The organism is Daejeonella sp. JGW-45 (genome assembly GCF_029360805.1).
Lineage (GTDB): Bacteria > Bacteroidota > Bacteroidia > Sphingobacteriales > Sphingobacteriaceae > Daejeonella.
The window spans coordinates 472,300-587,642 of sequence record NZ_JARKNC010000010.1; the positions used below are offsets into that span (position 1 = coordinate 472,300).

114 protein-coding genes and 4 pseudogenes (2 of these 118 only partly in view) are annotated in these 115,343 nt (G+C 40.6%); 38 read left to right on the forward strand and 80 right to left on the reverse strand.

All coding sequences use genetic code 11. The annotated features are described in order from the left end of the window. The 4 genes from P2W76_RS15645 to P2W76_RS15660 all read left to right on the forward strand — a co-directional run. Positions 1 to 1,042, forward strand: the 3' portion of a protein-coding gene (locus tag P2W76_RS15645; RefSeq protein WP_276348836.1) for an ATP-binding protein. It extends 803 nt beyond the left edge of the window; only the last 1,042 of its 1,845 coding nucleotides appear in the window; the start codon falls outside the window, past its left edge; its stop codon occupies positions 1,040 to 1,042. Between the two features lie 187 nt (positions 1,043 to 1,229). Next, positions 1,230 to 1,766 (forward strand): multiubiquitin domain-containing protein, encoded by a 537-nt coding sequence (locus P2W76_RS15650; protein WP_276348837.1) that lies wholly within the window; start codon positions 1,230 to 1,232, stop codon positions 1,764 to 1,766. Then, a complete protein-coding gene (locus P2W76_RS15655) occupies positions 1,763 to 2,134 on the forward strand; it encodes a hypothetical protein (protein WP_276348838.1) in 372 nt (123 codons plus the stop codon). Before P2W76_RS15650 ends, P2W76_RS15655 begins: the two co-directional genes overlap by 4 nt. Next, positions 2,131 to 3,642, forward strand: a complete 1,512-nt coding sequence (locus tag P2W76_RS15660; protein ID WP_276348839.1) for a ThiF family adenylyltransferase — start codon at positions 2,131 to 2,133, stop codon at positions 3,640 to 3,642. Before P2W76_RS15655 ends, P2W76_RS15660 begins: the two co-directional genes overlap by 4 nt. Positions 3,643 to 3,645: 3 nt before the next feature. On the opposite strand, the gene P2W76_RS15665 is transcribed toward P2W76_RS15660, so the two are convergent. The 7 genes from P2W76_RS15665 to P2W76_RS15695 all read right to left on the reverse strand — a co-directional run bounded on the left by P2W76_RS15665 (position 3,646) and on the right by P2W76_RS15695 (position 7,654). After that, positions 3,646 to 4,146, reverse strand: a complete 501-nt coding sequence (locus P2W76_RS15665) for a hypothetical protein (RefSeq protein ID WP_276348840.1) — start codon at positions 4,144 to 4,146, stop codon at positions 3,646 to 3,648. Next, positions 4,143 to 5,048, reverse strand: a complete 906-nt coding sequence (locus P2W76_RS15670) for a relaxase/mobilization nuclease domain-containing protein (protein ID WP_276348841.1) — start codon at positions 5,046 to 5,048, stop codon at positions 4,143 to 4,145. Before P2W76_RS15670 ends, P2W76_RS15665 begins: the two co-directional genes overlap by 4 nt. Then, complete coding sequence (gene mobC, locus P2W76_RS15675) at positions 5,032 to 5,400, reverse strand: plasmid mobilization relaxosome protein MobC (RefSeq protein WP_276348842.1); 369 nt, start codon at positions 5,398 to 5,400, stop codon at positions 5,032 to 5,034. The genes P2W76_RS15670 and mobC overlap by 17 nt, the downstream gene beginning before the upstream one ends. Positions 5,401 to 5,547: 147 nt before the next feature. Further along, positions 5,548 to 5,835: a hypothetical protein gene (locus tag P2W76_RS15680; RefSeq protein ID WP_276348843.1), complete on the reverse strand. Its 288-nt coding sequence runs from the start codon at positions 5,833 to 5,835 to the stop codon at positions 5,548 to 5,550. Next, positions 5,822 to 6,088 carry a helix-turn-helix domain-containing protein gene (locus P2W76_RS15685; protein WP_276348844.1) on the reverse strand — a complete coding sequence of 89 codons (267 nt, stop codon included), beginning with the start codon at positions 6,086 to 6,088 and terminating at the stop codon, positions 5,822 to 5,824. Before P2W76_RS15685 ends, P2W76_RS15680 begins: the two co-directional genes overlap by 14 nt. A 105-nt stretch (positions 6,089 to 6,193) precedes the next feature. Then, positions 6,194 to 6,664 (reverse strand): JAB domain-containing protein, encoded by a 471-nt coding sequence (locus tag P2W76_RS15690; protein ID WP_276348845.1) that lies wholly within the window; start codon positions 6,662 to 6,664, stop codon positions 6,194 to 6,196. A gap of 222 nt (positions 6,665 to 6,886) precedes the next feature. Continuing rightward, on the reverse strand, positions 6,887 to 7,654 hold the full coding sequence (locus P2W76_RS15695; RefSeq protein ID WP_276348846.1) for a hypothetical protein: 768 nt from the start codon (positions 7,652 to 7,654) through the stop codon (positions 6,887 to 6,889). Positions 7,655 to 7,984: 330 nt separating this feature from the next. On the opposite strand from P2W76_RS15695, the gene P2W76_RS15700 reads away from it, so the two are divergent. Further along, positions 7,985 to 8,230 (forward strand): helix-turn-helix transcriptional regulator, encoded by a 246-nt coding sequence (locus tag P2W76_RS15700; protein ID WP_346429842.1) that lies wholly within the window; start codon positions 7,985 to 7,987, stop codon positions 8,228 to 8,230. Positions 8,231 to 8,243: 13 nt separating this feature from the next. Here the strand turns inward: P2W76_RS15700 and P2W76_RS15705 are convergent, their stop codons facing one another. From P2W76_RS15705 to P2W76_RS15725, 5 genes are all read right to left on the reverse strand, one after another. Further along, positions 8,244 to 9,071, reverse strand: a complete 828-nt coding sequence (locus P2W76_RS15705) for a HipA domain-containing protein (protein ID WP_276348847.1) — start codon at positions 9,069 to 9,071, stop codon at positions 8,244 to 8,246. Positions 9,072 to 9,170: 99 nt separating this feature from the next. Beyond that, a complete protein-coding gene (locus tag P2W76_RS15710) occupies positions 9,171 to 9,494 on the reverse strand; it encodes a HipA N-terminal domain-containing protein (RefSeq protein ID WP_276348848.1) in 324 nt (107 codons plus the stop codon). Further along, positions 9,487 to 9,690 carry a helix-turn-helix transcriptional regulator gene (locus P2W76_RS15715; protein ID WP_276348849.1) on the reverse strand — a complete coding sequence of 68 codons (204 nt, stop codon included), beginning with the start codon at positions 9,688 to 9,690 and terminating at the stop codon, positions 9,487 to 9,489. Before P2W76_RS15715 ends, P2W76_RS15710 begins: the two co-directional genes overlap by 8 nt. A 134-nt stretch (positions 9,691 to 9,824) precedes the next feature. Then, positions 9,825 to 10,760 (reverse strand): toll/interleukin-1 receptor domain-containing protein, encoded by a 936-nt coding sequence (locus P2W76_RS15720; RefSeq protein WP_276348850.1) that lies wholly within the window; start codon positions 10,758 to 10,760, stop codon positions 9,825 to 9,827. Further along, complete coding sequence (locus P2W76_RS15725) at positions 10,760 to 10,951, reverse strand: hypothetical protein (RefSeq protein WP_276348851.1); 192 nt, start codon at positions 10,949 to 10,951, stop codon at positions 10,760 to 10,762. Before P2W76_RS15725 ends, P2W76_RS15720 begins: the two co-directional genes overlap by 1 nt. A gap of 465 nt (positions 10,952 to 11,416) precedes the next feature. Between P2W76_RS15725 and P2W76_RS15730 the strand changes: the two genes are divergently transcribed. After that, positions 11,417 to 12,631: a site-specific integrase gene (locus P2W76_RS15730; RefSeq protein ID WP_276348852.1), complete on the forward strand. Its 1,215-nt coding sequence runs from the start codon at positions 11,417 to 11,419 to the stop codon at positions 12,629 to 12,631. Positions 12,632 to 12,952: 321 nt separating this feature from the next. Here P2W76_RS15730 and P2W76_RS15735 read toward each other — a convergent pair whose 3' ends face one another. Next, positions 12,953 to 13,828, reverse strand: a complete 876-nt coding sequence (locus P2W76_RS15735) for an AraC family transcriptional regulator (protein ID WP_276348853.1) — start codon at positions 13,826 to 13,828, stop codon at positions 12,953 to 12,955. 90 nt (positions 13,829 to 13,918) lie between these two features. Here P2W76_RS15735 and P2W76_RS15740 point away from each other — a divergent pair, with 90 nt between their 5' ends. The 12 genes and pseudogenes from P2W76_RS15740 (at position 13,919) to P2W76_RS15795 (ending at position 22,976) form a co-directional block, all read left to right on the forward strand. Next, a complete protein-coding gene (locus tag P2W76_RS15740) occupies positions 13,919 to 14,182 on the forward strand; it encodes a (2Fe-2S) ferredoxin domain-containing protein (RefSeq protein WP_276348854.1) in 264 nt (87 codons plus the stop codon). Beyond that, positions 14,179 to 15,948, forward strand: coding sequence for a heavy metal translocating P-type ATPase (locus tag P2W76_RS15745; RefSeq protein ID WP_276348855.1), 1,770 nt, complete (start codon positions 14,179 to 14,181; stop codon positions 15,946 to 15,948). Before P2W76_RS15740 ends, P2W76_RS15745 begins: the two co-directional genes overlap by 4 nt. 216 nt (positions 15,949 to 16,164) lie before the next feature. Then, on the forward strand, positions 16,165 to 17,448 hold the full coding sequence (hisD, locus tag P2W76_RS15750) for a histidinol dehydrogenase (RefSeq protein WP_276348856.1): 1,284 nt from the start codon (positions 16,165 to 16,167) through the stop codon (positions 17,446 to 17,448). 47 nt (positions 17,449 to 17,495) lie between these two features. After that, positions 17,496 to 18,104 carry a nitroreductase gene (locus tag P2W76_RS15755; protein ID WP_276348857.1) on the forward strand — a complete coding sequence of 203 codons (609 nt, stop codon included), beginning with the start codon at positions 17,496 to 17,498 and terminating at the stop codon, positions 18,102 to 18,104. A 507-nt stretch (positions 18,105 to 18,611) separates the two neighbouring features. Further along, positions 18,612 to 18,800, forward strand: a pseudogene (locus P2W76_RS15760) (tyrosine-type recombinase/integrase); the annotation flags it as partial. A gap of 147 nt (positions 18,801 to 18,947) precedes the next feature. Further along, complete coding sequence (locus P2W76_RS15765; RefSeq protein WP_346429839.1) at positions 18,948 to 19,208, forward strand: helix-turn-helix domain-containing protein; 261 nt, start codon at positions 18,948 to 18,950, stop codon at positions 19,206 to 19,208. Between the two features lie 507 nt (positions 19,209 to 19,715). Further along, the gene (locus P2W76_RS15770; RefSeq protein WP_276348858.1) at positions 19,716 to 20,045 is read left to right on the forward strand and encodes a metalloregulator ArsR/SmtB family transcription factor; all 330 of its coding nucleotides are present in this window, start codon (positions 19,716 to 19,718) and stop codon (positions 20,043 to 20,045) included. Between the two features lie 41 nt (positions 20,046 to 20,086). Further along, positions 20,087 to 20,647 (forward strand): DUF6428 family protein, encoded by a 561-nt coding sequence (locus P2W76_RS15775; RefSeq protein WP_276348859.1) that lies wholly within the window; start codon positions 20,087 to 20,089, stop codon positions 20,645 to 20,647. 9 nt (positions 20,648 to 20,656) lie between these two features. Continuing rightward, positions 20,657 to 21,148, forward strand: coding sequence for a GNAT family N-acetyltransferase (locus tag P2W76_RS15780; RefSeq protein ID WP_276348860.1), 492 nt, complete (start codon positions 20,657 to 20,659; stop codon positions 21,146 to 21,148). Positions 21,149 to 21,156: 8 nt separating this feature from the next. Further along, positions 21,157 to 21,573 carry an arsenate reductase ArsC gene (locus tag P2W76_RS15785; RefSeq protein ID WP_276348861.1) on the forward strand — a complete coding sequence of 139 codons (417 nt, stop codon included), beginning with the start codon at positions 21,157 to 21,159 and terminating at the stop codon, positions 21,571 to 21,573. Between the two features lie 12 nt (positions 21,574 to 21,585). Beyond that, the gene (locus P2W76_RS15790; RefSeq protein ID WP_276348862.1) at positions 21,586 to 22,242 is read left to right on the forward strand and encodes an aquaporin; all 657 of its coding nucleotides are present in this window, start codon (positions 21,586 to 21,588) and stop codon (positions 22,240 to 22,242) included. Next, positions 22,239 to 22,976: a metallophosphoesterase family protein gene (locus P2W76_RS15795; protein ID WP_276348863.1), complete on the forward strand. Its 738-nt coding sequence runs from the start codon at positions 22,239 to 22,241 to the stop codon at positions 22,974 to 22,976. The genes P2W76_RS15790 and P2W76_RS15795 overlap by 4 nt, the downstream gene beginning before the upstream one ends. Positions 22,977 to 23,133: 157 nt before the next feature. Here P2W76_RS15795 and P2W76_RS15800 read toward each other — a convergent pair whose 3' ends face one another. The 6 genes and pseudogenes from P2W76_RS15800 to P2W76_RS15825 all read right to left on the reverse strand — a co-directional run bounded on the left by P2W76_RS15800 (position 23,134) and on the right by P2W76_RS15825 (position 29,639). After that, positions 23,134 to 23,727 carry an HD domain-containing protein gene (locus P2W76_RS15800; RefSeq protein WP_276348864.1) on the reverse strand — a complete coding sequence of 198 codons (594 nt, stop codon included), beginning with the start codon at positions 23,725 to 23,727 and terminating at the stop codon, positions 23,134 to 23,136. Positions 23,728 to 23,774: 47 nt separating this feature from the next. Next, a complete protein-coding gene (locus P2W76_RS15805) occupies positions 23,775 to 24,554 on the reverse strand; it encodes a phosphatase PAP2 family protein (protein ID WP_276348865.1) in 780 nt (259 codons plus the stop codon). A gap of 36 nt (positions 24,555 to 24,590) precedes the next feature. Beyond that, complete coding sequence (locus tag P2W76_RS15810; protein ID WP_276348866.1) at positions 24,591 to 25,253, reverse strand: phosphatase PAP2 family protein; 663 nt, start codon at positions 25,251 to 25,253, stop codon at positions 24,591 to 24,593. 264 nt (positions 25,254 to 25,517) lie between these two features. Further along, positions 25,518 to 25,724, reverse strand: a pseudogene (locus P2W76_RS15815) (YkvA family protein); the annotation flags it as partial. Positions 25,725 to 25,810: 86 nt separating this feature from the next. Continuing rightward, positions 25,811 to 26,581: an efflux RND transporter periplasmic adaptor subunit gene (locus P2W76_RS15820; protein WP_276348867.1), complete on the reverse strand. Its 771-nt coding sequence runs from the start codon at positions 26,579 to 26,581 to the stop codon at positions 25,811 to 25,813. Positions 26,582 to 26,594: 13 nt separating this feature from the next. Further along, on the reverse strand, positions 26,595 to 29,639 hold the full coding sequence (locus tag P2W76_RS15825) for a CusA/CzcA family heavy metal efflux RND transporter (protein WP_276348868.1): 3,045 nt from the start codon (positions 29,637 to 29,639) through the stop codon (positions 26,595 to 26,597). A gap of 789 nt (positions 29,640 to 30,428) precedes the next feature. On the opposite strand from P2W76_RS15825, the gene P2W76_RS15830 reads away from it, so the two are divergent. From P2W76_RS15830 to P2W76_RS15840, 3 genes are all read left to right on the forward strand, one after another. Continuing rightward, positions 30,429 to 32,783: a TonB-dependent receptor gene (locus P2W76_RS15830; RefSeq protein WP_276348869.1), complete on the forward strand. Its 2,355-nt coding sequence runs from the start codon at positions 30,429 to 30,431 to the stop codon at positions 32,781 to 32,783. A gap of 44 nt (positions 32,784 to 32,827) precedes the next feature. Continuing rightward, positions 32,828 to 33,853 carry a PepSY-associated TM helix domain-containing protein gene (locus tag P2W76_RS15835; RefSeq protein WP_276348870.1) on the forward strand — a complete coding sequence of 342 codons (1,026 nt, stop codon included), beginning with the start codon at positions 32,828 to 32,830 and terminating at the stop codon, positions 33,851 to 33,853. A gap of 365 nt (positions 33,854 to 34,218) precedes the next feature. Beyond that, the gene (locus P2W76_RS15840) at positions 34,219 to 34,593 is read left to right on the forward strand and encodes a hypothetical protein (protein WP_276348871.1); all 375 of its coding nucleotides are present in this window, start codon (positions 34,219 to 34,221) and stop codon (positions 34,591 to 34,593) included. A gap of 139 nt (positions 34,594 to 34,732) precedes the next feature. Here the strand turns inward: P2W76_RS15840 and P2W76_RS15845 are convergent, their stop codons facing one another. Both P2W76_RS15845 and P2W76_RS15850 read right to left on the reverse strand, forming a co-directional pair. Next, entirely contained in the window at positions 34,733 to 35,290 is a 558-nt protein-coding gene (locus P2W76_RS15845; protein WP_276348872.1) for a hypothetical protein, read from the reverse strand. 513 nt (positions 35,291 to 35,803) lie between these two features. Then, positions 35,804 to 36,457 (reverse strand): DUF305 domain-containing protein, encoded by a 654-nt coding sequence (locus P2W76_RS15850; RefSeq protein ID WP_276348873.1) that lies wholly within the window; start codon positions 36,455 to 36,457, stop codon positions 35,804 to 35,806. Between the two features lie 702 nt (positions 36,458 to 37,159). Between P2W76_RS15850 and P2W76_RS15855 the strand changes: the two genes are divergently transcribed. The 4 genes from P2W76_RS15855 to P2W76_RS15870 all read left to right on the forward strand — a co-directional run bounded on the left by P2W76_RS15855 (position 37,160) and on the right by P2W76_RS15870 (position 38,961). After that, a complete protein-coding gene (locus P2W76_RS15855) occupies positions 37,160 to 37,531 on the forward strand; it encodes a metal-sensitive transcriptional regulator (RefSeq protein WP_276348874.1) in 372 nt (123 codons plus the stop codon). Between the two features lie 57 nt (positions 37,532 to 37,588). Further along, positions 37,589 to 37,864 (forward strand): thioredoxin family protein, encoded by a 276-nt coding sequence (locus tag P2W76_RS15860; RefSeq protein ID WP_276348875.1) that lies wholly within the window; start codon positions 37,589 to 37,591, stop codon positions 37,862 to 37,864. A gap of 579 nt (positions 37,865 to 38,443) precedes the next feature. After that, positions 38,444 to 38,593, forward strand: a complete 150-nt coding sequence (locus tag P2W76_RS15865; protein ID WP_276348876.1) for a hypothetical protein — start codon at positions 38,444 to 38,446, stop codon at positions 38,591 to 38,593. A 104-nt stretch (positions 38,594 to 38,697) separates the two neighbouring features. Beyond that, positions 38,698 to 38,961, forward strand: coding sequence for an aquaporin (locus tag P2W76_RS15870; RefSeq protein WP_276348877.1), 264 nt, complete (start codon positions 38,698 to 38,700; stop codon positions 38,959 to 38,961). A gap of 97 nt (positions 38,962 to 39,058) precedes the next feature. Here the strand turns inward: P2W76_RS15870 and P2W76_RS15875 are convergent, their stop codons facing one another. The 46 genes and pseudogenes from P2W76_RS15875 to P2W76_RS16100 all read right to left on the reverse strand — a co-directional run bounded on the left by P2W76_RS15875 (position 39,059) and on the right by P2W76_RS16100 (position 88,210). Beyond that, entirely contained in the window at positions 39,059 to 39,718 is a 660-nt protein-coding gene (locus tag P2W76_RS15875) for a TlpA disulfide reductase family protein (RefSeq protein ID WP_276348878.1), read from the reverse strand. Between the two features lie 3 nt (positions 39,719 to 39,721). Further along, positions 39,722 to 40,825, reverse strand: a complete 1,104-nt coding sequence (locus P2W76_RS15880; protein ID WP_276348879.1) for an efflux RND transporter periplasmic adaptor subunit — start codon at positions 40,823 to 40,825, stop codon at positions 39,722 to 39,724. An 8-nt stretch (positions 40,826 to 40,833) separates the two neighbouring features. Further along, positions 40,834 to 44,019, reverse strand: a complete 3,186-nt coding sequence (locus P2W76_RS15885; RefSeq protein ID WP_276348880.1) for an efflux RND transporter permease subunit — start codon at positions 44,017 to 44,019, stop codon at positions 40,834 to 40,836. 10 nt (positions 44,020 to 44,029) lie between these two features. After that, positions 44,030 to 45,370: a TolC family protein gene (locus tag P2W76_RS15890; protein ID WP_276348881.1), complete on the reverse strand. Its 1,341-nt coding sequence runs from the start codon at positions 45,368 to 45,370 to the stop codon at positions 44,030 to 44,032. 116 nt (positions 45,371 to 45,486) lie between these two features. Beyond that, on the reverse strand, positions 45,487 to 45,933 hold the full coding sequence (locus tag P2W76_RS15895; RefSeq protein ID WP_276348882.1) for a hypothetical protein: 447 nt from the start codon (positions 45,931 to 45,933) through the stop codon (positions 45,487 to 45,489). A gap of 77 nt (positions 45,934 to 46,010) precedes the next feature. Beyond that, the gene (locus P2W76_RS15900; RefSeq protein WP_276348883.1) at positions 46,011 to 47,360 is read right to left on the reverse strand and encodes an MBL fold metallo-hydrolase; all 1,350 of its coding nucleotides are present in this window, start codon (positions 47,358 to 47,360) and stop codon (positions 46,011 to 46,013) included. A 128-nt stretch (positions 47,361 to 47,488) separates the two neighbouring features. Next, entirely contained in the window at positions 47,489 to 48,916 is a 1,428-nt protein-coding gene (locus P2W76_RS15905; protein WP_276348884.1) for a 5'-nucleotidase C-terminal domain-containing protein, read from the reverse strand. Between the two features lie 145 nt (positions 48,917 to 49,061). Beyond that, entirely contained in the window at positions 49,062 to 49,448 is a 387-nt protein-coding gene (locus tag P2W76_RS15910; protein WP_276348885.1) for a DUF302 domain-containing protein, read from the reverse strand. A 49-nt stretch (positions 49,449 to 49,497) separates the two neighbouring features. Continuing rightward, positions 49,498 to 50,241 (reverse strand): substrate-binding domain-containing protein, encoded by a 744-nt coding sequence (locus P2W76_RS15915; RefSeq protein WP_276348886.1) that lies wholly within the window; start codon positions 50,239 to 50,241, stop codon positions 49,498 to 49,500. A gap of 33 nt (positions 50,242 to 50,274) precedes the next feature. Then, on the reverse strand, positions 50,275 to 50,799 hold the full coding sequence (locus P2W76_RS15920; RefSeq protein ID WP_276348887.1) for a DsrE family protein: 525 nt from the start codon (positions 50,797 to 50,799) through the stop codon (positions 50,275 to 50,277). Next, positions 50,792 to 52,543, reverse strand: coding sequence for a bifunctional metallophosphatase/5'-nucleotidase (locus P2W76_RS15925; protein WP_276348888.1), 1,752 nt, complete (start codon positions 52,541 to 52,543; stop codon positions 50,792 to 50,794). Before P2W76_RS15925 ends, P2W76_RS15920 begins: the two co-directional genes overlap by 8 nt. Positions 52,544 to 52,556: 13 nt before the next feature. Beyond that, positions 52,557 to 53,615, reverse strand: a complete 1,059-nt coding sequence (locus tag P2W76_RS15930; RefSeq protein WP_276348889.1) for a c-type cytochrome — start codon at positions 53,613 to 53,615, stop codon at positions 52,557 to 52,559. A gap of 56 nt (positions 53,616 to 53,671) precedes the next feature. Then, a complete protein-coding gene (locus P2W76_RS15935) occupies positions 53,672 to 53,878 on the reverse strand; it encodes a DUF2892 domain-containing protein (protein WP_276348890.1) in 207 nt (68 codons plus the stop codon). A 140-nt stretch (positions 53,879 to 54,018) separates the two neighbouring features. Beyond that, complete coding sequence (locus P2W76_RS15940; RefSeq protein ID WP_276348891.1) at positions 54,019 to 55,218, reverse strand: MFS transporter; 1,200 nt, start codon at positions 55,216 to 55,218, stop codon at positions 54,019 to 54,021. After that, positions 55,218 to 55,670: a rhodanese-like domain-containing protein gene (locus P2W76_RS15945; RefSeq protein WP_276348892.1), complete on the reverse strand. Its 453-nt coding sequence runs from the start codon at positions 55,668 to 55,670 to the stop codon at positions 55,218 to 55,220. The genes P2W76_RS15940 and P2W76_RS15945 overlap by 1 nt, the downstream gene beginning before the upstream one ends. Before the next feature lie 36 nt (positions 55,671 to 55,706). Beyond that, positions 55,707 to 56,120 (reverse strand): DUF6691 family protein, encoded by a 414-nt coding sequence (locus tag P2W76_RS15950; RefSeq protein ID WP_276348893.1) that lies wholly within the window; start codon positions 56,118 to 56,120, stop codon positions 55,707 to 55,709. After that, positions 56,117 to 56,680: a YeeE/YedE thiosulfate transporter family protein gene (locus tag P2W76_RS15955; RefSeq protein ID WP_276348894.1), complete on the reverse strand. Its 564-nt coding sequence runs from the start codon at positions 56,678 to 56,680 to the stop codon at positions 56,117 to 56,119. Before P2W76_RS15955 ends, P2W76_RS15950 begins: the two co-directional genes overlap by 4 nt. Beyond that, positions 56,673 to 57,515, reverse strand: coding sequence for a universal stress protein (locus tag P2W76_RS15960; protein ID WP_276348895.1), 843 nt, complete (start codon positions 57,513 to 57,515; stop codon positions 56,673 to 56,675). Before P2W76_RS15960 ends, P2W76_RS15955 begins: the two co-directional genes overlap by 8 nt. A gap of 29 nt (positions 57,516 to 57,544) precedes the next feature. After that, positions 57,545 to 57,868, reverse strand: a complete 324-nt coding sequence (locus P2W76_RS15965; protein ID WP_276348896.1) for a rhodanese-like domain-containing protein — start codon at positions 57,866 to 57,868, stop codon at positions 57,545 to 57,547. A 114-nt stretch (positions 57,869 to 57,982) separates the two neighbouring features. Beyond that, positions 57,983 to 58,777, reverse strand: a complete 795-nt coding sequence (locus tag P2W76_RS15970; protein WP_276348897.1) for a sulfite exporter TauE/SafE family protein — start codon at positions 58,775 to 58,777, stop codon at positions 57,983 to 57,985. Positions 58,778 to 59,000: 223 nt separating this feature from the next. Then, positions 59,001 to 59,213, reverse strand: a complete 213-nt coding sequence (locus P2W76_RS15975) for a hypothetical protein (RefSeq protein ID WP_276348898.1) — start codon at positions 59,211 to 59,213, stop codon at positions 59,001 to 59,003. 97 nt (positions 59,214 to 59,310) lie between these two features. Beyond that, positions 59,311 to 59,940 carry a Crp/Fnr family transcriptional regulator gene (locus P2W76_RS15980; protein ID WP_276348899.1) on the reverse strand — a complete coding sequence of 210 codons (630 nt, stop codon included), beginning with the start codon at positions 59,938 to 59,940 and terminating at the stop codon, positions 59,311 to 59,313. A gap of 340 nt (positions 59,941 to 60,280) precedes the next feature. After that, the gene (locus P2W76_RS15985) at positions 60,281 to 60,799 is read right to left on the reverse strand and encodes a GAF domain-containing protein (RefSeq protein ID WP_276348900.1); all 519 of its coding nucleotides are present in this window, start codon (positions 60,797 to 60,799) and stop codon (positions 60,281 to 60,283) included. Positions 60,800 to 60,933: 134 nt separating this feature from the next. Then, positions 60,934 to 61,038: an AraC family transcriptional regulator gene (locus tag P2W76_RS15990; protein WP_276348901.1), complete on the reverse strand. Its 105-nt coding sequence runs from the start codon at positions 61,036 to 61,038 to the stop codon at positions 60,934 to 60,936. Between the two features lie 222 nt (positions 61,039 to 61,260). Continuing rightward, positions 61,261 to 61,665: pseudogene (locus P2W76_RS15995) on the reverse strand (chromate resistance protein ChrB domain-containing protein). Positions 61,666 to 61,822: 157 nt separating this feature from the next. Then, positions 61,823 to 62,455, reverse strand: coding sequence for a hypothetical protein (locus P2W76_RS16000; protein ID WP_276348902.1), 633 nt, complete (start codon positions 62,453 to 62,455; stop codon positions 61,823 to 61,825). Positions 62,456 to 62,465: 10 nt separating this feature from the next. Further along, a complete protein-coding gene (locus tag P2W76_RS16005) occupies positions 62,466 to 63,155 on the reverse strand; it encodes a HupE/UreJ family protein (protein ID WP_276348903.1) in 690 nt (229 codons plus the stop codon). Between the two features lie 69 nt (positions 63,156 to 63,224). Continuing rightward, positions 63,225 to 63,434 carry a hypothetical protein gene (locus P2W76_RS16010; protein WP_276348904.1) on the reverse strand — a complete coding sequence of 70 codons (210 nt, stop codon included), beginning with the start codon at positions 63,432 to 63,434 and terminating at the stop codon, positions 63,225 to 63,227. 48 nt (positions 63,435 to 63,482) lie between these two features. Continuing rightward, positions 63,483 to 63,923, reverse strand: coding sequence for a hypothetical protein (locus P2W76_RS16015; protein ID WP_276348905.1), 441 nt, complete (start codon positions 63,921 to 63,923; stop codon positions 63,483 to 63,485). Positions 63,924 to 63,974: 51 nt separating this feature from the next. Continuing rightward, positions 63,975 to 65,819 carry a cation-translocating P-type ATPase gene (locus P2W76_RS16020; protein WP_276348906.1) on the reverse strand — a complete coding sequence of 615 codons (1,845 nt, stop codon included), beginning with the start codon at positions 65,817 to 65,819 and terminating at the stop codon, positions 63,975 to 63,977. Between the two features lie 11 nt (positions 65,820 to 65,830). Next, complete coding sequence (locus tag P2W76_RS16025; protein ID WP_276348907.1) at positions 65,831 to 67,087, reverse strand: MFS transporter; 1,257 nt, start codon at positions 67,085 to 67,087, stop codon at positions 65,831 to 65,833. A 9-nt stretch (positions 67,088 to 67,096) separates the two neighbouring features. Further along, on the reverse strand, positions 67,097 to 68,254 hold the full coding sequence (locus P2W76_RS16030; RefSeq protein WP_276348908.1) for an efflux RND transporter periplasmic adaptor subunit: 1,158 nt from the start codon (positions 68,252 to 68,254) through the stop codon (positions 67,097 to 67,099). 23 nt (positions 68,255 to 68,277) lie between these two features. Beyond that, the gene (locus tag P2W76_RS16035; RefSeq protein ID WP_276348909.1) at positions 68,278 to 72,669 is read right to left on the reverse strand and encodes a CusA/CzcA family heavy metal efflux RND transporter; all 4,392 of its coding nucleotides are present in this window, start codon (positions 72,667 to 72,669) and stop codon (positions 68,278 to 68,280) included. A 1,576-nt stretch (positions 72,670 to 74,245) separates the two neighbouring features. After that, complete coding sequence (locus P2W76_RS16040; protein ID WP_276348910.1) at positions 74,246 to 75,304, reverse strand: class I fructose-bisphosphate aldolase; 1,059 nt, start codon at positions 75,302 to 75,304, stop codon at positions 74,246 to 74,248. Between the two features lie 100 nt (positions 75,305 to 75,404). After that, positions 75,405 to 75,698, reverse strand: a complete 294-nt coding sequence (locus P2W76_RS16045; RefSeq protein WP_276348911.1) for a DUF6122 family protein — start codon at positions 75,696 to 75,698, stop codon at positions 75,405 to 75,407. A 21-nt stretch (positions 75,699 to 75,719) separates the two neighbouring features. After that, positions 75,720 to 77,774: a copper-translocating P-type ATPase gene (locus tag P2W76_RS16050; protein WP_276348912.1), complete on the reverse strand. Its 2,055-nt coding sequence runs from the start codon at positions 77,772 to 77,774 to the stop codon at positions 75,720 to 75,722. 54 nt (positions 77,775 to 77,828) lie between these two features. Further along, positions 77,829 to 79,319, reverse strand: a complete 1,491-nt coding sequence (locus P2W76_RS16055; protein WP_276348913.1) for a multicopper oxidase domain-containing protein — start codon at positions 79,317 to 79,319, stop codon at positions 77,829 to 77,831. Between the two features lie 189 nt (positions 79,320 to 79,508). Continuing rightward, positions 79,509 to 80,024: a nuclear transport factor 2 family protein gene (locus tag P2W76_RS16060; protein WP_276348914.1), complete on the reverse strand. Its 516-nt coding sequence runs from the start codon at positions 80,022 to 80,024 to the stop codon at positions 79,509 to 79,511. Between the two features lie 39 nt (positions 80,025 to 80,063). Continuing rightward, entirely contained in the window at positions 80,064 to 82,955 is a 2,892-nt protein-coding gene (locus P2W76_RS16065; protein ID WP_276348915.1) for a multicopper oxidase domain-containing protein, read from the reverse strand. A gap of 7 nt (positions 82,956 to 82,962) precedes the next feature. Beyond that, entirely contained in the window at positions 82,963 to 83,421 is a 459-nt protein-coding gene (locus tag P2W76_RS16070) for a heme-binding domain-containing protein (RefSeq protein WP_276348916.1), read from the reverse strand. 5 nt (positions 83,422 to 83,426) lie between these two features. Continuing rightward, positions 83,427 to 83,993 carry a DUF3347 domain-containing protein gene (locus P2W76_RS16075; protein ID WP_276348917.1) on the reverse strand — a complete coding sequence of 189 codons (567 nt, stop codon included), beginning with the start codon at positions 83,991 to 83,993 and terminating at the stop codon, positions 83,427 to 83,429. Positions 83,994 to 84,139: 146 nt separating this feature from the next. After that, positions 84,140 to 84,610, reverse strand: coding sequence for a DUF3347 domain-containing protein (locus P2W76_RS16080; RefSeq protein ID WP_276348918.1), 471 nt, complete (start codon positions 84,608 to 84,610; stop codon positions 84,140 to 84,142). 83 nt (positions 84,611 to 84,693) lie between these two features. After that, entirely contained in the window at positions 84,694 to 85,218 is a 525-nt protein-coding gene (locus P2W76_RS16085; protein WP_276348919.1) for a hypothetical protein, read from the reverse strand. 118 nt (positions 85,219 to 85,336) lie between these two features. Further along, on the reverse strand, positions 85,337 to 86,563 hold the full coding sequence (locus P2W76_RS16090) for a hypothetical protein (RefSeq protein WP_276348920.1): 1,227 nt from the start codon (positions 86,561 to 86,563) through the stop codon (positions 85,337 to 85,339). Continuing rightward, entirely contained in the window at positions 86,560 to 87,009 is a 450-nt protein-coding gene (locus P2W76_RS16095; RefSeq protein ID WP_276348921.1) for a Rieske (2Fe-2S) protein, read from the reverse strand. Before P2W76_RS16095 ends, P2W76_RS16090 begins: the two co-directional genes overlap by 4 nt. 1 nt (position 87,010) lies before the next feature. Then, positions 87,011 to 88,210: a di-heme oxidoredictase family protein gene (locus P2W76_RS16100; protein ID WP_276348922.1), complete on the reverse strand. Its 1,200-nt coding sequence runs from the start codon at positions 88,208 to 88,210 to the stop codon at positions 87,011 to 87,013. A 119-nt stretch (positions 88,211 to 88,329) separates the two neighbouring features. Between P2W76_RS16100 and P2W76_RS16105 the strand changes: the two genes are divergently transcribed. Continuing rightward, positions 88,330 to 88,998, forward strand: a complete 669-nt coding sequence (locus P2W76_RS16105) for a metal-dependent transcriptional regulator (protein ID WP_276348923.1) — start codon at positions 88,330 to 88,332, stop codon at positions 88,996 to 88,998. A gap of 68 nt (positions 88,999 to 89,066) precedes the next feature. Here the strand turns inward: P2W76_RS16105 and P2W76_RS16110 are convergent, their stop codons facing one another. Further along, the gene (locus P2W76_RS16110; RefSeq protein ID WP_276348924.1) at positions 89,067 to 90,338 is read right to left on the reverse strand and encodes an amino acid permease; all 1,272 of its coding nucleotides are present in this window, start codon (positions 90,336 to 90,338) and stop codon (positions 89,067 to 89,069) included. A 475-nt stretch (positions 90,339 to 90,813) separates the two neighbouring features. On the opposite strand from P2W76_RS16110, the gene P2W76_RS16115 reads away from it, so the two are divergent. Then, positions 90,814 to 91,128, forward strand: a complete 315-nt coding sequence (locus tag P2W76_RS16115; RefSeq protein ID WP_276348925.1) for a hypothetical protein — start codon at positions 90,814 to 90,816, stop codon at positions 91,126 to 91,128. Between the two features lie 11 nt (positions 91,129 to 91,139). On the opposite strand, the gene P2W76_RS16120 is transcribed toward P2W76_RS16115, so the two are convergent. From P2W76_RS16120 to P2W76_RS16130, 3 genes are all read right to left on the reverse strand, one after another. Further along, a complete protein-coding gene (locus P2W76_RS16120) occupies positions 91,140 to 91,928 on the reverse strand; it encodes a murein L,D-transpeptidase catalytic domain family protein (RefSeq protein WP_276348926.1) in 789 nt (262 codons plus the stop codon). A 156-nt stretch (positions 91,929 to 92,084) separates the two neighbouring features. Then, positions 92,085 to 92,507, reverse strand: coding sequence for a transcriptional repressor (locus P2W76_RS16125; protein ID WP_276348927.1), 423 nt, complete (start codon positions 92,505 to 92,507; stop codon positions 92,085 to 92,087). 6 nt (positions 92,508 to 92,513) lie between these two features. Then, positions 92,514 to 93,464 (reverse strand): 1-phosphofructokinase family hexose kinase, encoded by a 951-nt coding sequence (locus tag P2W76_RS16130; RefSeq protein WP_276348928.1) that lies wholly within the window; start codon positions 93,462 to 93,464, stop codon positions 92,514 to 92,516. 577 nt (positions 93,465 to 94,041) lie between these two features. On the opposite strand from P2W76_RS16130, the gene P2W76_RS16135 reads away from it, so the two are divergent. The 6 genes from P2W76_RS16135 to P2W76_RS16160 all read left to right on the forward strand — a co-directional run bounded on the left by P2W76_RS16135 (position 94,042) and on the right by P2W76_RS16160 (position 103,090). Then, a complete protein-coding gene (locus P2W76_RS16135) occupies positions 94,042 to 98,427 on the forward strand; it encodes a CusA/CzcA family heavy metal efflux RND transporter (RefSeq protein WP_276348929.1) in 4,386 nt (1,461 codons plus the stop codon). Between the two features lie 11 nt (positions 98,428 to 98,438). Next, complete coding sequence (locus tag P2W76_RS16140) at positions 98,439 to 99,674, forward strand: efflux RND transporter periplasmic adaptor subunit (protein WP_276348930.1); 1,236 nt, start codon at positions 98,439 to 98,441, stop codon at positions 99,672 to 99,674. 173 nt (positions 99,675 to 99,847) lie between these two features. Further along, complete coding sequence (locus P2W76_RS16145) at positions 99,848 to 101,824, forward strand: heavy metal translocating P-type ATPase (RefSeq protein ID WP_276349283.1); 1,977 nt, start codon at positions 99,848 to 99,850, stop codon at positions 101,822 to 101,824. 20 nt (positions 101,825 to 101,844) lie between these two features. Continuing rightward, positions 101,845 to 102,192 carry an STAS/SEC14 domain-containing protein gene (locus P2W76_RS16150; protein WP_276348931.1) on the forward strand — a complete coding sequence of 116 codons (348 nt, stop codon included), beginning with the start codon at positions 101,845 to 101,847 and terminating at the stop codon, positions 102,190 to 102,192. Further along, a complete protein-coding gene (locus P2W76_RS16155) occupies positions 102,174 to 102,863 on the forward strand; it encodes a DUF1345 domain-containing protein (RefSeq protein WP_276348932.1) in 690 nt (229 codons plus the stop codon). The genes P2W76_RS16150 and P2W76_RS16155 overlap by 19 nt, the downstream gene beginning before the upstream one ends. A gap of 50 nt (positions 102,864 to 102,913) precedes the next feature. Further along, complete coding sequence (locus P2W76_RS16160) at positions 102,914 to 103,090, forward strand: hypothetical protein (protein ID WP_276348933.1); 177 nt, start codon at positions 102,914 to 102,916, stop codon at positions 103,088 to 103,090. 329 nt (positions 103,091 to 103,419) lie between these two features. On the opposite strand, the gene P2W76_RS17920 is transcribed toward P2W76_RS16160, so the two are convergent. After that, complete coding sequence (locus P2W76_RS17920) at positions 103,420 to 103,626, reverse strand: GDCCVxC domain-containing (seleno)protein (RefSeq protein WP_346429843.1); 207 nt, start codon at positions 103,624 to 103,626, stop codon at positions 103,420 to 103,422. A 66-nt stretch (positions 103,627 to 103,692) separates the two neighbouring features. Beyond that, positions 103,693 to 104,049: pseudogene (locus P2W76_RS17925) on the reverse strand (MerC domain-containing protein); the annotation flags it as partial. 445 nt (positions 104,050 to 104,494) lie between these two features. Between P2W76_RS17925 and P2W76_RS16170 the strand changes: the two are divergent. Further along, on the forward strand, positions 104,495 to 104,977 hold the full coding sequence (locus tag P2W76_RS16170; protein ID WP_276348935.1) for a JAB domain-containing protein: 483 nt from the start codon (positions 104,495 to 104,497) through the stop codon (positions 104,975 to 104,977). A 116-nt stretch (positions 104,978 to 105,093) separates the two neighbouring features. Here P2W76_RS16170 and P2W76_RS16175 read toward each other — a convergent pair whose 3' ends face one another. The 5 genes from P2W76_RS16175 to P2W76_RS16195 all read right to left on the reverse strand — a co-directional run bounded on the left by P2W76_RS16175 (position 105,094) and on the right by P2W76_RS16195 (position 106,975). After that, positions 105,094 to 105,486, reverse strand: a complete 393-nt coding sequence (locus tag P2W76_RS16175) for a type II toxin-antitoxin system VapC family toxin (RefSeq protein ID WP_276348936.1) — start codon at positions 105,484 to 105,486, stop codon at positions 105,094 to 105,096. After that, the gene (locus P2W76_RS16180) at positions 105,473 to 105,706 is read right to left on the reverse strand and encodes a hypothetical protein (protein WP_276348937.1); all 234 of its coding nucleotides are present in this window, start codon (positions 105,704 to 105,706) and stop codon (positions 105,473 to 105,475) included. The genes P2W76_RS16175 and P2W76_RS16180 overlap by 14 nt, the downstream gene beginning before the upstream one ends. A gap of 268 nt (positions 105,707 to 105,974) precedes the next feature. Continuing rightward, complete coding sequence (locus P2W76_RS16185; protein WP_276348938.1) at positions 105,975 to 106,241, reverse strand: Txe/YoeB family addiction module toxin; 267 nt, start codon at positions 106,239 to 106,241, stop codon at positions 105,975 to 105,977. Then, complete coding sequence (locus P2W76_RS16190) at positions 106,241 to 106,453, reverse strand: DUF2683 family protein (protein WP_276348939.1); 213 nt, start codon at positions 106,451 to 106,453, stop codon at positions 106,241 to 106,243. Before P2W76_RS16190 ends, P2W76_RS16185 begins: the two co-directional genes overlap by 1 nt. Positions 106,454 to 106,663: 210 nt before the next feature. Then, positions 106,664 to 106,975: a hypothetical protein gene (locus tag P2W76_RS16195; RefSeq protein WP_276348940.1), complete on the reverse strand. Its 312-nt coding sequence runs from the start codon at positions 106,973 to 106,975 to the stop codon at positions 106,664 to 106,666. 631 nt (positions 106,976 to 107,606) lie between these two features. Here P2W76_RS16195 and P2W76_RS16200 point away from each other — a divergent pair. The 3 genes from P2W76_RS16200 to P2W76_RS16210 all read left to right on the forward strand — a co-directional run bounded on the left by P2W76_RS16200 (position 107,607) and on the right by P2W76_RS16210 (position 113,670). Further along, positions 107,607 to 108,986 (forward strand): TlpA family protein disulfide reductase, encoded by a 1,380-nt coding sequence (locus tag P2W76_RS16200; protein ID WP_276348941.1) that lies wholly within the window; start codon positions 107,607 to 107,609, stop codon positions 108,984 to 108,986. 1 nt (position 108,987) lies between these two features. Next, on the forward strand, positions 108,988 to 112,197 hold the full coding sequence (locus P2W76_RS16205; protein WP_276348942.1) for a SusC/RagA family TonB-linked outer membrane protein: 3,210 nt from the start codon (positions 108,988 to 108,990) through the stop codon (positions 112,195 to 112,197). Between the two features lie 96 nt (positions 112,198 to 112,293). Next, positions 112,294 to 113,670 (forward strand): RagB/SusD family nutrient uptake outer membrane protein, encoded by a 1,377-nt coding sequence (locus P2W76_RS16210; RefSeq protein ID WP_276348943.1) that lies wholly within the window; start codon positions 112,294 to 112,296, stop codon positions 113,668 to 113,670. A gap of 45 nt (positions 113,671 to 113,715) precedes the next feature. Here P2W76_RS16210 and P2W76_RS16215 read toward each other — a convergent pair whose 3' ends face one another. After that, positions 113,716 to 113,988 (reverse strand): hypothetical protein, encoded by a 273-nt coding sequence (locus P2W76_RS16215; protein WP_276348944.1) that lies wholly within the window; start codon positions 113,986 to 113,988, stop codon positions 113,716 to 113,718. 85 nt (positions 113,989 to 114,073) lie between these two features. Continuing rightward, positions 114,074 to 114,538 (reverse strand): MauE/DoxX family redox-associated membrane protein, encoded by a 465-nt coding sequence (locus tag P2W76_RS16220; RefSeq protein ID WP_276348945.1) that lies wholly within the window; start codon positions 114,536 to 114,538, stop codon positions 114,074 to 114,076. A 500-nt stretch (positions 114,539 to 115,038) separates the two neighbouring features. Here P2W76_RS16220 and P2W76_RS16225 point away from each other — a divergent pair, with 500 nt between their 5' ends. Beyond that, positions 115,039 to 115,343, forward strand: partial view of a lantibiotic dehydratase gene (locus P2W76_RS16225; RefSeq protein ID WP_276348946.1) — the 5' end (the start) only. The gene runs 2,548 nt beyond the window's last position; only the first 305 of its 2,853 coding nucleotides appear in the window; the start codon lies at positions 115,039 to 115,041; its stop codon lies beyond the right edge, outside the window.

Here is a 115,343-nt window from a genome sequence, read left to right on the forward strand (position 1 = left end):
TAAAGTATTTAGCCTCATAGGTAGAGACACACGGGCAGAAAAACCCACTGCAATTGCATCGTTCACAATTAAATTTTCGCGACTTTCACCATACGCAGCAGTGGATATAATGGGACTTACAGAGGCACAGTTTGGGAGGTTTTTCAAAGCATATGATGCTGCAAAAAAAATCCTGAAAGAATTGCAGATATATCCAAAGAAGGGACAGGAAAGAGAGTCCTTGGAAATTGACGAGCTAGAAACTGGATATCCGGAACTCACTCTCACACTGCTCATAGATGTAGCAGGCCTGATATTAAATCAGGTTGCTAAAGACACCTCGTCTATTATCAGAACGTCCTTCATGAAGGAAGACGGGAGAAACCCTAAGATTGATGTTATAATCGAAACAGTGGCTAAGAGTACCGACAATGATAGCAGTTGGAAAGCCTTACTAGGTAAATTGTGGCAGCTGGATAGAACAAAAGTTTTTGATCAGAATGGGGCGTATGAAATCCCATTTGAGGAATTAATAAAACCTGGTGTTGTATCTATAATAGACTTGCATGATTCGGACTCCAGTATTGTCAACAATATTGTGATCGCAACACTATTGCGAGGAGTACAACGGGCACAAGAGGAAGCATACGAAAAAGCAATTGAAGAAAAGAGAAATCCAACCCCCGTCTCGATCATAATAGAAGAAGCGCATGAATTCCTCTCACGTGAGCGAATTGCAAAAATGTCAAATCTGTTTGAGCAGGTAGCACGAATAGCCCGCAGAGGAAGGAAAAGATGGTTAGGGTTGGTTTTCGTGACACAACTGCCACAACATCTACCGGATGAAGTGTTGGGATTGATTAATAGCTTTATTTTGCATAAAATAAACGATGCAGCAGTAATCAGCCGGCTGAAAAGATCTATAGGAGGTGTGGATGACAACCTTTGGAATCGTTTGCCAAGTCTGGCACCGGGTCAGGCTGTTGTTTCCACACCAAGTTTAACACGTCCGCTATTGGTTGCCATGGATCCCTCCCCTTGCAAGCTTCTTTTAGTTGAATAAATAAATTTCTTCTTTCCTCTGTCGAACTTTCGGCAGATGCTCGGAATAGGTCACTAGAAAGCAATTCTATGTGGCCTTTTTCTTTTATACCATTTTCTCCACTGGCTAACCCGAAGACCGGGTTTGCCGAAAAGCCACAGCGGATTGCAATCAGCCCATTTCGAACACATTTTAAATTTATATAACAATGACAGACAAGAACAATCCGGCCAATGAAGCCGAGATCATTGATCTGGAAGCCTACACCAGGTCAGACAAACAAGTCCCTGTAGGTAAAAGGTACAAAGTAAGGATTGACGGAGAAGATTACGTGTTCGACCACGCGATCGTTACTCGGGAAGAAGTATTGCAGAAAGCGCAAAAGAGTCCTGTAGAATGCTTCAGCTTGTACCTGAAGCTCAAAGGCTGCGATTTTGAGTTGATTCGTCCGCACCAGGAAGAGAATCTCGCAGAAGGCGGGGTTGAACACTTCATTACCAAGCCACCGATGGTGTATCACTATTTAGTGGATTCCGACCCCGAGACGACTGAGGCTCAGGAAATGACTCCAAACCAGATCCTGGCCGACTCAGGGCATACCCCGTTAGCGGAGTATTACCTTGTGCAGATCAACCCCGATGGCAGCCAGACATCTTATGAGCAGACCCCGGAAAAGCCGATCCGGATGAAATGTCCGGCCATGAAGTTTTCAGCCATTTTCAAAGGTGAAACTCCTGTATCATGAGCAACGCAAAAACAGAGTTCATTAGTCAGCTGCAGGCTCTCGGATATACTGCCCGGGAGCTTGCGCATGATTTCGTAGCATTCGACTACGAGATCACAGTCGGAAGATTCATCGGGCAGAAGGTGGAGCTGGCTTTCCAGCTGAATGTTCCATTTCCGATGAATGCTCCCGGAGGTCCGCACTTTAAGCCGCTGCTTCTGCCAAAAACAGGTGGTGGAGGGCAACATCCCTTTGGTGCCATTCACGACAGTGCAATAGGACCCGAATGGGAATACTGGAGCCGTCCGTTCGCTCGATGGAACGAGACCGATAAGACCGTCAAAACCTACATGTCTCACATTCGCCACCTTTTACACACTATTCCATGAAACAATTTACAGTAACTATCACAGACAACGTTAACCAGCAGCTCCTGGATCACCTTCTGCGGGAGGATGGACAGGAAGACCTGTGTTTCGCCATCTATGCGCCAAGCAACGGCAATATCCGCAGCGGGGCAATCGTAGCCGAGCTGATCCTGCCATTGGAAGGTGACCGGGTTGTACATGGCAATGTGGGGTTCATGCCGGCATACTTTGAAAGAGCCTTGCAGGTCGCCCGGAAGAAAAAAGCAGGCCTGGCGTTTCTGCATTCACACCCTGTACCGGGATGGCAGGGAATGAGCCAGGATGATATAGTAGCCGAAACCAGGATGGCTCCTACCGTAATGGGAGCGACCGATCTGCCTCTTCTGGGATTAACTGCTGGGACTGACGGAGCCTGGAGTGCCCGTTTTTGGTTAAAAGATCAGGCACAAAAACGGAAATTTGAGCGATACTGGTGTCAGAGCGTGAAAGTGCTGGGTAAAGGGCTGAGCATTACCTTCAATGATGCCCTGCTAAAGCCCACCTTCGATAAAGAGAAGCAGCTGCGCACGATCTCTGCCTGGGGCTCAGCAACTCAGGAAGACCTGTCCCGGCTAAAGATCGGCATTGTCGGTCTTGGAAGTGTCGGCAGCATCGTGGCCGAAATTCTGGCCCGTACAGGTATTTCGAACTTCGTACTGATCGACTTCGACCTCGTGGAAGAAAAGAACCTTGACCGGCTGACCAATGTGTTTAAAGACCACATCGGCCGGCAAAAAGTGGAAGTGATTAGAGAAGCCATTCTACGAAGCGCCACAGCTCCCCGGGTCACCGTAGAGGCATGTCCCTACAGCATTTGTGAGAAAGAGGGCTACTACGCCGCACTTGATTGTGATATCCTGTTCAGCTGTGTAGACCGTCCGTGGCCAAGGCAGGTGATCAACTTCATTGCCTATGCGCACTTGGTACCGGTGATTGATGGCGGTATCCTAGTTCGTACAAACAGGAACAATACGGCTTTAGCCGGAGCTGACTGGAAAGTGCAGACCGTGGGATATAAACGTCCCTGCTTGGAATGCCTTGGTCAATACAAAGCGGAAAACGCTACCTTAGAACAATCTGGTATGTTAGATGACCCTTCCTATTTAAAAGGACTGGATAAAGCATCTTTTATCAATGCACATGAGAACGTATTTGCCTTCAGTTCTAATCTTGCCTCCCTCGAAGTTTTGCAGATGTTGAGTCTCTTCACCCAGCCATCAGGCATTGCAGACGTTGGTCAGCAAATGCATCATTTTGTAATTGGGAGAATGAATGTTATTACGAATAATTGTCATGAGAATTGTTTCTTTCTCAGTATTGTAGGAAAAGGAGATTCTACTGGGATAGAAGTATATGGAGAACATAAAGTGGCAGAAGAAACCAGGAAGAGATTTATAAATTCTATAGCTTCGCCTAAGGAATCGGTCGGCTTTATCAATAAAATAAAGGAGAGCCTCCGTCGGTTTTTCCGTAATGTTGAATTGTATTGATAATTAGTACCCATCCTCTAACCTCTTTGTTAACCGTTCCATTGCTTTAGGATCGTGATTATATATGGTATCCGCCCAGTGCGAAATATTTGGGTAGCTTTGTCTTATCATCCTGAATTTAACCGAGTTATCATTCAGTTTCCTATTTTCCTTCCAAAGGCTTATAGCAATCCCAACCGAAAGTGCACAGCTTATCAAAAGGATTATTCCGGCAATAATCGATCCTTTCGACCTGTCCGTAAAATGATAATAATGCTGTATGGGTATTCTTTTAGGTATAGCGTCAATATTCTTTTGCAGCTCAAGAATCTGCGTCTGGATCTTTACAGCAGGGTAGGCCAGGTTATGCCGGGCAATACCTTCTTTCAACTCGCTGAACTGTAAGGTATAATCCGGAATTGTCGGTAGCTCAATTTTCCGGTTTTCCAGTTCCTTCACCTTGTTTAAAGTCCGCTGGAGAACTTCCTCCAATTCTTCCAGGCGTTGTTCATGTTTGTTGTTCATAAAGATCTCCCTTGTGAAATATCGTGTTCTGGTTTCTTTCGCTTACGTAAATGGCGGTCTACAGGCTCCTCGTATTCTGAAGGCTTAAGCAGCGCGGATAATAAACCAGCTCTTGCTTCTGTACCTGATATGTGAGTCTCATGCCTTTTCTGATCAGGAATCTGCTGACCCTTTAACTGGTTTAGCTGTAGCTGCCGGTTCAGGTTGCTGTAGCTTAAGCTGCGGTCAATGGCTGAACCCTTAAATTTTGCCTCTCCTTTAATAAAGGATACTCCCTGGACTTCGGTACTCCCGCTTTTAAACTTGTATTCCAGGCCTATATCCTGTTTCTTCAGTGCGCTTTCCAGTTCTCGCCAACTCTTTGATTGTGGTATGGCTTTGCTGATCATATCATACAACTCATAGCGGATCTTGTCAGCGCCGGTGAGCCGTGGGCGGTTCACTCGTTCTTTGCCTTTAGCGATATGATAGCTGTGCTTTAAAGTAAGCTGTTTGCATACTTCTGCATTTCGTTTCCATTGAAACTGATCGGATATAGTTTTTGCCTGGTTATCTACCCGGTTATAGATGATATGGATATGCGGATGCTCCCGGTCGGTATGCTGTACGACTAAACATTGGGTGTTGGCAATCTTCATTTTCTCAAGGTATTCCTTCGCCCGATCTGCCATCAGGCCCGGATTCAACTTACCCTTGTCTTCCGCGCTCCAGCTTAATACAATATGTCCGACAGCCTGACCAAGCTCCAGGTTTATCTTGCGCTGCATGTTAAAATCCTGTATGATATGTGGTACGCTATCTGTTCTGATTCCATCGGCATACAGGATCGTTGCCTGATCTCTTTCCAGGTTGTAACGGACGCATCCGCCGAAGCTTTTTCCGGTTTTAACTTTTCCGATCATCGCTGTTTAGGTATTTAAGGGTTTCGTCAATTTCGGACAGGATCTCCCTGCATCGCTTCTGTACAGCCAGTAAACCTTCCCTATGAGCCATATGTGTGATCTGGTTCAGGTTATTTGCCGCCCCAGCCAGCATCCGCAGGATGCGCAGGTCATCGGGTGTCAACCTGGAAACGATCTTTGCGCGCTTGGCTGCCTGCCGGAACCAAGCGCTGGGACGCATACCCGCTTCTTTGGCTTTCTCCTCGATTAGGAAACGCTCCATATCCGTTAGCCTCACCCGGATGTCGTTGGACCGCCTGACCTTTTTACGAGGTCTGCCGCCTTTACGCTTATCTTCTGTAGTCTCTTCCATCGCCACTTTTTAAGTGTCCCCTTTTGCGACCATCGGGAGCAAAAGGCAAGTTGGTTCCGGCTACCGCCGGAAGGGTTTTTGTGGAACAAAAACACAAACTTGCTCCCTGCACAAAACCAAAGACAGTGCTCTTCATGATTGGATAATTTAAAAGCCTTTTAAAAAGACCTGGCTTCCCTTGTAATGATTATAGGATGGCTCATAAGTGACATAGCCGTAACTAACCAGATCCTTTAAACATTTGTGATAAGTGGCTGTCGAAGCAAGCTTGCTTAAACGCATTAATTCTTTTCTGGTGATCCGGAAAGGGATACTGAACCTGCTTCGTTCCCATGTAGACAGCATAGCCATATAAAGGCTAATGTGTGTAGGCAGCAACCGGCTGTCGTGAGCAGCTTTGCCCAGGCAGCCGGATAAGAGATTAAACTGTTCCATTGCCTTCCAGAATTTTAGTGATGTCCTGAGCCTTGTAATAGAAAATGCCCCCGATCTTGGTAAACCGAAGTGTGCCGTTAATCCGAAGATTCTGTAAGGTGCCGGGCGAGATATTTAAGAGCTTTCGCACATCTGCGCTCTTCATCCATTGTTTGGCTTGTTGTGTAGGCTGGTGTAATACCTGTTTTAATTCCTGCATTAGTTCAGCTTTGAATTGAAGCAGGTCTTCCCTGGTGATTAATTCTACATTCATAATTCCTCCTGTGTTAGATGACAGGACAAAGGTGTGGCAGGAAGGGAACAGATGAATGACCAACGGGGGTGTTTGGTCATGCGTAATAATCAAACAGGAGGAGGATTACATTAAACCCTCATCTGCAAAAGAGAAATATTCTTCTGACGTTAATATAAGATGATCCAGAACAGCTATATCTAAATAAGTAGCCGCCTGCGCTATCTTAGCTGTTAACTGCCTGTCAGCTACACTTGGCTTCAAATTTCCTGAAGGATGATTGTGAGCCAGGATAATACTGCTTGCATTACCTTTAAGAGCCGTACCAAATATGATCTTGGGATCAGCTACGGTACCTGAAACGCCTCCGGTAGAAACTTCAAAGATTCCAAGTAGTTTATTTGCCCTGTTTAACAGCATAATCTTGAACTGCTCTACCATTTCAATACGATTTCTATCCCAGCTGGATGAAAAACAGGCATATACGTCTTTTGAGCTGGATATTTGTGGCCTTTCACTTGCCTTAAATTTAGGATGATAGCTTACTGTAATTTCAGTAACCTGGAAAAGTCTGATTTGATCCTTTAGCGTACCCATAATCTTAGATTTTAAGTTAAAAATTAATTATGGCGCTCTGAATGGCTGGATGACGGACTTATGGCAAAGTGGAGATAAAAAAAATGCGGAGGCTCCGCCTGAGCGGATACCCATTTTTTTTATACTACTTTGGCGAAGCGAACCAGTGTCCGGCAGATCAGCCGACCTTGGTGCAAATGATTAATGTTAACCGATAGGAAATGACCTGATTGATAAGTGTGGTTATTTCTTGCTGTTTTTGTTTTCTACGATCTTAAAAAGCTTGTCCTCTTGCTGTACTTCCGACCCTTTAATAAGCTTAACATCCTTTTGAGCGGGGAAATAGTTTCTTGCCGTGTTGATTGGAATTTCGCTTTCCCCGTGATTGAAATACTTTGCCAGCATCTTATACCAGGGACTTTGTGTCTGTGAGCGTACCAGCTTTCTATCATCAGGCAGTGTTAGTTCCTGCAGCTGCCGGAACAAGTCAATAATCGTAGGCAGCTTGCCTTCCACAATGCGTACCTTCTCTGATGTTTCGTACTGCTGTAAGTCCTTTAATTTAGCTTCAAGAGCATCGATCTGGGCTTTCAACTCTAGAATTTGCTCATCTTTTTCCGAGATAACGGATTCCAGAGGTTTGTGCTGATGCCACTGATCGATAGTGGCAAGGAACTGCTGAAAGGCCTGAAGCTTTCGTGAGCACTCCATATTAAAAGCGTAGTTCGAGGAAAAGGGATCTTGCCGCTTAAAATGCCTGATCCTGTTAATGACAATATCTTCCACATGGTTGAAAAACGCTTTTTCCTGACCTGGATTTCTTTTTAAGAAATGTTCAAGCTGAAACTGATAAAAAGCGGAATATTTTGATTCATTAAGCTCATAGATCTTTAATAAAAAGAAATTATCCTCCAGTGCTACATTACGGAATACAGGTCTTCCTATCTCATAAGGGTGAGGAGAGAAGTCAAAGCGGCCTCTAAGCTTGAAATAGATAGGTTTCAATGGCATAATCGTTAAACGAATTGGAAGGCGTTTCTGTTTAAATAGATAGTGTTGCTTCGCTATTAAACGAATTAGAATTTCATGGAATTTTTTCTTTTATTGAGGTAAGCTAAGAGCTAATCTTAGAATTTTTTCTATTATAACCACAAAAACAAGGAATTTTTTCGATTAAGGTTTCGAAGCAAAGTTAAGCCTAAAGTATCTCAAGTACATCTACTTAATGTTTTATATATCAAACATTTTATATTAATTTGTTTTTTATATTAAACATTAGTAAAGCAAACGATCATTCTTCTGCCGAAAGGTCAAAGAATCCTAAATGGCCTGGGCGAAAATATTAAGCTGGCAAGGCTAAGAAGGAAATTTAGTGCCAGCCAGATAGCAGAGCGGGCTGGCATCAGCAGAGCAACCCTCTGGCAAATTGAAAAAGGAGTGCCTTCAGTGGCGATGGGTGCTTATTTCCAGGTGCTATTTGTATTGGGACTGGAAAAGGATTTTTTAAAGCTCGGAGCAGATGATGAACTGGGACGTAAGATACAGGACGCCGGGTTGAAAGTTAGGCAACGGGCTCCCAAAAAGTGATTAGAATCCTTGATCATGAAAATATGGCCTGTTTTTCCAACCATATTTTCTGATACAGTTCTTTTTGCTCCTGAGATAAAAATGAAGAATTAATAAATAAATCCACTTCCTTATTTCCTGATGTAAACTTTTTAAAGCTATTTTCGATAGCTCTTTCTGGAATTTGAAGGCTGGTTCCCAGAATTATAAAATCCTTAAGCCTCAATTTTTTCTTTTTCCCGTTTAATGTCAACGCTAATTCCTCATCATCGGCGGGGTTCACCAGGTTCACATTCAGCAGATCAAAAGCAGGGCTTAAATAGATGCCGCTGTCCTGATGCAGCACTGCAAAATTTTTAAGATGCATATCGTTGTTGCCAGTGAGATATGAAAACAAAACAAGTTCGAAATAATTTAATGCATCCAGTCCTGTATTCGTACAATATTTCAAGATAAGCTTTCCTATTTTTTCATATGAACCCTTGTATTTGCTTTCCGTTAAAAATTCTGAAAGTTGGCAGAAATCTTCCATGTGAATCTTTTTTCCCTTAATCCGGTCAAAACGCTTTGCCAGATAAGTCAGGCTGCCGTCTGAAGCCCTGAGTAGCGTGTGCTCACAAACCTGTATTCTGAATAAGGAAGCCAGATGCATTGTGAGATCTTCAGTTTCCGGCATCATTGGAAAACGTTCGTGTTGCGGTTTTAAAATATATTCCCCCCACAAACCTACAATCGTCAGACGGTTGTTTTCCTTGCTTTTTTCTAAGGTTACCGAAAGCTTTGGCTGTACGCCTGTAATAGCAATCCTTTCATTTATTGTTTGATCAGCTAGATCTCGTAATAGCTGATTATCTAATTCCAATTTAGGAGGGATGGCTGTTCCGAAGAATCTTTTGGAACATCTTTCATGATATTCCTTATCTCCCGAATCCTGATAACAAAACCAACAATTTGCCATAATCTAATCTTTTTCAGGAATAATAGTTACTGCCCCGATCGTATCTCTACAGGCGAGTAGCAGCAATTCAAACCGGTCATTATGCTTAACCTTCCAATGCTCAGTAGCCAGGTCGAGCAACCAGCCTTCCGGGATCAGACCATCAAAAAAAGCAAATAAAACTTTACTGGTATACTTTTCGGAAGTAAGCGGCAGGGTTAGGCTAACTGGCTTAGCGCTTTTAGTTTGCAGGTACTCTGTAGCATATGTGAATTCGTACCCTTCGTCTGTTTCTTCTATAACGCCAGCAAGATGCTCCTGGTAGAAAACTGATCCTTTTTTACTCACGATCTTTTGATTTTTGCACAACGCCTAATTCGGCGCCGAATAAAGCTAATACCTGGTTAACCTTATCCATGCGGAGTGTAGTTTTTCCTTGCTCCAGTTCTCTGACAAAGCGAAGACCCACACCGGCCTTTACTGCCAGATCTTCCTGTGTAAAATTGAAAACTTTTCGCTTTTTCTTTAAGTAATCGGAAAGCATAATTTATACCCTTTAGGGTACAAAATTAATAAAATATATTTAATTATACCCTATCGGGGTTAATTATTAAAATAATATAAGTTTTATACCCGATCGGTATTCTATTTACTGGAATTTATAAAAATATTTAGCCTTTAATAAGTTATTCCTACTTGTTCAATAAACTCTTCCCACAGTAATTTTGCTATTGCAGTAGCGTCGAGTTGCTTCTTATTTCGATCATAAGACATCATATCCTGTTTGGTCCAAAAAAGTTCATAGTCATTATGGTCAATGACGAAATTATTGCCGTAGATATTTTGGTTAAGTTGGTCTGCAAGCGCATATGTAATGCCATCTCTTCCGAAATGGTTATTACCCTGGATGCCGATACTAATATAACCGGTAGTACCAATCTTCGCTCGGTTAGTAATCACACAAGTGAAATATTGTTTCGGCATATCATGGGCAAAACGCGCTTTGATTTCATTTACCCCGTTTATTTCTTCTATGGAATCTAAAAAGTAATTATGTATAGTCTCAAACGAATCATCACGGAAATTCAGAAGATCCACAGGATCAAAATCCCGTTTTACCTTATAAACAGCTTGAGATTTCCCTGTTGCTACATTGGATGATTTAATTCGGACCTCACGTTGTGGAGAAACCAACTTTCTTAATTCATCAATAATATTTAAAAATGCATTATTTTCATTAGTCCATTCGCTAATTGGCTTACCATCCTTAGGGATCGCTTTAAATTTTCCAAAGGGAGATGGCTTCCAATCGCAAGGCTGTGCAATAATTGGTACTATTTTGACTTGACCAGCAGCAAAACGACTCAAAGCTTCTTGAAACTCAATATCATAACAATAAGGAGAGCTAAGATAGTCCGGACTAATAATAGCAAGGAAAATATCTGCTTTATTTAATTCATTAGCAACATTTTCATCTAACGGGTCACCTGCTCTTATCTCACCGTCAAACCACGACGTAAGTAAACCTTCCCGTTTTAACTGGCTCATGTGAGTATGAAGACGACTGATAATATATTCGTCAGAGTGACTATAAGATATAAATGCATGTGCCATTATTGAAAGCTGTAAATGGGAATTAAAATATACTTCTTATCAGTTTCTGCATTATCTTCTAACCATTTCTCGGCAGCAGATTCGTTCGGATGTTCAGGGCCATATGGGACTAGATATTGAATTGGATAATTGCCTTGTTCCTTGTCAATCTCTGAGAGAAGTACAGAAATAAATTTATAGGTTTTTGCCATGTTTTGTCTTAAATAAAGATAGGGAATATCGACATAACACCCATCTAATTTGCTCAAAAAATTAGCTATTTTGATAAGCTTTAGTTATCTTTATTCTACCATTTGCAGCCCTGAAACTGCTTTTTGGTGAACATTTGGTGAGCAGGCCAAAAATTCGTTTTACAACTTATTGACTTTCAGAATAGTAGGAGACGGTTCGATTCCCCTACGGGCTACAGACATTAATGTCAAAACGTATCAAAAGGCTGTAAATCAATGATTTGCAGCCTTTTTTGTTGCCTCCAAATCACCATTTTATGCACTAAATCGCATTAAAGCAGTGAGTAATTCAGTGAGTCAACAAAACGGAAAACTTTACTCACTGGAAAACTCATAACTAACTGTATAATAGGATGTTTCATAATAAAACATCTTGACAGGCCGGTAGCTGCAAGCTTAATTTTGTTCACAATTTAAGCTTGTTTTATGGAAACAAATTACAGTCTGCTCTTCTACCTGAAGAAGCCGAAAAATTACACAACTGGTCCGATCCCGATCTATATGAGGATAACTGTTAATGCCCCAGGCAAAGAAATATCAACCGGTCGCGAATGTGAGCCTCACCGCTGGTGCAGCAAATCTAATCGAGAGAGCGGAAACAAAGAGAGCACCAAATTATTAAACAGCTATCTGGACGAACTGGATAAGAAAGTCGAAGAAGCGCACACCTTGCTCACTAAGGACCGTAAGGAGATCACCTCCACAAGCCTTAAAAACAAATTTTTGGGAAAGGAAGAAAAAAAGCCGATGCTGATGGAACTGTTCACCCTTCACAATAAACAAATGGAAGAGCTGATCGGAAATGAGTACGAGGATAACACGCTAAAGGGCTACAAAACCACATTCGGGCATCTGACTTCCTATCTGATTGCGAAATACAAAGTGAGTGATATTTGCATTGATGCACTGGACTATAATTTTATTAAAGGCTTCGAGCATCATCTGAAAACATTCTTTAGCCTTGCGCCGGTTTCTGCAAAAAAGTATATCAAAAACTTTAAAAAGGTTGTCAATAACTATTGCATTAAGCCTAAGCTCCTTAAGGAAAATCCTTTCTCTCAATACACCAATAATGCGAAAGCAAAAGAGAGGGAATTCCTGCACCAGGTACAATTGGATCGGATCGTCAATAAAGAGATCAGGGTGGAACGCATAGATCGCGTGAGAGATATTTTTGTCTTCTGTTGCTATACAGGTCTCTCGTATGCCGATGTAAAAAAGCTAAAAAGGAGCGAAATCATGATGGGTGTAGATGGCGGTAATTGGGTATTCACCAGCAGAAAAAAAACAGAGACCAATTCCAGTATACCACTATTAAAGCCAGCCATCAATATTATCAATAAGTATAAAAAACATCCTTTGTGTTCTGAACATGTACTTCCGGTTTTAAGCAACCAGAAAATGAACAGCTACCTCAAAGAAATTGCGGATATGTGTGACATAACTCAGAATCTTACTTTTCACCTTTCCAGACATACTTTTGCAACAACGGTAACCTTGAGCAACGGGGTTCCTATTGAAAGTGTGAGCAAAATGCTTGGGCATTTAGACCTGAAAACCACACAGCATTATGCGAAGGTGGTTAATACTAAGGTCAGCAACGATATGGAAGCTCTGAAGAAGAAGCTTGCAGTTGCCTGATCGTTAAATTACCCTGATTTGTAGAGCTTATTGCCTCCCGGCAATAAGCTCATTTTGCTTAAAATTAGCCTTGATTTGGAAAAGTAGGTCAGAGCAAAGCAAAAGCAAGGTAAAACAGTCTCTTATTTAGCTATAGGAAAATCTGCCGTTGGCTTTGTGGTAACCTCGGATAGAATCGAGGAATCCAGCAAAGATGGAAATTCCGATGAAGTTGGCAATTCGTAAGCTACCAGATGCTGTCGGAAGATAAATTGAACGAGATAAAACATTTGCAGGTTGGTGGAGGATAATCTCGACCACCCCGTGCCGACAGGAGAGGGGTTATATGTGCTTAGCATCGCTATTTTGTTCTTTTTTAAATTGTTTAGCAGTTTGGCCGAATATCCCTTTAAACATTTTGTTTAAATGGCTTTCATCAGTAAAATTCATCTCATCAGCTATTTGGGATATAGTTAGATCACTGAACTTCAGACGGGTTTTTATTAAGTCCAGCTTATACTGTGTAATAAAATCTTTAATTGTACTGCCTGTTTGAAGCTTAAAGTAGCGGCTCAAATGATCTGCTGATTTGTTAAAGTGCGTTGCAATGTTTTCAAGCTTAATTAATTCCTTATCATAAATATTTTGCTGAATGTAAGCGGTAATATCATGAACTTTATTCTTTGGATTTTCTTCTTTGGAGTAAATGATAATATTCCTTTGGATGTTCCTTGCAATAAGGTGAAGGAGTAAAAAAACGATATTTTGTGTAATGATATTTCCAAATGACTGTTCATGCTCTTTCTCCGTCATTAACTGATCTATAAGAACTTCAAATATATTTCTATCCTCGATTGCAATCAGGTTGCCTTTAACATTATGATGATTGTGAAATATGTATTCTAATCTTTTAAAGAACTCACTTACGTCCATTTTTTCCTCCAGCCTATTCGCACTTTTAGAGAAAAAGCTTTCCGTAAAATCAATAATACAAAACTTCGTAGGAGTAGAAATTTCAAAGGTATGTGCATCTTCAGGCGTCAACAGAAATACATCCCCAGTAGAAAATTCGTAGTGATTATCATTTATATTATGAACACCAGATCCGTGAAGTACATATATCAATTCAAAGAAATGGTGCTTGTGTAGCCCGGAAGTATTTGAATTAATTTCCTTAACAGTTACTTCCACATCCTTATAAAGCTGTATTGATTTCATCCAATAAACTTACCGAAAAATGCCGAGTTTTTACCTGTAAGATTTGCTTATATAACTTGATCTTTGAAATTCAATTGATTGTGAAGAAGCATGGGCAGTATCGAAAACAACAAACATATTTTTTATCAGTGTGACGGGGCTAATTGTAAGAAGAAGAAAGGTAAAATTTTACAGAATTACTTAAAAAAATATAGGCTTATAGACCGTGTTGATATTGAAAAAATGGATTGTAGTGATAGGTGTAAAAATGCGCCTGTTTTACACCTGCATCCCGATGACCTGTGGTTTTCGGAAAAGGATTTAGGAAATGTTATTAAAAAATATATTCTATCAAATAATAATAAGGAGTTATGAATACTGTGATTTTATCAAAGCCTGACAACGGATTGTCTTTCGGAGCATGGGAAAGACATGGAGCGGCTATCGTTACCGGCTTATGCCTTTTGTTTATTGGCCTTGCCTGGTGGGCGGGAAAAAATGAAATGAGAGTGTTAGAAATTACACTATATATTTTCGCCTACCTTGTTGGGGGATATCAAAAAGCCAGGGAAGGATTGGAAACCCTCTTTAAAGAAAAAGATCTAGATGTGGATTTATTAATGGTCGTAGCTGCAATAGGTGCCGCTTCTATTGGCTATTGGATGGATGGCGCTATTCTAATTTTCATATTCTCATTAAGTGGGGCTTTGGAAGGATACACAATGGAGAGGACAAATAAAGCTATTCAATCTATTATGAAACTGCTCCCTGAAGAAGCCGTATTGCTGTTGGGTGGCACAGAGAAAAAGGTAAAAGTAGAAGATCTAAAAAAGGGAGATATTATTGTAGTTCGACCTGGTGATAGGATTGCCGCCGATGGCGTTATTGTGGATGGCTACTCTGCTATCAATCAGGCTTCCATCACGGGCGAAGCCATACCAGTGGACAAAAAAAAAGATGATGAAGTTTTTTCGGGAACTATTAATGGGCAGGGAGCTTTACAAATCGAAGTATCCAAACCAGCTGAAGAGACCATGTTGGCAAAGATTATTCACCTTGTTCAAGAGGCACAGAATGAAAAACCACCCACACAGCTTTTTGTAGAACGGTTTGAGGGTGTTTATGCCAAAATCGTAGTGGCGGTTGCAATATTACTAATGGTCTTGCCTCCATTCTTAATAAACTGGACTTGGAGCGAAACGATTTACAGGGCCATGATTTTTCTGGTAGTTGCTTCCCCATGTGCACTGGTATCTTCAATTATGCCTGCTTTTTTATCAGCCATATCCAATGCAGCAAGAAAAGGAGTTTTATTCAAAGGAGGTGTTCATCTTGAAAATGTGAGCGGTGTGAAAGTGGTCGCCTTTGATAAAACCGGAACACTTACCAGTGGTAAACCGAAGGTAGTGGACATTATTGCCTTAAAAAATCTTACGGAAATGGAACTGCTGCGTGTGGCAGCATCCATTGAAACGCTTTCCCAACATCCCATTGCAAAAGCAATTGTACAGGCTGCTAATGAAAAAGGTGTTTTATTAGAAAGGCCAAAGGAATTACAGGCCATACATGGTTTGGGAGTTCATGGGTCTTTAAATGGTGTAGCGTATAAAATAGGCAAGCTTGAGATGCTGAAAGATGTAACAATTGGAAAAGAGCATTTACAAAAGATTGAAGAGCTGGAAAAGCAAGGAAAGACTGTGATTTTCGTTGCAGCAGACGAACAACTAATCGGCTTACTTTCTATTCAGGATACCATTCGTCCACAGGCAAAAAAAGTGGTGGATGAATTAAAAGCGATGGGTATAAAAGTAGCTTTATTAACGGGAGACAGCGAAATCACAGGCAAGGCAGTAGGTAAACAAGCCGGAATTGACGAAGTATATGCCGAGCTTTTACCCGAACAAAAAGTAGAAGCCGTTAAGAAGTTAGAAAGTAAATATGGCAAGGTAGCAATGGTGGGTGATGGTGTTAATGATGCACCAGCTTTAGCAACCGCTTCGGTTGGCATAGCAATGGGTAGCGGGGGAACGGATGTGGCAATGGAAACCGCAGATATAATTTTGATGGCAGACAATATAGAAAATATCCCATTTGCAATTTCATTAGGAAAGCGTACCAACAAGGTTGTAAAACAAATATAGTTTTTGCAATCGCTGTGGTGCTTACGCTGGTGACCTTGAATTTTATTGGAGGAGTGGTTAATTTACCAGAAGGAGTAGTTGGGCATGAAGGAAGTACGGTATTAGTAATACTAAGCGGATTGAGATTATTGAGGTAATTCTAATGCTACTAAACTGCATAATGGTAAACACATAATAAGTTTTTCTTTGAAATATTCTGATTAATTTAACAGGCTCATGCAAGTATATCGTAATATAACACCTGATGAAATAAAGCGGCTCATATTAAGGCCAGGGAAAAACACTATTGAAGTGGAGCAGATAGTTCAGCCTATATTAAATGCAGTAAAACACGAAAAGGATTCAGCTATTCACAATTATACTCATGAGCATGACGGTGTATTGCTCAATACGCTGGAAGTAACACCAGACGAAAAACTTCAGTGCTCGCAACTGTTAAGTGATGATTTAAAAGCAGCTATAAAGCAAGCGAAAGAAAACATTCAAAAATTCCATGAAGCACAACGCAATCCAACGCTGGAGATGGAAACGATGCCCGGAGTTTATTGCTGGAGAAAATCGTTACCTATTCAAAAAGTAGGACTTTATGTTCCAGGTGGCACGGCTCCCCTGTTTTCAACAGTTTTAATGTTGGCTGTTCCAGCAAAGGTTGCGGGGTGTTCTGAAATAGTAATATGCACACCGCCGCAAAAAGACCAAACCATACATCCTGCCATAATTTACGCAGCAGAACTTTCAGGTGTTCATCGAATTTTTAAAATAGGCGGAGCCCAGGCGATTGCAGCAATGACATACGGTACTGAGACAGTCCCACAGGTTTTTAAAATTTTTGGGCCAGGTAATCAATATGTAGCAGTTGCAAAACAATTAGTGAATAAGGATGGGGTAGCCATTGATTTGTTTGCAGGCCCTTCCGAGGTTTTAATACTTGCAGACCATACCGCCAACCCTGTATATGTTGCAAGTGATCTGCTCGCCCAGGCAGAACATGGTAAGGATAGCCATTGTCTGTTAGTAACCACATCGAAAGATTTACTTGATAAAGTCCAAATTCACTTAAAAAAGCAAATTGAGACTAATTCAAGATCTGAAATAGTTCAAGCTTCAATTAAGAATTTTAGATTGATCTTGGTTAAAGACATGAATAAAGGAATTGCTTTCAGTAATCTATATGCACCTGAACATTTGATCATCGCTACCCAAAACGCAAGAGATATTTCAGAAAAGATTGAAAACGCTGGCTCAGTATTTATAGGACATCATACTCCGGTTTCCGTGGGCGATTATGCCTCTGGCACAAACCATACACTGCCAACAAATGGATCAGCGATTGCATATAGCGGAGTATCATTAGATAGTTTTATCAAGAAAGTAACCTTTCAGGAATTAACTATTGAAGGCTTAAAAAATATAGGCCCAATTGTAAAAGAAATGGCAAAGGCCGAAGAATTACCTGCACATAGTAATGCAATATCTGTAAGGCTTAATGATAATGGCTGATATTTCTTCTCTATGATTAAGTTGAAAAAAAAAATACGGAATACATAATGAAAGAAAAATATAATGTTGAAGAATTAAATAAAATCATGCTGCACAGGCGTAGTATTTATCCTTATCAATATGAAAAAGGAAAACAGATACCTGATGAGGTCATCTGGCAAATTCTGGAGAATGCTAATCGTGCCCCAAATCATAAACAGACCGAACCCTGGAGATTTACTGTATTTACAGGTGAGGGATTACTGTACTTTGGAGAACTGCAAGCTGCAATTTATAAGCAATATTCGGGAGATCTTTTCAATGAAGATAGGCATAAAAAACTAATTGATTATCCACTAATGTCGTCTCATATTATAGCTATTGGTATGAAAAGGAATGAGACGAATAAACTTCCTGAAATAGAGGAAATAGAAGCCGTGGCTTGTGCTGTCCAGAATATGTTCTTAACGGTTACGGCTTACGGGCTAGGCTCTTACTGGACTACCGCAGGCATTACTTATTTCAAAGAGGCTAAACCACATTTTCATCTGGACGAAAAAGATAAGCTATTAGGGTTCTTTTATATTGGTTATGTAGCTAAACCATTGATTTCACCCTCCAAAAGAAAACCTGTTCAGGAAAAGGTTAATTGGGTTAATAGACACAATACCTTTTAAGGGATGTATTAACTTGGTTTAAACAAAAAATAAATTTAAGATTTAATAACTATTAGCAATTTTAAATGGCATGCTATCCTGTCTGCATTAAAAAAACTCGGAAGAAACAGAATAAAGTTAATGGTTACTACGAAATGAAGATAAGGAAAATTATAGATGAATTGACAGTACCGTTTAAGGCACTGAATAATCGAGTGTTTTCAAAATTATGTTTTGCACAAGCGGTCAGTCTTTTAGGGATGCCCTTACCTGGGTTGGCTCTAATTTCCTACCAGGTTTGGTAAAGATTGTTCTTTGCGCTAATTATTATATCTTCTGCACTATCACTTTGGGTAATCGATTATTATTTTTTCTCCTTTTGCAGGTGTTCTTGCTGACCGTATAGACCGAAAGAAGATACTTTATATTACTCACTTCATACGAACGGGCATTGTGGCGTGTATGCCTTTCATTCATCACTACCGAGTGGCAGATTTATATTCCTGTATACAAACAGGTTTGTTGAATCTTACTTTTCACCTTTCCAGACATACTTTTGCAACAACGGTAACCTTGAGCAACCGAGTTCCTATTGAAAGTGTAAGCAAAATGCTTGGGCATTTAGATCTACAAACAACGCAGCATTATGCAAAGGTTGTTAATACTAAGGTCAGCAACGATATGAAAGCCTTGAAGAAGAAGCTTGCAGTCGCTTGATCGTTAATTGTTATAATTTAAAAGCTTATTGCCGGTTTGGCGATAAGCTTTTTTGTTTCACAGGCTGAAAAAAACATTACCAACTTTTCCAGATTGGGAATGCCTTATACAACAGACCAGGAATTTTGAGTCATAAAACATGCACCCATGATTCAAATAGAAATTATATCTAAGGAAGATCTGCAACAGTTCAAAAATGAATTGATAGAGGAAATCAGATCAATTATAAAAACCGAACAGTCTGAAACTAAACAGTGGCTGAGAAGTAAGGATGTAAGAAAAATGCTCAAAATTTCTCCCGGCACTTTGCAAACTCTTAGGATTAACGGAACGCTCCCCTTTACCAAAGTGGGAAGCATTATGTTTTATAAACACGAGGATATCGTTCGACTCCTTGATAATAAATAGCCTGTAATGAACAACGTTCATTTATTCCAATTGACAGGGTACATACAGAGAATTACCTCAGATAACAGGGTAAATACATCGCACCTTAGTATTTATATGGCATTGCTTACCTGTTGGCAAAATCAAAAATATCCTGGCCGATTTAAAATATCGAGGAAGGAAGTAATGAGATTGAGTAAGATCGCAGCAATCAGTACCTACCATAGATGTATGAAGGAAATGATTCAATTTGGTTATTTTGTGTATGAGCCGGAATATGATAGTTACAAGGGCAGTAAGGTCTGCTTTACTTAAAAAGCAAAATTTAGAGGACATATAAAGAGAATTAATCTTAAGACCAATCTAAAATTTGTCCTTTAACCCTAAGGTAACTACCTGAGTTTCGTAATAATTATCTGATTGCAGCGAAATTCCATCTCCGTTAAAACATCTTTTGATCGCAGAAGAGTTTAAAGATAATAAATAAAAATTTGCACTATTAATTATTCATCGTAATATTGCAATGAAATGGGACTAACGAAGACTGAAATATTTACAGAAGAGCAAAATAAGCTCGCTCTGCTTTTTAAAGCTCTGGGACATCCCGCCAGGGTTGCCATACTTCAGCGCATCATTCTTGCTAATACCTGTATATGCGGCGACCTAGTCGGCGAACTTGGATTAGCCCAGGCGACAATATCTCAGCACCTTAAGGAATTAAAAAGTGTTGGATTGATCCAGGGTAAAATTGAAGGTGTAAGCGTGTGCTATTGCATTAATCCTGACACATGGAAATTACTGGAGAACAACTTCGGGGATTTTATAAACTCGTATAAAGCAATTCCTGACTGCTGCTAAAAAAAAATTTAATCAAATTAAACGTAATATTGCGATAAACTATGGATACTACACAAACATTAAACTGGCAACATTTCAAGGATGCGTTGCTTCAAAATCCAAGCCTGGATTTACAGTTTCAATATGCAGAGAATAAATGGGTAGATGCCTCCTATCACATTACGGAGATAAAACAAGCGCCCATCGTTTCAGTTGACTGCGGTGGTGTAATGAATAACTGGACTGAGATTATCGTGCAGCTATGGGAGCCTTCTGAGAAACAGCAGGAACGTGCTATGAAGGTTAGAAAAGCTCTATCCATCATTGAGATAGTAGAAAAGAAGCTGCCACTTGATGGCTCAGGTATTGTAAAGATCGAGTTTGGAAACTCCCAGTTTGATACTCGGCAAATGTATCCGGGTAACATACAGGTTGTTGGCGAAAATCTTATCGTCGACCTACAACCTGACTTTACACAGTGTAAGGCTATTGAGCGTGGCGGAAGTTGCGGGACAGATGAAAAAGGTGACGAATGTTGCTCCACCACAGAAAAACCTAAAGTTGAATTGAAGACTCTGGCTGTGGTGGCCGATTGTTGTACACCGGGTTCAGGATGTTGCTAACTAGTCATTATGGAAATTGCTGAGCTGTTACACACACACTGGGAAGGAGTAAAAGATATCTATCTCCAGGGAATTGCCACAAAGCAAGCTACGTTCCAAACGGAAGCATCTACCTGGGAGGAGTGGGATAAGAGCCATCTAGCGAAGCTTCGATATGTAACCTTGATTGAAGGAGTAATTGCCGGATGGGCTGCATTAACTCCTGTTTCAGGACGATGTGTATATGCGGGAGTGAGCGAAGTGAGTGTGTATATCCATGAAGATTTTCGGGGCAAAGGTATTGGTGCGGCTTTATTGCAAAAACTAATAATTGAAAGTGAGGAGCAAAACATCTGGACGCTTCAATCAGGTATATTTCCAGAGAACTTAGCCAGCATCGCACTTCATGAAAAGCATGGATTCAGAAAAATAGGTTATCGGGAAAAGATCGGAAAGATGGATGGGGTTTGGAGAGATACAGTTCTAATGGAACGCAGAAGCAAAATTGTTGGACAATATTGAATATAAAAATGAAAAAAGTATTAGTGCTCTGCACAGGAAACAGTTGCAGAAGTCAGATGGCCGAAGGATACCTAAGATATTTTGCGGAAAATACCGCTGAAATTTATAGTGCCGGAATTGAAACTCATGGCGTAAACCCGAGAGCTATCCAGATCATGGCTGAAGATCACATTGATATCTCTCACCATACCTCAAATAATGTTGACGAATATGTCAGCATTGCTTTCGATTACGTAATCACGGTGTGTGATAATGCTAATGAAGCATGCCCATACTTTCCGGGAAAAGTGGAACGGTTTCATCAGAATTTTCCTGATCCGGCAAAAGCCAAAGGCTCTGAGGATGAGATTATGGATGAATTCAGGAGGGTTAGGGATCTGATTAAGACCTATTCACATGACTTTGTAAGAACTCATTTATCCTAAATGAACCTGGGAATGAAAAAATACGTGGCAGAACTAATAGGCACATTTGCTATAGTTTTCTGTGGCACAGGTGCCATCATTATTAACCAGGAAATGAATGGCTCGGTTAGTCATGTTGGAATATCCATTACTTTTGGTTTGATCGTAATGGCCATGATTTATACGCTAGGAAATATTTCCGGTGCACATCTTAATCCGGCAGTCAGTATAGCGTTCAGCATTGCAAGACGTTTTCCTGTTAAGCAATTACTACCTTACCTTATTAGTCAATTTATAGGCGGCCTTCTTGCAAGCCTTGTATTAAGGTTCCTATTTCCTGCGAATGAGTTGTTAGGCGCCACCCTGCCTCAAGGATCTGCCATGCAGTCATTTGTGCTTGAATTCATATTAACATTCTTTTTAATGCTAGTAATAATTAATGTTGCCACTGGAAGTAAGGAGCAGGGAATGTTTGCGGGACTCGCTATAGGTTCAACAGTACTGCTTGAAGCAATGTTTGCGGGTCCTGTCTCCGGCGCCTCGATGAATCCTGCCCGTTCCTTTGCCCCGGCAATCGTGTCAGGTCATATGGAGTATTTATGGGTGTATTTCGCCGCTACCACTCTGGGTGCTGCTACAGCTATACCTTTATGGAAATATTTAACAAGCGACTCAATTAGTATTAAATGAGAATAGCACTCTTTTCAGATATTCATGCTAATTTGCCTGCTTTTGAAGCTTTTTTGGCTGATCTTGATAGGCGTAAACCCGACGTAGTTTATTGCTTAGGAGATTTGGTTGGATATAACGTTTGGCCTAATGAAGTAATTGCCGAAGTACAAAGAAGAGGAATCGCAACCCTTGCCGGAAATCATGATTTAAAGGTTAAAAATCTGGCACCCATAGATATTGATCAACTAAATTTATCCGGAAAAAATTACGCTTATCATCTCATTACCGAGAAAAACAGGGAATACCTAACTGCTCTTCCAACTCACATAAAACTGGAATATCAGTTGGGTGATGAAAAGCTTGGAATCCTTTTTACTCACGGCAGTCCTCGAAGTGTTGACGAATATGTGTTGGAAGATACTAATGAAGATTATGTATTGGAACTAATGGCGGAAGCTGGTGCGGATATATTATGTGTTGGCCATTCTCATAAGCCTTATCACAGAATCATAGAAAGGCAAGGGGCCATTAAACAGGTTGTTAATATTGGTTCTGTCGGCAAACCCAAAGATGGAAATCCTTTGGGATGCTATGTGTTAATTACCATTAACAAAAATAGTTTTACTAAAATCACGTCGGGTATCCAAGTCGCGTTTATACGTTTTGAATATGATATAGAGAAGGCGGCAAATGCAATAGAAAATAGCCCTTTACCTGTGGAATTGGCGGACAGGTTAAGAAAGGCCTATTAAGCAAGATCATGAATTTATTAGTAGTTACCCTTTATGCAAAAGTTTCGGGTTCCATAGTGTTGTCATATTACTTCAGCGAGATCGTGTCGCTTTTCTCCTTTCTATAATTTAGTCCTAAGTTGCAGAACACAAGAAACTATGGGTACTTTATTAGCAGCTACCCATTGCATTTTAAATCCTGTATATTCCGATCTTTATTTGGCTGTAAAACCATTTGACCATAATTTGTAAAATATTGATGTTCTGTCATTAATTTACAGTTTGCATCAAGCCATTCATTATCGGTAAATGTCTTGCCCAAAACGTATTGAAACTCCAGTCTCAGTCGCTGTTCGTACAATCGGTAGTCTCGCACTGAAAAGTGATAAAAATCGGCATCGAATATTACCTGATCGATCAAATTGAGTGGAACTTGTATCCTCTTTGTTGATGCAATACAAGAGAGTATCTTCTGTAATTTACCTTCGGGATAATTAAATTGCCTAAGTGATCTCTCAGCAATTTCAATACTTAGGTCTTCGTGCCCATAATATTTGTAGCAATAGCCCACATCGTGGAACCACGAAGCGATCTGAGCCATTTCTGACTCTTCTTCCGATAGATTAATTGCGCTTCCAATTTCAATTGCGGCGTTAACAACATCTTCAGTGTGATTAATATTGTGGAAGAAGAGATTGTCAGGCAATTCGGATTGAAAAATCCTTCGAACGGTCCCGCTTACCTTCGTTACTATAGATCCCAGTACAGTCATTGTTGTAAAAATTAATAGTTAATCTGATGGCTCTACTTTAGTGGTTTTTATAGGGGAAGTACAGCGTATATTCCGGGCTTACCTTGATACATCGTTGGCGTAATCATTAAATTTAGATTTGTATTTTTTTGAATGCCTTTTTTTAACAAGGGGTATGCGAGATAGGTTAATCTGGTTGTTAGTATACCAATTCCAGCTCCTGTTACAACATCACTGAACCAATGAGCATTTTTTAACATTCTCAAAGTACCTGTTGCAGAAGCAACGGTATAGCCCGCAAAGCCATACCAGGGCGAAACATCTTTAAACTCTTGCCGAATAAATTCTGCAGCTACAAATGCCGTAGCGGTATGCCCTGAAGGAAATGCACGGCCCGACCCATTCGGTCTTATCTTATGCGTTTTTGTTTTAAGAAAATCTACTGACATACCCATAAGGGTATTAGAAATAAGGTAGATGGCTGTTTTGTCTATAAAATTATTTTTGCTTTTTACTCCTAATAAGTTTAATCCATATACCGCTAACATTGGAGCATATTGAAGTTTATCGTCAATATTAGTTTTAAAATTAGGATGATCTTCTCTCATATCCGTATTAATTGCTCGGTCTGTTATTTCAAGAAAGTCATTATCAAGTGAGAAAAAACCATACCCTATACAGACCGCCGGTATTGCATAATTAAGCAGCTTGCTATTTGTAAAATTAGTGGGTGCGGTTTTTACTATTTTTACCAGGGTGGTATCTGGGTTTATAAATAGAGAATCCTTATCAGCTGAATAACACTGTAGAGAAGTTCCTATTAATACGGATATTAAAATGATTTTCATGTTTAAAAGTTTTAATCAATTAGTATTTGTAATCATTCACCTATTTTGTTTTTGGATCTTTCTATCCGATTGAATTTTACCTAAATATGAAGCAACTAAAATGCTTAGATAGATAGAGCCAGTCATAAACCCTCCTAAAACATCAGTGAACCAATGTGCTCCTAAGTAGATTCTAGAAAAAGGTATTGAAAATATTAAGCTCAAGCATATGCCAATAGCCATTATCCGAAAGGTTCTTGTAAACCATTTTCCATAGTAAACAAAGAAGGCCATTAATCCAAAGAAAGCGATGTAAAAACCGACATGCCCACTTGGAAAGCTCTGGTATTTGGCTTTTTCAATCACCCTGACAAGATTTTCTGTTGGCCGAATTCTGTTGACAGAAATTTTAATACCATAAGTAATAAGTCCCATTAAAAGAGTTAATAAACAGTAAAACGCTTCTCGCTTGAATCTCAGCAGGAGAAGTGTTGCGGATGTAGAAACGACCATAGCTATCGATATCCATGTTTGGCCGAACCAGCTAATGGCTTTCATAATAATATCAAGTATGGGATTGTGTTCCTCCTGTACTTCCTCAGAAAGTTCGAGGTCAATCCATGAGGATGGGAAAAAGGTAATAAACGCTGTTAATAACAAGAAGCCTGCAACAATCAGAATAATGATATGAAGGGCGCGTTTTTTTCCAATAGTTATCATGTTAAACAGAAATTATATTAGTCAAAAATTCCAAGGGTAATTAATGCCAGGAAAGCAACTAGAATGATTAATCGAAAAAAATTAGCCACTAAATTCAGCCGTTTATTTTTTTCCATAAATCTTAAGATTAGAAATCACTGTATAAAAAAAATAAATTATCAATAACCAGATGACCACAATAAAAGCAGCAAAACGCCAATTCTTTTTATCTAAAATAATTGGAAACTGTTCTGCCGTGAGTTTGCTTGCTGACCAAACATGAGCTGGTATTAACCGGATAGATGCTACAATAAGCAACGGGACTATAACCAGATCATCCAGCAAACCTAAAACGGGGATAAAATCAGGGATTAGGTCTATCGGGCTAAGTAAATAGCCGATAGTTATTCCAATAAGCACTTTAGCCGTCCAGGGAGTATCCGGGTTACGATAAGCATAGTAAAGGGCAAGCACATCCTGTTTCATTTGCTTGACCTTCTCTTTCATTTTTTGTATCAGGGATATTTTCATTTTTATCTCATTAGTATAGTGTTTTAACCGGTATATGCTGGTTATCTTTACTCGTCATCTTCAGACTGCCCTGCCTGACTTTGGGCCAATACATATCGGGCCCCTTTAACTACAATTTTTGCATCATCAGGCAAGGGTTTTAAAAGCTTTATTTCCACATATCCCATATCCGATAAGCCGATAATAACTTCCACGCGCCTGAATTTCATTTCCAATGCCTTCGAATCAGGATCCGTTTGATAATTAGAAAGTATCTGGTAGATAAAATCTTTTCCTTCAGTATTCACAATGGCATCTGCCGGGACTGCACTTACCGATTTGTTTCCCACCTGGATAGAGGCTGTAACATAGGTTCCTGCAATTAAGCGGCTACCCACCTCATTATTTATGCTGGCATGTGCAATTACCACCCGGTTTTCTGTTTCGTAAGTGGAATTAACAGATCGTATTGTACCTGTATATACATACCTCTCCTGACCGGATAAGCCATAGGATACGTTCTGCCCTGACCTGATAAGGGGAGCATCCTTTTCAAATATTTTCAGATCGCAGTAGATAGCTGTATTATCAATGATTTCCATCAATGATTTATTGAGGTCAGCAGATGACCCAAGAGTGATCAGTATGTGGGCTACCTGCCCGTAGATAGGCGATAACACTGGAATCTGTGTTTTAATCGAACCTTTGTCTAACCTGGCTGCGTTGATATGGATCTGCTGCAATTGTTTAGCTAAGGAACTTAACCTGGCCTGTTCGGATAGATAAGTAGCCTGGGCCTGCTGAAAGACCTTACCTGTACCCGCATTTTGGTCGTTCAACCTTTTTTGCCGTTCATATTCCTGGGTGACATAGACCAAGTTGCTTTTGGTAGTGAGATATCCCTGCTCCAGTAGAAATGGCCATCGGCAAAAATCCCAGTGAAGCGACTGAGGCCGTCATAATAACCGGCCTTAAACGTATCCGTGCACCTGTTTGGATCCGTTCGTCCACATCAGTTACGCCTTCTTCTTCCAGTTGATTAAAGTAACTGATCAGTACGATCCCGTTCAATACGGCCACACCGAACAAGGCTATAAAGCCGATCCCGGCTGAAATGCTAAAAGGCATTCCCCTGATCCAAAGGGCGAGCACGCCGCCGATAGCCGATAGTGGAATTGCAGTAAATATAAGTAAGGCCTGTTTTACAGAACTGAACGTGAAATATAACAGGGTGAGGATAAGTAAGAGGGCGACCGGAACTGCTACCGATAAACGTTTCTTTGCTGCATTGAGATTTTCGAACTGCCCCCCGTACATAATATAGTATCCCGCAGGCAACTTCAACCGGGTATTCAAAACTTCCTGTATCTCACCCACCACACTTTCAATATCTCTTCCCTGTACATTGAATCCGATATAGATTCGCCGTTTGCCGTTCTCCCTGGATATCTGTTCGGGCGCTTCTGTCACCTGCACAGTGGCTACCTCACCAAGTGGTAATTTGGCGCCGTTAGGTAATGGGATATATAAGTTCTCTATCGCTGAAACATCCTGCCGGTCATTCTTTTGAAGCCGTACCACCAGGTCAAAGCGCTTTTCGCCTTCATAGACGGTTCCGGCTACATTACCCGCATAGGCAGTACGAAGGAGGGTATTTACATCCGAGATGTTCAGGCCATATTGGGCAATTTTAGGCCGGTTATATTCCACAAATATCTGGGGCAGCCCCGTTACTTTCTCTACTTTGGGATGATCAACTCCGTTTACGTTGGAGATCAGTGCCGCTACCTGGTTTGCTTGTGCGCTTAACACATCCAGATCATCCCCGAATATCTTAATGGCCACATCCTGCTTTATGCCGGAAATCAATTCATTGAAACGCATTTGCATAGGCTGGGAAACTTCAACTTCAAGGCCAGGGAACACGGCGAGTACAGTTTGGATCTTTTCGATCATTTCTTCCTTCGTTTTTGCACTCACCCACTGATCTTTTGGCTTCATGGCGAGCATGACGTCTCCGCCCTCAATGGGCATGGGATCAGAGGGGATTTCAGCCGATCCGATTTTGGAGACGATCTCCTTAATCTCCGGGATTTCTTTTTTCAATACTTTTTCCATCTGAGTAAACGTTTCGACACTCTTGGTTAAGGATGTCCCTCTGATCAGGCGCACCTCCAGTGCAAAATCACCTTCTTCCAATGTTGGAATAAATTCTCCACCAAGGGTGCTAAAAATCCATAGGCTAATAACAAATAAGCCGATAGCAGATGCGATTACAATACCTTTAATCTTCAATGCTCCATTCAGGGCAGGCAAGTAGATGCGCTCCAATGCACTCATGATACGGTCTGAAAAATTTCGCTTGTGTTCTGTCTTTCTGCTCAGTAACAGCGAACTGATCATGGGTACATAGGTTAATGATAGAATAAACGCACCCACGATGGCAAAAACCACTGTTTGTGCCATAGGCTTGAACATTTTGCCTTCAATACCTATCAGTGTTAATAATGGGAGGTAAACGATCAGTATGATCATCTGTCCGAAAGCAGCTGATTTCATTAACATGCTGGCACTTTTCTGTACTTCGTTGTCCATTTGCTGCTGCGATAGCTTTGAAGTTTCAGAATGATCCCGTCCCTTCATGGTGATCCTGTGGACAACGCTTTCTACAATGATTACCGCTCCATCTACGATCAGCCCAAAATCAATCGCTCCCAGGCTCATTAGGTTCCCTGAGACGCCAAACAAGCGCATCATTGAAAACGCAAACAACATAGCCAAGGGGATAACCGAAGCTACTACTAAGCCTGCCCGCCAGTTGCCCAGCAAAAGCACCAGGACAAAAATGACGATAAGGGCACCTTCTATCAGGTTTTTCTTAACGGTATGGATAGCCCTACCTACCAGATCGGTACGGTCAATAAAAGGTTCGATCACTACCCCTTCAGGTAATGACTTTTGAATAAGGGCTACTCTGGATTTCACTTCCCTGATCACCTCATTAAAATTCTCTCCTTTTAACATCAGAGTAAGACCTGCCACCACTTCGCCGGAAGCGTTACGGGTGATAGCCCCATATCGGGGTGCATTTCCAAATCGGACGATGGCTACATTTTTAACCAGCACAGGGATGCCCCCTATATTCTTAATCACTATATTTTCAATATCTGACAATGATTTTACCTGTCCCAAGCCACGAATAAACAGCGCATTGTCCTTGCTTTCGATATAAGAGCCACCAGAACTTTCATTATTAGATTGAAGAGCAGCAAAAATCTCAGGCATACTTACTCCAGCGGCGTTCAGACGTTCATTGTCCACAGCAACTTCATATTGCTTAACAAAACCTCCCCAGGCATTGATTTCTGCAATACCCGGAGTTCCTGCTAACTGTGCACGGACAATCCAGTCCTGAATAGTACGCAGATCGGTCAAGCTATATTTCTTTTCATAACCGGGTTTGGTATGAAGGGTGTACTGATAAATTTCTCCCATACCGGTAGATACCGGGGCCATTTCCGGCTTGCCCAGCTCCTGGGGTATATCCACTTCGGAGATTCGTTCAGCGATCTGCTGACGCGCCCAATAGATATCTACATCATCATCAAAAACCAGCGTAATAGCTGATAAGCCCGAACGGGAAAGGGATCGCCTTTCTACGACCCTGGGAATGTTTCCCATCGATAATTCTATAGGTGAAGTGATGAATTGCTCCACTTCAATAGCACCCAGGTTTGGCGATAGCGTGAAGATCTGAACCTGGTTATTGGTAATGTCAGGCTGGGCATCTATGGGTAGATTACTCAGAGAATAAGCCCCCCATACAATAATTCCAAGCGTAAAAAAACCAATAACAAGTTTATTATTGATGGAGAAATGAATGATCTTATCAAACATATTGATATGTAACTGAATGTCAGAAATGAAGAAAGCAGACTGATTCCAGGGATGAGAATAGCCTTATGTGTTCAACTAACAGTTGAACTAAGTAGCTGCATGTAGCTGCCGGAAGAAAATCTTAAATTAGAAATACGCAATTCAAAATAAACCTTTTACAGGGTATTTGATCAGGCGGTGCTGTTATTTGAAAGGCCAGCAGGTGTCCTGTTAATGTGAGCTGTGGAGAAAATATTGAAGCAGGTAGTGTAAAATCAGCAGGAATAATGTCCTGAACTATTTTTATAGCCGGATGATGTGTAGAATTATCCGATTGTACATACGTATCATATTCATCGCCAAAAGTATTACTGATATGTTCTGTATTGACCTCCAGGAAGGACATGACGAAACATATTAAAGTGAAAATAATAAGTAATGTTGAATACTTGGGTTTCATTAAAAACAGTAAATACAATTCAAACTTACTTAATAATAGCATTATATGAAAATTGTTTGCTTAGCTTATTTGAGCAGGTTTGTCCATGAGCAGGTTTTACATCTTGAAACTGGAAAACCGGCATTGTTTTCATATTTCTTAAATCATCAATTGAGTTTATTTTTTCATCCATCGAATCGTAACATTGGGGCTAACAGCCCATTCCAAATGATTTTCCGCTAACTGTAAGTAAAAGGCTTTTTACTTGTTTATAACACAAATCAGGATAAAAATGAGTCAGACGCCTCTTCTATTGTTTTTATTTGGACTTATTATAAATAAGCATTAGGTTTGCCTCAAACTTAGAGAAAATGAAGAAATATATACTGGCACTCGCATTTTTCTGCACCCTTGAATTTGTACATGGGCAGACCTCATCTATCATCGGTGTTGTAAAAGACCCGAGCGGCTCTCCCGTTAATGCGGCCACGGTCAAATTGAATACTAATCAAACGTTCTTAACGAACTTCAGGGGCGAGTTTAGTATCAGTGGCTTAAAAGCAGGCACTTATAAATTAAGCGTTTCCAGTGTAGGTTTTCAGGCAAAAGAAGAGACGATCATACTTACAGATGGAGAAATAAAGTCCCTGGATCTGACATTGGCGTCAAGCCGGGAATCATTTTTAAATGAGATCATCATAACCTCACGAAAAAGGGAACAACTTAAGGAAGATTTTACCTCCGCCGTTACCGTAGTGAATACCCAGGCTATTCGGGAACTTCAAACTATAAGCAATAATGCCAGCGATATTCTTGCTGCCGCCGTTCCTGGTTTGGGAATGTCGTCCGGATCCAGCAGTAACTGGGGGCAAAACTTAAGGGGAAGACAGGTTCTGATCCTGGTTGATGGTGTATCCCAATCTACCCCTTTAAGAAACGGTTCTGTTGATATGCGAACCATCGACCCCAGTGTTATCGAACGCATCGAAGTAATCAAAGGCGCGAATTCAATCTACGGCAACGGAGCTGCGGGTGGGATCATTAACTATATCACCAATAGCAATAAAAATCTTACTCAAAAAGTAGGATTTAAAACTGAAATTGCTTCCACGGGATCTCTGGTTAATCCCAATGGCACTATTGGGGGGCGCCTGAACCAATCAGTATTTGGTAGAACAGGGCAGTTTGATTACACAGTTAGCGGAAGTTATGAGCAGACCGGGAAAGTTAAAGATTCTGATGGAGACATTGTCGGTCCCACTTATGGCTTGAGTAATAACAAGATATATAATGCATTTAGCAAACTGGGTTATCAAATCAACGCCAATCAACGCTTACAATTGAGCTATAATTTTTTTAGCAGCCTGGAAGAAACTAACCTTAAAGAAATTATGGGGAGTCAAAGGAACGGAAGAAAAACGTTGGCAATTGAAGGTACCACACCGGGCGATCCCCCGGGTACCCGCTGGAACCACAATGCTTTGTTAAATTACAGCAATAATAATTTGCCCGGCCGGACCAGCCTCTCTGTAAATACCTATGTTCAGGATTTCAATACCTTATTTTTTTACAGCACTAATTTCGAAAACGGCGGACAATCGACTATCCAGTCTTCTAAAAAGGGTATCCGGGCAGATTTTAATACTCCATTGGTCTCCAAACGCAACCTGGCTGCGGATGTAACCTATGGATTAGATGTATTAAACGATGTGACTTCTCAGCCCCTCCTGGATGGAAGAACCTGGGTTCCGAAAATGGACATGTTAAGTAAAGCTCCTTTTATGCAATTGCAGGCAACCCTGTTCAACGATTTTGTGATCAATGGGGGTTTACGCTACGAGAGCATGAATATAGGGGTTGAAGATTATTCGACCTTAAAACCGTACAATGCACAGACCAAAACATTTGGAACCAGCGTAAATGTAAAAGGAGGAGATATTAATTACAATAACCTGGTATTCAACAGCGGATTGAGATTTAATAAATTTGAATTTTTTAAGCCTTATGTGAATTTTTCGCAGGGTTTTTCTGTTGCAGATCTTGGGCTTCTGTTAAGAGGCGCAAGAGTAAACGATATTGCCAAGATCCAAACTGAACCGGTTATTATCAATAATTATGAAGCTGGCTTCGCAAGCGAATTCAAGGCTTTTCGCTTTGAGGCCTCGGCTTATATCAGCAAATCGGAACTGGGTTCCAGCTTTATCGAACAAAATGGTTTTTACGTTATTACCCGGCAGCCGGAACGGGTCCATGGATTTGAGCTGGCCGCGGATGTCATTGCCTCTAAAAACATTACTTTCGGCGCAAGCTACAGCTTTGTTGAAGGCAAACGTGATGGCGATAATAATGATCAGTATAATGATGCAGCGGATACCTACCTGGGCGGTGAGCGGATCACTCCTCCTAAATACACCACCTATCTGAGGTATTCCCCGGGATCCCGATGGAACATCCGAACAGACTTTATCGCTTCAGGTTCACGGGAACGATTTGCACCAAATGCTACCGGAGTTTATAAAACTTACGAAGGCAAGGTTGATGCTTATGAAATTATAAACCTTTCTTCCTCATATCAAACGACTAAATCAACTACTCTTAAATTAGGGATTGAGAATCTTTTGAATGCAGACTATTTCCCTGCCCGGTCACTTTGGCCCAGCCTCGACCAATACTACGTAAAAGGCCGTGGTTTGAGCTTTACCCTGGGATTGGCTGCTCAATTTTAAACACGAACAATTATTTAAGCGCCCCCGCAAGGGCGCTTTTCTCTATGAGCGCTAAAAAGGTTTATCAGTTTCATAAATGGAGCGGGCTTGTCGCCGGACTTTTTATCCTGCTAATGGGTGTAACCGGATCCATTCTTGTTTTTCATGAAGAACTTGAAGCGCTAGAGTACCGCAAGGAATGGACAGTTCCAAACAACCAGGCGGTAAGTATTGATAATGCCCTAAAAACCGTAATCGAAAAATTCCCCGGCTGGGATATCCGGCTTCAGCACTTTTCATCCAACCCAACTCATACGCTGATTTTCCAACTACGAAGGCCTGACGCCCGATTGATCATTTTTGTCCATCCCTCACAAGGAAATATAACAAAAGTGTTGGATCAGAAAGACAGTAAGGTGTATTGGATCTTAAAATTACATTACTCATTACATTCCGGCATAATTGGCGAATCCATTATCCTTTTGGTTGGGTTAACTTTTATCCTTTCCCTGATAACCGGGCTTATAGTTTATCGAAAGGCTTTGCTTAATATTTTAACGTTTAAAACGAGGTTTCTCAAAAAGAGAAAAAGATCACTTGCTTCATCTCTTCACCGATATGTCGGAGTTTGGGCTTTAGTTTTTAATTTGCTAATTGTTTTAACTGGAACTGTTATCAGTTTTGAAATTGTAAAGAGCGGACTAAACAAAAAATCTGCAATTACATCATTTCCAGATACTCCGAAAATAGACATTTCGGTTGATCAGATTTTAAAAGAGCTGCAGGTGAAGCAACCCGATTTCAATCCTTCATATATTAGATTTCCAACTCTAACAGGAAGTCCCATCATCATTGCTGGGAGAGTGACTGATGAAGCTATCCTATACAGTAAGTTTTACAATACGGTAAGTGTGAATCCGGTCTCCGGGGAAGTCAGTGCATTGGAGATAACCAGATCATTATCAAGCCTGGTGAGAGGTATTCATTTTATTGAATTTGGAAACTTATGGATAAAAATCTTCTTCTGCGTGGTTGGAATTTCCGGACCTGTACTTTCCATCTCTGGTTTTTTGTTGTGGAAATGGAAGTAAAAAGCATAATATGAAATGCTAATCTCATCATATCGCGCCCAGTTTTTTCAGAAGCAACTTACATCTTACTCATATCATGCCCAGCCATGGGGTTAATTCCCTTTTTCAGGATACACTAACTGGATAATAAATAAGCGCCGCTAACAACAGATACTTTAATCAGCGTACCTATGCGGGCTTGAGCCGACTCTTTAGGGTATATATCCGCTTCAACCCAAAACTGGCTGAATTCTAATCGTAACCTTTGAACTTATGTTTCAAACGTTTTTCCCGAAGGCAATTATTATATTTAGAGGAATAGGCTGGAATCTGAGATCAATTAATTAAATTGCTATTGATTCGATGATAATCTAAATCAGAATGCTATGAAATACGAAAGATTATTACACCTTTTAATGATAGTGTCAGTAATATTAATCTTAAGCTGCAGCAAAAAGTCCGAAGATTTTTCCGAGCCCTCCACACCCACTAACAAAATAGAAAGTCTAAAAGCGGCCACTGAGATGAGTATTGCTATAACTCAAATGAACGTTTACCACGATTCTTTGGTTCATCACGCCAAGCACAAGGCAAAACATTACGAGAAGCTGTATCATCATCATGATTCTTTGTATGTACATCACGACAAAAACTATCATCATGCTATCCCAATAAATCATCCTTCAAATGGAGATCATAATAAAACTCATCATAATCCACACCGTTCCATTACGACTGCTCATCAAAAAATTACGCATTGAACTCTTATAACAATCCTTTATTACAATCTCGCTTCCGCAGAACAATACGTTTCTGGAAAGGAGTTCAAGAACTGAAAACCGTTGTAAGTGTAATATTATGTTCGATAATTCAATGATTGAGTGTTACTCAATTCAATGATCAGAATTTCATAGCGCGCTTACCATTACTATCCCTAACTTTTAAAAGATACCCACTTAAAAAGTAAATCAAACCCGGTAAAATTATAAACTGCAGAATTGGAGAGAGACCAACGTTAGTATATGGTATGATGGGCATAGAGTCGTTATAAATCCAGCTTCCTGCCTGTACGTGTCTAGCCTCAGCAAGTACCGCGCCTATCCCACCAATCAGCATAATCAAAAGAATCCGTTTAACTGTTAATTCGCGAATCCAAAAGACATTTTTATAGATCAGCGTTAAAGCAAAATATAGGAGAACAACCATAATAGCATCCGCTATTGATGCCAGTGCACAAAAAGACATGTGCTCTGCATTATAAGTAAAACCCGAGTATAAAGGGCCCTGCAATAACTCCCAGGCAAGATTAAGAATAAAGGCCAGGATAAATATGATAACAATCAGAAATTTATAATTCCGCTTATTTGAAGCTTTCTTCAAGAAAAACCAATAGCATACTCCTGCCAGGATCAATGCTGTAACTGGTAAAATGAAAATGGCAGGGTTTAAATCCTTCATTACTTTAATTTAAGCGATTTCTTTCAACTTAAATATACTAAAGCGAAATACTTTAAAATCAATCTGTTATAACCCATCTTAGAGTACAACAATATGACCAGCAGACATAAATTGCCTGCTGGTCATATTGTTCGAACAGTCTATACAGCTGTTGCCATTTGTTCACACGTAGCCGCACATGCACGACACACTTCAGCGCATTCCCTGCAGTGGTCCATACCCATTTCAGCATGTTTTTCGCATTCTTCAGCACAGGCATTACAAGCGTCTGCGCATATCCTGCACAGATGGGCACTGTATTCACTTCCCAAACTCATGACTTCCGCTGCCGCGCGGCATAGTGCAGCACATTCCAGATCCAGCTGAATGCACCGGGTCATCATTTTAACATCTTCTTCTTTTAAACATTCAGTAGCGCAGTGGCTACAAGATACTGCACATGCTACACATGCGTCAATACAGTCCTGAAATTTCTGGTGTGACATAATTTTACTGATTTAAGATTGTTAATTGTTATTCGCTCCATTTTTTAAACTGCTCAATATCCATTTTCTGATCTGCTATTATTTTTTTAGCCATTGCAATAAGTCCCGGATCTTTTCCAAATTGTATAAATCCTTCCGCCATCATGATAGCACCCTGATGGTGAGGAATCATCATCTGCACAAAGTGCTTGTCGGTTGTAACATTCTCCTCCATTTCAGGCATATCCATCATCATGGTCATGTTCTGGTCCATGACTTTGGCAAATCCCTTTTCTTTCATGGCAGGATCATAGTTCTTTTCAGGATTTTTATAATTCTCAAGGAAAGATTGGAGCTCATTAATTTCTGATTTCTGAGCACTAATAATATTTTGAGCCATTTTCTTTAAACCCTCATCTTTCCCGGACTCAAGCTCTGCCTGAGCCATATCAACTGCGGCCTGATGATGGCTTTTCATCATCATCGCAAAATCATTGTCGATATTCCCTGTCATTTCCATTTGATGCATATCAGTCATCATTTTGTCCATTCCAGATTTCATCCCGGAACTCATCGACATTGATCCCATGTCACTGCTATCCATCGAAGAATGATCTGTTTCAGTCTTAGAAGCATTATTTTGACATGCTGAAAAACTAAGTGTTAGTGTGAGGATACCAATAATTAAAGTGTTCGTTTTCATAATTAATAATTAGAATTGATTAACAGCTTAAAGGAAGGCTTAAAGACATATATGATTTTATGATTATTCACATCGTCTTAAGAACAGACAAATCATAATGGTATTTGTTCTGATTTAAAAATTATTGACAACTATGTTAGACGGATTTAACTTAAGAAAGATAATAACCAAGAGAAAAGAAACTAATAAGATTTTAGAAATTCAGATTGAGAATTGATTAAATTAATGTGTTATGTTAGGGAATCACGCGGTAATTTCATCTTCTACTCGTATAAAGAAGCGAAATGAAACGAAAATTTACGTAATTCACAAATGGTGTGGCTAATAGCTGGACTATTTATCTCATTACAGGAAATTTCCGGGGCTATACTTGTCTTTCATGATGAGATTCAGCAAAATGAACATGAAGCACTGTGGCACATTAATATTGACAGAGCAGGAAATATTGATAATGCCTATAACTTAATTCACTGTCAATTTCCAAACGCCGAATTCTTCCCATAATAAAAAAAAGTTTTAATAATTAGGGCATCGGGCATGGTTAAATGCCCGCCGATGCGAGGTTATTATTCACGTTGATGCCTAAAATGCAGTTGCTTATGAACCACAATGCATATCCCGTTTCCCAAAAAAATCGTAACTAATATATTTTTTTGGATACCACCCAAACGCTCGTTTACCTTTGAAAAAAAATCTATTATAATGTTATCAAAAGACTTAACAGGCGATCTTATTTCCAGGTTAAATTCGATAAAAGGCCAGATTGAAGGAATAGTAAGAATGGTAAATGACGACCGGGATCCTGATGATATCCTTATTCAATTTAAAGCAGCGGATCAAGGTTTACAAAAAGCACATTATCTTGTTCTCGATGAGGTCTTTAGAAAAAGCCTTGCTTTAAAGCTGGTAGATGTGATGAATAGTTGTCCCGGAAATTGTCCGGATGCACAAAAAATAGAATTTCTAAAGGAACAGTTCCCTACGCTTAAGTTAGATGATATAACTTCTAAAATGAAAGAAATATCTGATATCAGTAACCGGCTGATAAAACTAAAGGAAAATAATCAGAAATAAATTTAGGAGACCACCCATTGTGCCATAGATCTTTATTTCATTAATGATAATCAACATATGGAAAATCAGAAAAGATCAATTGAAGTATTCACAGCCGGATGCCCGGTTTGTGACCCTGTGGTGCAGTTAGTAAATGATATGGCTTGCTCAGAATGTGAGGTAACGGTTTATAACCTGTCTGATCCTTGTGAAAGCAAGATTTGTCTTAGTAAAGTTGGAGATTATGAAATTAAAACTCTTCCAGCAGTCGTTGTAAATGGAGTCCTATTGTCATCTGGAGCAGGGGTGTCAAGAGCGCACTTTGCGGATGCAGGGATCGGACAGAGGGAATAGGAGTCAAAAATTATCTTGTAGATAATAGCAAGCGAATAAAAGTCAATCTCCCTCTGACAAGAAGCTGATTTAATCTTGAAACAAAAAGGGCTTTTAATATGGAAAAACATTGAGCAGAAACCTGGTACTAAAAACTAAAGTACTTCTTAAGTATATGGAGATTAGAACTTCTGCATAAATTCGTTATTTTTACTTAGTGAGAACAACTAAAGCAAAATTTTTATTATTCATTTCGCTTTTAGCTTTGGCTACTGCTATGGCACATCCATTTTATGCGTTAGCGAAAGAAAAGTGTTGCTCTAAAGAGGTACGCTTTAAAAAATGTTCAAAGACAGATTCTAAGGAAAAGCAGAATTGCAATACGGATTATTGTAATCCTTTTCAAATCTGTAGTACCACACCCATATTAATAGTACAGGTTATACTGTTCCAGGGATTCAAATTACCTTTAATTAAGAGATATCCCTATATGCACATTGCGTATATTTCTGCCTTTTCAACTAAACACTGGCAACCTCCAAAAGTATAGCCGCCACCTACTTATGAATTTTAACTATGTTATGCTTTAAAAATAAAAAAATGACGAATAAAATTAAAATGCTGGCTATTGCTGGCTTATTATCTATGGGTACTGCATTTTATGCGTTTACCCCAAAAAATAACGTATGCCCCTTGAAAGGCACCCCGGAGTGTCCTTTAAAGGAAGTTCCAGATTGCTGTAAGAAGTAGCGTAAATTTCAGGAGGGGGCTTTAGTCCCCTCTTGTTTTATAAGGCGATTTACGGAGGAAAATAAAAAAGGGAATTGAAGCGCATGAACAAGTAATCCGCCATTATGCAAAAAATACCATGCAGAAGAATTAGGACATTTGGCATTGCATTTTGCGGTACAGGTGCTATTATAATCAATCAGGAGACTGGTGGTGTAATTACCCATGTTGGTGTGGCTATCACGTTCGGCTTAATAGTTACGACGATGATCTATACCCTCGGAAATATTTCAGGTGCTCATCTGTACCCGGCGGTGAGTATTGCATTTGCCGTGGCCAGACATTTTCCCGTTAAAGAACTGCTCCCGGACACTAAATTAGTTATTTAAAGATTAAAATATTCCTTAGATGGAATACTTTAATGCATAAGCTGCAAGAATGTAAAAAGACCTGCTTTACACCAGAAAAACAGGTCTTTCCTATTTATTATTCTTTTTTCAAGCTGGTGGCTTCTAAAAACTTTTTAAATTCCGCATTACCGTAATCCGCCCCACCCTCATGTTTAAAAACAAGCTTACCTGATTTATCAAATAGTAATGTAGTGGGTAATGCCCCTGCAAAATAAGCCGGAGAGATTTGGCTTGCTGGTGCATAAACATTGAGATCATATCCGTTTTTCTGCATGAATTTTTGCGACTTTTTCATATCTGCATCCATATCTACCATTAGAAAAACCACATTAGACTTATCTTTAAACTTCTGACTTAATTTATTGATAGAAGGCATTTCGGCAATACATGGAGGACACCAGGTTGCCCAGAAATTCACGAATACCGCTTTTCCTTTCAGATCGGAAAGAGTGATGGTCTTCCCGTTTTCATCCTTGAAGACCATCTCCTCAATGGCTTCGGTTGAAGATCCTATCGGGGAAGCTGACTGAGCATCTTGCTCAGGTACGGACGGCTGAAACAATCCTATTTTCATTAAGCCCTGAATGATGGCTCCTTTAAATTGAGGGCTTATCAACAAAGCACCTATAAACACCACCATAATAGCTGTTGTTATATTTGACCTGGTTAGCCACTTTTTATTGTTTTCCATAATACTATTTGCTTGAGAATGATTGATTTGATTTAATTTTTCCATGGTTTATTTTCTAATAGTTACTCTACTGCCTTCTGTCAACTCCTCTGATCCTATTTTTATGATATTGTCAGTGGTATGTAAGTCTCCAAAGATTTCTATTTTATCCTTGTTTCTTCCACCAATTATTACCGGAACTCTTTCTATAATTCCATCATTTGATCGTACTGCAAAAACACCTGCCTGGGTATTTACCACACTGGAAGCAGGAACCCAATAGGTACTATCCGGACGCTGCAATTTTAATTTCACCTGCGCATATTCCCCACCATTTAAATCCGGGTGATTACTGACATCAAATTCCACTATCATCGATCGGGAAGACTGTCGCAGCACGCTTGAAGTTCTGGCTATCGTGGTTTGAAAAACCTTTCCAGGTAGACCAGCTACACTAAAAGACGCCTTTGTAATATCATTTACAGAAGGGGCGTGTTTTTCCGGAATAGCTACCAACAACCTTAATTTGCTATTCTGCGCTATTGAGAAAAGCGGCACCCCCATATTCTCACCGACCAATGCCCCCTTTGAAATATTCCTTTCTATTACAATACCATCAAATGGGGCTGTAATTCTAAGGTATTTATTCAGTTGTCCGGACACGCTGGTATTAGCCACAGCTGCCCGGTAAGCCGCACTATCGCTTTTAACCTTACTCGACGCTCTTTCTAACTCGATTGAGGCTACTGCACCGCTTCTTTTTGATGCCTGCCTTAACCTGTCAAATGACTGGCGGCTGTAGTTATATTCTTCTTTAAATTTTTGTTCGGCAGATTTTTCTGAATAATACTTTTGCGAAACCTCCGGCGCTTCCAGAATTGCCAGTAACTGGCCCTTTTTAACATAGGTTCCCCGGTCAGCATAGACTTCCTTTACAAACCCTTTTATTTTAGGATAGATAGTAACCTCTTCGTAGGGCTTCAGTTCTCCAGGTAAACTGAGTGTGTATACTGGCCTGTCCTTCTGCGGATGTATGATTTCCAAACTTTTAACGACGGAAACATCTTTTTCAATGGTCGTTTTCCCACTGTTTTCAGAACAGCCGGAGAATAATGCAAGTACTGTTAAACTCAGCAAAGCAAACGATATCGTGCTCTTTTTTTGAAATTTCATATGATTAATTATTGATGTATAAGCTTGAGTTGTTGTTGAATGCTGTTTTCAGGATCATCCGGGTCCAATGACGGACTGTTACGACTTGCCTTACTTCTTATGATCGTAAATAAATGGGGGAGAATTAACAGCACCGTAATTGTTGAGAATAGCAATCCTCCTATAACTGCTTGTCCAAGCGGAGCAACCTGCTCACCTCCCTCGCCCATACCTGATGCCATAGGAACCATCCCGGCAATCATAGCCAGCGTAGTCATAATGATAGGCCTTAACCGGGATGAAGCGGCTATAAACGCTGCTAAAGGGGATTCCATCCCGTGCTTGACCCTGTTCATTTCTGCCTGGTTAACCATTAATACTGCGTTCGATACAGATACGCCCACAGACATGATAATACCCATGTATGATTGCAGATTTAAGGTGCTCCCAAATGCGAGTAACATCAAAAGACTGCCTCCAACCACGGCAGGCACAACAGTTAATATCAGTCCTGATACTGCAAAAGACTGGTAATATGCTGCAAGCATCAGAAAAATAACTACTATAGCCACCAGTAAACCTGTTTGCAATCCGGATAGGGTATCGTCCATTAATTTCATCAGACCTTCTGTCTGTATGATTAGGCCTCTTGGCGGCTCTCCTAAACTCTGGATAGCTTTTTTAGCCGCTTTTGATGCGGTTCCCAGATCCGATTGATGAACATTTGCCAGAATCGTTACATACCTGTTTGGGCCCTGCCGGTTCACCTGTGCTGGCTGCTTTACTATACTTAAAGTAGCAACGTCTTCCAGCACGGGTGTTGGTTCCCCTGCCTTTAGCGGTAAAGACCTTAACTTCTCGAGTGACTGCATATCCGATTCGGGGATCTGAACCTGGACCTGGAATACCAATCCTGATTTTGGGTCAGCCCACAAATTCTTATTAGTAAACCTGGTTGACGAAGTCGCCATAGTCAGCGCTTTCGTAACATCCTCCATATCCAAACCGAACTGCCCTGCAAGTTCACGGTTAATATTGATCTGAACGCTGGGGTAATTCACAGGTTCAGCGATCCTTATATCCCGCAGGACCGCGATCTTCTCCATTTCAACTTTGATTTTACCTGCAAAGCCGTTAGCCCCTTTCAACTGTCCGGCTGCTACTTTGACTTGCAGGGGAGTCATCGCCCCCTGGCTCATCACTTTTTCCACCAGTTCCATGGGTTCAAAGTTTATCTGCAGTTCAGGGAGGTTCTTTTTAATCTCCCGGCGTATATTTTCTTTGAGAATTTCAATCGGCTGATCATAAATTTCCTGATCTATAGATAATTGAAGCACGGCTTCATGTGAAGCGCTGGTAAATAGAAAGATGGGATTTATAGCAGTTGCTGAGGGCTGAAGACCCACAAATGCAGAACTGATCTTTATGGCCTCGTCCGGTAGCTGATTTTCAATTAAAGCGGTTACCTTTTTCAGGTAGCTTTCTGTTTTTTCTATCCTGCTACCCTCCGGAGCAGCAATGCGTAACTGTATATCACCGCTGTTACTGGCAGGCATAATATCTGTGCCGATAAAAAATATGCCTGACCCTACTAAAAGGATCACTGCTGCCGAGTACCCAAGTATGACCATTCCTTTTTTCTTCCCGGTATGCCTGATTAACAGGAGGTATCTCCTTTTAAATCGTTCAAATAAAGTGAGTTTCTTTCTATGAAGGCTGATCTTGTGGTGCTGAAACAATTCAGGTTTCATCAGCCAGTTAGCCATAATAGGTACGAACGTCTGGGAAATAATAAAAGAGGCGATCATGGCAAAGGCTACTGCCATAGAAAGGGGCATAAACATATCTCTTGGGATTCCGTCCATCATAAATGAGGGAATTAAAACGGCCAGGATACATAGCAGGATCAATAACTTCGGAACCGAAATTTCCAGGAGGGCATCCATTATAACCCTTTGCTTGGGTTTCTCCATTTCAAAGTGCTGATGGATGTTTTCAATGGTTACTGTCGCTTCATCTACCAAAATTCCAATCGCCAGTGCTAAGCCACTCAAGGTCATTACATTAATGGTTTGCCCGAACATGTAAAGCATGATAACTGCTGAAAGAATAGCAATCGGGATGGTCAATACCACAATGACAGATCCCCTGAAATCACCGAGAAACAAAAAAATCATCAGGCCTGTAAGCAAGGCTCCCAGTATGCCTTCATGAATTAAGTTTTCCAGCGAACGGGAAATATAACCGGATTGATCAAAAACATACTTGACATCCACGTCTTCTGGCAATGCTGCTTTCAACATGGGAATAGCTGTTTTCAGGTTATCCACGACTTTCAGGGTGGATGCATCAGCCTTCTTAATAACCGGAAGATAAACGGACCTTTTTCCGTTAATGATCGCATAGCCTGTTGTACCGTCTGCAGCATCTTCAACGATTCCTATATCCCGTACAAACACTGTTGTTCCACTTCCTTTTCTGATGGGTATATTCAGGAACTCTTCCGGACCACTTGCCATCGAGTTAACCGGGCTCATCAGGTTCTGATCTCCGATACGGATGTTACCTGCCGGGGACGGAAAGTTATTCTTTGCAATAGCGGTTGTTACTTCTTCGGCAGAAAGGCCGTATGATTGCATCAGTTCCGGGTTTACTTTCACCACGATGGTCCTGATGTTTCCGCCAAAAGGCGCCGGAGCAGTTACACCCTCAATGTTGACAAACATGGGGCGGATCTTGGTCAGGGCCAGTGTCTGCAATTCCGTTATGGAACGCTGAGGACTTTCAAATACCAGTTGCCCGATAGGAAGTGAGCTGCCGTCAAACCTCACTACCTGAGGGGGAACTGCTCCCGGAGGCAGAAAGCCCATGGCTCTGGATACCTGGGTGGATACTTCTGCCGAGGCCTGGGCCATATCGGTGCCCGGGTAAAAAGTGAGCTTCATCAGGGTAAACCCCTGAATGCTTTTAAAATCGATCCCTTTAACCCCGCTCACAAAGATTAGTACCTTCTGAAACTCGTTGGCCATAAATCCATCCATAGAAGCGGGTGATAATCCGCCGTAAGGCATAGCTATGTAAATTACCGGAAGTTCCACTTTGGGAAAAATATCAACATTGATCTTGGTGATAGCCGAAAAAGAAAAATATGCTATAGCGATAATGCCTACCATGATCATGATAGGTTTTCTTAAAGCAAGCCTGATTAAATTCATATTTATTTCTTTAAAATTGATTAGAGAGGTATGTGAAATTGCTGGTCGCCGCAGCTCTGGATATAATCTGGTCCCAAAGGGACTGGTGAGCGTCAATATTGCTCTTCTCGGCTTCCTGGAGCAATAACTGAATTTGAAGTAACTCAGTAAGATTTATCAGTCCGCTTTCATACCTGGCGAAGTAAAGTTCGTAGGCTTCTTTAGATTTCTGAACAGCCGAATCTGACTTACTTACCTGTTTGATCTGTTCGGTGATCTTGGCGTTGATGGATTGAATACCGGTGTTCAATTGGATTTTTTGAAGATCGTATCTTGACTGAGCTGCAATGATTTGCTGCGCTACCCTCTTCTTTTCAAGAGAGCCGGAATAAATATCAGATATGTTCCAGGTTAAGCCTATTCCTGCCAGGTAGTTATTGCTGACATTCTGGAATCCTGAGGTTAACCTGTTATTTATACCGGAAGTACCTATCCCACTCCCCCGGAAGGAAGCGCCTCCTAATAAGGAAACAGCTGGCAATAACTTACGGCCTTCCACTTTTTGCCGAATCTTTCCATATGTAACCTGCTGTTCTAAGACATTTAAAACGGGATGGTTATTTACACTATCAGGACGATAAAGCCCCATTGGTGTTTTTAAATAAAAATCAGTCTTTATAGATACATTGGTTCCCAGATCAGGAATAAATTCCGAAAGCTGCAATTTTGCACCTGCCAGTTTCCCGTTCCATTCGTCTGTTCTTGAAAGGGCTTGCAAGTACGATGAAGAAGCCAGCGAGGTATCAGCGCCTGGTTTTATTCCGGCATCAGCTAAACTGATAGCAATTTCAAGGATTTTTTTTACCCGTTCACTATTATTTTTTGCCCAGATTAGATAAGCGTCAGAGTAAAGAATATTGAAATAAAGCTGGGTAACACTGGTCTGAATATTTAGCTTGCTGAGGGTGAATTCTCCCCTTGCTTGTTCGGTTAAGCTATTAGCTGCCCTGATACTATGCCTTAATCTTCCAAACTGGTAAATATTCCAGTCAATCAATACAGAGCCAAAAGAATTAGCTGTTGTCTTAACCTGACTGTCCGGGTTATTTGCGTTGACATTAAAAATGCCTGGTAAAGGAAAGAAGGCCCCTCCGCTTCCTTCAAAAGTCCCGTAGGTATTTTGCAATTGCATCTGGGAATTGGGTAACATACCACTCTTCACGGTTAACGTGTTGAACTGAGCAGCGTTAATAAGGGCATTCTTTTCTTTGAGTTCAGGATAATCCTGATACGCTTTTTCCCAGGCTTGATTTAATGTTAGCTCAGTTTGTGAATAGGTATTGATACTTACAAGCACAAAAAAAATGCTCATAAGGTAAACCTTATGCATGACCATAAAATAGGTTTAATAAGAATTAAAAAATTTGAGTTAGCTTTTAGAATAAAAGCATAAGTGTAGAAACAGGAAATTCCTATCAGGCGCTGATTCTATATCCGAAACAGGCAGTTTTTGACATGAATAGGATAAGCAGGGACAAGCGCGTTCTTTCCGAATGCATTTGTTAGAGATGTTCTAGCATAAAATATGCGCAGGAAATGAAATGCTATAGCAAAAGCGGCTAATACAAAAACAGGTGTCTTTAAATCCGGACCAGCAACCTGAGAATAAACAACATCCGCATCAGATTTAAAGCTTGACAAGCATAATTGAGCAGGGCTCATTTGAGCAGAAGACCTGACCTGCCGGGTTTTGTTATGATCTTTTTGAACTGCAGTCTCTGAATTCCCTATCAAGGAGTAAATAGTTTGTTTCAGAGGGCAGGAGGACAGAATAAGAAGCGCAATAAAAAAAGCCAATAACGGAGTTTTCCCCTTATTAGCAATTAAATTATTTACGCCACATCTAATACCCATATCCTTTTCCAGCTTCAGCAAAAATACAATTTGATAATTAAAAGAGTGTTAAAATATGTTAAAGGTTAACAGATTGTCTGGTTTAAAGCACTGTAAGATTAGTGCTTCCCGAACTGCTCTATAGCTTCGCCCAAGTCAAATACTTGTGTTTTATCACCAATAGCTTCATTCACGATACTACTTCCCGCCGCACTACGATAGCCCCCTGCGCAGTGTACAATTACAGGTTTGTCTGTTGGGATCTCATTAATTCTTTCTCTCAATTCGCCCAGAGGAATGTTTTTCGCTGAGGGAAATATAGGTTCGGATTTGAATTCTGAACTATTTCTAATATCAATGATACTGTATTGATCAGGATTGTTTCTGAATTTCTCTACATCAGCAACTTCCATTTCTTCTTTACCTTCATCGGAAACAATAGCGGCTTCAATAAACGACTCATAGCCAATACTGGCAGAACGTTCTATCAATTGATTTAACTGCTCCTGATCTGATGCAGCCAAATAGAACTTTTCTCCCGGAGAAACAATGCTTCCGAGCCATGTTTCAAACTTAGCCCCCAATTGTATATTGAAAGAATTAGAAAAATGCCCTTTCTTGAATTTGTCCTGAGGACTGGCGTCGATAATGAGCATGTCAGGATTTAAAGAATCTGCTGTGGGTTTTGTTAAAATTTTCACTGCATTTACCGATGGCTCAAACGCCGGGACGCCTTTGCGGTTCAGATCCACATCATATCCGAAATATTTCGGAATAAAAGGCTGGTCTGCAGTAAGTTCTTTGATGAATTTTTCTTCAGTCATCTCCTGTAAAGACCAGTTGCTGATTTTTTCGGCGCCTATAGTACTGCGATTAGCTTCACTTAATCCTTTACCACATAAGGTGCCAGCACCGTGTGCCGGATAAACCAGAACTTCATCATTTAAAGTCATTAATTTGTTTCTTAACGAAGAATACATCTGCCTGGCCAGGTCATCTCTTTTCTGTTGAATGTTTCCTGCGCCTTCACGCAGATCCGGTCTTCCGCAATCTCCGATAAATAAGGTATCACCGGTAAAAACCGCTTTATCTTTTCCATCATGATTTAACACAATGGAGATACTGTCAGGAGAATGGCCCGGAGTGTACAAGCTTCTCAACTTAATTTTTCCAAAACTGATTTCAGAGCCTTCATCAAAAGGCTCAAAAGGGTAACTCACTCCCGTTAAACTATGAGCATAAATCTTAGCGCCAGTTGTTTCATGGATTTCCAGGTGGCTGCTCACAAAATCAGCATGAGGATGAGTCTCTACTACAGCAATAATATCTGCGCTCATTTCTTTCGCATAATCATAATACTGTTTTGGGTTTCTTGAGGGATCTATTAAAACTATCTTACGTTCACATTCGCTAAGAATGGCATAGCTGTAATGAGCCAGGTATTTATCTTCAAATTGCTGAATCTTCATGGTTTACTTTTTTTGAACAGTACAAATCTCTATAAAAAAAATCCCGTGCTGTGTGATTTTGGTCACAGAGAGATTTTATAACACAGAGTATGTAATGAATTACTTCGCAGGACTTATGAGTAAGCGATTTATATTAAAGAAAAAGATTTTGGCAGATGGGGTCGATAAGGGCTATTTTTTTGAAGAAAGCTGGTCAAGGCATCTACTACATGTATACTCAGATCGATCCGGTTCTTACCTAAATTCTTCGGCACACCCTGTTGGGTAACGAAGGCAACCTTGTAAATACTACCGGGTCTTAAATGCTCCTTTCCAATGAATACGTCCTGTAGCCTGAAGCCTTTCGGGTTTTCAATTCTGATATAAGCGGTTAATCCCAGACACCGTTTAACATAACCACCCATCTGTTTCATCGGATCTGCCGAAAAGGTACGTTCGAGATTTTCTTCCAGCATGTCGAGGATTTCTTTACCTGTAAGCTCAACGACTGAAACGGGAGGATTCATTGGAATGATATTAAACAGATCCCATCGATTCACTGGTCCGGCAGGGATAGGCACCCCATACCTCCAACCGTTTGAAAATGCGATATCAGCCGATGAGGTTTCTTTGATGGATTGTAGTAAAAGATCGTCCATAGACGATTCCAGCGTATTATAGCGATCCAGTAAAATACTGGTTTCACCCACATGCTCCTTCTGCAACTTTTGATAAGGCTTCATGATAGCTTCAATAAGCTGATCCATCTCTTTATCCGGCTCAATGCTATCGTTAACCGGAATAAGCTGGTATTTATAGCTGTTGATTTGCTTGTCCAAAATTTCAAGCTCCAGATGGCCTAAAAAAGATCCATGGCAGCCACATTGGATAAGAATGGTATCATTGATCAGACTTGGTTCAGATAAGCGGTTATGTGTATGAGCGCTCAGGCATACGTCAATGCCCTTAATCTCTGAAAGCATTTTTATGTCCTGAGGATAACCATTATGGGAAAGAAGAAAAACCAGGTCTGCTCCTTCCATTTTTACCTGCTCGATGTAGCGGGGTAATTCCTCTGTGCCGTCTGTTATTTTTAATCCATCGCTAAAATTTTCAGGCATTGTTTTATCAATGATATTTGAGCAGATACCAATTATGGCAATCTTTACACTTTCTACTGCCTGGATAATAAAAGGCTTAAGAAAAAGGGTTTCATCGTTCTTGTAAACATTGATGCCCAAAACCGGATAATTGAGCTGATCATTCAGCTTAAGCAGTTGATCAGGTCCATAGGCAAAATCCCAATGCCCAACCATGGCATTAAATCCAATTTTATTTAATACCGGAACTATTGCTTCGCCTTTAGATTTAACGACCGGCAATGTGCCATGAAATGTATCACCACCATCAAGGACTAAAGTATTTAGGTTTTGCCTGCGGATATCCTTGATCAGGCTGTAGATACGGGAATATCCTCCCATTACTTTTGTTTCCCGGCTTTCGGCATCAAACATTAGTTCCGGATGAGGCTCCAGGTAGCCATGTACATCATTTAAATAGGCGATGGATAATTTCATCAGAATATGATTTAATCAATGGATATGAAGGTCGCCCGGATTTCCTTATCAGACAAGCTTGCCTGAGCTTACCGGTTTTCGGTTCATAGGGTTTGGTTTTGTAGGATTTGATCGCTTTGAATGCCCATCAACCGAACATACAACCCTATAAGGCTTCAATTACTTTTTGCAACCTAGCTCTGATTTCATGTGCAATATCATTCAAAGCACTATTTTCTATAGCCTTCATAGATGCTGCCGGATCTACAGCCGAAACCTCTACCTCCCCGGCTACTTTTTCCTGAACAATTACATTACACGGCAGCATGGTTCCAATTTTATCTTCTGCCAGTAAGGCTTTGTAGGCAAATGGCGGATTGCAAGCTCCCAGGATTTTATAGTTATAAAAGTCAACATCTAATTTTTTCTTTAGGGTGACTTTTATATCAATTTCAGTTAGTATGCCAAAACCCTCCTCTTTAAGAGCATCAGTTACTTTTTGAATGGCATTGTCGAAGCTTCCTTTAATTGTTTTGCTAAAATAATATTCCATGATTTTTTATTTTTAAGGTATTCCTTTCAAATTATTCTTTTTTTATTTTTTATTCCCATCCCCATTTTTTGAAAATAGCATGACCTTCTGCAGACAACAAAAACTGTATAAATTGCCGGGCTTCTGACTTTTGATTGGAAATGGTTGTAACAGAAATAGGCGTTCCCCTGTATACGGTTTGCTTTTTGGGGATTTCTACCAGCTCAGATACATCCTTTAGCCTGTTATGCCACGATGCAAAAATTATTATTGCATCATATTTAGTATCAGCCTTCCATGCATCAATTGCTATTGCAGTATTACCAAAAGCTCCTTTGATGTTTTTTTGGATCCCTCCAATCAAATTTTGCCTTCCGGCCAGGTCTTCCCACATTCCTAATTGCCCGGCGCCGGTAATTTCTAATATATTGATACCTGGTTTGGCCAGATCTTTCAGTGAAGTAATATTTTTAGGGTTTCCAGGACGAACTAAAATTCCTGCCCGCCTTTTATATAATTCAGTTCTTGTAGTACTGTCCATTAATCCCGGGTGCTGCATTTTAAACTGAGTAAGCATGTATTCGGCACCTCCGAACACCAGGTCTGCGTTCTGTTTTGCTTTCTCTATCCATTTTGGCTCTGGCCCTGCAGTTACTTTAACAGATATGGAATGTTTCATAGAAAACACTTTCGCGCATTCCTCCATGGCGGCCCCCGGTCCGCCGGGTCCATAAACATATAAGGTATCCTGCTTGGATTGTGCCTGGGACAATGCAGGGAGAATATAAAAGGCTAAAACGATTAAAGTTTTCATAAATACTTGCTTAAAAATTTTTACAAAAATTTCCTATGGATGAACTATCGCCCAGCCCTGATAATGTCGAATGATGATCTCACCATTTCCGCTGGGTACAAATGAGATGAAAGAGAATAATGAGCTTTTATCAATTTTACGTTCCCTTAGCGTATTTTCACACTGGGCAAGAATTACACCTTTTGCCTGTAACTCCAGCAAGGTTTTTTCGAATGGCCCGGTTTTGTCGAATACCTTAACCCCATCTCCGAACACTACTAATTCAACATTCAGTTTACCTTCAAGCCGGGGGTCAGCAAGGGCATTTTTAATATTTTTTAGCGTAGCGTTTATTTTTTTATCATCGCCGTTATTTAAAACATAGAGCGCTTTATAATTTTTGCGTTTGGCTTCCGCGCCAGTAAAAATGGTAGGAGGTTGTTGAGAAAATGCTGGATTAACTGTGATGATTAAAACTAATGCTGCAAAAGGGATCAAAAGATTTTTCATTTTAATATAGTTTGTTTTTAATGGCAATGAAGCTATCATGAGATAAATATGTAAAATGAGATTAAACAAACTTATAATCGTAGCCTTCCAGCTGTGAAAGTAATGCTGCCGGCTGATCTGTCGCAATTACCCGGCCATCTATTTTTGGAGATACGGGTGAATGGACAGCCAAGTATTCGGTCATAATCTGGTGTAAGGTAACACCAAGTTTTTTTGGATTTTGAACGTGCTCTACCCTGCATAGGGTATCATCCGGGTCGCCTTCTCTCTCACAGGCAATGATGCTATACATTTTTTTCGTATCAATCATTTTTCCTTTTACCTTTACACTGTTAAGCCGCTTCCCCCTGCTGTTGTTTGCAGAAAAATCTATTTCCATGCCCGAAAACCGGATCACCCAACCTCCGAAACGCTCAGCCGGGTTTTCCGCAAAAACATTATGTAGTTCCCGTTCCAGCCAGTCCCACAATTGTTGACCGGTGACTTCACCGGCTTTGGCATCGCTGTCTACAGGCAGCATGCTCCATAAAAATTCATGGGTAATTTCCGCTGTACCCGTTTTAGCATCTGGCAATAACGGAGGACAGAATCTAAACCCGTTACTGAGCGCAATCTCAGGTTGAAATTTCCACATAATGGCATCGGTAATCATATTATCCATGGGATTTTCCAGTACATAATACCTTACCAAAGGCACGGTAGATATGCCAATAACTTTATCTAGTTTCTCCTTGTAAGGTTCTCTTGCTTTATTTACTAAATCTATCATCTCCTGATCCGCTTTGTATAGATCCGGATCGACATCTAACAATTGATAATTATGATCCTTTATTTTACCGTTCTCCACAACAATATCCAAGCGTGATATAAATGATCCGAATGCGCCTGGTTCTGTTACTTTCGCATACTTTGCTTCAATTGGCTTTCTTACTCTTTCGTGGGTATCAGCGCCCAATATATAATCTACTCCTTCGATTTCCTTATTATTTCCCAAATCAACCTGTTGAGCAAGACCCATATGTGTAACAAGGAAAACCATGCTGCATTTCTCGTAATCTCTTAGCATTCGAACATATTTTGCCACATTCAGATCAGGCTTGGTAAATTTTATACCTGCGCTGTAGGCTGGCGACTGCCTTTTTGGTGTTAGGGGATCATTATAGCCGATAAAGCCGATTTTAATCCCTCCCAGATTATTGGTCCAATACGGCGGAAACATTAGGTCACCGTTTTCACTATCCTTTGTATCATGGAACATGTTGGCACAGATCTTCTGGGCGTGGTAGTTGCCCATATCTTTTCGCATCATTTCTTTGCCGTAAACAACTTCCCAGTTTCCGGGTAATACCAGGTCATAACCTATATTATTGATCAGCGGAACGATAGCCTGACCTTCGCTCAACGCTGCAACGGCTCCCCCCTGAAAACAATCTCCTCCATCTATAACAAGTGTATTCCCAGGATTTTGGGCTTTGAGGGTATTTATCATTGTTTTCAGGACTGCAAAGCCGCCTCTTCTTTTATAAACCGGAAGATTATTTTCCCAGAAAAATTCATCATGCGTATACAGTTGCGCATGTATATCCGCAGTATGTAAGAGGGTAATATGGTTGGCTTTACCTGCTTTGACCGCATGGCTCTTTATAATCTCTGAGGTATGATACTCATTGCCTGAAATAGCAGAAGCTACCTGCGGCAGGCCAGAAAATGCTAAACCAGCCATACCTGCGGTTTTCAGGAATGTACGGCGGGCATTACCGCAGTTACAGAGATTAGATTCTTTTTTTGAAAACATATTTGCTGGACTAGTCATTTAGGTTTTACAGTTAGCTCCCTTTCTGTACTATCGGTTTAAAGGGGCCATATTTGTGCTGTTCTTCAGAAAATTTATCCCCGTATGGCCCGAATGGAAAGTCTATGGGTTTCTTACTTAAATCTTTCCAGTCTTTCCTTTGATCTTTATGAGGCCTGGGTCTGGAATTCACAAAAGCAGCTATATCCCATGCTTCTTCATCTGTAAGCTGAGGATTTTCATGTGAGACTCCTAAAGGCATATTATTCTTGACAAAACCGGCAAAACTGCTTATTCTGTATAGACCGGCGCCATCATTATAACTATGATCTCCCCATAAAGGCGGATAGGTATAGCTGGTATTATCGGGATTAAGCAACCCTTTACCGTTCTTACCATGACAAGAAATACACTTAGCTTTATAAACCGCAGAGCCCATTTTAGGATCTGCAGCCCGGTCAAGAAAAGCTAATTTCTGCAGCCCGGCTCCTTCGGGTGTTTTGCCCTTTTCCACTCCGGTTCCCAGCCATTTTATATAGGCGATCATGGCTCTCATTTCCTTACTGGAACTCTCGAGCGGCTTCCCGTTTAAACTCCTTTCAAAGCAGTCATTAATCCTTTTCTCTATACTTTCTTTAGTTCCCGATCGGGCACGAAATTTTGGATAGGTGGCATATACTGCTGAATAATTGTTGCCAAATGGTTTGGTACCCGCATCTAAATGGCAATTCTGGCAGTTCATCCCGTTACTTATATTAGCTACCGTACCTCTAGGGCCCAGATAAGTTGAAGTATGGGCTATCAATTCCTTCCCATACCTTATAGTTTCACCATAATTATCCGAAGGAATGGATGTTTCTGAGGGAGGACTCCAATAGTTAACCACCTCTTTAGATGTTTCGGCAGCAGTTTGATCCGGAACAGGTTGAAATTCTGAGGAAGCAACTTGGTCTTCATTTTCATTTTTCCGCTGACTAAATATAACACTTACTAAAATCCCAGCCACCACGATAAATAATATCGAAATAATACCTGCCGCTCTTGAAGTTATAAGTAATGCCTTTTCCGTTTCATTTAACTTATTCTTGCCCATTGAATTATAACTTTCTTCCTCCAATTATTAAGGTGGAGTATAATTGAATTAAGAAATTATTGATTTGTCCTTTTCGTTCGTATACCAAATGGAGAGTACAGGGGACAAAAACCAATGAAGCTGGTTATGATGAATGCAACAGAAACAACCAGTAAAATGATGGCGTTGGTACCTGAAATAACATTGGTGTAATAAAGCACCGCGATCACGATAGCGATCACAAATCGAAGTATGCGATCAAGATTCCCCATGTTTTTTATCATCGTATTGGATTTAGGTTAACGCTATCAACCATTTCAAATTTACTGTTGTCAATTAGAAGGTAAGGTGACAATTGTCACATAATTCAAGTTTTATATTCATGCTGAAAAAGCATAAATGATCTGAAGCATTGTATAAAAACTCAGGACATCCTGAATTTTATCAGTAATGCAGATAAAGCCGTGAGGACACCAATGTTTATCACAGCAACCTCAAGACCAAAAGCATCAGCCAGGGCGCCTGATAAAAGCGCCCCAAAAACATATCCGGAATCCCGCCATAAACGGAAAACACCTATGCTCTCTGCTCTTTGCCCAGGATTGGTATAGTCTGCAATGGCTGCTAAAAATGCAGGGTAAACAATTGCCGTTCCCAGACCAAGTATTACGGAGATCAATATATAGTAATACATTTCAGTAGCATATCCCATAAATATAATGGCGATACCCTGCATCAACATCCCCCAAAATAACAAGGCCTTTTTGGGAAATTTATCAGCTAGTTTCCCTGTAAATAGTTGACCAAGGCCCCAAATTGCCGGGTAGACAGAAACAACTATTCCAATTTCTTTAAGTCCATAGCCTTTGGCAGCCAACAAAACAGGTAATAAGCCCCAAACCATTCCGTCGTTTAAATTATTAACTAAACCTGCCTGGGTAATTGAAGAAAGATTTTTATGTCTGAATGTAGTATCAAGAAAAATATGCCTAAGGGGTTCTATTAATGAAAATTTCTTTTCATGAAGAGCAAATTTCCTGGTATCTTTTATCAGAAAAATACTTGCTAATAAGCCCAGTAGCGATAAGCTGATTCCAATGTAAAAAGGGTAAGGTCTTAATCCATAGGTGCTGGCAATGTACCCGGTAAGCAGAGCCACTAATGCAACGGCCAGGTATCCGGCGAATTCATTCAGTCCCATAGCAAAGCCGCGATCCTTCTCTCCTACAAGGTCAATTTTCATTACAACGGTAGATGACCAGGTTAAGCCCTGACTGATCCCTAGAAATATATTAGCGACGATGATCCAGTTCCAATGAGTGGCATAAATCAAGAAGAAAGGAACGGGCAGAGCAATGATCCATCCGTAGACCAGTAAATTTTTTCTGCCGATTTTGTTTGATAATGCACCGGCAAAATAGTTGCTGGCTGCCTTGGTAAGACCAAATACTACAATAAAGGAAAGAACCGCTGACTGTGTTGCAAGAGAGAATTCCTGCATGGCCAGTTCAGGAATAATAGTACGTTCCATGCCAACCATTCCCCCAACAAAGGCATTCACGAGAACCAAAAGAGAAAACTGTTTCCAATTTTCCCGGAGGCCTAGTCTGGCTTGATCAGACACTATTTGGCAAGAGGATAACCCTTATTGATCCAGTCAGTTTTAATGTTTGTAGGGAGGTTTAATAAGCGGGCTTTTGTAAACCCACTGCTCTGTAAAGCTTTAAAAGCGGGGCGAATATTTGGACACTTTTCGAACGGACAACACCCGCAATACACGACAATTGATGTAGTTTTAGGCAGTTTGGTAAGCGCTTTTTTGAATCGTTCAAGGTTTTCTTTTTCGCTGGCAGCGCCCATGTTTTTGGCCCCCTTAATATCTTCTACAACACCGATATTGAAAATTAAAGGCTTTGCAGCTTTAGAATTATTTATTAGAGCAGCCAATTGACCAGGCTGAATTAACTGATTTTTTGACCAGGGATCATTTGTTCCAGCCAGTCCCTTGTTAGGGAACTGCTGTGCAAATGTGCCGAAAGTTGTAATTACGGCGAGTATACTTAAGATTATTTTCATGGTGCTTAATTTGTATATCCTTCTAATTCCTTCAATTCAATGCGGTAGTCTGTCTTTAATTAAACCGTAGATGTATGTTCCTACCAAAGAGCCAAGAACCACAATGATCATTGCCCAATATCCATAACCTATATTTACAAACATAGGTCCCGGACAGGCTCCTGTTAAAGCCCACCCTAAGCCAAAAATCAAACCCCCGATCAGATACCGTGGAAAGCTCTTATCCTTGTCCTGAAAAACTATAGGATTCCCGTGATAATCCCGTATTTTGAACTTCTTCAATAAATACACTGCCAAGGCTCCAAGAAGCACAGCAGTTCCAATGATCCCAAACATATGAAATGACTGAAAACGGAACATTTCCTGTATGCGATACCATGATATAGCTTCTGATTTAGCCATTATTATACCGAATAATACCCCTGTAACAATAAACTTCAGGCTTTTCATATTTTAAAGATCAATGGTAATAATAAATAAGTCATCAGTAAGCCCCCGGCGAAAAATCCAATTACTGCCAGGAGCGAAGGTAACTGCAGATTTGACAATCCGCTGATAGCATGTCCTGAGGTGCATCCTCCGGCATACCTGGCTCCAAAACCCACGAGCAAGCCTCCTGTAAGCAGGATTATAAACCCTTTAACGCTTAGTGCAAAGTCAGGCCCGAAAATATCTGAAGGATTCAGCTCACCATCAAAGGTTATACCTAATGATCTCAGATCTTGCACGGTAGCTTCAGATAGTTTTAAAGGCTGATCACTTTTAAGTATAGTTGAAGCCAATAGTCCGCCAAAAACAGAGCCCACCAGGAACAGTAGGTTCCATTTCTGCGTCTTCCAGTCAAAATCGAAAAATTTAACTTTTGCGCCAGCTCCAGCTATGGTACATAAGGTTCTCAAATTTGAAGAAACACCAAAAGATTTTCCAAAATAAATGAGCAAAACCATTGTAAATCCAATCATTGCTCCCGATGTATACCAGGGCCAGGGTTGTTTAATCAGTTCAAGCATGTAGTGATTCTCGTAATTTAAAAGTAAATAAGGGTTTTTGACAGTGATTAACCAGCCGTTCTGCGATACTTCCAAATAGTAAATGACTCAATCCTTTACGCCCATTCGTTCTGATACACACCAGATCCATTTCTGATTCCCGGTTGAAATTTTTTACTCCATCTGTCACCTTGTGATCCCGGTACAGGTGTATTTTGAAATATTTAAGCTGATGTTCCTCAGCGAAGAACTTCATTTGGGCTTCAATCTGATCTGCATAAGCCTCATCCTCCTCTTTGAGTATCTGCAATAAATGAATTGTACTTCCAAAAGCCTCAGCAATTTGCCTGATCAGGTCAATTTGTATACCCTTTCCGAAGTACTCAAAATCGGCGACTAAAAGGATATTTTCTAAATTATTTATACTTGTTGCCGGTCTTAAAGTGATCACCGGTACATCCAGATGTCTAACCACATGCTGGGCTTCCGATCCGGATACCTTTTCCATAAAACCACTGGCCCCACTAGTCCCCATAATGACCAGGTCTACGCCTATATCCAATGATGTAAAATGGATTTGATCTGTAAGTAAGCCAGTTTTAAGTAAAGGATCAAAGATTCTCCCCGCCTTGTGTAAAGCATCAAACTGTTTTAACACTTCCTGTTCCTTTTTTTCAATAGTTAATTTGTTACTAACGTCGTTCAGATTCTCTGATATGACAGAGCTATTCGCTTCAATAACATGCAACAGATTGACTTTTACAGGAATCTTCCTGGAAAGGAGTTCTGTCATGAGAAAGGCCTGTTCACTTACCTTCGAAAAATCGGTTGGGATTAAAATATTAATGGGCTTCATTCTTATTTTTTCTTTGCTGTATGAGGTGATTACATTTCAGGCCAGGCTCCGATACCCCCAACCAGATTATATGAGTTTAAGCCCAGACCCTCCATAACTTTGGCCGCACTTCCGCTTCTATTACCGCTTCTACAGAATAAAAAGTAAGATTTATCAGGGTCAAGTTGCTTGATTTTAGCCTGAAAATCAGCACCCAAAAAATCTATGTTGACGGAACCGAGAATGGTTCCGCTATTATATTCATCAGGGGTCCTTACGTCTACCAATATGGCATTGTCAGTATTTTGAAAATTCTTTCTAAAATGGTATCCATCCAGATCGTTTTCGTTCTTTTTAAAAAAGCTATTAAACATCGTTTCTTATCCTATTTAAGGTTACAATACAAGTAATTCTATTTTATTATAGATGTAGCGTACAAAATTGAGTATTTAGAGTTAATCGTTTGGTGACTTTTGTCACAAGGGATGCTATCTGATAACTTCTTTTAAGATGATATATATACCCATTACGAGTACAAACCAGCCAAAACCCTTCTTTAATTTGTCACTGGATACTTTGTTATTAATAGATCCTCCTATAATTATCCCCGTAATAGCAATCATTGTAATTTTTAAAAGAAAGGTCCAATCAATTAGAATATGACCAAGATCTCCCGTAAATCCGATCAGTGAATTAAGAGCTATAATCATTAACGAAGTGCCAATGGCTTTTTTAACTGGTAATTTAATAAGGTATATCAAAACCGGAATCAGCAAAAAGCCACCTCCTGCTCCTAACAGCCCGGTAACAACCCCAATTGTTATACCATAGCCCAGTAACTTGAAAAACTTAATACACTCCGGACATTCCTTCTCAGGAGCGGAAGACTTAGAATCTCTAATCATACTTACTGAGGCCAGCAGCATGAGGATTCCAAAAAGCGCCATGGTTAAAAAAGACCAGGTAATGGTAAAACCATTAATAACAGCGATATTTTCCGGAATGACAGGCACTATAAATTTGCGGGTTATAAACACAGTAACAATAGAGGCTGATCCAAAGAAAAAGACTGCCTTAGTATTTACAAGTCCATTTCTATAATTGTTCACCGCTCCAATCAGGCTGGTAGAACCCACAATGAATAAGGAATAGGATGTAGCTAGCAATGGATTTAAGCCAAAAAGATAGACCATAACAGGAACTGTCAGGATAGAACCGCCACCGCCAATTAATCCCAGTGAGATCCCAATTAATGCAGCAGCCAGATAACCTAATATTTCCATGATTTTAAATAGAAAAACAAAGGTGGTGGAAAAGCTGAAGCTAGACGGTGACTTTAGTCACACCTGCAATTTGAATAGATTTTTCAAGACAGGACTTTACATATTTACGGACACAGGAAGGATTGGCCGGTATTCTTTAACTGTTAATTTAAAGATTTAATTGTTCGCCTTGGGTTAAGAGCAATTTTATATCAGCATTAAACCCTTTTCATCTAACGGATCATCATAAATTCTTATCCCGGCTATCAACAGAACAACCAGCAGTGCCACAACAACCGGTATTCGTTATTGCCTGAAAGATGAAAAGTGCTGAAAGTAACCCAAATAATATATCCTTTGACTGAAAGGCTTGGAAAGCGATCAACAAGCCCATGATAAGTCTGACCCATCTGATTAAATGCCAGTTTGTAAGTATTTTTTCTCTTATTGTTTCCATGGCTACGCTTAGTAAACACAAAAATACCTAAGCAGAAAACCAATCAGGGTGACAAATGTCACCGCCAGGTTAAAGGATTAGAATTGACTAGTTAGAGTTATCTCAACCATTCAATATAATTTCTATGCAATAGCAGATCACCTTTCTGTTCCATTTTCTTCAATAGGCGGGAAATGACCTCCCTGGATGAACTTAGATCCGAGGCAATCTCACTATGAGTAATTTTGAGTTCTTTTGTCTGCAATTTCATCACCTGATTGCGGAGATAAAAATCAAGACGCTCGTCCATACCTTTAAATGCGATGTGATCGATAACTACTAAGAGTTCTTCATATCGTGACCTATAGGTTTCCAATACAAAATAATACCATGTTTTATAATTGCGCATCAGGTCATCCATGAGTTCGATAGGCAGGGTAATTACCTTCGTCTTTTCAACAGCCTTAGCCATAATTTCACTCGCCTCTTTTTTGGCTGCGCAAATCATAGAAAGGGCACATGCATTGCCTGGCTCCAGGTAATACATGAAGAACTCACCACCCTCCGGACCTTCACGATAAAGTTTAATTCTTCCTTCTACTACAAGCATCGTGGACCGAAAATATTGACCAGTGGTCATTAGTATCTCGTCCGGCTCAAACTCTTTTATTGAGGCGTTTTGCTCAATTTTTTCCATAAGAGCAGGTTCGAAGTTCTTAAACTTATGTTTTAAATATTCTTTAATCATTTAGAAAATATTGAATTATATATGCAAAATTAAATCAATTGCGCTACTAGCTACTCAATAGCAAAATACTTCATATAAAGCAATCCACATAATCGAGTGCCATGTGTATAACTAAATCAATAGCAATTAATCGCATTCGGGAAAAATAATAATCCTATACAAATCCCCACAGCCAGATAAGAATGTAAAGGGTGAAATTCTATACTGCATCGGTTAGGATCATAAATGGTTAACCAGTAAATGATCCAAATCAACGGACATGGTTGCCATCATAATCAGCCGTGCTTTAAGAGGTATTTGATTGGCTCTCATTGTGAGAACTAATTACAAACGGTTTCATCTAGTCTCCCAGAATCTTTGCGGCAGCATTTGCGAGAAGCTTAACGCCTGCAATCTCTTGAATTGTGGGAGTTCGGTGTTGGTAAAAGTAGGTTCCAAAGGTACCTATTACCTTTTGCCGATCATTTAGTATTGGCATGCTCCATGCGCTCTTAAAGCCTAATGCAAGTGGTAAATGACGTAGCTCTTCCCACTTATCGTCAGCGCAAAAATCTTCGGTAATGATAATCGAAGAAGTTGCAGCAGCGGCTGCACAGGTGCCTACACGGGCGTTAGGTTTCAACCCATCAATTTTATTGATATAATCACTAGGCAACCCAGGAGATGCGGCATTCCTTAATAATCCGTCTTTGTCAAGCACGAGTATACTAGAAACCGTATCAGACCCAGCCGCCTTTTCGGCGGTGTATACTAAAAAATTAAGAATATCTTGTTTTTTATGCCCTGATTCAAGCATTTCCATAGCCTGTTCGAACGATTTCTCGTATTCCTCATGAATATCTGTTGTGCTTGCTGCCATTCAAAAAAATATATTTACTGAGGCTAACCCTATTCTTCGTCTAATTAAGTTTAGCAAAATGGTGCGGCGAAGTGAACATTGAGAAGGGAAAAGGTGTAAGGTAATCAATATTATAAAGAACAGGGAAATTACAACTAACTTGTTCTAATAATATTTTTGAAGATTCGGACAAAATGGCTCTGGTCTGAGAAACCGGTATGGTATGCTATTTCAGATAATGAATACCTGGTTGAATCCATTACACCAATTGCTTTTCAATGCGCATCTTCCTGATGTAATCACCAAACGACAGGTCGTTAAAATGCCTTAAAAATTCCCTGGAAAGATATGTCGGGTGTACGTCTAACTCCTCGGACATTTCTTTAAGACTAAGATTCAGGTTAATATCAATCTGATCCGGTATTATTTCCCTGAGTTCCTATACCCAATCGGGAGTTTTTTCTTCTCACCTTTTTTCTGTTTCAAATACCGCTGTATACTTCCCGAAGCAAGTGCTCCGGAGGATTTTGCGTGTGCTTTACATCCTGAAGTTGTTTTGCCCAGCTATACAGCGCGTCGTATATCCGTATTCCTTTTTCAAGCAACTCATTATCATCCTTGTAGTTGAATGCCAAACCAGCTGATATTGCCCACAGGCCTGAGGCCTAACTAGCCAGATGATGAACATCTGTATCAGCACCTCTTACGATGACGGCCATAGTTTGTGATGCAGGAACGACTAATTTATATTTTTCCAGGAAATAGTCGATCGTACACCGGTCCTCATAATGCGTAAATTCTACGTCAGGCATATCGAAGGTGCCGCCTGCAAAACAGAAGCCTGGCGCATGACTTCTAGGGCACGTAAATAATTTCCGCGTCGGCATCCACAAAGCGTTTGATCAACCAGGGCAGGCTATGCGATCGATTTTTGGCTGTTCTCTTGTGATCCATTTCATTTCTTCAGTTTGATGAATATTCTAAGCCTAGTATCTGGCAACTTTTACCAAACTCTCAATAATACACATGTTATCTGTTGTTAAATCACAGGGTATACTGCCCCTTTAACCTCAATGTAACAACAACATCCTTTTCACTTGTATTCCGGAAAAACCAACCATGCTTACCTTCATACGGCGCTAAAAAAGTGCCGACCATATTATTCGAATTAGCAATAGTATAGCTTTCAAAATAAACTGCCTTAGCTTCTTTTGCCTGCTTTACTTCACCATGAAAATCAAAGTAAAGTACACCGTTGTCAGTTGTCCATTCATACTTCATCTTACCGTGCTTCAGCAGATAAATTTTATATTCAAGTCCCTTTCCAGCCGGAACTACCACCTGAACACTATCTTGCCTTTCTGGTAACTGTGTTTCGGGGGGTGGGTTATCTGCCTCAACTGGTCTGTGGACTTCTGGCCCTGAACCGGCTTTTTCCATTTTAATGAGTGGAAAGTTATTTAGCACCACGCCTCCTGATCCGGCAGGCGCATTGTCGCCATCTTCAGGTACATACAACCTGCTAAAGCCGAAAAGTTTGCCTGCACCTGTGAGGTCGATTCCATATTCCGCTGGTAATATTGCAGTTATTAGAAGCACAAAGCCGATAATCATTGAAATGATTACAGCCTTTATGATCTGTTTTTTCCCTAATATCGGATGTTTTATTTCTGACATGATTTAATAATTATGATGTGATATAACCTGTTAACTGGTAACCTAATAATAGAAATCCTGCGGCCATAAGCATGGTGTTTGTAAGTGTGGAAAACCGGATAAAGCTCGGTGATCTTCGCCATAATGTAAAAATCATCAGGACGACAGCCAGCGCAATAAACTGCCCTATTTCTACCCCAATATTGAAGCCCAGCAAATTGGTAAACAACCCTTCTTTGGCAAATTTGAAATCCTGTAATTTACTTGCCAGGCCGAATCCATGAAACAGGCCAAAAATTAATACCGCTGCTTTTGTATTGGGTTGGGTTCCAAAAAACCGCTTGAAGCCCCCTAAATTATCGAAGCCCTTATAAACTATCGAAAGGGCAATGATGGCATCTATGAGAAAAGCATTAATAGCTATATTACTCATTACGCCGAAAAGCAAAGTCACGCTATGGCCTATTGTAAAAAAGCTCACATAGAGCAATACTTCTTTGGGGCGGTACAGGAAAAATATAACCCCTACTAAGAATAGCAAATGGTCATAACCTGTAAGCATGTGCTTAGCGCCGATGTACAGGAAGGGACCAAAGGCTACGCCATCATTTCCAGTTAAAAATGTTTGTGTGTCTCCATCCACACCATGAGCCAATACATTATTACCCATGCCGTATATTATGAGCAATCCAGCGAGTGATACTATTTTTTTAAAATGCATAATAATTTTTTAATCATTTAACACTCTTCTCTCGATAAACGAAAAGAGAGAAGAGTTTGCTAAATTTTATTAATGTGAATGTCCATGAGCAGCATCGGCACTATCCTTTGCCATTTTCTCTGCCGCGGATTTCGTACTGTCTGCATTACTTGTGCTGATGGTGTCGGTAATCAGAGAGTCCCCGGCTGTGGCTGAAGTATCTGTTGAGTTATTAGAACTGTTTGAGCAGGCTGAAAATATAAGACAAGCCAGGGTCGCTGTAATAAATAATTTTTTCATGTGTATTTTTTTAAATGTTTATGAATGAGGTGATATTTAAAAGAATTATCAATGTTCATGCCCATGTTCAAGGACTGCCTGCGGAACATCATTCTTGAATTTTGCACTAACATTTTTACCTTTTACATTAAATGATACTGTACAATAAGCGAATATGCTTGCCCGGGGGTTGTTTACCAGAAAAGCACTTTCATCACCAATGTTAAGTGGGGCAGTTGCCTTTGTTTTGTTTGCAAATTCAAAAACGACAGTTCCTTTAACTCCTTTATTCAAAACGGTTTTTTCTTTGGTATCCAGCAAATAGAAACGGATGTTGTCGGCTCCTTTTACCATTTCAATGTGGTATTTACCAGCTGTCTGTATCATACCGCCATGAGGAGCTTTGTGCGCATGCCCTCCTGTTTGTGCATAAGAGATTGTGGAGCCAGCAATCAGCAGGCTAAATGCTAAGGCAATTGATTTGATTGTTTTCATTTTTGATTTGTTCATTGTTAATTAATTTATTCGGTGTGTAATTATTAGTGAAATCTTAGTATGCTCTTAATCTTGAATTTTTACCCGTAAAAGTTTTATTGAATTTATAAAAACTAAAGTATCTGGAAGCAGATGAATAGCCGCTGCCTGCACCGGTCCAAGTATTCTCATTAAAACCAATGTAATACCGATTACATGCACAATTCCAACTCCCACAATAATATTTTCTTTAATCGTCCGAAAAGCCCTTTTACTAATAGCCCTTGCTCTTCCTATCTTTTCCAGTTTATCCTGCATCAGAACAATATCAGCAGCTTCCATTGCAGCCTCTGTGCCCATTGCTCCCATAGCAATACCGATGTTTGCCTGAACCAAAGCAGGGGCATCATTTATACCATCACCTACCATAGCCACTTTTTCACCTTTGCTTTGAAGTTCTTTTACAATTTTAATTTTATCCTCAGGCAATAAGTTTGCTCTGAAGTCTGTTATGCCTACCTGCTCTGAAACGTGTTTAGCTGTTTCTGGATTATCACCGGTAAGCATTACAATATTTTTTACACCACTTTTTCTAAGACCTTCTATCATTTCTTTTGCGCCCTCCCGTATCGCATCTGATATATAGAAAATGCCTGCTAATTTATTATCCACCGAAAGATAGATAGCTGTATCGGTAAGGTTTTCTGAAGTTGCAGACATAGGCACTTTGCTTTCTTCCATGTAAGATTTATTGCCCAGTAAAACTTGCTTGCCTTCCACTTTCGCTGAAACACCTCGCCCTTTTATTACTTCAAAATTTTCCGGCTCAACATAAGTGAGTTTTAATTTATCGGCATAGCTTAAAATTGATTTTGCTAATGGATGGCTTGAACGCCTGTCAGCAGCAGCAGCTAATTGCACTAAATTATTTTCATTAAAACTCTTATCAATTATTTCAACACGGTTTACTGCGGGAGTTCCGGCTGTTAATGTTCCTGTTTTATCAAAGACAATTGTAGTAACCTTGGCAAGTTCTTCTAAAAACTTACCGCCCTTAACAAGAATTCCTTCCCGTGCTGCACGGGCAATCGCAGCAATGGTAACCAGAGGGGTTGCCAGTCCTAATTCTGCTGGAGAAGTAAAAATCAATAAGGCAATTACAAGCTTTACATCACGAGTAAAAAAATAAACAGCGCCAACAAAAAGAAATACAACAGGAATAAGCCACGAAGCCACTTTATCGGTAAGCTTTTCGATAGGAGCCTGTTCATTTTCTGCTTCTTCCACCAAAGTTATAATACGTGAAAAAACGGTGTCCTTTCCTGCTTTCGTCATTTCAATATCAAGTGCTCCTAATTCAACAATAGTTCCTGCGAAAGCATCACTGCCTACAACTTTTTCCTGCGGAACGCTTTCTCCCGTGATGGGAGCCTGGTTAACGGAACCTGCGCCCCCTGTAACTTTTCCATCAACCGGAATTTTCTCTCCCGCCCTAACTAAAACAATATCTCCGATCTTTAGGTCGTCTATTTGGACGGTTTCTTCTTTATCACCTTTTTTTACAACAGCGGTCTTTGGCACCGAACCAATCAACTCTTTAATGGAAGCCCTAGCTCTTTCACCACTTGCGCTGGCAATATATTCTGCAATCAGTATGATCATTAGCACAACCGCCCCGGCAAGGTATTCCTTTCCCAAAACAGATATGATGACCGCAATAGTGATAAATATCTCCGTACCGATCTTTCTTTCTTTGATAAGATCCTGTCCGGCGGTTTTAACCAGAGAGAAAAGCCCGAAAGCCATCGCTGCAAGCAAAACAGGCAGGGGAATAACCTCTAAATAAAACAATAGGCTGGTTATTCCGACTGTGAGAATCCGAACGATCTCCCAAAGGAACTGACGTGAAAAAAATACTTTTGTAATGTTCATAAGTAAATGATTTAATAGCTGCTTGAAACTGTATTCCAACGTAATTTTTTGTTTTTTGCCCTAAAGAATAAAACCGCAGCGGTCAATAATCCCAGGGTCATAAACCCACCAATTAAAAAATTTGTGTTGGGGTACTGAGTACCGAGATAGCCTGCAATGGGATAAGCAATAGCCCACCATAGATGCGAAAACGCAAAATGTGAACCATACACTTTCCCCTGCTCATGTTCATCAATGTTCTCTCCTATAAGTGTCTCTGACGGAATTTCGGCTAAACTTTGCCCCAATCCTGCAAGCAACCATAGCAGTAGTAAAGGATAATAACTCAAATAGTTTGCTCCGATTATGGCAAATCCTAAAAACAGTGCCCCGGTAATCAGCGAAATAGTCCGTGATCTTGATTTATCAATGCTTCCCGATAGAAAGGCAGCAATTGAAGCGCCTATTCCAAAAAATGCCATGACAATCCCGTAATGCTTGTCGGTAAGCTGCAGTCCTGATTTAATATGGGCAACAGTGTTTACTAAAATTTGTGCTCCCGCGACAGCGGAGATAAATTCTATAGCCAATGCGAATTGTAACAACTTATTGCCAAATAACAAGCGGACGCCTTTCAAAACGTCTTGCCAAGTCGAGAGTTTCTTACCAACAGCTTTGGGCCCCTGGATCTGAGCGCCCGGCAGTGTGAAAATTAATATTCCGGCGATAACGAAGGATGCTGCATCAATAAAGAATATTTGTCTCGCTCCAAACCATATCGTCACTATACCTGCCAGGCCAGGCCCCAGAATACCTAATAATTGGTAGGTGCCGGTAGACAATCCTATTGCCTGCCGGTAATCTGTTTTACTGACAATATGCGGAATGATGGCTTTGTAGGTAGGTGTAAAAAAGGCATTAAAAACATTGAGTAAAAACACCAGTAAGTAGATCTGCCACTCGTCTGTGATGAACGGGAAACAAGCCACAATAACCATCCGGATAAAGTGCGTAATGTACAGGATCTTCTTGCGGTCAATTTTATCTGCCAAAACACCGGCAAAAGGAGAAAACACGATAAAAGCAGTAACACGTAAGGTAAGGGCAGAAGCCAGAATTACTGCCGCATTTTCCTTTCCAAATTGGTAAGATATAAGGGCCAGCCCAACCCAGGTAAATGCATCACCCAGCAGACTGACGGTCTGAGCAAGATACAATCTGGCAAAGACACCATTCTTAAGGGGTTCAAAGGGTTTGGTGAGCGTACCTAACTTGTTAAATAACTGCATATAGAGGGCCTATTCTTCTACATTTTTCATAGCTGATAATAGTGCGTAAGCGCCCTTTAAAACGAGCTGTGAACCCTGATTAAACTGTTGAGGAAGAATTACTTCAGTGTAATTATCTTCTTCTATCCCCCTTTTTATCGGAATCATTTTGAACGTGTATCCTTTGGCATCATTTTTCAGCTGAATAAACAGGTAATCATCTCCGGCATCGTTGACAATAGCATCGCTGGGTACCGCCGTTACCAGATCTTCAGTTACGGAAATTAAGGCTTTGGCATACATTCCGGGAATCAGCGAAGCGCCCACATTTTCTATATGGCAATGGACCGGGACTGTCCCTTCGGTTCCTGTTGCTTTACCTATTAAAAACACCTTCGCTACCCGGTTATACTCATTAGAATTGGCCAAAGCAAAGCGAATAGACTGTCCTACCTTAATTCGTGAAGCATCTTTTTCATACACATTCAATGCCAGGTGAAGGTCACTTTTATCACCCAGTTCAAACAGCACATCGGTAGGCATAACATATTTTCCTTTGTTAACAGTACTGGTAATTACATATCCGCTGATGGGCGAATAAAGGTTACTCGTTCTGGATATTCTGCCGGCCTGTAAACTGTTGACATTAATACCTATTAACGACAATTTTTGCTGCAGCCCGCTCATTCTTGCGCGCATCATTTTAAGTTCGGAGCTAACCTGTTGAAATGTTTTGGCTGAGTTCACATCTTCTTTACGTAGTTCTTCCTGACGCTTGTATTCCAATTGAAGGAATTCCATACGGCTTCTGCTTTCCAGATATTGTTGTTGGATGTCAATAAATTCGGGGTTTTCTATTATAGCAACCACTTGCCCCTTTCGGACTTCCTGACCAGGCAGTAATCCGTTACTTCTGACGTAGCCACCTAATGGAGCGGATATGAACACCATACTCTCTGGTGCTAAATCCAGCTCTCCGCTAGCCTTGATTACGTTACTCAAGTTACGCATTTCAATTTCCCCTAGTTGAATATCAGCTACTTTATACTGATCTTTTGTGAGAGATACCTCGTCTGTAACCTTAGTTTCTGCTTCGGTTTCTACTGCAACTTCTTTATTTGTTTGATTACATCCCATGACGGTTAACCCTATCATTGAAAGGCATATTATTTTATTGAGGAGTTTCATATTCAATTTTTATTTTAATTCGTTTATTTCTTGCCTATAATATTTTCTATATCCAATACAGCTTGGTTATACAAATACAGCTCTTGCATGTAATCCGATTTAATTTTAATCGATACCGACATGCTTTGCAAATACTGTAAATATTCGATCTCTCCACCCTTGAACGCCTTGTCAGCATTTTGAATAATGAGGTCGGCTTGTGTCAATGCGCTCTTTTCATAATAATCCAGTGCGCTTCTGTGCTTATTGTATTCCTGGATCAACTGCTGCAATTCACCCTGAAAAATCGTTTGTTGAAATTGCAGATTGGTAGCCGCTATCTGCTCATTGATCCTGGATGCATTAATCTTAGCCCTGTTACCACCCGGCAAAATCGGAATTCCAATTCCTAATTGAAATCCGATAAAGCGATCTGCTCCGGAGAAATTCTGTGGAATTCCGTTTACATTCTGAATCCCTCGGAATGACTGGTTAAAATAACCAACAGTGAAATCAGGGAGGCGTCTAGCTTGCTGGAGCGTAGTTTCACTACGCCGCACATTGATCTCCTGTTCCAAAAATTTCAGGTAGGGATTCTGATTAATTGTAGAACTGTCCTGAGGTATCACAAGCGGTTTTTTAGTTAGAACAACGTCTACGTAAATACTATCCTTCGTGTCCAGAAGTGTTTGTAGCTTATTTTGCGCGATCATCACGTCAGCCTTGTTCTGAACAATTGCATTTTTAAGTTCCATTAGCTGGGTCTCAGAAGTCACTTTTTCTAAACGGTTGCTCTCACCGGTTCTGTAACGCAAGTCACTTGCTTTCGCAAGATTACTGTATAGGCTGTCCTGATAACTAAAAAGCCTTTCTTTTCCATTTAAGTAAATCAGTTCGTAATAAACCGATTTTACCTGCCTTACCAGGTCATTTTCAGAAATTGCTAAAGATTGTTCACTTCTTTTAATCAGCTGATCCGCCAGTCTTGACTGATTGCTGTAGACGGAAGGAAAGTCTGTTTTTTGTGCGATAAGGAAATGATTGTCCTGATTGCTGCTGTTAATCTGCCCCTGTTGATAGGTAATATTGGTTCGATCAAGAGTAACAGAACCTTTTTTCAAACTTTTTTGCAGATCAATTTCATAGGCAGCAACTTTCAAGCTGCCGTTGTTTTTTATGGCTTCCTCAATAGCCTGCTCCAGGGTAACTTTCCTTCCACTTATATTTTGAGCAGACGATGTGAAGGGGATTAATAGTCCTGTGACTCCTATTACAATAGCGATTAGGAGAGTTTTTAGGCCTGATTTCATTTTTACAGATTTCTTTTTACGTTCAAATAAAATATATAAAACCGGCAATACGATGAGTGTTAACAACGTAGCTGTAATTAGCCCACCTATAACTACCGTAGCCAAAGGTCTTTGAACCTCAGCACCTGACGAGTTCGAAATTGCCATGGGTAAAAAGCCTAAGGATGCAACAGCCGCCGTCATCAATACAGGCCGGAGCCTGATCTTTGTACCGGTTAAAACCCGTTCGTTAACATCATCCATGCCATCTTTCTTTAAGCGGTTGAATTCAGATATCAAAACAATACCATTCAGCACAGCCACTCCAAAGAGAGCAATAAAACCCACCCCAGCCGAAATACTGAATGACATCCCCCGGATCAGTAAAGCAAAAACACCCCCTATGGCAGACAAGGGGATTGCCGTAAAAATGAGGAAGCTTTGTGAGATGGAATGAAACGTAAAATATAACAAAACCAGAATTAGCAATAAGGCCACCGGAAGGGCAATTGCTAAACGGGCGTTTGCTGCCTTTAGGTTTTCAAATTGTCCGCCATAAGTGGTATAATACCCCGGAGGCAGCTTTAATTTACTGTCTAACGTTCCCTGGATCTCTTCCACAATACTCTCTACATCCCGGTTCCGAACATTAAAACCAATCGTTATCCGCCTTTTGGTATCATCACGCTGGATTTGGTTAGGTCCATTTACAAAATCAACCGCGGCTACTTCTTCTAATGGTATTTGCTGGCCTGTTCGAGTAGTTACATACAATCCCCTGACATCCTGTAAGCTTTGGCGATCTTCTTTATCCAGCCGTACAACCAAATCAAATCGCCTTTCGCCTTCATACACAACTCCAGCAGCTTCCCCTGCGAAGGCAGTTTTAATGGTACTATTTATATCGTCAATATTTAAGCCATACTGGGCAATACGGTCACGGTTAAATTTGATCTGGATTTGGGGTAAACCCGTAACTTCTTCCACATATACATCATAAACACCCTCTACAGGTTTAATTAACTTTCCGATTTTCGAAGCTTCACTGGTTAAAACATCCAGGTCTTCACCATAAATTTTAATCGACACATCCTGTTTGGCTCCGGTAATTAATTCATTAAAACGCATTTGAATAGGCTGTTGAAATCCAAAAGTAACACCAGGAATAACGGATAATGCTTCCTGCATCTTTTCAGCCAGCTCTTCCCTTGACGAGGCGCTGGTCCAGTCTTTTTTGTCTTTCAAGATGATCATCATATCACCGGCTTCAATAGGCATTGGATCCGTTGGTATTTCGCCGGATCCGATCTTATTGACCACCTGCTTCACTTCAGGAAACTGAGAAAGAATTATTTTTTGAGCTTTTGTTGAAGCATCTATTATTTGATCAATCGAACTGCCGGTTAGCACCCGCGTTTCGACAGCGAAGTCACCCTCGTCCAACTGGGGAATGAATTCACCGCCCAAACGGGTAAAGGCAAATAAGCTCACCAAAAATAATGCTACTGCAATAACTACTACACCTATTTTATGCCGGATAGCAAGATTGATAACCGGACGATATACTCGTTGGAAGAAATCCATCATACGGTCTGAAAAATTCCTTTTGTGAGTGGTATTTTTACTCAGACCTAAAGCCGACATCATGGGAACATAGGTAAGCGATAAAATAAATGCACCTATGATAGCGAACATTACTGTTTGAGCCATAGGCCGAAACATTTTCCCTTCGATTCCTATCAGCGCTAAAAGAGGCAAATAAACAATTAAAATAATGATCTGCCCAAAGGCTGCTGAATTCATCATTTTACTGGAGCTTTCATAGACCTGTGTATCCATCTGGTCCTGGTTCAGCCTTTTCAGGCCTACATGGTGATGCTTACTCATGCTGATCCGGTGCAGTACACTCTCGACAATAATTACAGCGCCATCCACAATCAAACCAAAGTCTATTGCCCCCAGACTCATCAGGTTACCAGATACACCAAAAAGGTTCATCATAGAGATAGCAAAAAGCATTGAAAGAGGTATAACCGAAGCCACTACCAATCCTGCCCTAAGATTTCCAAGAAACAGGATCAGAATGAAAATAACGATCAATGCGCCCTCTATCAGGTTAGTGGTGACCGTGCTGATCGCATTGTCAACCAGCTTCTTACGATCGAGAAAAGGTTCTATGTCCACGCCTTCAGGCAGGGTCTTTTTAATTTGTTCGATCCGGGCCTTGACATTATTGATCACTTCAGACGAGTTGGCGCCCTTGAGCATCATCACTATTCCTGTCACAATTTCACCCTCGCCGTTGCGCGTTGCCGCGCCATATCGAACACCGTTGCCAAATTGGACTTTGGCCACATCCCTGATTAATACGGGCGTTTGGTTATCTGTTTCTATAACTATTTTTTCGATATCTTCAATATTTTCAACAAGACCTTCACTCCGGATGAAATAGGCATTTGGAGACTTGTTTATATAAGCTCCGCCTGTATTCTGATTATTGGTTTCCAGCGCATCGAAAATATCCGATATGCTGACTTGCAAACTGCGCATCCTGTCGGGATTTACCGCTATTTCATACTGTTTGACATATCCCCCAAAACCGCTTACTTCTGCTACCCCTGGAGTACCCAAAAGTTGCCGCTTAATAATCCAATCCTGGATGGTTCGCAGCTCCATTGGAGTATATTTCTTCTCATAACCCGGCTTAGGGTGAATAACATATTGATAGATCTCCCCCAAACCGGTGGTAACCGGAGCCATTTCCGGTTTACCTACACCTTCGGGTATTTGTTTGGCGGCATCTCCAAGACGTTCATTGATCTGCTGACGGGCCCAGTAGATGTCAACATCCTCGTTGAACACTACTGTCACCAGGGATAAACCGAATCGTGAAAAAGACCTGATCTGTTTAATTCCGGGGATGCTCGCCATGGTTTGTTCGACCGGAAAGGTTATCAATCTTTCAGCTTCCTGGGCGGCTAAAGTAGGAGTGACCGTAATGACCATTACCTGATTATCAGTTATATCAGGAACTGCGTCAATAGGGAGTTTAGTTACAGAATACACCCCCCAGCAGATCAACGCAAGCGTGAATAATCCGACAACCAGTTTGTTTTTTATCGAAAAGAGAATAATCTTATTTAACATTTGTATGAACAGTTAAATGGAATTTAAGTGTAATCAGGTCCGTGTCCAAGTTTATAAAAAAACTGGGTCAGCAGATGCCGGATACACGAAATGAATTAATACAGGGTGTGGTATTAGAAGAATTGACCTTAAGGTCAATTATATAAATCGTGTAAGATTTATAGGGTTATACTAATACATAGGGAAATTAACAGGAAGGGGGGCCTCGGAAGGAGAGGGAGCTTATATTGCAACTTGATGGTATCTTTACATCTTGCCAAAATCGTTGTTTCTTATAATTGCTATACCAAACAAGTCGGTATTCTATAATATCGAGATACGGTATATGATAAAAAGTTTTAATTTGAAAGTCAGCTTTTTTCTCAACGGAAGTCAAATAAATTAAATTGCGCTCAGTGGCACCATGTTCAAAGTGAGAAAATATATCCCCCAGATTAGTTAATCCATTGTTCGATGAGGCTGTTAGTGGAGCGGAATGTTCAGACATAGATATATCTACCTCATCTATGTGGGGTACAATATCATGTCCCATTATCACCATAAGTGATAGCAGAAATGCTATATGTCTAATAACTTTCATCCAAGTAAAACCACAATCTACCAAATTGAGTCGCTAAAGTAATCATTTAATTTAAGTTATTGAAATTTGCCAACATTTAGCTTTCCTTTTTTTGCCTATAATTCCAGCTAAAACGGGTTTATGTACCATGTTGAAGAAACTCCAACACCTCTACTCAAGAAAAAGCATCACATGTTCATAGATAATAATAACCATCCCTGCGAAAAATATTAGACATAATATTAGAACAACAATATCTGACCAGGTCATTGGCTTCTTTTTCTTTTTTACTTTTCGTTTAGCCGTTCCAAAATTGGGTGTTGGAGATCGATATTGTATTTTTCTTTTAGTATTCCGCTTTTTCATGTGCCATCATCATCCTGTTTAAGTCTTGAATATTAGCCAGGGGCCCTGGGTTAAAAGTGTCCGAATTTGGTACAGCTGATTGTAAAACTAAAGGAATAATTCAGGCTTAATACTCATACAATAGTATCTAAGCTGATGATCCAGGAGCAGTGGTCAGCTGTAGTTCTGTGAAGTCGGAGGGCCCCTGAATGATTGAGAAGAGGAATTTGAATCGTCGGGAATCCGAAAATTTTCTGGAGGGTGAAAATTTATTGATTGGGGTATCGAAACCAACCGGCTATTTGAAAAATATTGGATAAAGTTAGCATGATTCACCTTATCTGCTTTGACGATAGTTTTTGACTCATTGGAAACGTATACTACCTGAGTGTTAATCTGATGCTCGAAATAAGAAAAAATATTGTCAAGCAAGTCATCTTCTGAATCATGATGATCATGATCATCCTCATGATTTGCAAATTCTTCATACATTAAGCCTTCCAAGTGACTATGGGGCATAAGAGTATGTCCCAAAATCATTGCAAAGCTCAGGAACAAAGACATCTTTATGAAAACTCGTTTAACCATTCTAACAAAGAAAGCTAAGAACTAGCATAATTAGTGAAATTAAATAAAGTTTACCCTTAAAACCGATGATCTTTACTCATTATGTTAGGCCAGATCAATTTCTTTTGACAGATAAACGTCCTGGATGGCATTCAAGAATGTCACACCATCTTTAAAAGGCCTCTGAAATGCCCTGCGCCCCAGTATCAGTCCCATACCGCCTGCCCTTTTGTTAATGATAGCGGTCTTGACCGATTCGACAAGATCCGTTTCCCCCTTCGACTCACCACCAGAATTAATCAGCCCCGCTCTTCCCATATAGCAATTGGCGACCTGATACCTGCATAGATCTATTGGATGATCAGAGGCCAGTTCACTGTACATCCTGGGATCGCTTTTTGAAAAGTTTATAGCGGTAAATCCACCATTACCCTCAGGCATTTTTTGTTTAATAATGTCAGCCTGGATGGTTACCCCGATGTGGTTTGCCTGCCCTGTGATATCAGCAGCAGTTTCATAATTCACTCCTTCTTTTTTGAAATTATTGTTGCGGGTATAACACCACAGAATACAAGCCATGCCCAGTTGATGAGCCTGCTCAAAAGCCTCCGCAACTTCAACAATTTGGCGACCGGAGTTCTCTGAGCCAAAATAAATGGTAGCTCCAACAGCAGTGGCTCCTAAATTCCATGCTTCCTGAACGCTTCCAAACATGATCTGATCATGCTTTGTTGGATAAGTTAGAAGTTCATTGTGATTAAGTTTTACTACAAAAGGAATTTTATGGGCATACTTTCTTGACATCATGGCGAGGTTGCCGAAAGTGGATGCAACGGCATTACATCCTCCCTCAATGGCTAATTTAATAATATTCTCCGGATCAAAATAAAGCGGGTTTGCAGCAAACGCAGATCCTGCTGTATGCTCAATCCCCTGGTCAATTGGAAGTATGGAAAAGTATCCCGTATTAGCGAGTCTGCCATGATTATATAATGCTGCTAAACTCCGAAGAACCTGGTTATTTCTATTGCTTAACGAAAACACTTTATCTACAAAATCCGGTGATGGAATATGAAGCAGATCTTTCGAAAGTGTCCTGCTTTTGTAATTCAGTAGATACTCTGCGTCACTACCGATCAATTTTTGTATATCCTGATAATTCATAAAAAACCGTTTTAATTAAAAAGCTTAATTATCTATATCATCAATAAGAAGGCCATTGTTCATTCCATCAATCCTATTACTCCGGACATATCTAGTACACTCACATAAAGCAATCCACATAATCTAGGGCCATGTGTATAACTAAACCAGCAGCAATTAATCGCAGCCGGGGAAAGGATAATAATCCTATATAAATCCCCACAGCCAGGTAAGAGTGTAAAGGATGAAATCCAATACTGCATCGGTTTGAATCATATATAGGATTGGCCAATAAATGATCCAGATCAACTATCATTGTTGCTATCATTATCAGCCATGCTTTCCAAAGCATCTTTCTATAAAACATGCCTGCAATTAGTGCAGGAACCAGAAAATGGAGTACAATTTGAAACATATCTATAAAGTCATAAAATCACTACGGTTTCACTTTTAACATACTTGCATTAATCGCTACAACAATGGTGCTAACGGTCATAAGCACTGCCCCGGCTGCCGGACTTAATAATACTCCCTGATTATACAGGACACCGGCGGCCAGAGGCAATGCGATAACATTATACCCGGTTGCCCAAACCAGATTTTGAATCATTTTACGATAAGTGGCCTTACCAAATAAAATCAGGTTGACCACATCCTTTGGATTACTATTAACCAAAATAATTCCGGCTGTTTCAGCGGCAATATCGCTGCCGCTGCCTACGGCAATACCCACATCGGCAATGGCTAAAGCAGGCGCGTCATTTACCCCATCACCTGTCATAGCTACAAACTCCCCTTTACTTTGCAGTTCCTTTATTTTTTCGAGTTTCTGGTGAGGTAATACCTGAGCCATAAAGCTATCCATTCCCAGTATTTCGCTAACGATTTTGGCGACTTTATCGTTGTCACCCGTAAGGAGAATAGATTTGATATTGTTCTGCTTTAGTGTTTTGATAGCTTCTTCAGATTCAGGCCGTATCTCGTCTGATAACGCGATATATCCCGCCCATTCATCATTGATCAGTACAAATACAACCGTTTCTGTATCGTTCGCTGCGAAACCATCGGGTATAGTAATGTTATTTTCTTTTAAGTAACCCGGACTTACGACCAGGATCTTTTTGCCCTCTACCGTAGCCTCAACACCTTTACCAGTGATAGCATTAAAGTTTTCTGTTGCAGGAATAGTGATAGATAAGTCTTTTACCTTTTGCAGGATGCCTGTAGCTATAGGATGTTCTGATTTTTGCTCTAGAGCAGAAGCTAAACGAATGATCTCGTTTTCAGCAAGCCCTTTTTGAAGGGGGACTATTTTTGAGACTTGGAATTTACCTACCGTAAGTGTCCCCGTTTTATCAAAAACGATGGTTGTGATTTTCCTTGAATTCTCAAAAGCTGTTCTGTTTTTAATCAGCAACCCATTTTTTGCAGATAAGGCAGTTGATTTCGCAACGACCAACGGCACTGCCAATCCCAAGGCATGCGGGCAACAAATCACGATTACCGTTACCATCCTTTCCATAGCAAATGCCAGAGTTTGTCCGGTTAAATACCAGTATAAAAATGTAGCTATACCCGAAACCAGAGCAATTACAGTTAGCCATCTTGCCGCCTTATCTGCCAGGAGCTGTGTGTTAGATTTAGACTTTTGCGCATCATCCACCAGCTTGATTACCTGCGAGAGATAAGAATCTTTTGCAGCATGCGACACGGTAACTTTTATAGAGCCATTGCCATTAATAGCGCCTGCAATTACTTTATCCCCTTTACTCTTTTGCACAGGCTTTGACTCACCTGTTAACATGGACTCATTAAGGTAACTTTCGCCTTCCAATACTACTCCATCTGCTGCAACTTTTTCGCCGGGTTTAACCAGAATAATGTCATTCTCTTTTAATGTATCGGTCTTGACATCATGCACCATATCGGGCATCACCATGTGCGCATCAGAAGGCATTAATTGAACCAATAACTCCAGCTCTTTAGATGCCCCGGCAACAGATTTCATTTCAATCCAATGCCCCAAAAGCATGATGAGGATCAGGGTTGACAACTCCCAGAAGAAATCCATACCCTGTAAGCCAAATACTACAGCTACACTATAAACATATGCCACTGTTATAGCGAAGCCAATCAAAAACATCATGCCTGGATTTTTGGTCTTTACCTCATCTACTAATCCTTTTAAAAATGGCCATCCACCATAAAAAAACACAATCGATGATAAGGCAAATAAGATATAGGATGAACCTGTGAACTGCCAGTCTACACCAATGAACTGCTGTATCAGTTGCGATAAAAGCATAACGGGAATAGTGAGTGCCAACACAACGTAGAACCGCTTCTTGAAATCAGCGATCATAGCCTGGTGATTATGTCCTTCGTGCCCCCTTGCAGGATTTGAACCACGTGGCATCTGGCTATGATCCATTTTGGAATGGTTTGGTTCTACCTTTTTTTTAATAGCTTCCGAATGTGGATGGTTTTCCATTAGTTTTCTGTTTTTGAATCTGTAAAGAAGGAAGGTTGTAAACCAAAAAATCCTTTAAGTCAATTGATATTGTAACATCATCCCATCATCTTCGTGTTCCAAATTATGACAATGAAAGACAAAGACACCGGTTAATGTTGAAAATGGAATGATGATTTTTACTATTTCACCGGGCATCACTAAAACAGTATCCTTCCAGCCACTTTCAGAAGGAATGAGCTGTCCCCGGCCACCGCTTCTTTCCCATACCTGGAAATGTACACCGTGCAGATGCATAGGATGAGGTTCATCACCCTGCGAATTATCAAATACCCATATCTCCGTTGTATTGGCAGCAACTAATTCATCAATCCTGTTCTTCTCATAGGTTTTTCCATTGATACGATGCATACCAGTCATATTCATACCTCCGCTCATTTGCATGGCGTTTATAATAAAGTTTCTCGTTTTTGAAGATGATGAAGGAGCAACAGTATTAAAAGAGGAAAGTGAAGCTGGTGCTGTAAAGCTGTCACTTACCGTTTGGGTTATTTTAAATTTCAGAATTTTGAATCCTTGTTTACCTTGTGCACTTCCAGCGTTATTGAACACTTTGCTTTCTAAAAACACTTCCGTACCTGCAGTCAGCCCGGCAAAGTTTACCAGTACATCTAAGCGTTCTCCCGGAGCCAGTAAAATGTTCTTCACGTTGGAAGGATTTTTTAATAAGCCACCATCATTACCAATTATAATTAAATCAGCATTATTACTTAAAGCAAGATTATAGATTCGGGCATTGGAACCATTTAACATCCGGAGCCTGTAAAACCGTGTGGTTACTTCGGCAAAAGGAGACACCTCTCCATTTACAGTGATTGTTTCACCCATATAACCAGACATTACCTCTCCCATAGAAGGGCTATAAGTAATCCCCGATGATGAAAAGCGTTTATCCTGTATTACCAAAGGGATCTCATAAATCCCTGAGGGCAAATTTAAAGCTGCTTCTTCTGCATCATTAATTAAAAACAAACCGGCCAGGCCCTGAAACGCCTGCCTGGCAGTAGCTCTGTCAGGATGTGGGTGGTACCAGCTCAATCCAGCCCGTTGATTAACGTTGAACTGATAATTAAAACTATTCCCTGGATTTACGACATCTTCCGGATGTCCATCCATTTTAGCCGGGATTTTTAAACCATGCCAATGAATATTACTTTTTTCTGAAAGATTATTCTGAAAATTTATACTGGCATTTACGTTGCTGTTAACACGAATAGTCGGACCCAATAGACCCTTTGCCTGGTAACCCAATACCTGGATATTATTGCCGTTAATAGTTGCCGTCGTTGCCTGTGCGGTTAAAGTTGCATTACCTGTTACGGTGGTGGGAATGGGGAGCAGCCTGTTGAAATTTCCTTCCTTTACAGATACAGGCTGGCCTCCCATATTCATCTTATCCATCATGTGTCCTTTGCCGCATGCGGCTAAAAAACTGACCACAGAACTACCTGCAAATATACTGCTTGCTCCCAGACCTGATTTTTTTATAAATTTTCTGCGTTTCATAATTATTTATTTGATTTTATGAAAGGAGATGGATCTATTCATCCAGTTTTTCCTCCATCTGCTTAATTTCAGTTTTCTCCTTTTGAATATCCCGGAGATAAGCCCGAATAACAGAAAAATATTGGCTATCCATGCCAATGAAAATCCCTTGCAAATCTGCCTATAATAAGGTAAGCCTCTTAGAGCCCATCATATCAATGACCCGACTGCGATGACTACAGTCGGGTTAGTTCTAACAATTAACTTCACCGTGTTAGAACACAATTTAGGATACTTTCGTGACGAACTATGGCTGACCATGATCTTCCATTTTCCGTCAATCTTTTTGAGTGTGGAAGTGGCTACCCCTTTTCGTTTTATTTCTGAATTATCTTTAGCTAATACAATCGTGTAATTATACGTTTCAGTAGAAAAAGCATAGTTTCCGTCCACTTGTACATCTGCTTTGTAATCACTAAAAGTAAAAGACTTGAATACCTTTAACTCAGGACCAAGGTGATGTTCCAGGTAATGGATGTAGGTGCCTTCGATACCACCGGATTCATAAATTTTAGAATCTGCTGTAAAAAGCAATTCTGTACCTGTAGCATCTAATTTCTGAATAGCATCATGATAATTTCTAAGGACTGTCTTTACTGCTTCGGCCTCATTAGTTTGTGTAAATGATGTCACATATAAAAACAGCATACTGGCTATTAACGTCATTTTTTTCATTTTTATTTACGTTTAAGAATGTTTAAATAATTAGTAAGTAAGGGTTAGTCCACCCCCAAATCCCATGTCGCTGTCGTAGTGAGTTGATAAATTGAAGTATTTGGTTACGATGTATCTTAGTCCGGTGGTATATTCTTTATCCGTATTACCAGATATGTTCAACCTTAACCTTGGCGCTACCGGAATATCCTCTCGCGATAATTGAAAACGAAGTTTGCCTTTACTGTCAATTCTTTGTTCGGCAATAAATAACATGGGAAGTGTGTATTGTATACCGGCTACAAAAGCTTTTCTGTTCGTTTGATTACTAATCTGACCAAACATGTTTTTTTCACCTTCGTTTCTTACTGCGTTACGATGATAATCGAACCCAATAAAAGGAAATAGCCACTGGTTCCTTCCTAAGTACCGTCCAAAATTAGTTTCGCTCTCGTTACCATGCATTGCTTTCAAACCGAGTCGCCATTCGGTAGAAAGCTTAAAACGAGTACTCGCCATCATAAATTCTCCGTCACTGCCATTACTTTCTATCCCGACTGAGCCCATTTTGTGAAATTTTCTGTCTTCGGAGTTCAATCCCCTCTTGGCAACTTTAGGATTGGTAATATCAGTCTTATCAACCAGCTCATTATCGTAAGAAAAAACCTTTCCCATACCGCTCATCATGTGGTATAAAATATGGCAATGAAAGAACCAGTCACCACCCCGTTCATTTGCGTTAAATTCTATGGTGTCTCTTTCCATGGGCATAATGTCAATGATATTTTTCATTATGGCGTTTTCACCTTGTCCATTTAGCAACCTGAAGTCGTGACCATGCAAGTGCATGGGATGGCGCATCATACTATTGTTGAACAAAATTATTCTTACGTTTTCACCTTTTCTTATAAGTATTTTATCACTTTCCGAAACTACTCTGTTATCAATGCTCCAGACATAACGGTTCATATTACCCGTCAGGTCAAATTTTATTTCTCTCCATGGACCCTTAGGTAAAGTGGTTTTTTCAGGTGCCCGCAACATCTCGTAATTAAGTGAGACCATTTCGGAGTTGTTTTTAGCCATTTCCATACCAGCCATATTGGAGCTGGCAGGGTCCATGCGATTATCTACTGCGACTTCACCGTTTTCTGTAATAGGAGTAGTTTGTTTCTTACCCGCATTTCTTTTATCCATCCTTTCTACTTTTGATGCACTGCGGATTTCCTCACCTGTAATCTCCGGATACATCACCGTGTTCATATCCATGATCTGGTTTTTCATCGCCATTCCATCCATCTCAACCAGGTTACCATTCATATCCATCATATCGTTCATCATCCTCATACCTAAAAAATATTTAGGTCGGTTCCATCTTACAGCAGGCACTTTCGGGCCGCTCCCGAGCCACAGAGAAGTAAATTTTGTACGATCTTCCGGTGTTGCCAAAAATTCGTAACTCTTGTTTTCAGGAATAGTTACAACAACATCATAGGTTTCTGATACAGCTATTATCAACCTGTCAACTTCTACCGGTTCAACATCATTGCCATCGGTTGCTACTACAGTAATTTTGCCACCAGAGTAGCTAAGCCAGAAATAATCGGAAGCTCCACCGTTTGCTATCCTCAACCTTACTTTATCACCAGCTTTAAATTGTGGCTGATAGCTCTGATTTCTACCGTTAATTAGAAGACTATCATAATAAATGTCCGTTAAATCCATCGCATTCATCCGCTTCCATTCGTTCTTCACCTTTGTTTTAAACCAGCCCAATTTTATTGCTTCTGAATAGGTTTGCTCAGCACCTTTTTGCACAGCAAACCAATCGGTAGCAGCATGTAAGCTGCGGTGAGCTTCATCTGGTTTCATATCCAGCCATTCACTAATAATTACCGGGATAGTTGGAATATTCCATTCCTCCCTTTTGTTCATGATAAAAGACCCGTACATACCCAGTTGCTCCTGCAGGCCGCTATGGCTATGATACCAGTGTGTACCATGCTGTATAATAGGGAACTTATAAACGTAAGTAGCGCCGGGTTTGATCGGCATTTGTGTAAGGAAAGGAACCCCATCCATTTTGTTGGGTAAAAACAGCCCGTGCCAGTGCAGGGAGGTTTCTTCTTTCAATCTATTATGTACATATATTAAAGCAGTGTCTCCTTCGGTGAAGGTAAGTGTAGGCATTGGAATTTGTCCGTTCACGGCAATAGCCCTTTTGGATTTGCCTGAAAAATTCACCATGGTATCGGCAATATATAGATCATATCTCACGGTTCGTGGCGGAGTAGAGTTTAAAATGGTTTTGATGGGCCCAAGATTAGCTTTAGCTATTTGCATAGCGTCCATATCTTCCATCACTTCCGTTTTGTCTTTAGCGGGCATGACCATGTTTTGATGTTCGCCAGAGGGGTCTGAAACCCGTTTGGTTTCGGCTGGGACGGCTTCCTTTTTGGCAGGCATGGTCATCCCATCCATATTACCCGTTTTCGCTGGAGGAGCTTTTTTTACCGGGGCAGGTGTCGAAGGCTTGGTGGGCTTGGATTTCTGAACAACCAGTTTCATTCCACACTTGGGACAATTCCCCGGTTTATTTGAGGTAACCTCCGGGTGCATAGGGCAGGTATAGACTACCGCCGATGCAGGGGGGGCAGGCTTTTTTGCAGGAGCTGTCGAAGTGCCCTGGCTTGACGGTTTTGGCGCTGGGGCTTTTTTAACCGGTGCAGGTGTTGAGGGCTTAGTGGCTTTTGTTTTCTGAACCACCAGTTTCATCCCACATTTAGGGCAATTCCCGGGTTTGCCGGATTTTACCTCCGGATGCATTGGACATGTATAAACAGTCTGCATGGAGGCGAATACGGAATGTGAATGCGCCGGATGCTCCGCATACAGCACTTGCTGGAACCAAAGCATGATGAGCAGTAATAGTAGCTTATTCATAATTATTTTATTTAGAAATTTCATTCCTGGCTATTTCTATCCAGTCAATTAATAATTTTTGATCAGTCTTTGAAAGAATGCTTCCCTTGTGCATATAGGTATAAGAAGGCAGGGGCATGCTTTCGTCTTCAATAGATCCTTTTATGACTTTTAATTTACTGAGCTGCCTGCGTTTGGAATAGTTCCCAAACTCGTCAAAATTCAGTTCCGCTTTTCCTTCTTCTATATGCCATGCCATCCACCATGCTCCGGGCTGCAGTGTAGCATACCACGGATAACGGGTATTGTTACTATGGCAATCATGGCAGGAGTTTTGCAAAATAGCTTGTACATTTTCGGGCACATTGATTACGCTGGCTATGCCCCCGCTTGAAGCCTGCACGCTTTGATTGCGTGCAGGCTGAACAAACTGAATAGCAACCAGAATAACCAATAAGACAATTAGTCCTATTTTTATTCTGCTCATCGAATTTAATTAAGCTCTTCTTTTACCGAACCACAGGTTGACATAGCCAGTCCCAAATAAGGATTCTTCACCTCTTTAGTTTCGCTCAGCCAATTTGCGCCTTTATTGTTGTTATACATTGGGCAGTTGGTATAATACAGTTTTTGTCCTGCACCAGTCGCTTTAACCAACTCATACACCTCGTCGCTTAAGGTTTCAAAATGCTCACGCTGATGAACCAAATTACCTGCATTGGCAGCAATATGTTCGGCATGCTCTATGGCATCGGCTTCCACATCAGTATACACTTGGCTCTGTTCAGCATTTAATACTGTTTTATCCATATCCTTAAAGGCCTTAGCTACCTCAGTTGCAGCTGCAGCAGCTTCTTTATCATTGTCATTTGTAAGCGCATTTTTGAGTTTAAGGTAGCCAGTCAATATTTCGCTGGCGGGCATTTTATTTTCGGTTGTTTCCTTATCCATAGTCCTCACTGATGCGGTGCTGTCAGAAACTTCTTTATTAGATCCATTATTGTTGCAGGCAACTAAAAGAATTGATGCCAGTGTTAAGCTTAAGATGATTGTTTTCATGTTTTTGGTTTTTAATTATTTTTAACGGCGGTATTTTTTATAAAAACCAACCGCAATATTTTAATAAGTATCGAATGATGTAATAAGTTAGAATTCCATAGTAAGGCCATAGGATACAATGTACCCATGGCCTTATTTGATTAGAATTATTTAAGGGTTTCTACAACTTTACCGCAGGTAAGCATAGCGCTGCCGTAATAAGGGTTCTTAATCGCAGGCTCTTTACTAAGCCAGCTGGCTTTCTTCATCGGGCAATACGCCTTATAAATATCACCGTGACCAAGTTTTGTAACTTTGGCTAAGGCGGCCATATTTTCAGAGAAAGCCGAGAAAAGTTCTCTTTGCTTTTTCAGATCTTTAGCGTTTGCGATAGCAGCAGCATCCTTGACCAACAGTGCCCGGTTGTCATCTGGGAGGTTTTTTGCATCAACAGAAGCAGCTGTTTTGACAAATTCAGCAGCATGAGTTGCAGCTAGGTCAGCTTTGCTGGCTACTAAAGCATCTTTGATTGCATAATAGTGGGTAAGCAGGTCGCCGTGAAGGGTCGGTCTATCTAGCGCATAGGATTGCACCAGTCCGGTTGCAATGAATGCAACTATAAAAAATATCTTTTTCATTTTGAAATGATTTTAATGTTTAAAGCAAATAATTACTTGCATGGCTCAAATAATGACCATGGGTATCAAACTTTAAACAAAAATCAAATCAGGAAACTCTGGATAGCTATACGGGTATCCGCTATGGGCGGATGGTGATTTCGTACAAAATATTTATTGCTGGGTAAGTGAAGATCAGATTCCAGCACATCTCTATTAAAGGTGGTTATAAACCCTAACGTAACGAACAGGGGCTCTAAATTGTAATTAAAAAATTGCGGCGCACGTTTCTCACCTTTTTCAAATTTAGCTACTTCATCCTTACAGCAATTGTCCTCGGGGTTTTCCTGGGGATTGCTAACTTGTTTATGGTGATTAGCCTCTTCCTGGTGGTGGTCAGACGGCTTCTGGTGAGGGCTTACTGGAGTCTGATGATGATCAGCAGAAGCGGCATGCACATGAGATTTGCCATGCTCATGGCTTTTTTGTTGATGACCGGTCGGTTCTTTATGGTGATCGGCGTTCAAGGTCGTATTTAACCCTACAGAACAAGCGAACCCTACAATCGTACTCAGGGAGAATACGAATAGCAAAAAGGCTGCTTTAAACTGTATGGATGAAATTCTCATTAAAACAATATGTTGTTAAGTTGAATTAGTGCAACAAAGATAACTATCAAATGGTTTACTTTATTATATAATAGATCGGAAAGTTTATATAATTATAATGTACTTCAGAATTACAATATTAAAAGTATGTAGATACACCAAACTGAAAACCTGCCAGTTTAGCTGCTGGATTGCCCAGAAGATCGGTTTGCCAATTATACCGGTAGTTTAACCTGATAACGGTTTGGGGCGTAGGCCTGAAACTGACAGCCGGAATTATCGAGTAAATATGATCCGAAATATTACCGCTCGTTGAACTAAAATTCCCTTTGTTCCAATCTACGTATTCCATTCTGATGGCCGCGTTCAAAACAGCCCGTTCAAAGCCGAATAATGGCTTCTTTATCAAGGGTTGCACAATATCAATAAAGCCTCCTTGTTGTTTACCTCCAAACTGCTCGGTATAAGTTGCAGGCACATCGACATTTACCCAGGCCCACTCGGCATTAACGAACGTATTCAGTTTGGGTATAATGGTATTGAAATCAATTGCGAAGACATTCAAACGTCTTTTTTCGTCAAGAACAAGTCCATCATCCTGAAATTTATTATAAATACCTCCCATATAAGATAATCCAAGTTCACCAATCTTGCTGTTTCGTAAGGCTACTTTCCCGGTTAATAAAGGCGCTCCGTTGAAGCTTTCCTCGAAGCGATCCCGGTTAGCTTTAGAAGCCGGTAAAAAAGTCCTGTTCTCGGAGTTAGCGATAATGGTCTCGTCAAAGCCATTAGTTAAATATGCCTCATAAGCGTATACCCAGTTCTTAAGATACTTTTTCCCGAAGACCCCGAACCCTACATTGCTCCATGTTGCAGGAAGCATTTGTGTGGCAGATATAGGTCTATCAACAAACTCCCATTTGGGGCCGTCATGGTTTTGGTTGAATGCACCAATAGGATTCATGACGATTCCACCCCTTAAATTCAGTAAGGGATTAAATTCAAAATCTATAGAAGCGAACTCAATGTTGATCTCCTTTGTACCGTCTTCAAACTCCAGTTCTGATAGAAACTTAATTCGTTTTGCAATACCCGAGGATACAAATAGAGTAAGCCTTCGCATTTGAAACTGGTGGCCTTCCGTTACACCATCCGAACCTAAATACTGGTAGTTTGCCTCTGCGTATCCTCCAAGTGCGACCGGGAGCTTTGCAACCTGAAGGAAAGGACGGTCATAGACTGCGTCCATATTTAATTTGATACGTGCAGAGTCTCTATCAGGAACCCGCAGTAAGTCGGGATCAATTTGAGCGAAGCCTTGTTTAGCAAGAAGTACTATTAAAAATAAGGTAAGGAGTTTCTTCATGATTGCTTTCTCATATCTATGAATATATCGTTACTAGACACCAGGACTGGAAATGTCCTGAGATTATCGTCAGCAGGCCCGTTTGTAACCTGGCCTTTATTATTAAACTCGCTTCCATGAGCCGGACACTGAAGGAAATCTCCGGATGCCTGTAGTTCTGTTCCCTGGTGAGTACACCTCATCCACAGCGCGGTATAATCCTGTTCGCTAAAACGGTAAACACATATTGGATATTTAAAGGCCTCATTTCTTATGATGAGGAACGACAGGTAGGCTTTGCTTCCCTTCCCTGTGATTTTAAACTCAGATTTGTTTAATCTTAGTCCGTCTTTTTCAACAGTTCCGGTTAGGTATCTGGTGCTGGTGCATGAGCTAAGCAACGCTGGCATAACTGCTATAGACAAACAGGCAGTACAGCCTTTAGCGATAAAATTTCTTCTGTCCATTTTATAATGATTCAAGGAACTTAATCAGTTTAGCTTTATCGTTGGATGGGAGCTGCTGGAATTTATTCTTGCTTTGTTCAGCTTCACCACCATGCAACAAGATAGCCTGGTCGATAGTTTTTGCTCTCCCATCGTGTAAAAGATGATACCCACCTCCCTGAGAATTCTTGGATAAACCTAAACCCCATAAAGCAGGTGTCCGCCATTCGGGTGTCATTGCTGTACCTTCGGTATATTTATCATCAAGTGCTTGACCCATGTCATGAAGGAGGAAATCCGTGTATGGTGCGAAGGTCTTGTTAGCCAGGGCAGCTATATTGGACGGCCCTGTTTGTAACTGCGGAGTATGGCATTTTCCACAGGAAATATTCAGAAACAGCTGTTTACCAGCAATCACGTCGGCATTATTCTGATTTCGTTGTATAGGTGCTTTTAATGTTTTGAGATAAAATACTACATCCAAAACTTTCTGATTTGAAATTTCAGGGTCTATCTCCTGATTGTCGTAGGTATTATAATGTTCGTAAGTAGAGTTAACTCCCATGTCCTGGTTGTAAGCATTGGCGGTCTGCTGTAAGAGATCGTAGACCGAAGCCTTCTTCCCAAACCGGCCGATGTATTTCCCATTGCGAACGATTGTCCCTGGTCTTAATTCGGAATATTGAGTGATGTTTATCCAATTAGGTCTTCCTGAAATACCGTCTCCATCAGCATCATTTGCGTCTGCCAATGCCGTAATAGACGCATCTGATATGGCTTCGAAAAACCCAAGCCCCGTATTTGCCGGCGGAGTAAAGTTCGAAAATGTTGCCCCGACGGGTATTTTCTCCGGTTGAAAACCCGGTATCGCTCGGTTTTGCAATTGTGGCCCGCCGATTAGCAAAAACTTATTACCCAATGTATCACTTTGCCCAAAGCGGGTTAGCGTGGTAAAAGGGTGGCCTTTGCCATCCCCGGCATGACAGCTTCCGCAGGAGTTGGCTACAAACATTGGCCCTAATCCATTAGCCGATGAAAACACATCGCCATTAAAAGCCACATCGCCATTCAGGAAAAGACGATTTTGCTCAGGTGTTAATCCCTCGATAGGGCCGTCAAGGATCTCATCATCAGCCGGAGCGTTCGGAATAATCTTTTCACAGGAAGTACCTATGGCTATTAGGCACCCGATAATTATTAAAATCTTAAACTTATTCTTCATTGAATGATTGCTTAGACAAACAAAGATATAATTATTTGATTTGCAAAACTATTATTTTAGGCTTATCTAAAATAATAGTTTTATGACCCTTTTTCTTATTTTGCATAAAATCTAAATTGATGCATACTTTTACTGAGGAAAACTATCTTAAAGCCATCTACAAGTTAGAGGAACAGACAGGGGAGACTGTTATAAATTCAGACCTGGCAAAGGCGTTATCTATACATTCAGCGACTGTGACGGACATGCTGAAAAAGATGTCTCAAAAAAAGTTGATTACCTACGAAAAGTCAAAAGGCTTTGAACTTACTGATAAGGGTAAGAAGCTAGCTATCGGCATTATCCGAAGACATCGGTTATGGGAGGTTTTTCTAGTCGAGAATCTAGCCTTTGGATGGGATGAGGTACATGATATGGCTGAACAATTGGAACACATACAAAGCGAAGATCTAATAAACCGTCTTGACCGGTATTTAGGGCATCCAAAAGCCGATCCTCATGGTGATCCTATCCCCAATGAAAAAGGTGTATTTGCAAAGTCAAAAGCTACTCTCTTATCAACATTAAATACGGGAACAAGCTGTGTATTTTCTGGTGTAACTGATCATTCAGCAACTTTCCTCTCTTACCTGGATAAAGTAAAGCTTAGTCTGGGTGATACTATAAAGATCATTGAAATAGAAGAATACGACAAGAGTTTTATTTTGGGATTAGAAGGCCGCAAAAGCATCACAATAAGCAGTAAAATTGCTAATAGTATACTGGTTGTTGCAGAACCTTCAAAATAAAAGGTAATAGAAGTTCTTAGTGTTCATCGCCCCAAACCTTTTCAGGATCATTCGAATTAGCGGCAGCACTATTCCTTCCCGAACTTAGATAATATCCTGTTATACCAAGCGTTACCGCGATTCCAAAAATAAGATACCTCCCAGGTAAACTGGGTAGCTAAAAGGCCCGAAACAATTACCCCGAATGCAGGAAGAACTGGAAATTTATCTATCCTTAATGGAACTGAAAAAGGTCTTTTAAGTGTTGGATGCTTATAACGCAAGACAATAACCGCAAGGTTAACGAATGCAAAAACGAGCATCGCCCCCAGGGATGATACCGAAGCTACCAACTTTATCTGTCCAAAAGGGATAAAAAGTCCAACAATTGCCGCCAGCACTAAGGCTGCTACCCATGGTGCCTGCTGCTTATTTAGTTTAGAGAGCATTGCGGGCATGTCGCCTTTGCTTGCCATGCCGTACATCATTCTGCTTACCGATAAGGAAGCGCTTAAAGAAACATTAGCGGTAGCTAATAAAGCTGCAACACCAATTACAGGCCCCATCCAACTATAACGATTTGAGCCAGCCAGGGCAAGAGGAGAGCCGGAACTTGCTAGTGCTTCTGGTGTTGCCAGCGCAAGAGCAGAAAATACGATCAGAAGATAAATTACTGTAGTGAAAACAAGACTGAAAATAAAAGCAAGAGGAATATTCCTTCCCGGATTTTTTGCTTCCTCGGCAAGGGTTGCCATATGTTCATAGCCGGTATATACATAAAAGACGATTGCTACAGAAGTAAATATTTCTGAGCCTAAGCTAAATTTATGCTGAAATACATTCCCGAAGTTTGGAGAAGTTATTCCGGCCACAACAAGCATAACTAATCCTAATATCTGTGCAGAGGTGAAAGTTATATTTACTACAGAAGATTTTTTTATACCGGACAGATTAAACAGGGTAATTACAGCTAAAAGAGCGTAGGCGATAAGCATTTCTGGAATGTCAATAAACCCGCTAAAGTATCCTGCAAAAGCCAAAAGAACTGTGGCAAAAGTGGCCGTTCCGTGTATGGTGATAAAATAACCCGTAATAAATGGAATAACTTTTTTCTTGGGGAAGGCGTTACTCAAAAAAACATATTCTGCACCAGCTTTAGGGAAAGTAGAAGAAAGTTCTGCATAGGATAAAGCTGAAAAGGTGGCAGCTATCGTAGCTAAAACAAAGGCGATCCACATATTATACCCTGCTTCACCAGCCACTACACCAATTATAGCGTAAATACCTGCACCAACAATAGTTCCGACCCCATAAAATGTTAATGGGATTAACCCTAATGCCTTCTTAAGCTTTTCAGCCATCTGATAATTGGACTTAAATGTGTTCTGGAATACTGTTTGAGCTAAAGTGTTAATACATCAAGATTGACTTTTTGTTCTCAACAGATCAAAAACAGTTTGGAATAAGAGTTGTTCCTGAAGTGCAACACCAATAAACTATTTTCTATTTCTTGATGCGTGTATTCTGGCTGCGCTAGTATCAGACAATTCATATCAACAGTCATTATAAATATGAGAGAGACTTTGTATTTCTACTTCGCAATTTGTATTGCCGCTTTAGTTTTGAAATACCTAAGTGTTTTGGCATCAAAAATTATTAATCATGGCCATTCGCTTGATCATGAACAGCAACATGATTTGGGCAATTACATAAAAATACTAATTTTGATCTTGTTAGGATTAGGTATCTGGTACCTGGCTAATTCAGGACTAAATATTAAAGAGGCCTCAGCAGTTTGGGCATATTATTCAGTTAATTTTTCAAAAATGTAAACCTATGGGATTTGACCAATACCACGAACCCCCCAATGAACTATCTGATGAAACCAGAACGTTCGCAAGAATGATGTTATCTTTAATTGAAGAGGCAGAAGCAATTGATTGGTACGAACAGCGTATATCTGTTGAAAAGGATAAGCAGGCTAAAGCAATAATGCAGAATGCTCAGCAGGAAGAGTTTAAGCACTTCGGCATGGATCTGGAATTCCTATTGCGCAAAAAACCTGAATGGCGCGCGGTCATGCAATCCATACTATTTACGAAGGGTGACATTGTAAAACTGGGTAAAAAGGGTGAAGAAAAAATTGAATGATTGCTAAGGGACTATGCCTCATTCTTAGAATCGGTATGATCTACCCCCTTTAAAAGATCAGAAGTATCCACCCCTTCGCCATTGATAAATAAAAGGGTGTTACCTTCGATATTATTGATCACATCAGCGAATAAATCCATTGGCAAAGCGGGACAACCCTGACTTCTTCCAAGCCTACCGGTTCGGTTTATAAAGTCCTGACTAACGTAGTCTGCTCCGTGTACCACTATTGCTCTTTCTCTCGCCATACCATTTAAGTCGGCGTCCAGGCCATCCAATTTTAATGACCTTCCATGCTTTCCGGTATATACTTCAGCGGTGCTATAAAATCCGACGCTGCTTTGAAATGAATTTATCACATTGGAAAACTTTTTTGCAACAGCTTCCCCACTTCCTTGTCCGTGGGCGACAAATGTGTTAAATAAAACTTTCTGGGCTTTCAAATCAATAACCCATAATCTTTTTTCAGTGCTGGGTTTAGAAAAATCTACAACTGAGAGTATCTCTTTTGTTCCGGGAAGCACATTTAAATCTTTTAAGTTATGGTATCCTGTCATCCCTTTAAGGAACACCTGATAATCCAGGCCTGAGGCAGCCAAACCTGACCTATTATAGACAGATAAGACATATTCGTTGAAAATTTCCCTTGGTGATATAGTTGCACTATCAACGGACTTGACTATGACTTTTTTACCTGCAGCACTACCACTCTCTTTACTAACGGTGTTTTTAAAACTCAAGGTTACAAGTGTAAGTAATACAATTACTATCAAGCTGCTCAATTTCCATCCTTTTCTCATAGTTTTCTTGTTTTTTTAACAATCATATAACGAATTTTCAGCCCTGAACTTATTGTTTACTGCCTGATATTACTTTTTGCCGACAATTTTCGAGGATGCTTAATCGTCAGGAATTCCATCGTTAACTATTATTTATTACAAAGATAAGTCAGTACCCTATGCAATGGAATTGCATTTATTACATAATCCTTTGATGATTAAGTCGACTTCCTCGGCCCTGAAGCTCTCCGGCAGCTTCATTGTTGGAATCGTTGTAGCAGGCAGACAAAACGTTTCTCTACACGAACTACAGTAAAAATGTGGATGAAGATCCTGATGCGCTTGCGAATCACACTCTTCTGCACACATGGCATATTTCGGAACTCCGGTGCCATCTTCGATCGAATGTACCAAGCCCTTTTCCTGGAATGTCTTCAGAGTTCGGTATACACTAACTCGATCAATGGGAGTTAATTCTCTTTCTATATCACTTAAACTTGTTGCAGCTTGCTGATCCAGCATAAAGTTTAGCACCAACATTCGGTTTGGTGTTGGATTAATCTCTTTTGAGATTAGGATGTTTTCAACTTCTGCTTTCATTTTCGATTAGGAAATTGCTTTTTGAGTTTTCCTGGTTAGCCATTTATAAAGCTTTTCTGCATCATCCATCTTAAAGAGTTCAGTTCCTGGATTCATTGTAGCAGCGGTTCCACAGGCTATGCCCATACGGACCATTTCTTGCAGACTCTTACCATTCGATAAGGAGTGTACCATACCTGCTACCATACTATCTCCAGCCCCGACTGTACTTAATTTTCTGACGGTGGGAGCTTGTACCTGTTCTGCGATGGTATTTGTCACAAGATATGCACCCTGGGCTCCCATCGAAACCACGATGACTTCACACTTGCCCTTGCCAATCAATGCTCTTGCAGACTCATCAATTAAGGTATCATCCAATGTTTCTTTCTCCGAAATCAGACTAAGCTCTCTTAAATTTGGCTTAAGAAGATAGGCACCTTCTTCAGCCACTTGGCTGAGCGCTTCCCCCGAGGTGTCAGCAATAAAACGATTGCCTGTTTTTTTTGCAATTCTGGAAATTTTAGCATAGAAATCAGAATTGATGCCTGGAGGAAGACTCCCGCTGGCAACGATATAGTCCATTTTGCCGGATAATTTTTCTATCGCTGTAAGAATAAGTTGGGTCTCTTGAGGAGATATCTTTGTTCCGGGCATTCCGAAGCGAAATTGCTGGTTAGATGATGACTCCACAACAATAAAATTCTGCCGGGTTTCACTCCTGGTGTCAATCGGTTCGTAAGAAATTTTCTCCTCGTTCAAAAGACTAATCAGGAGATCTCCTGTAAACCCACCCTTAGGAAATAATGCAGTTGAAGCACTTCCCAAGCGCTTAAGTCCTCTGGAAACATTAATACCTCCGCCACCAGGTTCATATTTTGGTTGGGCGCATTGAAGCTTTTGCTCAGGTATTAGTTTCTCGATATTGGTGCTGCAATCAACAGCGGGATTAATGGTTATGGTGAGGATTTTTGACATTTTCTTTTTTTTAACTCAATATTATAGTCAACAGGAAACTAAATATACTGTTTAATGGTAGTCCTTCTTTTTATGCTACTATGCAGGCCGTAAATATTTCTTAAATAAAAAAAACTGATATACTAATTGATTGTTCATATCTTTGACGAAATTATCAAAAGTGAAATTCTGGAGTCGGATCGTATGTACAATCGTAATGCTGGTGAGCCTTGTGCCCTGCGCAGATGCTGTTTCATACAAACAAACTTCCATAATTAAAACTGAGTACACAGAAACTTCTACTCCGAAAAATCACAATGAGCGTGGTTTGGATGCCTGTTCTCCGTTTTGTGTTTGCGCCTGCTGCAACGCTCCATCAGTTATGAAAAATGTAATATTTTCCATAGATATTCCCTTACAAATAAGCTTAGAGTACCCTAACAATGCATTAGGAAAAGCAACTTCCACCTCTGTTGCAGTTTGGCAGCCGCCTAGATTAGGTTAATAAAAATTATTGAATTATTGTGTTCTGATCAATCCTCTTGGAATGATTTGATCGCATATTTATTTTTTTTAATTACAACCTAATTTAAATTCAATGCTGAAAAAAATCATTCAGTTTTCTATACAAAACAAGCTGGTTATAGGCTTGTTCACATTTGCGCTGATTGCTTGGGGAGTATACTCCTTAAGACAGTTACCGATAGACGCCGTACCTGATATAACGAATAACCAGGTACAGGTTATTACATTGAGTCCTTCTCTGGCCACCCAGGAAGTGGAGCGTTTAATATCTTATCCGGTAGAGCAAACCATGTCTACCATACCAGAAATTGAGCAGGTTCGTTCTCTTTCGCGGTTTGGCCTTTCTGTAGTTACTATCGTATTTAATGATGATGTAGATATTTATTGGGCCCGGCAACAGGTTAATGAAAAATTGGCCGAAGCAAAGAACAATATACCAGGGGATCTGGGCAACCCCGAAATATCGCCAATATCTACCGGATTGGGTGAGATATACCAGTATGTAATTCATGCAAAACCTGGCTTTGAAAAGAAATTTGACGCCCGTGAATTACGAAGTATACAGGACTGGATCGTACGTAAACAGCTTTTAGGCACACCCGGCATTGCAGAAGTGAATAGCTTTGGCGGTTTGTTAAAGCAATACGAGATTGCTTTAGATCCTGATAAACTGAGAAGTTTTAATTTAAGTATCAGTGATGTTTTTAATTCTCTGGAACAGAATAACCAAAATACAGGAGGCGCTTATATCGATAAAAAGCCCAATGCTTACTTTATACGAAGCGAGGGATTAGTTGGCGGTCTTGATGATATCAATAAGATCGTTGTTAAGAACAATACTAACGGCATTCCTGTATTAATCCGGGATATTGCTACCGTTCAGATTGGTAACTCTATCCGTTACGGTGCCCTTACACGTGCTACTGCAAAAAGCCAGGGAGAAGCTGTTGGAGGCATCGTAATGATGCTGAAAGGTGCTAACGCCAATAATGTAGTTAAGCAGGTGAAGGCAAAAATAGAACGCATTACGCAAACACTGCCGGAAGGAGTAACTATTGAGCCCTTTCTTGACCGGAGTGCTTTAGTGGATAGGGCAATGGGAACTGTTGCGACAAACCTGATTGAGGGCGCTTTGATCGTTATTTTCGTATTGGTATTGTTCCTGGGCAATTTCAGGGCGGGACTGGTCGTGGCCTCAGTAATCCCACTGGCCATGCTTTTCGCGATTTCTCTGATGAACTTGTTTGGAGTATCAGGCAACCTGATGAGCCTTGGAGCAATAGACTTTGGTTTAATTGTCGATGGTGCAGTTATTATTGTGGAAGCGACAATGCATCAGCTTGCCGGCAATAAAACTGGCAAGGCCTACACTCAATCCGAAATGGATGAACAGGTGGAAAAATCCTCAGTGCGAATGATGAGTGCTGCAGCGTTTGGCCAGATCATTATTTTAATTGTTTACCTGCCAATCCTTGCTCTGGTCGGTATTGAAGGGAAAATGTTCGGCCCGATGGCGCAAACAGTATCCTTTGCTATCCTGGGTGCGTTTATCCTTTCCCTGACTTACGTTCCTATGGTATCGTCGCTGTTTCTTAGTAAAAACATCTCTCATAAAAAGAATTTCTCTGATCGGATGATGGATTTCTTTCAAAGGAAATATAGTCCAATGATACATGCTGCATTACGTAAACGTAAGCTCGTTATTATCTCATCCGTAGCATTGCTGGCAGTTAGTATTTTCGTATTTACCCGCATGGGAGGCGAATTTATCCCCACATTGGAAGAAGGCGATTTTGCAGTCGAAACAAGATTGCTCACCGGCAGTTCTCTTAGCCAATCTATTGATAAGATAAATCAGGCATCTAAAATCTTAGTAGAACGATTTCCGGAAGTGAAGGAGGTAATTGGAAAAATAGGCGCTGCCGAGATCCCCACAGACCCAATGCCAATGGAGGCCACGGATCTGACGGTAATACTAAAAGATAAGAAAGACTGGACAACGACACATGACCGTGAAGAGCTGGCAGAATTAATGGGCGAAGCCCTGGAAGATGTACCAGGTGTTAGTTTTGGGTTTTCGCAACCCATCCAATTACGTTCTAACGAGCTTATATCAGGTGTAAGACAGGATATAGGTATTAAAATCTTTGGGGACGATCTTAATCAATTAACTGATCTCTCTCAAAAAATAGGAAAAATTGTTTCAACAGTTGATGGGGCACGAGACTTATATCTGGAACAGGCTACAGGCCTGCCCCAAATCGTGGTAAGAATCAATCGTGACCGGATTGCCCAATACGGATTAAGTGTAGAGACTGTTAATCAGGCATTAAATACCGCATTTGCAGGACAGTCGGCGGGTTTGGTTTATGAAGGTGAGCAACGATACGATATGGTAGTACGTTTGTCACTTCAGAACCGTCAGGATATTGATGATGTAAAAAATGTGTATGTAACTGCTCCAAACGGCAACCAGGTTCCGCTTGATCAGCTTGCTGAAGTTGAGTTCGTGATTGGTCCTAACCAGATCCAGCGGGAAGATACTCAACGCCGTATTATCGTAGGATTAAATGTTCGCGGACGTGATATTGCCAGTGTAGTAGAAGAAATCGAACTAAAGATCAATCAGCAGATCAAACTACCGACAGGATATTTTATAACCTACGGCGGACAGTTTGAGAATTTGAAGCAAGCAACTCAGCGATTATCTATAGCGGTACCGGTTGCTTTGCTGTTAATTCTATTGCTTTTATATTTCTCTTTTGGCTCTGTTAAGCAATCCATCCTCATCTTTTCAGCGATTCCAATGGCAGCAATTGGAGGAATTTTCGCCCTTCTGTTAAGGGGAATGCCATTCAGTATTTCAGCGGGTGTTGGCTTCATTGCCCTTTTCGGTGTAGCCGTTTTAAACGGAATCGTGCTAATAACTGAATTTAACAGGCTCAAAAAACTCAATAAGTACGGATTAGATGAAATTGTGCTTAAAGGTACAGCTATCCGCTTGAGACCGGTGTTAATGACCGCTACCGTTGCATCCTTAGGATTTCTGCCTATGGCTCTTTCTTCAGCAGCTGGCGCGGAAGTTCAAAAGCCCCTGGCTACAGTCGTTATTGGCGGCTTGATAACATCAACTATTTTAACCTTAATTGTTTTACCCGTGTTATATACATATTTCGAAAGTTTCAAAAGCAAAAGGAACAGAGCTATTCCTACTGCTACAATTGCCCTCTTCATTGCAGGGCTCACGTTATTTGCTCCGGCAGTTAAAGCCCAAGTGCCTGTATCAGGCACGCCAATAACCATGCAACAGGCTATACAAACAGCTCTGAACAACAATCAGGCAGTAAAGTCTTCCGGCTTTCAAATCAGTCAGCAGCAGGCATTAAGAGGTAGTTCAAGAGACTTAGGTAAAACAAATTTTGAAGTTCAATACGGGCAGATCAATGGAATAAAAAGAGATAATAACTTTAGTGCTTCTCAAAGTATTCCAAATCCAGGGCTTTTTAAGAGCCAGCGTAGTCTCTACGATGCACAGATCCGAGGTGCAGAGATTGGCTTGTCGATAACTCAGAATGAGTTAAGCTATCAGGTCAAAAGTAACTACACCCAGCTAGCGTATTTTATTGCTCTTCAACAGTTGTATCTCAGCCAGGACACCGTTTACAATAGCTTCTTGAAAGCTGCGGCTCTTCGATACGAGACCGGGGAAACCAACCTGCTTGAAAAAACTTCAGCAGAGACACAGTATAATGAAGTGCGTAATCAAATGAGCAAAAATCAATCTGATATTTTAGCCTATACCTCCGAACTACAGAGGCTGCTTAACTCACGGGAGAACATCGAGATCACAAAAGAACAGTTTGTCCCGGTTAATTGGAATAATGTAATACTTGACAGTATGATTGCAAGAAACCCTCTTCTTGCATCGTACAGGCAACAGATTGAAATTGCAGATAAATCTATCGGTCTTGAAAAAGCACGCTTGGGCCCGGATTTTTCCGTAGGATACTTTAATCAGTCCATCATAGGTAATCAGAATGTTAACGGGCAGGATGTGTATTTCAACGGTGGCAAGCGATTCCAGGGTATACAGGCAGGTATTTCTATCCCAATCTTTTCCAAACCTTTTTCCGCACGCATTAAGGCTGCACAAATAGGAAAGCAGGTTGCTGAAAGTGAATTTAGCCTTTTTCAAACTAATCTCCAGGGGCAGTACAACAAAGCATATCAGGAACTGCTAAAAAACTCCCGCAGTATTGAATATTATAAATCAAGTGCACTGCCAAATGCTAACCTTATTCTAAAGCAGTCTCAGATAGCCTTTCAAAATGGGGAGATTGGCTATGTGGAATATTTACAGGGATTACGAACCTATTCAGAAATTCGGTTCAATTATCTCCAGGCTATCAATCAATACAATCAATCAGTTTATACACTTCAATACCTTATGGGTTTATAATTCAATAGAAGATGAAAAGTAAAATTCAAATAATCAAGCAGATCTGCTTCCTTACTATAATAACTGTTTTTTTTGCCTCTTGTGGTAGTAAAGAAACCTCGGTTGAACAAACTCAAGAGGACAGCACTCATAATGAAAGTGAAACCTCTGTAGAGATTACGGAGGCTCAATATAAGACAGTGGGCTTTACGTTAGGCTCACCGGAAATGAGATCCTTAAGCGGTGTATTAAAAGTTAACGGATTTATTGATGTACCGCCCCAAAATCTTGTAAGCGTTACAAGCCAAATGGGAGGTATTATAAAATCCACCCCTCTTTTGCAGGGAAGTAACGTAAACAAGGGACAGGTAATTGCTGTTTTAGAAAACCAGGAATTCGTTCAGCTTCAGCAGGACTATCTGGAAAGCAGAAGTCAGTTAGAACTCACCAATTCTGAATATAAACGACAGCAAACTCTGGCGCAACAGAACGTAAATTCTCAAAAAACGCTACAACAGGCAAAAGCCAACTATCAAAGCGCTTTGGCCAGAGAAAATGCGCTGAAACAACGATTGCGTCTAATTAATATTAACCCCGGAAGCTTATCCGCAGGAAATATCCGCAGTCAGGTAAGTATTTATGCGCCAATTAGCGGCTATGTGACCGAAGTGAATGTCAATATTGGGAAATTTGTTAATCCAAACGACATCATGTTTGAGATCGTGAATAGTTCGAACCTGCATGTAGAGTTAAATGTATTTGAAAAAGATGCTGTAAAAGTGAAAGCAGGACAGCAGGTACGATTTACCATGACGAATGATACAACCGAGTTGCGTGCGGTAGTTCAGTTGGTGGGCGGTGAAATTAATCCTGATAAAACTGTAACAGTCCATGCTATTGCCAAAGGAAGTAAAGGTTTTATTCCGGGAACATATCTCAAAGCGTTTATTGAAACTGCAAGTAGCGTAGTTTTGACTTTGCCACAAGCTGCGGTTGTCGATTTCGAAGGGAAGAAGTACATTTTTGTAGCTTCTCAAGCTGCAACCGAAGTGGCACCCAAGCACATTGAAAAGGAAAACGAGACAGAAACTGAGAAAGAAAAGGCGGGAGAATCATTTCATTTTGAAATGATGGAAATAACTACTGGTATAAGTGACGGTGGGTACATCGAGGTGCAGATTCCTGGAAATCCTGATTTAACAGGAAAAGTAGTTTTGAAGGGATCTTATGATCTTCTTTCAAAAATGAAAAATAGTGAAGAGGAATAAGGGCATTAACAATCTTTAACATGGAAAAAAATAATCGCAGAGGCAAGGTTCAAAAAACCAGAACAACACCCCGGAAAACTGAAGCTGTTAATGATCAGAAAGAAAAACCGTTACAAAACCCGGTCTCTAAAGAAACTCCCGGGAAGAAAGAAATAAACGGATCTAAATCCCAAATGGCTAAACACGACCAAGCAGAAGATGCGGGACATAAGGACGGCGGTGTATTTGGTAAAAATACCGAACTGATATTCGCCCTTCTTTGCGGTGTAGCATTAGGTACAGGCTTTGGTTTATCCTATATAAATACAATACCAACCTGGACCAGCTTGTCACTTTATATAGTCGCCTATTTCTTTGGAGGGTACTTTACGGCAAAAGAAGCAGTTCAAACAATCCTTAAAGGGGGATTTGAAATTGATTTTTTAATGCTGGTTGCTGCAATTGGAGCTGCAATTCTCGGTGAATGGGCCGAAGGCGCTTTACTGCTGTTCCTGTTTAGCTTAGGCCATGCTTTGGAGCATTATGCCATGGGCAAAGCCCGTAAGTCGATTGCGGCACTTACCAATCTTGCCCCACCCACCGCCCTTGTAGTAAGGGATGGCAAAGAGGAAGAAATCCATATTGAAAAATTAGTGTTGGGGGATATCATAATAATAAAGCCTAATAGTAAAATACCAGCGGATGGAGTCGTGATTAAAGGAGAGGGCAGTGTAAACCAGGCACCCATTACCGGAGAAAGTGTCCCCGTTGACAAATCGCCCGTACCCGATCCCGCCAAAGATTATACGAGCGAGAAAAGCATTAAACCGCAGTTTAGGGTTTTTGCGGGTACAATTAATGGGGCATCTGTATTAGAGGTGAAAGTAATTAAAGAAGCCAAAGATTCAACCATTTCAAGATTAGTGAAAATGGTAAATGAAGCCGAGAAGCAAAAATCTCCAACACAATTATTTACCGATAAATTTGAAAAATACTTTGTACCTGTAGTATTGATATTGGTTTCAGCCCTGTGTTTTGCGTTCCTGGTAATTGATGAACCTTTCAGTAAAAGCTTTTACAGGGCAATGTCTGTACTGGTTGCCGCTAGTCCTTGTGCATTGGCAATTTCAACACCAAGCGCTGTACTTAGCGGCGTTGCCAGAGCCGCGCGTGGCGGTGTGTTGATTAAAGGAGGTAGACCTTTGGAGGATCTGGGATCTTTAAATGCTATTGCTTTTGACAAGACCGGTACTATAACAGAAGGCAAACCCCAGCTTACTAATGCGATTCCGCTAAATGATATTTCTGAAGAAGAGCTCCTTACCGTTGCAGTAGCCGTTGAAAAGTTAAGTGATCACCCGCTGGCCGAGGCTATTGTTAAGGGTGCAATGGAAAAATTAAAAAAGCAAAAAATTCCGGAAGCTCATAACGTTAAGGGGATTATTGGCAGGGGTGTCCAGGCTGAAATTGGCGGAAAAAAGATTTACATCGGGAATAAGGCTTTATTTAACAAAGCCGGTATTCCTCAAGATATTTTAAAACAGGTCGAAGACCTTGAAAAAGGTGGCCACACCTCTATGCTGGTTAAGCGGGACAAGGATTTTATTGGGATATTGTCCCTAATGGATGTGCCCCGGAAAGACGCAAAGCGTGTGCTTTCTGAATTGACTGATCTGGGTATCAAAAAGATGATCATGCTTACTGGAGATAATCAGCAGGTTGCCGAGGCCGTGGCAAAGCAAATTGGTATCACCGAAGCTTGGGGAGACCTCATGCCCGAAGACAAGGTGAAGGCAGTACAAAAGCTGGACAAATCCGAAAAGATGGTTGCTATGGTTGGTGATGGGGTTAATGATGCCCCGGCTATGGCAAAAAGTACGGTTGGTATTGCTATGGGTGCTGCAGGCTCAGATGTTGCGCTGGAAACCGCAGATATAGCCCTATTGGGTGACAGGCTTGAAAGCCTGCCGTTTGCGATCGGTTTGAGCAGAAAAGCTAAAGGCATAATCAAACAAAACTTGTGGATCAGTCTTGGCGTCGTTGGTGCTTTAATCCCCCTTACCATTTTAGGTATTGCTTCCATAGGACCGGCAGTTATTGCACATGAAGGGTCAACATTGATCGTTGTATTTAATGCTCTTCGACTATTGGCCTATAAAAATGATGCATGATAAATTAATCTAAGAAACGGATGTTACAGCTATTAGAATTCACATCTGATAATATTATTGCAACAAAGGCTGATAATCAGTTGAAGGCAGGGGATTATGAAAAGCTCCATCCAATTGTTCATAATATATTGACTAACGGAAAAAAGGTGCGATGGTATCTGGAGGTTGCAAGTTTTGAGCAATGGTCTGATGAACAGTTTTTGCAATGCATAAGTCATGCGGATGATTTTGAGAAAATTTGTTGCGTGGGTGCAAACGAAGATGATAAGCGGATTATTTCACTGCTCCAGCCATTTAAAAACGCGCAGGTACGCTTTTACACTATAGAAAATAAAAAAGCCGCAGAAACATGGATAAAGGAAAATTAAAATACTTCCAGCGACTGGATGCTCATCACAAATTATACATCTCAGCAGGCATGGCTTTAATCATTTTCCTGCTGAGTTATGGAAAATTTTCTTCCTCTGTACATTACATGATCACTTGGCTGGCATATGCATTAAGTAGTATAATTTTGGCTTGGATCACTATATTAACCTCGCATCCAGCCGAGGTGAAGCATGAAGCACATGACCAAGATTCCAGTCGTACCTTGGTATTTCTCTTTGCTGTTGCCGCTGCATTTGCCAGTCTTTTTGCCATTCTGATACTTTTACAAGGTAGTGGAGACAGTTCCAAGCCAGATCTTGCTTATCAGATCATCATTCCTTTTGCGTGTGTCATGAGCTCCTGGTGGTTGGTTCATACCATATTTACATTAAGGTATGCCCATTTTTACTATTGTGACATGGACAACGACAAAAAAGGAGAAAATGTGAAACCTGAAGGTTTAATATTTCCTGGCGAGAAAGAGCCTGATTATCTAGATTTTACCTATTTCTCTTTTGTTATTGGAATGACATTTCAGGTTTCTGATATACAGATTACGTCCCGTAGGATTAGAAGGTTGGTCTGGATGCATGGTGTATTATCGTTTGCGTTTAACACAATAATTGTGGCGCTCACCATTAATATTGTTTCAGGGCTCATTCAAAAATAAGCAGACAAATCAAAACTGCTTTAATCATCTTGAGGACTAAAAATTAATTTATGGAATGGACTTTAGAAAATTTTCCTGTTGGGATGAATGAATTGGATCCTAAAGTGCGGGAAAAAGCGATTGAAATTGCAAATCAATTGAAAAAAGAAGGGCGGATTAACGAATTAACAGTAGTGGACGAGGCTATTCAACAGGCTCAGGAATGGTTTTTAAATATGGAAGGGTAATGATTAAGAAAGGCATCGTCAGAAGGCCTGTGAAAATTGCCGATTCCAGGAAACCCAGGAAAAAAGTCAAAGCAATAGTTATAAGCCTAAAACGTACCTTATGGTTATATATTGGATACTTGCACTATTGGCTTTGCTCGCGATCTATTTAAAACTAAAGCACTTTTATGCTACACACTGGTAACTGTATTCTTAGAATATCGAGCTTACGCTTCGGGTTGTTCAAAAACTAATGTTAAAGCCTGCTATTTTCTAGTGGTCATTGCTTACAAATCTTTAAATATTCAAAAAAACTACGCTTTTTTAGCGGCTAACTGTTTCTATTAAATTTATGGAGTACAGCAGGGATTTGAGCCTTGCATTGGAGGGCATTTAACCGTTCCGTAGCTGCAATAAACACAGCAATCGCCTTTCAAAGGTCTTAATAAAGTTTTACACTTTGCGCATTCATAATAGTAGGCACAGGCATCGGTAGGCATGATCTCGTCTTTTTTATGACCACAATTTGGGCAGGTGATAGTTGATCTCAGCTCGATGAGCTTATCTTCATTATCGCCGGTATTGCAGCAGGAATGAAGTTTGTTACGCTGGTAATTCCAGACGGTAGCTACCAACAGGCCGATCAGGCCTGCATAAAGAAAGTAAATCCACTGATCCCTGTTATCGAGATGGTATCCATATATAATTAAAATCCCGCTAATGATAGCGGCAATTAAAGGATACATACAACGGTGCCTCCGGTATGATATGTAAAGTCCGATTATGGAAATAAGCACCATCCCCTGGAAGATCCACATAGTCCATCCGCCAAACACCTCAAAACTACCTAAACCAAGTGCAGTAGCAGCAAATGCAATAATTGGAAAACAGCAGGGTGATAATAATACTGTAAGAAGAACTCCTGAGGTTCCAATTTTGTCTAAATTATTTATTAATCTCATGTTGGTCGAATATACCATAAACCAATGCTATCAAAGGATATTTAGAAATTTGAGAATAGAATGCCTGCCATAGCTCCAACAACACTTGCTATCAGAGCAACTACCAATCTCCATTTCTAAAGTCTGGCCAGCTCAAGCTCAATTTACTCAGCCTGTCCTGATCATCGCGCTTAACTGAAACGTTATCGTATAACAACTCCAAAGCCAGTGGTTTAGCAGTAGATCGTAGTAGCGCATAATACGCTGATGGGTCCTTTAAGTCAATTGAGGAGTAAAATATTAATCATTGAGACAAAGTTAGGCTAAATCAGAAATACGAGTTCGCTTCGCCAAAGTAGTATCAAAAAAATGGGTATCCACTATCGTGGAGCCTCCGCATTTTTTTGATCTCCACTTTGCACTTTATTTCTGATTTAACCATCGGCAGCACCATAATTAATTCATTCACTTAATCAAAGTAATTATGGAAAAGCTTCAAACCGAGCAGAAAGCGAACTCAACAACATTCCAGGTATCAGAAATCAATGTGTCTTACCGACCTAAAGTTAAAGCTTCAGAAAGACCCAAAGTATCAACATCAAAGGAAGTTTATGACATACTGTTTAATAACTGGGATCTTGATAAAATGGAACTTTTAGAACAGTTTAAAATTCTACTATTAACCAGAGCCAACCGAGTGATAGGGATATATGAAGTTTCATCTGGTGGGATGGCAGGAACCGTAGCGGATCCTAAGTTAATTTTCTCAACCGCATTAAAGGCCTGTGCGAGTGCTATAATCCTAAGCCATAATCATCCCTCAGGAAATTTAAAACCAAGTCAGTCAGATATCGCATTGACTAACAAATTAATAGCTGCCGGAAGTCTTTTGGATATAGCCGTTCTGGACCATGTAATATTGAGTTCCGAAGGTTATTATTCATTTGAAGATGAAGGTATTATTTAAGGGGGAAACCCCTTTTATAACCTTAAATTAGCCACCTTATTTGAGGATTCTTAGGTATGAAATTTTGCTGGGGAAAAAGTTATACACGATTCACATTCCATATCTACCCTTTTACGCTACCAGCTTTCTATTTTCAATCCGTCAATTTCATTAAAATGCTTGTCTTTTGTTACAAGCGTTAACTTGTGCTGTTGAGCTATGGCAGCGATCCACATGTCATTTTCAGGGATAGGTTTACCCTTTTTAAGCAATCCTGTTTTGATTAAGGCATACCAGTTGGCCGTTTCATTATCTGCAGGCAAGACCCTGCATTGTTTTAGAAAAACATTGATCTGCTTAGCATGTTTTGAAGGATTGGAAGACCGGTAGGCGCCAAGATACAGCTCGCCTAAAACCGCAAAAGGTATATCAATTGACGGCAGTGTTTCAAGGGAGGCGATTACAGATGGGTTGCCTCTGAACAGCGCAATGATAACATTGGTATCTAATAGAGTGTTACTTCCAGTCATCCGGGTGAATAATTTCACATGATTCTTCTATGATCTTTTCAATTTCGTCTGCTTCATTCTTAGACCAGATGCCCGAAAAATTCCTGATGCCAGGTACCTTCTTCCCATTTTTGTTTTTCTCTGATTTCTTCAAAAGATCTTCCAAAGCAGTTAGAACCTTCTCACTCTTTACCTTGAGCACTTCTTCTATTACATGTAATTTTCTTACTTCTGAACGCATAATCCTAGTTTAGCAATTATCGTGTGCGAATTGTCTCTATTGTAAATTCCTTCTTTTATCTTTCTTAATGGAGTTGCTATAGCCTGGGCAATCTTGGCTTTCTGATAGATAATAATACCGGCAATTTGAATACACCTCAACAGGTACATCTTTATCAGGATAATAGTAGACCCTCTTTCAAGGGTTACAGTTACATGGCCTTTTTGGGCAGTTCCGCTTTTGAATACTATACATTACATAGCTTTACTCACATACCCGCCAAACAACACTATTGGTAATGTCCTTTTAGCGAATAGACGTAGATGATTTCCCCGGTAACCTCGTAAACTATCCTGTGTTCTTGATTTATACGTCTTGACCACATTCCAGTTAGCTGGTGTTTTAAAGCTTCGGGTTTGCCGGTTCCCTCAAAAGGATGCTCAGTAAGTTCATTTAATAAGACAAGCATCTTTTTTAAAAGGGCCTTATTACCAGACTTTTTATGATATTCAATATCTTTCTTTGCTTGTTCTGAAAAGTCTAAATGCAGGCTCATTACAATCCTAACAAACTTCGCAGTTCTTCTTTCTTTACTCTGGTAACTTTACCCTTCTTAACTTCTTCTTTGCTTCTCTCTATTTTTGCCACAAACTCCAAATCATAGGGACTTTCATTTTCTTTTCTGAAAGAAACATCTAAGGCTTTTAAGAAAGCTTTTATAGCGGTTAATTGCTTTTGGTTCTTGGGTTCGACAATCAATGTTTCCATAATAAAAATCTCTAATTTATCCTTCCTTAACTTTTCTTAGTGGGGTGGTTACCGCCTCGTTAGCCTTGGCTTTAGTAGTATCTCTGCGTTACTCAAGCCTTTCTCCACTATACCTTCAGCTCTACAACAAATTTACTAATTATCCAGCAAAGATTACTCTTATCCATTTGCACTTAAATACATCTTGCACTTTGTGCTTTCTGGTTAGATTTAACTAGAAAGAAGATGAGAAATATCCCTCGATTTGACATTTTTCTTTGCCTGTTTTAAAACAACTTTAACAATGATATCAATATCTACATCAATAATTTGGGAAAGCTTAACCAAGTCTTCTATCACAAATTTCTCAGGAGCAGCACATTTATTAATAAAGCCATCATAACCGATACCCAATGCCGCAATTAAACCAGTGATATACATATCCGTAAGATCGTTCATACTGGTTATCGTGTTAGTCTCAAATCTTGCCTTCAAAGAGGCTATAGTGCTTTTCAGCCTTTCAGAATTAACTTTTGTTGCCATAGAACTGATAAAATTCTATAACTGAAGTTCAAGAACAATGATTTAATACCAATTCGATAATAATTATTATCATATCGATAATAATTATTTGCAATTCAATAATTTTTAATTTATGTTTGGTATACTTTAATTGTAAATCGGTAGAAATTAATTTTGCATTAGAAATTATCTTTAGAGATAAGCTACAGCACCGAGAGACATAAAAAGATTAGTATTTATTAAAATTTGATAATTTTGCTGTACTTCTGATGTAAAGACATTTGGGGTACGGCTTACGAGCCTCGCCTATAAATCTAGTAAATTTTCCGCGAGCGTAAGCAGAGCATCCCAACCCTATTCAGTGCAATAGGGTCGGTGCTCGCTTATGTTTGACGGGGAAACCTTTCCGAAAGGGAAGGCGGCTTTACTAGAGCCTTTAGACGTTAGACATGGCGGGTTACCGGCCCTATTGTATTTTCGATAGTTCGGTATCTCTCTTTAAGAGGCTCCATTAAAATTTGACAATGGAGAGTAAACAAGATATTCTTATTGCATTAGTGATCTGCAGCCCGGAGTAAGTTACCTATGCTCAAAATAGACGTCAGGTATTCTCCCTGAACAATTCATAAAATTTCAACTAATCGATTTAATAATGAAAAAAACGATACAAATTATCGTTCTGGCTATGCTATGCTTAAGATCCAGGACAAATTTATACGCATCTATAACCGCAGTTTTTCTATTAACCTTGATAATTGCCCTCACCGCGAACGGGGTCCAAGGACAGGAAACCAGGCAGGCCGGGGGGATAACCATCGGTCAGCAGGTTCCTGATGTGACCATTAACAACATTATTAATTATAAAACTACAAGCGCAAAGCTTTCAGATTTTAAGGGGAAGCTGCTGATACTGGATTTTTGGGCTACCTGGTGCGCACCCTGTATTGCCATGATCCCAAGGATGGATAGCCTGCAAAAACAATTTGAAGGCAAAGTGCAGTTTCTGCCGGTAACCTATCAGCCTGCCAGCGTAGTTGAACCCTTTCGGGCAAAGCTTCATGAGAAGAAATCTATAAGCTTACCTGAAGTAATAGGCGATAAAGTATTGCATGACATGTTTCCCCACAGAAGCATACCGCATTATGTGTGGATCGATCCTGATGGAAAAGTGATTGCTATAACTGATTATGTTGAGGTTACTGCTGAAAGAATAAAAAACGTGATAGCAGGAAATAGCCAGCAGTTAATAACCAAAGAAGAAATGCCGCGGGTGGTTTACGATCCTAAGAAACCTTTGTTTACTGAATTAAATGGTGGTAACGGCTCTTCTCTTAAATACCATCGGCTCATCAGCAATTATGCTGATGGACTATGGCCGGGATACAAATTTTCAGGCGACAGTATGGGGATGAAGATCACGGTGCGCAATGAATCCCTATTGAGCATATATACCCTGGCATACGGGCAAGGGCAAAAATTCCTGAATAAGAATAAGGTGATTCTTGAAGTAAAGGATCCGGCATCATTTCGCAGTAATTTACGAGGGAACGACTATTTACGCTGGATGCGTGAGGGTAACGTGTTTTGCTATGAACTAATTATGCCTGAAGTGACATCGGGTAGTGCTTTTGCTGCCATGCGTGAGGATCTGAGCCTCTTTTTTACGAACTATCAGGTAGCTGTAGAGCGTAGAAACCTGCCATGCATCGTGCTGGAAGCCAGCGGTAAAAATAGTATTATCTCGAAAGGGGGCAAACCGTTAAACCAGATGAGCCGTTCGGGAGCAACCTTGCAGAATGGAAACTGGAATCATTTCATTGGCCGTCTTGATGATTATTATTTGCAGGACAACGAACTGCCTCTACTGGATGATACAGGTATTTCCGGTTTCGTTGATTTGGAAATTAAGGCAGACATGACCGACACTGAAAGTATCAACAGGGCACTTATTCCTTATGGGCTCAGTCTTAAGCCAGCAACCCGCATGATAGAAGTACTGGTAATTAAGGAAAAAACCGGCAAGGGCTTTTAATATGAGAAAGTATATGATCATAGCCTCCCTGCTTTGCATGAGCTTGCATATTCGGGGACAGCAGCTACTTACCGGTAAGGTAATTTCTGCCGCAGATGGATACCCGCTGATCGGAGCCAGTATTAAACTGCTTCCATCTGCTATTGTAGTAAAGACAAATGAATACGGAGTATTTAACCTAACGACATCTCCGGAGATCACAGGAGTTGAAGTTAATTTTATTGGGTTTGAAAAGAAAATTGTTGGTATTGACAGCTTAGGTAGAGCCGGCCTGGTTATCAGGCTTAAGGAAGCCAGCCTTCTCATGCAGGAAGTGACCGTCCGTACCGGGTATCAAGATCTGGTGAAAGAACGGGTTACAGGCTCTTTTGTATTGATCAATGAAGAGCAACTGAACCGGCGGGTAAGCCCCGATATCTTAAGCAGAATAGAAGATATTGCTCCTGGGGTAATTTTTAACAGGGGGAGGAGCAGTTCTGGCGCTAATGATATCAGCATCCGTGGACAAAGTACGCTTTTTGCAAATGCAAAACCCCTGGTGGTGATCGATAATTTCCCGTATGATGGCGATCTGAATACCCTAAATCCTAATGACGTAGAAAGTATCAGCATTCTAAAGGATGCAGCGGCAGCTTCGATCTGGGGTGCAAGAGCAGGTAACGGGGTCATTGTAATCACTACGAAGAAGGGAGGTTTTAACCGGAAATTGGAATGGTCGTTTAATAATAACGTTACCGTTGGAGAGAAGCCCGACCTTTTTGAAGAACCCAGGATGAGTGTCAGTGATTACATTGAAACAGAACGGACCTTGTTTAATCGTGGCTTTTACCTGGCATCCGAAAACTCGCTGAGTAAACCGGCTCTTTCACCGGTGGTCGAATTAATGATCGCCCGGCGGGATGGTAAAATTGGCGATGCGGATCTGAATACCGCGTTAAATAAATTGAAAGGGTATGATCTTAGAAGTGAACTGGATCGTTATTATTATCAGCCCTCAGTTAATGAGCAATACGCGATAAACTTACAGGGCGGCAGTAACAACCAGTCTTTTTACTTCTCAGCAGGATACGATAAACAAAGGGCAGCTCAGGCAGGGAATAACGACAGGCGCATAACTGCCAGTTTGAAGCACCAGCTATTGTTTTTGAACCAGAAGCTGAAATGGGACGCATCACTTTATTATGTCAGCGGGCATCAGCAGCTGAACGCCCCTGGGCCGTTAACATGGTCGGCTGGACAGTCGTTGTTGTATCCTTACGCCCGTTTAACCGATGAGCAGGGAAACCCAATATCTGTAAATAAGGATTTTAGAAATGAGTACCTGCAAACCGTTAAAGCCACAGGCATACTAGACTGGGAATACCGCCCCTTACAGGAATTACATTCTTTGAATAATTCCTCCAGGACGAATGATCTCAGATGGAATGCCGGGCTTCGCTATCAGTTCAGTCCATGGTTAAATGCTTCGGTTTTATACCAGTACGGCTTAGTCAATCAGTTACAAAACAACTTGCAATCAGAACAAAGTTATGCAGTAAGAGACCTGATCAACCAGTTTACTGAAATTCTTCCTGATGGAGCTTTAATCAGGAACCTTCCGGCCGGCGGAATACAGGATCGTAATGTATACAGCGAGATGGGCCATACATTCCGGACACAGATTGGTACCGAAAAGCAATGGCTGGACAGGCATGAGCTTAGTGCTATAGCCGGATATGAAATGAAAGATCTGAATAATCAAAGTGCCTTATCGCGCACTTATGGATATAATTCTGATTATGCAACGGGCATCCGGGTGGATTATATTACAAGCTTTAAGCGGTTTAATTTGCCTTCCAGTACACGTACCATCCCTTATGTAGATAATGAGACAGACCGTACAGACCGCTTTATAAGTTGGTTTGCCAATGCAGCATATACCTTTGACAAGAGGTATACGCTATCCGGCAGCGCCCGGATAGATAAGAGTAATTTATTTGGAGTTTCCGCTAATCAGAGGGCGCTGCCGCTATGGTCAGCCGGCTTGAGCTGGAACGTGGAACAGGAAAGCTTTTTTCCTTTCGCGAATTTATTCTCCTCATTAAAGATTCGCGGCACATACGGCTATAATGGTAATATAAATAAGGGCGTAACAGCATATACTACTGCTTTATTTAACAGCGGTGCTAACAGTCTGACAAGATTGCCTTATGCACAGATCACGAATCCGCCGAATCCGGATTTGAGCTGGGAAAAAGTGAAGATCTGGAATGCAGGGCTGGATTTCAGTCTGAAAAATAATAGCATCAGCGGAACCCTGGAAGTTTATAATAAGACAGGTGAAGATCTTGTAGGAAGTGTGATTGTTCCGGCAAGTTCAGGGATCACACAGTTCAGAGGTAATACATCTTCAACCCTTACAAGAGGTTTAGATGCGCAGATCAGTGCCAATATATTTAAAGGAAAGACTTTCAGCGTACAAAGTATCTTTTTGGCAAGTTTGCTCAAGGAAAAGGTGACCGCTTACGAAGTCTTTGCGCCTTTACGTTCCTACCTGCAATCGGGGGACGGAATAACCAGCGGTAATCTTCCGTTTGAAGGGCGTCCTCTTTACGCATTGTATAGCCTTCGGTCAGCAGGGCTTGATCCGGCCACCGGAGATCCCCGGAGCTATCTTAACGGGCAGATAAGCAAAGATTACAATGGAATTATGGCAGGATTGAAAGCTGATGATATTATTTATCATGGGTCCGCCAGACCCACCTTTTTTGGGGCATGGCGAAATCAGGTGAGCTGGAAGCGTTTAACTCTTTCTGCTAATATCAGTTACCGGACCGGTTACTATTATCGCCGGAATTCAATCACCTATGGAAATAACATGGGCCTGGGGAGACACGGCGATTTTGCTCAACGCTGGCAAAAGCCGGGTGATGAACAGTATACACAAGTCCCATCCGTATCCTTAACTACAAATGTTAACCGGGATTTTATTTACCAGTTTTCTGAAACGCTTGTAGAACGCGGTGACCATATACGTCTCCAGGATATTCAGATGAATTATACCATACAAAAACGGCATTGGCCGAAGATACCTTTCCAGTCAGTTCAGCTATATATCTATGCCAATAACCTGGGATTGCTATGGAAAGTCAGCAATGCGCCGTACGACCCGGATTACCAGAATGGTACCCTTCCCAGAACCATTGCTGGGGGTTTAAGATTTACTCTTTAAGATCAATCAAATGAACCATCATGAGCATACAACTCACAAACCATAAGGAATATGCTCAGGATAGCTTCATTGCCATTAAAAAACAATTATATTCTAATGAAAATAAAACTCACACTTTTTTTGTTGCTAAGCATAGTGCTTGGTAGCTGCGAGAAGAATTTCCTGGACAAAAAATCAGATAAAGCGTTATTAATTCCACGAACGCTTTCAGAAATGCAAGCCCTGCTGGATAATCACCAGGTAATGAACCGGACACCCGCGATCGGCTACTTAAGCTCAGACGATTTTAACATTACTGATGCCGGGTACAATGCATTCGGAACTCCTGTGGAACGAAACGCCTACATTTGGGCCAAAGAAATTCAAGAAGGTACAGCGCTGCTTGACTGGAACGTACCTTATCAGCATATTTTTTACTGCAATGTTGCGCTTGAAGGACTAGCGGATCTGACAGAAGGAGAAAAAAAAGAACCTGGCTGGAATACCGCCAAAGGAACTGCGCTTTTTTTAAGGGCGTACGCCTATTTCAATCTTCTTCAGTTATTCAGTGGTCCCTATGATGCGGCTAAGGCAGGTCAGCTTCCGGGCGTTCCTATTTCCGCTTCATCAAAAATAAGACAATCGCTGGTCAGAAACTCGCAACTTGAGGGTTACGAACTTGTATTGAAAGATCTGCTGGAAGCTGTCGATCTTTTGCCGGGAAATCAGCAGGTAAAAACCAGGCCAGACCGGGCAGCGGCGCTGGCCTTACTTGCCCGCACAGCGCTGACGATGAAAAATTATGACCAGGCCGCTAAATACGCTGCAAGTTCTCTTGGGTTAAAAAGTACCTTGAATGATTATAGTCAGTATAGCACTGCTTCACTGAAGCCTTTTCCGGTGGTACTTCCTAATAATAATGATGAAGTTCTCTTTTACGCACCGCTTCTTAATTATAGCTATCTCAATTCAGCGTTAACATTCGTTGACCCTCTGTTATACCAGACGTATCACGCTGATGATTTAAGGAAAGGATTGTTTTTCTTAAACCGGGGCAATAACCAGTTCACTTTTAAAGGATCGTATGCTGGTCCGATTAACCCTGGTGCTGCATTTTCCGGACTGACCATTAATGAAGTTTACCTCATTTCGGCGGAGGCGAAAGTCCGTACCGGGAAAGTACTGGAAGGATTGCAGGATCTGAATAAACTCCTGGAGAAGCGCTGGAAAAAGAATACATTTAAGCCGTTCAGTGCCGGAACATCGGCTGAGGCCTTAAAAATCGTATTAGAAGAGCGACGTAAAGAACTCGTAGGGCGGGAGCTGAGATGGCAGGATTTGCGCCGGCTAAATGATGATCCGGCTTTTCAGGTAACTTTGCGAAGACAAAGTAACAATAAGGCATACCAGTTATTGCCAGGAAGTTTGCGATACACCTTTTCCATTCCGGCTGATGAAATAGAAATTTATGGTTGGGAGCAGAATGACCGATAAGGAGCAATAATATAAAAGGAGGCCGAAACCTCCTTTTAACTCTGACTACGGTATTAATCTGAACGTACCGGCTACTTTTTCATCCCTGATATAAGTTCCGCCTGAATTTGGGTCTCCATCATAGATCTCTGTGCAAACAGCACTTGATAAATCACATTCGGAGGTGGAGCCTGACGGTAAATTATTAAGATCATAATACTGTTGTGTGGCCTGATCGAAGCCCCATTCACTTTGAACTACCGGTTTAAACGCACTACCTGTAAGGGCGAGGGTAACGCCTATTAGAAGCGCTACTACTCCAAAATTTAATTTTTTCATGATTTTTTTATTTAAATGTTTAACATATATAACTGAGAGCTTTATGAAATGACTGGCCTCTGGCTTCACATTTCCTGAGTTTTGGTCATGCTTGCTGGCTACCTCCTTTCTCACTGGTAAAAGTTTTTTCAGCAAAAGCTTTCTCCTGCTCCATAAAGAATATAGCCATTGATGTTATTGCAATAAAAAAGATATTGAAGGTTAAGTGTTGGCTCCAGCTCATTTTTTCAAGAACGCCTCCGCAGCTGCATGGAATGCGGCCGAAGATGTTACTCATAACAAGGCCGATGTATACCGTAAAGTTGAGAAGAAGGAAAGCAGAAGCATAAAGCCCAAAAAGCTTTGTTTTTGAAAAGAGTAATAAAGCGCTTGTTATGAGCTCAGCGGTTGGTACCATCCATGCCAGGATCTTTGCTATACTGTTTGAAAATACCTGGTTGAGCATCTGGTTACGGCTGCGGTCAAAATCAAGTAGTTTGCTTAGTGAGGCATAAACCCAAAGGACAACGAGAAACGCGACTATTATAGACGTAATTGAAGTCCTTTTCATGTCAGTAGATATTGATGATGTAAAGAAAAAGTACTAAAGGGAAAAAAAACTTCCCTTTACTTTTTCACTCCTTTTTTCAGTAAATATTTTTGTAATGAGCGGGAATAATGGATATCATGTCCCTCCTCTCGCAGCTCGTTTATCCAGGTCGCAATTGTCCTTTCCGTACAACCGAAAAGACGTGAAGCTTGTCTTCGGGAAATGAACCTGCCTTTTTCAAGCATGTTCAGGATCCTTTGCAGGTTTTGATGATGTGAACGAAAGGAGCTCATATAGATCGGTCAGTTTCATAGGTTGAGAGCCGGGAACTTTATTCCGGTAAGCAATTGCTGAAGATGATCTACCGGGCAGTTTCCGGCCCTTCCGTTCCAATAATTTCCTGATTATTTGCAGATGTACAAATTTTTTTACACCAACTGGAGATTTTGCGTGATGACCACGGGAAATTAGCGGACGAAATCTAATGCCGGAGGTCATGATGTCATTATTTTGGGATACCTATGAAAGTCTATGATCTATATCCCAGGATGGTTTTACGGATACCGCGTTTCCCTGTAAATAAAGCAGCCGAACCCCTTGATGAAATGCTGAAAAACCCGGTATTCAGAGATGCACTTTTTCTTGCAAGTGATGTATTGGATGGGGAATTAAACCGCAATGATTTTCAACTTAGGAATTGCAGCAAAAAAATGAAACATACCCTAATGAAATATCACAAGCGGATATGTTACAGGCCGACCCCTTTCGGAGCTTTTGCTGGAATAGCCATTTTCCCCTGGAATGAAACAAAAGATCCTGAAATTGT

Coding starts and splice junctions, on each gene's coding strand:
- P2W76_RS15945 (WP_276348892.1), bottom strand. CDS start 55,670: ATGAAAATAATCTTAAGTATACTCGCCGTAATTACAACTTTCGGCACA.
- P2W76_RS15865 (WP_276348876.1), top strand. CDS start 38,444: ATGACGAATAAAATTAAAATGCTGGCTATTGCTGGCTTATTATCTATG.
- P2W76_RS15870 (WP_276348877.1), top strand. CDS start 38,698: ATGCAAAAAATACCATGCAGAAGAATTAGGACATTTGGCATTGCATTT.
- P2W76_RS15910 (WP_276348885.1), bottom strand. CDS start 49,448: ATGGAATATTATTTTAGCAAAACAATTAAAGGAAGCTTCGACAATGCC.
- P2W76_RS16000 (WP_276348902.1), bottom strand. CDS start 62,455: ATGTCAGAAATAAAACATCCGATATTAGGGAAAAAACAGATCATAAAG.
- P2W76_RS15790 (WP_276348862.1), top strand. CDS start 21,586: ATGAAAAAATACGTGGCAGAACTAATAGGCACATTTGCTATAGTTTTC.
- P2W76_RS16150 (WP_276348931.1), top strand. CDS start 101,845: ATGTTACAGCTATTAGAATTCACATCTGATAATATTATTGCAACAAAG.
- P2W76_RS16125 (WP_276348927.1), bottom strand. CDS start 92,507: ATGAAAGCAGAAGTTGAAAACATCCTAATCTCAAAAGAGATTAATCCA.
- P2W76_RS15720 (WP_276348850.1), bottom strand. CDS start 10,760: ATGGCACATGCATTTATATCTTATAGTCACTCTGACGAATATATTATC.
- P2W76_RS15890 (WP_276348881.1), bottom strand. CDS start 45,370: ATGAGCATTTTTTTTGTGCTTGTAAGTATCAATACCTATTCACAAACT.
- P2W76_RS16080 (WP_276348918.1), bottom strand. CDS start 84,610: ATGAAAAAGATATTTTTTATAGTTGCATTCATTGCAACCGGACTGGTG.
- P2W76_RS15730 (WP_276348852.1), top strand. CDS start 11,417: ATGGAAACAAATTACAGTCTGCTCTTCTACCTGAAGAAGCCGAAAAAT.
- P2W76_RS15925 (WP_276348888.1), bottom strand. CDS start 52,543: ATGACTAGTCCAGCAAATATGTTTTCAAAAAAAGAATCTAATCTCTGT.
- P2W76_RS15755 (WP_276348857.1), top strand. CDS start 17,496: ATGAAAGAAAAATATAATGTTGAAGAATTAAATAAAATCATGCTGCAC.
- P2W76_RS15725 (WP_276348851.1), bottom strand. CDS start 10,951: ATGGCAAAAACCTATAAATTTATTTCTGTACTTCTCTCAGAGATTGAC.
- P2W76_RS15950 (WP_276348893.1), bottom strand. CDS start 56,120: ATGAAAAGCCTGAAGTTTATTGTTACAGGGGTATTATTCGGTATAATA.
- P2W76_RS15785 (WP_276348861.1), top strand. CDS start 21,157: ATGAAAAAAGTATTAGTGCTCTGCACAGGAAACAGTTGCAGAAGTCAG.
- P2W76_RS16155 (WP_276348932.1), top strand. CDS start 102,174: ATGGATAAAGGAAAATTAAAATACTTCCAGCGACTGGATGCTCATCAC.
- P2W76_RS15875 (WP_276348878.1), bottom strand. CDS start 39,718: ATGGAAAAATTAAATCAAATCAATCATTCTCAAGCAAATAGTATTATG.
- P2W76_RS15805 (WP_276348865.1), bottom strand. CDS start 24,554: ATGAAAATCATTTTAATATCCGTATTAATAGGAACTTCTCTACAGTGT.
- P2W76_RS15800 (WP_276348864.1), bottom strand. CDS start 23,727: ATGACTGTACTGGGATCTATAGTAACGAAGGTAAGCGGGACCGTTCGA.
- P2W76_RS15900 (WP_276348883.1), bottom strand. CDS start 47,360: ATGAAGATTCAGCAATTTGAAGATAAATACCTGGCTCATTACAGCTAT.
- P2W76_RS16095 (WP_276348921.1), bottom strand. CDS start 87,009: ATGGACAGAAGAAATTTTATCGCTAAAGGCTGTACTGCCTGTTTGTCT.
- P2W76_RS15860 (WP_276348875.1), top strand. CDS start 37,589: ATGGAAAATCAGAAAAGATCAATTGAAGTATTCACAGCCGGATGCCCG.
- P2W76_RS16005 (WP_276348903.1), bottom strand. CDS start 63,155: ATGCATTTTAAAAAAATAGTATCACTCGCTGGATTGCTCATAATATAC.
- P2W76_RS16215 (WP_276348944.1), bottom strand. CDS start 113,988: ATGAAAAAATTAAATTTTGGAGTAGTAGCGCTTCTAATAGGCGTTACC.
- P2W76_RS15830 (WP_276348869.1), top strand. CDS start 30,429: ATGAAGAAATATATACTGGCACTCGCATTTTTCTGCACCCTTGAATTT.
- P2W76_RS16045 (WP_276348911.1), bottom strand. CDS start 75,698: ATGTTTCAAATTGTACTCCATTTTCTGGTTCCTGCACTAATTGCAGGC.
- mobC (WP_276348842.1), bottom strand. CDS start 5,400: ATGGAAGAGACTACAGAAGATAAGCGTAAAGGCGGCAGACCTCGTAAA.
- P2W76_RS15990 (WP_276348901.1), bottom strand. CDS start 61,038: ATGGATTCAACCAGGTATTCATTATCTGAAATAGCATACCATACCGGT.
- P2W76_RS15985 (WP_276348900.1), bottom strand. CDS start 60,799: ATGGCAGCAAGCACAACAGATATTCATGAGGAATACGAGAAATCGTTC.
- P2W76_RS16160 (WP_276348933.1), top strand. CDS start 102,914: ATGGAATGGACTTTAGAAAATTTTCCTGTTGGGATGAATGAATTGGAT.
- P2W76_RS15670 (WP_276348841.1), bottom strand. CDS start 5,048: ATGATCGGAAAAGTTAAAACCGGAAAAAGCTTCGGCGGATGCGTCCGT.
- P2W76_RS15930 (WP_276348889.1), bottom strand. CDS start 53,615: ATGGGCAAGAATAAGTTAAATGAAACGGAAAAGGCATTACTTATAACT.
- P2W76_RS15955 (WP_276348894.1), bottom strand. CDS start 56,680: ATGCTTGAACTGATTAAACAACCCTGGCCCTGGTATACATCGGGAGCA.
- P2W76_RS15695 (WP_276348846.1), bottom strand. CDS start 7,654: ATGCCATTGAAACCTATCTATTTCAAGCTTAGAGGCCGCTTTGACTTC.
- P2W76_RS15770 (WP_276348858.1), top strand. CDS start 19,716: ATGGGACTAACGAAGACTGAAATATTTACAGAAGAGCAAAATAAGCTC.
- P2W76_RS16025 (WP_276348907.1), bottom strand. CDS start 67,087: ATGCAGTTATTTAACAAGTTAGGTACGCTCACCAAACCCTTTGAACCC.
- P2W76_RS15665 (WP_276348840.1), bottom strand. CDS start 4,146: ATGAACAACAAACATGAACAACGCCTGGAAGAATTGGAGGAAGTTCTC.
- P2W76_RS15745 (WP_276348855.1), top strand. CDS start 14,179: ATGAATACTGTGATTTTATCAAAGCCTGACAACGGATTGTCTTTCGGA.
- P2W76_RS16085 (WP_276348919.1), bottom strand. CDS start 85,218: ATGAGAATTTCATCCATACAGTTTAAAGCAGCCTTTTTGCTATTCGTA.
- P2W76_RS16175 (WP_276348936.1), bottom strand. CDS start 105,486: ATGACTGGAAGTAACACTCTATTAGATACCAATGTTATCATTGCGCTG.
- P2W76_RS16120 (WP_276348926.1), bottom strand. CDS start 91,928: ATGAGAAAAGGATGGAAATTGAGCAGCTTGATAGTAATTGTATTACTT.
- P2W76_RS15655 (WP_276348838.1), top strand. CDS start 1,763: ATGAGCAACGCAAAAACAGAGTTCATTAGTCAGCTGCAGGCTCTCGGA.
- P2W76_RS16220 (WP_276348945.1), bottom strand. CDS start 114,538: ATGAAAAGGACTTCAATTACGTCTATAATAGTCGCGTTTCTCGTTGTC.
- P2W76_RS16100 (WP_276348922.1), bottom strand. CDS start 88,210: ATGAAGAATAAGTTTAAGATTTTAATAATTATCGGGTGCCTAATAGCC.
- P2W76_RS16110 (WP_276348924.1), bottom strand. CDS start 90,338: ATGGCTGAAAAGCTTAAGAAGGCATTAGGGTTAATCCCATTAACATTT.
- P2W76_RS15960 (WP_276348895.1), bottom strand. CDS start 57,515: ATGAAGCCCATTAATATTTTAATCCCAACCGATTTTTCGAAGGTAAGT.
- P2W76_RS15980 (WP_276348899.1), bottom strand. CDS start 59,940: ATGATTAAAGAATATTTAAAACATAAGTTTAAGAACTTCGAACCTGCT.
- P2W76_RS15775 (WP_276348859.1), top strand. CDS start 20,087: ATGGATACTACACAAACATTAAACTGGCAACATTTCAAGGATGCGTTG.
- P2W76_RS16185 (WP_276348938.1), bottom strand. CDS start 106,241: ATGAGCCTGCATTTAGACTTTTCAGAACAAGCAAAGAAAGATATTGAA.
- P2W76_RS16140 (WP_276348930.1), top strand. CDS start 98,439: ATGAAAAGTAAAATTCAAATAATCAAGCAGATCTGCTTCCTTACTATA.
- P2W76_RS15850 (WP_276348873.1), bottom strand. CDS start 36,457: ATGAAAACGAACACTTTAATTATTGGTATCCTCACACTAACACTTAGT.
- P2W76_RS16070 (WP_276348916.1), bottom strand. CDS start 83,421: ATGAGCAGAATAAAAATAGGACTAATTGTCTTATTGGTTATTCTGGTT.
- P2W76_RS16170 (WP_276348935.1), top strand. CDS start 104,495: ATGGAAAAGCTTCAAACCGAGCAGAAAGCGAACTCAACAACATTCCAG.
- P2W76_RS15935 (WP_276348890.1), bottom strand. CDS start 53,878: ATGATAAAAAACATGGGGAATCTTGATCGCATACTTCGATTTGTGATC.
- P2W76_RS15780 (WP_276348860.1), top strand. CDS start 20,657: ATGGAAATTGCTGAGCTGTTACACACACACTGGGAAGGAGTAAAAGAT.
- P2W76_RS15885 (WP_276348880.1), bottom strand. CDS start 44,019: ATGAATTTAATCAGGCTTGCTTTAAGAAAACCTATCATGATCATGGTA.
- P2W76_RS16060 (WP_276348914.1), bottom strand. CDS start 80,024: ATGACGTTAATAGCCAGTATGCTGTTTTTATATGTGACATCATTTACA.
- P2W76_RS16040 (WP_276348910.1), bottom strand. CDS start 75,304: ATGAATTATCAGGATATACAAAAATTGATCGGTAGTGACGCAGAGTAT.
- P2W76_RS15905 (WP_276348884.1), bottom strand. CDS start 48,916: ATGAAATTATCCATCGCCTATTTAAATGATGTACATGGCTACCTGGAG.
- P2W76_RS16050 (WP_276348912.1), bottom strand. CDS start 77,774: ATGGAAAACCATCCACATTCGGAAGCTATTAAAAAAAAGGTAGAACCA.
- P2W76_RS16205 (WP_276348942.1), top strand. CDS start 108,988: ATGAGAAAGTATATGATCATAGCCTCCCTGCTTTGCATGAGCTTGCAT.
- P2W76_RS15650 (WP_276348837.1), top strand. CDS start 1,230: ATGACAGACAAGAACAATCCGGCCAATGAAGCCGAGATCATTGATCTG.
- P2W76_RS15660 (WP_276348839.1), top strand. CDS start 2,131: ATGAAACAATTTACAGTAACTATCACAGACAACGTTAACCAGCAGCTC.
- P2W76_RS15795 (WP_276348863.1), top strand. CDS start 22,239: ATGAGAATAGCACTCTTTTCAGATATTCATGCTAATTTGCCTGCTTTT.
- P2W76_RS15740 (WP_276348854.1), top strand. CDS start 13,919: ATGGGCAGTATCGAAAACAACAAACATATTTTTTATCAGTGTGACGGG.
- P2W76_RS16055 (WP_276348913.1), bottom strand. CDS start 79,319: ATGAAACGCAGAAAATTTATAAAAAAATCAGGTCTGGGAGCAAGCAGT.
- P2W76_RS15880 (WP_276348879.1), bottom strand. CDS start 40,825: ATGAAATTTCAAAAAAAGAGCACGATATCGTTTGCTTTGCTGAGTTTA.
- P2W76_RS15765 (WP_346429839.1), top strand. CDS start 18,948: ATGATTCAAATAGAAATTATATCTAAGGAAGATCTGCAACAGTTCAAA.
- P2W76_RS15970 (WP_276348897.1), bottom strand. CDS start 58,777: ATGGAAATATTAGGTTATCTGGCTGCTGCATTAATTGGGATCTCACTG.
- P2W76_RS16075 (WP_276348917.1), bottom strand. CDS start 83,993: ATGAAAACAATCATCTTAAGCTTAACACTGGCATCAATTCTTTTAGTT.
- P2W76_RS15825 (WP_276348868.1), bottom strand. CDS start 29,639: ATGTTTGATAAGATCATTCATTTCTCCATCAATAATAAACTTGTTATT.
- P2W76_RS16115 (WP_276348925.1), top strand. CDS start 90,814: ATGGGATTTGACCAATACCACGAACCCCCCAATGAACTATCTGATGAA.
- P2W76_RS15690 (WP_276348845.1), bottom strand. CDS start 6,664: ATGGGTACGCTAAAGGATCAAATCAGACTTTTCCAGGTTACTGAAATT.
- P2W76_RS16010 (WP_276348904.1), bottom strand. CDS start 63,434: ATGAAAAAATTATTTATTACAGCGACCCTGGCTTGTCTTATATTTTCA.
- P2W76_RS16105 (WP_276348923.1), top strand. CDS start 88,330: ATGCATACTTTTACTGAGGAAAACTATCTTAAAGCCATCTACAAGTTA.
- P2W76_RS15840 (WP_276348871.1), top strand. CDS start 34,219: ATGAAATACGAAAGATTATTACACCTTTTAATGATAGTGTCAGTAATA.
- P2W76_RS15855 (WP_276348874.1), top strand. CDS start 37,160: ATGTTATCAAAAGACTTAACAGGCGATCTTATTTCCAGGTTAAATTCG.
- P2W76_RS16065 (WP_276348915.1), bottom strand. CDS start 82,955: ATGAATAAGCTACTATTACTGCTCATCATGCTTTGGTTCCAGCAAGTG.
- P2W76_RS15835 (WP_276348870.1), top strand. CDS start 32,828: ATGAGCGCTAAAAAGGTTTATCAGTTTCATAAATGGAGCGGGCTTGTC.
- P2W76_RS15810 (WP_276348866.1), bottom strand. CDS start 25,253: ATGATAACTATTGGAAAAAAACGCGCCCTTCATATCATTATTCTGATT.
- P2W76_RS16190 (WP_276348939.1), bottom strand. CDS start 106,453: ATGGAAACATTGATTGTCGAACCCAAGAACCAAAAGCAATTAACCGCT.
- P2W76_RS16195 (WP_276348940.1), bottom strand. CDS start 106,975: ATGGCAACAAAAGTTAATTCTGAAAGGCTGAAAAGCACTATAGCCTCT.
- P2W76_RS16090 (WP_276348920.1), bottom strand. CDS start 86,563: ATGAAGAAACTCCTTACCTTATTTTTAATAGTACTTCTTGCTAAACAA.
- P2W76_RS15680 (WP_276348843.1), bottom strand. CDS start 5,835: ATGGAACAGTTTAATCTCTTATCCGGCTGCCTGGGCAAAGCTGCTCAC.
- P2W76_RS16180 (WP_276348937.1), bottom strand. CDS start 105,706: ATGCGTTCAGAAGTAAGAAAATTACATGTAATAGAAGAAGTGCTCAAG.
- P2W76_RS16210 (WP_276348943.1), top strand. CDS start 112,294: ATGAAAATAAAACTCACACTTTTTTTGTTGCTAAGCATAGTGCTTGGT.
- P2W76_RS16130 (WP_276348928.1), bottom strand. CDS start 93,464: ATGTCAAAAATCCTCACCATAACCATTAATCCCGCTGTTGATTGCAGC.
- P2W76_RS16135 (WP_276348929.1), top strand. CDS start 94,042: ATGCTGAAAAAAATCATTCAGTTTTCTATACAAAACAAGCTGGTTATA.
- P2W76_RS15965 (WP_276348896.1), bottom strand. CDS start 57,868: ATGTTTAATAGCTTTTTTAAAAAGAACGAAAACGATCTGGATGGATAC.
- P2W76_RS16145 (WP_276349283.1), top strand. CDS start 99,848: ATGGCTAAACACGACCAAGCAGAAGATGCGGGACATAAGGACGGCGGT.
- P2W76_RS15715 (WP_276348849.1), bottom strand. CDS start 9,690: ATGCTTTCCGATTACTTAAAGAAAAAGCGAAAAGTTTTCAATTTTACA.
- P2W76_RS15845 (WP_276348872.1), bottom strand. CDS start 35,290: ATGAAGGATTTAAACCCTGCCATTTTCATTTTACCAGTTACAGCATTG.
- P2W76_RS16030 (WP_276348908.1), bottom strand. CDS start 68,254: ATGAAACTCCTCAATAAAATAATATGCCTTTCAATGATAGGGTTAACC.
- P2W76_RS16020 (WP_276348906.1), bottom strand. CDS start 65,819: ATGAACATTACAAAAGTATTTTTTTCACGTCAGTTCCTTTGGGAGATC.
- P2W76_RS15735 (WP_276348853.1), bottom strand. CDS start 13,828: ATGAAATCAATACAGCTTTATAAGGATGTGGAAGTAACTGTTAAGGAA.
- P2W76_RS15975 (WP_276348898.1), bottom strand. CDS start 59,213: ATGGAAACAATAAGAGAAAAAATACTTACAAACTGGCATTTAATCAGA.
- hisD (WP_276348856.1), top strand. CDS start 16,165: ATGCAAGTATATCGTAATATAACACCTGATGAAATAAAGCGGCTCATA.
- P2W76_RS16200 (WP_276348941.1), top strand. CDS start 107,607: ATGAAAAAAACGATACAAATTATCGTTCTGGCTATGCTATGCTTAAGA.
- P2W76_RS15915 (WP_276348886.1), bottom strand. CDS start 50,241: ATGAAAACTTTAATCGTTTTAGCCTTTTATATTCTCCCTGCATTGTCC.
- P2W76_RS16035 (WP_276348909.1), bottom strand. CDS start 72,669: ATGTTAAATAAGATTATTCTCTTTTCGATAAAAAACAAACTGGTTGTC.
- P2W76_RS16015 (WP_276348905.1), bottom strand. CDS start 63,923: ATGAACAAATCAAAAATGAAAACAATCAAATCAATTGCCTTAGCATTT.
- P2W76_RS15685 (WP_276348844.1), bottom strand. CDS start 6,088: ATGAATGTAGAATTAATCACCAGGGAAGACCTGCTTCAATTCAAAGCT.